Here is a 112,499-nt window from a genome sequence, read left to right as displayed (position 1 = left end):
GTCACGTTCTCCACGATCCGGCTGACCCGTCCGCTCACCCCGGACACCACCAAGGTCGCCAAGTGGATCTCGTCGGTCACCACGGGGGTGACCCGGCCGACCGCGCAGATCGCGGCGCTGCGCGCGGACGGTTCGGAGGTCGCCCGCTGGGGGCTCATCGACGTGCTGCCGGTCAGCTGGCAGGGGCCGTCCCTCAGCCCGGACAGCCCGGGGGTGGCCACGGAGGTCCTGGAGATCACCCACCACGGCTTCACGGACTGAGGACCGGGACGAGAACCAGACCAGGACCAGGACGAGGCAGGGAGTACAAGCCATGGCCAAGGGAAGCAAAGGCGGCGCCGGCAAGAGCCTGGTCCGTGCCACCCTCGCGATCCACGAACCGCCGGTGGGCACGAGCACGACCCCCGGCGGGCTGATCAAATCCTTCGGGTTCGACTTCAACCCGGCGCAGCTCCAGCTCGGCCGCCGGGCCCAGTGGAAGGTCACGCCCACGGCGGCCGTCCGGGACGGCTCCGTACCGGAGTTCATGGGCCCGGAGCCCCGCGAGATGACCGTCGAGATCTTCCTCGACACCTCGGACCAGCCCGGCAGCAACACCGTCCTGAAGAAGGTCGAGTCGCTGCTGGAGTGCTGCGAGGTCACCACCAAGAGCATCGCCGCCAAGCAGCCCTCGCCGCCGTGGGTGGTCTTCCAGTGGGGCTCGTTCTCCACGGCCCGCTTCACCTCCTACGTCAGCAGCATCGACGTCACGTACTCGCTCTTCGGCACGACCGGCGTCCCGATCCGCGCCACCTGCCAGGTGCGCCTGCACGAGATCCCCAGCAAGACGAAGGGCCAGAACCCGACCTCCGGCGCCCTCACCGCGCAGCGCGTGCACCGGGTCGTCGCCGGTGACTCCCTGCAGTCACTGGCCTGGCGCGAGTACGGCGACGCCTCCGCGTGGCGGTCCATCGCCGAGGTCAACGGCATCGACGACCCCTCCCGCCTGCCGACCGGCATCGAGCTCGTGATGCCCTCCGCCGAGGAGGTGCGCCACTAGTGGTCCAGTCCGCGTTCTCCAGCGTCATCCAGGTCACCCTCGGTGGCGGTCCCCTTCCCGTCGACATCGCGCCGCTCCTCGTCGACGGCTGGGTCGACCAGGGCCTCGGGGTGCCGGCCGCGTTCCGGCTCACCTTCCGCGACCCCGGCCGTCTGGTCCTCGGCAAGCTGAAGGTCAAGTTCGGCACCCCCGTCGTCCTCGCCCCGATCGCCGACGGCAAGGGGGCGGGCGACCCGCTCCTCACCGGCGAGGTGTGCGGCCTGGAGGCCGACTACGACGGCACCGGCAGCTTCACCGTCATCCGGGGCTACGACTTCGGCCACCGTCTGATGCGCCAGCGCCGCGTCGCCGCCTACCGCAACCAGAGCGCCTCCGACATCGCCCGCAAACTGGCCGCCCAGGACGGCGTCCCGGTCGGGAAGATCCAGTCCACCAAGACCGTCTACGAGTTCATCAGCCAGGCCAACGTCACCGACTGGGACTTCCTCGCCCGGCTGGCCGACGAGAACGAGATGGTCATGTCGGTGGACGCCAAGGGCAAGTTCCAGTTCGTCAAGCCCGACCCCGCGTCCGGCGCGCCGCCCACCTCCACCCCCGGCGACAAGAGCCCCTTCGTCCTCGAGGCCGGCACCGACATCCTCCGTCTGCGGGCCGCCGTCACGGCCGCCGAGCAGGTCGCGACCGTCGAGGCGCGCGGCTGGGACGTGACGACCAAGAAGAAGCTCACCGCGACCGCGCCCGCCAAGACCAATCCCGGCATCAGCATCGGCACGACCCCCGGCGACGCCGCCGCCAAGTTCAAGCCGGCCAAGCTGGTCGACGCGCAGACGCCGTACGACCGGCAGTCGGAGGTGAAGTTCGCCGCCGAGGCCCTCGCCGACGACGTCACCGGCTCCTTCGCCGAGCTGGAGGTCATCGCGCGCGGCACCCCGAAGCTGCGCCCCGGTCTGCCCGTCACCCTCGCCGACGTCGGCGCCCCCTTCGAGGGCAAGTACACCGCCACCTCCGTACGGCACGTCTTCGGCGACGGCAAGCACTACGAGGCCTGGGTGACGGTCAGCGGACGGCAGTGGCGGTCCCTGTACGGACTCGCCTCCGGCGGCGGCAACGCCTCCAACGGCCTGAACCTCCCCGGCACCGCCAACGCCCTGGTCACCGACGCCGGCGACCCGCTCAAGCAGGGCCGCGTCAAGCTCCAGTTCCCCTGGCTCGACGACGCCTACGTCAGCGACTGGACGCGCGTGGTGCAGTGGGGCGGCAAGCGCGGCGGCTCGATCTTCCCCCTCGACGTCGGCGACGAGGTGCTGGTCGGCTTCGACCGGGGCGCCCTGGACCACCCCTACGTCATCGGCGGCCTGTACAACGGCAAGGACAAGCCGACCCCCGTCAAGGACGTGCCCCTGCACGACGGCGCCCGGCAGCGGGCCTCCCGGCACACCCTGTCCGACCGCGAGGGCAACCGGGTGGACCTGCTCAGCCAGCGGACCGGCGGCAAGCAGGGCGTGCGGCTGACCAGCGGCGACGACAAACTCGTCATCAACCTGGACCGGGCGCAGACCGAGATCACCGTGGACAGCAAGGGCACCGTCAGCATCACGGGCAGCCGCTCGGTGACCGTCAAGGCGGGCACCGACCTCACCCTCACCGCGGGCCGCAACATCGCCATCAGGAGCGGCGGCTCCATCACCCTGCGGGGCAACCTGATCAACATCAGGTCGATGACGGGCATGGTGTCGGTGGACGCGGCGGGCCTGCTCAACCTCAAGTCGGGCGGCGCCGCCACGTTCAGCGCGGGCGCCACCGTCCAGATCAACTCCACCGCCAACGTGGGCATCCGGGCCGCCACGCTCATGCTCCAGGGCATGGTCATGGTCAACGCCAAGCCGTACCCGCTGCCGTGACGCGCGGACGGCACGCCGTGAGAATCAGGAAAAGGCAGGTGGCCCTCTGATGGCCGAGCAATTCGTCGGATCGGGCTGGGCGTTCCCGCTCCGCATCGGCCCCACCGGGGGCATCGCCCTGGTCAGCGGGGAGCGCGAGATCGAGGAGGCCATCCGGCTGATCCTCGCCACCGCGCCGGGCGAACGCCCCATGCGCCCGGAGTACGGCTGCGCGATCCACGACCTGGTCTTCGCCCCGGTCAACGAGGCGACGGCCGGGCGTATCCAGCACGAGGTGTACACCAGCCTCGACCGCTGGGAGCCGCGCATCGAGGTCACCGACGTCGAGGTCACCGCCGGCGCCGAACAGGGCGTGCTCTTCATCGACGTCCAGTACGCGATCCGCGGCACCAACAATCCGCGCAGTCTCGTCTTCCCCTTCTACGTCATTCCGTCCCACGACGAGCCGGGTCTTCCCGGTCCGTCCGGTACGGCTTCCGAAAGCGACCGCTGATGGCCCTGCCCTCCCCGAACCTGGACGACCGCCGCTTCCAGCAGTTCGTCGACGACGCCAAGCGCTACATCCAGCAGCGCGCACCGGAGTGGACCGACCACAACGTCTCCGACCCGGGCGTGACGCTCGTCGAGACGGTCGCCCACATGGCCGACCAGATCGTCTACCGCCTCAACCGCGTCCCCGACAAGAACCACCTCGCCTTCCTGGACCTGGTCGGCATCCGCCTGTTCCCGCCGTCCGCCGCCCGCACGGAGGTCACCTTCTGGCTGTCCGCGCCGCAGGACGAGCCGGTCCTGCTGCCGGTGGGCACCGAGGTGGCGACGGTCCGCACGGAGAGCGAGGAAGCCGTCGTCTTCGCGACGGAGCGCGAACTCACCGTCGTGCCGAGCCAGTTGAACCACCTCGTCGTGCAGCACCGGGGCGAGCCGGTCACCGACCGGACCACCGACCTCGCCGAGGGCAAGGACCTGCTCTGCTTCGCCGAGGCGCCGCAGCCCGGCGACTGCATGCTGTTCGGCCTGAGCGCCGCCGTCCCGCACTGCGCGGTGGTCCTGGAACTCGACAGCCGCGTCGACGGCGTCGGCGTCGACCCCCGCCAGCCCCCGCTGGTCTGGGAGGCGTGGACCGAGGACGGCTGGCAGGAGTGCGAGATCGACCGCGACGGCACCGGCGGCCTCAACCGCCCCGGCGAGGTCGTCCTGCACATCACCGGCGGCCACGTCCTGTCCCGCTCCGGCGGCCAGGAGGCCGGCTGGCTGCGCTGCCGCGTCACCGAGCCCCTCCCCGGCCAGCCCTTCTACACGACCTCCCCGACCGTGCGGTCCGCCGAGGTGTTCACGGTCGGCGGCACCGCCCCCGCCGTGCACGCCGAGACCGTCTACGACGAGGCCCTCGGCGAGTCCACGGGCCTGCCCGGCCAGCACGTCGCCCTCGCGCACGCGCCCGTCGTCGGCGACGACCCGCCGCTGCTGCTCCAGACCGCCCAGCACGAGGGCTGGTCCGACTGGCAGGTCGTCCCGCACTTCGCCGCCTCCGGCCCCGACGACCGCCATGTCACCCTCGACGCGGCCACCGGCGAGATCGCCTTCGGCCCGTCCGTCCGCGAACCCGACGGCAAACTCCGCCAGTACGGCGCCGTCGCCCCCAAGGGCTCGGTCATCCGCGCCCGCCGCTACCGCACGGGCGGCGGCCGCGCGGGCAACGTGGCCCGGGGCGCGGTCCAGGTGCTCCGCACCTCCGTCCCGTACGTCTCGGAGGTCGTCAACCGGGAGGCCGCGCGCGGCGGAGTCGACGGCGAGACGGTGGAGGAGGCGAAACTCCGCGCGCCGATCACCCTGCGCGCCCAGGAGCGGGCCGTGACGCTGCGCGACTACGAGGAACTCGCCCGCCGTGCCGCCCCCGAGACCGCCCGCATCACCTGCCTGGAGGGCCGGCCCGACGAACACGGCTCCTACGCGGTACGGGTGCTGGTGGTCCCGCAGGCCGTACCGGACCCCGGCGGACGCCTCCGCTTCGAGCAACTGGTGCCCGGCGACTCCCTGCTGGACCGCATCACCCGCCACCTCGACGAACGCCGTCTGATCGGCACCAGGCTCGCCGTCGGCCCGCCGTACTACCAGGGCGTGACGGTGGTGGCGACGGTGCACGCCTTCCGGGGCGTCGACACGGACCGCGTCCGCCGCCAGGCCCACGACGCCCTCTACCGCCACCTCGACCCGCTGATCGGCGGCGCGGACGGCAAGGGCTGGCCCTTCGGCCGCCCGGTGCAGTCGGGCGAGGTGTTCGCCGTCCTCCAACGCGTCCCGGGAGTGGAGCTGGTCGACCAGGTCATGCTGCACCCCGCCGACCCGCTGACGGGCAAGCGCGGCGAGGCCACCGACCGCATCGACCTGGCCGCCCCGGCCCTGGTGTTCTCCTACGACCACCGGGTGCGCGTGATCGGGGACGGCGCATGAGCGGCGCGAACTCGCCGAAGGGAACGGGGCGTTGAGGGGCTCGGTGGACGGACTCGGCTCCTCCGTGCCGATCGGCGCGATGCTGCCGGCCGTGTTCGCCGACGACGACCTGGCACAGCGCTTCGTCGGGGGCCTGGACGAGGTGATGGCCCCCATCCTCAACGTCCTCGACTGCCTGCCCGCGTACTTCGACCCGGCCCTCGCCCCGGTCGACTTCACCCGCTGGCTGGCGAGCTGGGTCGGCGCGGAGACCGACGGCACGGAACCGGAACCGAGACTGCGGGCCGCGGTCGCGGCGGCCGCCTACCTGCACCGGGTGCGCGGCACCCGGCGCGGGCTGTCGGAGACGGTCCGGCTGGCCTTCGGCGTGGAGCCGGAGATCTCCGAGAGCGGCGGCGCCGAGTGGAGCGCCCGGCCGCTCGGCCCGGTCCCGGGCCAACCGCGGCCGCACCTGCACGTCACGATCCGGCTGCCCGACCCCGGCCCGGCGGACGAGCACCGCCTGGACACCCTCGTGGCCGCCGCCCGCCCCGCCCACATGCCGTACACGGTCAAGGTGACCGCCGCCGAAAGGACCCCGGAGAGATGACCACCCAGAACTGCGCCGAGTGCGGCACGCGGGCCGAGCCCGGCCAGTCGTTCTGCGACGCCTGCGGCGCCGTACTGAGCTGGACGGACCGCCCCCCGGCCCGCGCCGGCTCGGGCACCGGGTCGGGCTCGGGCACCGGGTCGACCGCCGGGTCGGGGTCGGGGTCCCCGTCGGGGTCCGGGCCGGGCTCGGGGCCGAACGCCGGTGCCGGATCCGGTTCGGATTCCAGGCCCGGCACGGGCTTCGCCGCCGGGACGGTCTCGAACTCGGGCTCGAACTCGGGCACGGGCTCGGGCTCGGGCTCCGGAACAGGTGCCGGTACAGGTTCCGGTGCCGGGTCCGCGACGGGTGACGGGGCAGGAGCGGGGGCACCCTACGGGTCCGGGACGGCTTCCGGGTCCGGGACGGCGTCCGCTCACGGGTCCGGGTCCGGGTCCGGCTCGGCTTACGGGTCCGGGGCAGCGGCCGGGGCCGACCCCGGGGCCGTGAGTGGCGGCTCCGGGACCGGGTACCACTCCGCGGAGGGCACGCGGGAGCCGTCGGGCGCCGCGGGGCCGGAGGCCGGTGCGGTCTCGGGTACGGCTGCCGCCTCCGCCACCACCGCTCCCGCACCCGCAGCCGCCCCGGCCCATGCCTCCGGCGCCGTCTCCGGTACGGCGGGGGCGAACGCGTCGGCACCCACCTCGCCCCACACCACACCTGAGCCTTCGACCCAGGCCGCCGCCCCGGCCGCCGACGACGACTACGACCCGGACGACGAGGACACCACGGAAACTCCCCTGCCGGTCATCCCGCCGGAGGACGGCACCGCCGCTCCGTCAGGCGCACCGGCCTCCGCGCAAGCACACGCCCACGCTCACGCCCCCGACCAGACCGCCCCCACCACACCCGTGCCGGCGGCCGCGCCCGCGCCCGCCCTCGGCGACACGATGGCCGCCCGCGCCCGCTCCCTCCTGGTCCCCGTCACCGACGCGGAGCCGCGCCCCGCCGCGCCCCCGTCCGTGGCCCCGGTCCTGCCGGGCAGGCCGGTCGCGGACCGACCGCAGGTACGCGCGCCCGGACCCGTCCAGGGCGAGCAGTACGGCGTCGCGTGCCCCTGGTGCGCCACCCCCAACAACCCCGACCGGCACTTCTGCGTCCGCTGCGCGATGCCCATGACGCTGGAGGACCGCTCCTCGCTCCGCCTCCCCTGGTGGCGCCGCCTGTTCAGCCGCAACGGCGCGTCCCCCTGGGCCGGCGACCGGCCGCGCCTGCGCCGTACGTTCGACCGCATCCTCAGCTGGGTGGTGGCGGCGGTCGTCCTCACCCTCGTGATCATCGCGGCGATGAACACACCGGAGGCGATCCAGGCCACCCGCGACCACTTCGCCAAGCGCGCGCCGGTCGCCCCGGACTCGTTCGCGGCCTCGCGCTCCTACCCGGGGCACAAGCCGGAGCTGGCCTTCGACAAGATCAACAACAGCTGGTGGGGTCCCGGCGTCTCGCAGTCGGGCGAGGGCGAGTGGATCGAGGCCCGCTTCGACGAGCCGACCCGCCTGCTGGACCTGATCATCACCTCGGGCACGTCGGTCCGTCCCGACCAGCTCAACCAGTCGGCCCTCCCGCACCGCATCAAGGCGACGATCACCCTGAAGGACGGCAAGACGACGACCCGGGAGATCACCCTGGACCAGAGCTCGGGCGGCCAGCGGCGCGCCTTCCGCGTGGGCGAGGTCACCAAGGTCCGCTTCACGATCGAGTCGTCGTACATGGCGTCCGGGAGCAAGCAGGTGTCGATAGCCGAGATCGAGTTCTTCGGCCGTTCGAGCGCCAACTCGACCTGACGGCTTGACGGCTTGACGGCCTGACGGCCTGACGGCCTGACCTGGCGGTTTCAGGGCCCTGGTCGGCCGGGAGGAAGGTCTCCCGGCCGACCAGGGCCCTTCCTCTCGGGATGTACTTGCGTAAGTCAAGCAAGCTATTTATAGTTGCCTGAGTTAAGCAAGCTAGTTCACCCGCTGTGGAAGGAACCGCCGTGAAGTCGCTGACCTCCTTCGCCCGCTTCGTGGTCTTCGGCGGCGGCACCGGAGTCCTCTCCAGCCTGGCCGTCCCGCTGCTGGCGGTGCTGATGCCGTGGACCCTGTCGAACGCGCTGGTCACCATCGCCTCGACGGTCCTGTGCACCGAACTCCACGCCCGGTACACCTTCCGCACCGGCCGCCGCGCGGGCCTGCGCCGGCACTGGCAGTCGGCGGGTTCGGCGGCGGCCGCCTACGCGGCGACCTCCGTGGCCGTTTTCGCCCTCCACGCGATCCAGCCGACCCCCGGCCTGCTCACCGAGCAGCTCGTCTACCTCTCGGCCTCGGGCCTCGCCGGCACAGGCCGCTTCGTGATCCTGCGCCTCTTCGTCTTCGCGACAGGCGCCGACCACGAGACGGCGAAGACGGCGAAGACGACCGGCGCGGTGCACACGGTGAACCCGCCGAGCATGCCGAAGGCGGCGAAGACGGCCGGCACGCACCAGCCGGCCGACGTGACGACGCTCCCCCGCCCCCGGCGGACGCCGGTCAGCACCGGCGGGCTCACGGCGGCGCTCAGCCCGAGCTGACCGGGGCGCGGGCCCGCACGCCCTCACCGCGAGGGCCGGCGCGCCTGCCTGGCTTCGCGGTCCAGGGCCCAGGCGTCCGCCACCGGGCCGAGGTGCCCGAGCTTGTCGGGGTTGATCACCAGCCGGACCGCCCGGATCCGCCCGTGGAGCACGTCGAGCGCCAGGGTGTGGAGCACCCTGCCGTCCCGGTCGCGGAAGATCGCGCCGGGCTGGCCGTTGATCTCGTGCGGCTCGAAGGTCACGTCGATCCGGGCCACCAGGACACAGGCGGTGGCGAGCACCCGGGCCACGTTCTCGGCGCCGATGACGGCCCTGGCCAGCTGCGGGGCCTTGCCGCCGCCGTCGCCGACCATCGCCACGTCGGCGGCGAGCAGCTTCCGCAGGCCGGCGACGTCGCCTTCGCGGAGGGCGTCGAAGAATCCGGACGCCAGTTCCTCCCGCTCCCTGCGGTCCGCCGCGAAGCGTGGCCGGCCCTCGGCCATGTGGCGCCGGGCCCGCACCACGAGCTGGCGGCACGCCGCCTCCGAACGCCCCACGGCCGCCGCGACCTCGGGGAAACCGAACGCGAACACCTCCCGCAGCACGAAGACCGCCCGTTCGAGCGGGCTGAGCCGCTCGAGGAGCAGCAGGGCCGCCACCGACACCGAGTCGGCCAGTTCCGCCGACCGCGCCGGATCCTCGTAGGGGTCGCTGAGCAGTGGCTCGGGAAGCCAGTCCCCGACGTACTCCTCCCGCCGGACGCGGGCCGAGCGCAGCACGTCGATCGAGAGCCGGGTCACCACGGCCGAGAGGAAGGCCTTGGCCGACCTGGGCCGGGTCGGGGAGGCCTCGAAGCGCAGCCAGGCGTCCTGGACGACGTCCTCGGCCTCACCGACGCCGCCGAGGATCCGGTAGGCGATCGAGAACAGCAGCGGCCGCAGCTCCTGGAACTCCTCGGTCCTGCCCATCCCGGCTCCTCCGTGACATCACCCACGCGATCAGAGGCCGAAGCGGCCCCACGCGACGAACGCGGCGCAGGCGAGATAGACCAGGTTGAGCACCACCGGTCCGGACTCGCCCAGGCGTCCGTGGGTCATCATCGCGCCGGCCATCAGCAAGATCCAGCAGACGGCGGTCACCGGCACCAGAACCGGCGCGACACCGAGCGCGCCAGGCAGGATCAGGCCTGCCGCGGCCAGCAGTTCCAGGACACCGAGCGTCTTGACGAAGGCGACGCCGACGTCGGCGGTCCATCCTCCACCGGGGGCGGCGGCCAGCGTCTCCTTGGGCACGAACGTCTTGGTGACCCCACCGGCCAGGGCCACAGCGGCCAGCAGTCCGGCGACGATCCACAGCGCGAGGTCCATCGTCCACTCCTTGATCGGGGCTTGCCCTCCCTGCACCCCGTAGGACGAGACAGCGGCCCCCGCCTGTGACATCCGCCCCCGGCGAGTGCCACGAAGGCCTCACGCGCCGGACGGACCGCCCTCCACCCACCCGTCCACCGGCACATCCGCCGTGATGTCCACCGGCACGCCCACCGGCACATCCATCGGCACGTCCACCGGCATCTCCGCGTGGGCGACGAAGTCGTCGACGAGGCGGTTGAAGAGGGTGGCGAGCCGCCGCAGATCGTCCGGCGTCCAGTCGGCCAGCGCGAGGGTCATGCCCTGGCGGCCGACGTCCCGAACCCGGCCGATCGCGACCCGGCCCGCGTCGGTGAGCTGGATGAGCTGGGCCCGCCGGTCCTCCGGGTCGGGGAAGCGGACCACGAGGCCGGACTTCTCCAACTGCCGTAGCTGCCGCGTGACATGGGAGGCCTCCACGGACAGCCGCACGGCGAGCATCCCGGGGCGCAGCGGGTCGCTCTCGGCGAGATGGCGCAGGATCGCCACGGCGGCCCGGTCCAGCGGAAGTCCGGCGTTCGCCATCAGCCGGTCGTGCCAACGGGCGCGGGTCGCCAGATAGGTGATGCGGGTGAGTGCCTGCTCCACGGCGATCACATCTTCTGGCACGGACGTTGCGGGCGGCGGTATCGGCATCCTTTCACCGTACAGATACTTGCCTGACTCAAGCAAGGTGAGATCGTTGCTTGACTTAAGTAAGTCGCTATGGTTGCCTAACTCAAGCAACTAAGAGCACCGACCAAGGGCACCCACGAGCCACCGGAGCGTCTCCCATGCCGCACGCCACCATCACCCCCGCCCGCAAGCACCGCGTCCGCCGCCCGACACCCGTCCGCGTCCGCGTCCGCGCCGGTGGCGCTGCCGGTTCCCGCGCCGGTGCCGTACGTCCGGCCTCCGCTCCCGTCCGGACGGTCATGCCGCTCTGGCAGGCGCTCCTCCCCGACGGCGCCGCGACCACGGTCGGAGCCCGTCCGTGACCACCCACCTGACGCTCGCCTTCCTCCTCCTCGCCGCCGCGGCCGGCGCCTGCGCCCTGGTCACCGCCTGGCACGGCTGGGGCCACCGCACCGGCTGACCCGCCGCCCGTCCGCAACAGGAACCCCTCCCATGCGCTCCCAGCCCCCGTCGCAGTCCCCCTCGCCGCCTCCCGCCCAGCCCGCCAGAGTCGGATCCCCGGGCTTCCCCTTCGCCGGCGGTCATCCCCGGTCCTCCGACGCGGTCCTCGCCGCCGCCCTGTTCGCCTGTTCGTTCCCGGGCAGCGTGATCACCTTCCCCGGCCAGGACCTGAGCGTCCCCTGGTGGCCCGGTGTGGTGCTGGCCGGCGCCTCCTGCGCGGCACTGATCCGGCGCCGCGACCGCCCCCGCGGCACGGTCGTCGTGACCCTCGCCTGCGCCGTGGCCGCCTCCGCGCTCGGATATCTGCTCACGGTGCTGCTGCTGGCGCCGCTCATGGCCGCGCTGTACTCGCTCGCCGTCTCCACCGACCGCAGGACCGCCAACACCTTCGCCTTCACCGGCATCGCCCTGCTGGTCGGCGTCGGTCTGCCGTCCGGGCCGCCCGGCGAACCGCTGGTGCTCAAGCTGCTCGGCCCGGCCGCCTGGCTGCTGCTGCCCACCGCGCTGGGGACGGTGACCCGGCTGCGCGCCGCCTATCTGGACGCCGTCCAGGCCCGCGCCGAGCACGCCGAGCGCACCCGGGAGGAGGAGACCCGCCGCCGGGTCGCCGAGGAGCGCATGCGCATCGCCCGTGATCTGCACGACGTCGTCGCCCACCATCTGGTCCTGGCCGGGCTCCAGGCCGGCGCGGTGGCCCGGCATCTCCCGGCCCGACCCGAGGAGGCCGCCCGTCTCACCGCCGACCTGACCGGCACCACCGCCTCGGCCCTGCGCGAACTCAAGTCCACCGTCGGCCTGTTGCGCCGAGCGGGCACGGGCGACGCCGACGAGCCGACGCATCCCGGGGAGCACGTGCGGCACGTACCGGAGCCCGGGTCGGGGGGATCCACCCCCGGGCTCGCCCAACTCCCGCGGCTGGCCGCGTCCTTCGAGGGGGCGGGGCTCGAGGTCACGCTCCACACCGAGGGCGAGCCCGCTCCGATCACCGCCGGCGCGGAGCTCACGGCGTACCGGATCGTGCAGGAGGCCCTCACCAACGTCACGAAGCACGCCGGTGCCCGTACGGCGGCGGTACGCCTCGTCTACGCGGACGACCGGCTGACGGTGGCGGTCACGGACGACGGCGCCACGCACCCGAAGGTCCCGGTCTCCGCGGGCGGCGGCTACGGCCTCATCGGCATGCGGGAGCGGGCCCGCTCGGCGGGCGGGCGGGTCCGTACGGGTCACCGACCCGGCGGGGGCTTCGAGGTCGTCGCCGAACTGCCCCTGGGCACGCGGAAAACGAACGAGTCCCACCCCGTCTGACACGGGATGGGACTCGTTTCACATGGAGCGCCGGGCAGGCCTTGCACCTGCATTTCCCCGCAGGAAGCGGGGCGTCTTTCCTTGGACGACCAACGCAAGAGTTCGTTCACCGTTTGTCCTTCGGTGACCGGCTCAAGATCAAGCTTACCCCATCTCGGGGGTGCTCTTGATTATGTACATCGTCAGGCCGGACGCCCCCTCAGGCGACGTCGCCGACCTTCAACTCGGGTCCGACGACCAGGGTGACGACGCCCGGGGCGGCCGAGGCGTCGGCGGTGGCCGTCCGGCCGGGCAGCCGGGAGGCGAGGACGGCGGCCTGGCTGTCGAGGCCGGTCGGATAGGTGACGGTCGTCCTGGCCACCGTCTTGGAAGCGTTGCCCGTGCCGGTGACGGTGTATCCGGCGTCCTTCAGCTTCTGCGCGACGGCGGCGGCGCGGCCGGAGACCCCCGTGCCGTTGAGCACCTGGACCCGCACACTGGAGGCGTACACCACGTTCTTCTTCGCCGCCTCCAACTGCGGCTTGGTGACCTCCTTGTCCTTGGCCAGGGACGTGAACAGGTCGGCGGCCTGCGGGTACTGCCAGACCACGTTGGCCTTGTCGGTGGGCTGGTCGGCCTCCCGCCCGTAGTTGGGCACGGTGAGGAAGCTCAGCCGGTCGCTCGGTATCCCCTTGAGCTCGTCGGCGAGCCCGTACAGCGGCTTGATGCCCGCCATGTCGGGGTCGGTGGTGAGCGACTTGGTGACCGACTGGAGGAAGCCGTACATGGCGTCGGGGCTCGTGAGCTTGGACTTGGCCTTCTTGGCCAGCGCGTCCATGAACTCCTGCTGGCGTCCGATGCGCCCGATGTCGGACCCGTCGCCCACGCTGTAGCGGACCCGGACGTAGCCGAGCGCCTTCTCGCCCTTGACGGTCTGGCAGCCGGCCTCCATGTCCAGATGGGACTTCTCGTCGTGGATGGCCTGCTTCGGGCAGACCTCGATGCCCTCCAGCGCGTCGACCATGCCCTTGAAGCCGGAGAAGTCGACCGACATGAAGTGGTCTATGCGCAGACCGGTGTTGGCCTCGACGGTCTTGATGCTGCACGCGGCGGCCTCGCCGACCTTGCCGTTGCTGCCGCCGAGCGCGAACGCCTCGTTGATCTTGAAGTGGTGCGGGGAGGACGAACTGCCGTCGCCCTTCTCGCAACTGGGTATCTGCACCCACGAGTCGCGGGGGAAGGACACGACCGCGGCCCACTTACGATCGGCCGGGATGTGCAGCACCATCAGCGTGTCGGACTGCATGGTGGTCAGGTCCTTGCCGTACTTGGCGTTGGCGCCGTCGCGGCTGTCGGATCCGACGATCATGATGTTCTTCGAGCCGGGGCTGAGGTTCTCGGGCCGGTTCTCGCCCAGCTTGTCGTCCACGTCGGCGGAGTTGATGTTGTTGTTCAGGTCGTTGTAGACCCAGGCCCCGACCCCGCCCACCGCGAGGACGACGACGGACGTGACGCCCGCGCCCCACGCGAGGATCCGCCCCCGCCTCGTGAGCCGCGTCCTGCCGGGTCCACCCGGCCTGCCACCGGGCCCGCCGGTCCTGCCCCTGCTGCCGCGGCCGGCCGCCTCCACCGGAGTACGCCCACGCCTCCTCGTCCCGCTCACCGGCGCTCGCTCCTCCGCCTCGGCTGTCTTCACCCCGTACACCGTGCTCGGATCGTCGGCGCTGGTCACCGCCGAACGTCGGAACCCTACACGCGTGCAGGAATACGTCTGAAAAGCACAGATGACTCAGGAGACTCACAGAGCCACCCAAGGGTTGCCCCCGCGGTGCATCACCGCGGGGGCGTCGGAGACCGACGGACGGACGGAAGGACGTGCGGCGGTCCGGTCGGTCAGAAGAGGTACGACTACGGCGCGTTGATCAGGTCGACCGGCGGGACCGAGACCGTGCGGGCGCCGTCGGTGCCGCCCAGGACGACCTTGCGCAGGGAGACGTTGTTCTTGGTGTCGGTCTCCTGGAGGCGGTTCGCCGGGTTGGCGACCACCTGGATGTAGTAGGTGCCGTTCGGCAGGCCGGTGATGTCGAAGGACTGGCCGGGACGGTACTGGGTGTACGTGTCACCGGAACCGACGTCGAGGACCTCCCGCACCGAGATGGAGTTCTGCTGACCGCAGGCGGTCGACAGATCGGTGTTGTACGGGTGCCAGTTGGCGTTCTTCACCGTGTAGTCGATGGCGTCGGTGTTGGCGAGGCAGAACGCCTCCTTGCCGCTCTTGACGATCTCCTTCTGGTCGGCGGCGAGCAGCCGGTAGCTGGCGAAGTCGGTGAAGTGCCAGTGCTCGTGGCCGATGCGCGGGTCCCATTCCATGGTTCCGGCGGGTGCGTAGCCGACCTGCTTGCCCTTGGCGTCGTAGAAGTACTGGTACGAGTCCATCAGGTCCGCGCCCGGCTTGCGGAAGCCGTCCACGACGAGCGGCGCGGGGCCGGCGTTCCAGACGTTGGCGCTGAAGGCGAGGTAGTCCTTGCCGGCCACGTCGCCGTCCTCGCCGTCGGTGACCGCGATGTCCCAGGCGGGGAGCGAACGCAGGTCCGGCTTGGGCACGTTGGCCGGTACGCCCGCGCGCCCGGTGGGCCGCTTGGTGGCGGACTTCAGCGCGGGCGCGACCCGGGAGCCGTCGGTGTGACCGGAGCCGTCACCAAGGTGATGGGCGAGACCGCGGGCCTCCAGGGCGTGCGAGAGCGCGGAGGGCGTGGGGGCGTCGGCGCCACGGGGCCCGTAGTGATGACCGCCCCCCATGCCGGCCATGCCTTCCATGCCTTCCATGCCCGCCATGTCGTGCGACGAGCCATGGCCGCCACCGGTGGCGGCGCTGTGGGCGGTGAGGCCGGCCCCGCCGCCCCCTCCTGCTCCGCCTTCCCCGCCGTCGCTGATCTCCCGGACGGTCAGCGCGATGGTCGGCCGGTCGTCGGGGATGCCGAACAGGTCGCGGTACTTCTTGGCCACCCCGACCTTGACGGTGTACTCACCCGCGGCCAGGTCGAGCGGCCTGTCGTAGTCGAAGGCGGAGGTGTTGGCCGCCCAGCCCTTCTCCACGCCCCAGACGGAGCCGAGCGTGAAGGGGTTGGTGGAGCAGCTCTCCGGATAGTGCGAGGTGGCCGGGGCGTCCGGACGCAGCCGGCCGGAGGCGTTGTTCAGGCAGAAGTTGCTCTTGCTCTTCTGCACCTCCACCCCGGCCGCGTTCCTGATGGAGACCTCCAGGAAGTCCGGGAGGCCGCTGAAGTCCTTGACGAGCCCGGCGGGCAGCGTCTTCGTCGTCACCTTCGACCCGTTGCGCAGGATCTGCTGGGCGACGATCGGGTCCTTGTACGACTTACGGGTCACCTTCAGCTCCAGCGGAGCGTTGTCGACGGTGACGTACGTACCGAGGTCGAGGTAGACCCCGGAGTTCCCCTCGTACCGGTCGGCGGTCACGGCCTTCGACGCGGCGACGAGCTTGAGCTTCGGCGTCCCGGCCGGGCTCGCGGGCGCGGCCCCGGCGCCGGGAGCGGACCCGGCGACGGCGGCCACGACGGTGAGCGCGGCCCCGGCGGCGAACGCCGCGCGCCTCAGGCCCTTGCGGTCTTGCGATCTGGTCATCGGTTCCTCGTCTGCGAGTGCCATGGTCAGTGGCATCGGACTGGACAGCTCGGATCTCCGGCCGGGTCCGACACACCCCCACGGACTCCGGCCAGAGCTTTGAGCAACCTGTGAGAGAGGTAAATGGCGTGCCAGGGTTGCCTGTTGGGCGAGAAACCGACCGAAGAGTGTCAGAGGTCGAAGAGCGTCAGAGGTTGTAGCGGGGCTTCAGGTGGTGCCAGAAGTCTCGGAGCATCCACTTGTCGAAGTCCCGGTCCCGTCCCCGGTCCGGGTGGTTCCGTGGCGGGTTCGGGGTGGGGGAGGCGGCCGCGGCTCCATCATGAGCCGGTGTTTCGCTTCCTTCGCTCCCTTCGCTCCCCTCGGGCGCCGCTGACCGCGCTCCTCGTCGCCTGTGCCCTGCTCGCCGGGCCCGCCTGCGTACCCGTCGGCCGGGGGGTCGGTGCGCCGCCCGGGGCCTTCGGGGCGTACGTCGGGTACGACGACGCCGGTGTGCGGCGGATCGCGGGGCTCGACGGGTGGCTCGGGGCGGCCACGCCCCGGGTCGGGCACGCGTATCTGCCGGGCGACCGGTGGAGCAACATCGAGGGGGCGCCCGGGTATCTGGAGTACTGGGCGCGGTGGCGGCAGGAGCGCGCCGACCGGATGTTCGTGCTCAACGTGCCGATGCTCGAGCGCACCGAGGAACATGTGCCCGACCAGGTCGTGCGGGACGAGCTGCGGGCGGGGGCGCGCGGGGCCTACGACGAGCACTTCCGGGTGCTGGCCAGGCGGCTGGTCGCGCTCGGGGTGCCCGATGCCGTGCTGGTGGTGGGGTGGGAGATGAACGGGATCACCTACACGCACCGGTGCGGGCCCGACCCGCGGGCCTGGAAGCGGTACTGGGCGCGGATCGTCGACGCCGTGCGGTCCGTGGACGGAGGGCAGCGGTTCCGGTTCGAGTTCACGCCCAGTCGCGGGCTGGACGCCGTCCCCTGGAACGAGTGCTATCCCGGCGACCGGTACGTCGACGTCATCGGGATGGACGCCTACGACCAGCCGCACGGCATGTCCTTCGAGGAACAGGTCGCCGAGCCGTACGGCCTCGCCGCGCACGTGCGGTTCGCGCGGGCGCACGGCAAGCCGGTCTCGTATCCGGAGTGGGGGCTGTACCGCAACGGCGACAACCCGGAGTACGTGCGGGGCATGCTGACCTGGTTCACCGAGCACCGGCCGCTGTACCAGACCATCAGCGACTACTGCCCGCACGGCGTGTGGCGGTGCTCCGGCAATCCACGGTCGTCGGCCGTGTACCGGGCGCTGGTCGGGGGGCCGTTCGGCTGAACCCGGCCGCCACGCGGGCCGCGTGCCGCTTCCGACCACCCCACCGGTCTGATGATCCCAAGATGGGACGAGAACACCACGCGCGCCTCCCACGAACGCGGGCGCGCTTCCGTGGCGCGACCGGGGCAGCCCTGTCCGCCCTCCTGCTGCTCGCGCTCGCCTCCGCGCCCGCGGGAGCCGGTACCGACGGGGCCCGCGGCGACGAGGTTCGCGGCGACAGGGCCCACGGCAACGACTTCCAAAGCGACGGGTTCCGCGGCGACGGCTTTCACGGCGACGGGTTCCGCAAGGAGGCCGCCCGTGCCGTCCGCGCGCACGAGCGGGCACGCGAGCGGGTCGACCGGTTGCGCGAGTCCGACGCCTCGCCCACGGAGGTCAAGGACGCCGAACGCCGCCGCAAGGCCGTCCGCGCCGGGCTGTGGGACCTGCTGTGGGCCACCGGGAGGAACTCCGGCGATCCGGTGGCCGTCGACCCGGACGGCCAGGACAGCCGCTGTCCGTTCGGTGACCGGAGCCGGCCGCCCGAGCGGCGCGCGCACCCCTGGACGGCCCCGACCCGCCGCTACTGGCTCTCCGCGGGCTACGCCGCCAAGGGTTCCCGCTGGGCCCACCGGCACACCGGCCAGGACTTCGCCGTGGACTCCGGCAGCCCCGTGTACGCCGTCGGCTCCGGCACCGTCCGCGCCACGACCTGCGGCGACGGCTTCGGCAACCAGGTCGTGATCCGTCACCGCGACGGCTACTTCACGCAGTACGCCCACCTCTCGCGCATCGACGTGCGCAAGGGCGGGCGCGTGACGGCCGGTCAGCGCATCGGCCTCTCCGGCGCGACCGGCAACGTCACCGGACCGCATCTGCACTTCGAGGTGCGGATCACCCCGTACGTCGGCTCCGCGGTGCCGCCCCTGCCCTGGCTGCGCCGGAAGGACGTACAGGTGACCGGAGCGCCCGTGCTGCCCTGACCGCGGCCGACGGCCGGGAAGCGTGGCCGGGAGGCGCGACCGGGGAAGCCTGGCCGGGGATGTCCTACGTCTGCCGGGGGCGGTAGGCGGCCAGCGCCCAGATCACGAACACGTCGATGGCGATCTGGATGACCGCCCAGAACGGCGCGTACGGCAGGAACAGGAACTGGAGGATCAGGCTCAGAGAGGCCAGCGCGATGCCGCTGATCCGGGCCCACCCGGCCCACTCGCCCCCGCTGAGCAGCCCGTAGCCGGTCAGCACGGCCACGACGCCCACGATCACCAGGATCCAGCCCCAGGCGGTGAGGTTCATCTCGTAGGCGTACTCGGCGACCCGGGCGTACACGTCGTCCTCGGCGATCGCGGCGATGCCCTGGAACACGGCGAGGAAACCGCTGACGAACATGAGCACTCCGCCGAAGACGACCCCGCCGGCGACCAGTCCACCCCCCGCCGGCGGGGGCGAGCCCAGGCCCGGCGAACCGGTGCCCTGGTGGGACGGGTCCCACACCCGGGGGCCCTGCGACGGCTGGGAGTGCGGCTGATCGCTCATGGCGCCACCCCGTCTCTGTGTCGGTGTTCTGCACGGCACTGCACGCCACTGCACGGCACTGCACTGCACTGCACTGCACTGCACCGACCATCCGTCCGGACGGGGGCCGTCACCACGGGGGTGCGCCGTACGGGTGACCCGGCATGCGGACGGGCGGGACCGCCCCTTCACTGGAGGAAGGCCCGCGGGACCCCCTCAGGAGGAGACAAGATGCCACGCACCAAGGGCGTGCTGCTGACGGCGACGGTGATCTGCTGCGCCACCGTGCTCACCGGCTGCTCGGACGACGACACCCCCTCGTCGGTGTCGTCCGCGGCCAGCAAGGCCGCCTCGGCGGCCGAGTCGCTGGGCCGGGAGGCCACCGCGGCCGCGTCCTCGCTCGCCTCCGGTTTCGCCTCCGAGGCCTCGTCGGCGTTCGCGTCGGCCTCGGCGTCGGCGAGCCGCAAGCTGGACGAGATCAAGGACGGCGTCGACGTGAAGTCCGACGTGAGACTCGGCGCCCCGGACACGGACCAGGACGGCCGGGCCACGGTCGAGTTCACCGTCACCAACACCACCGACGCGTCGAAGTCCTTCGCCGTCCAGGTCGACTTCACCGACTCCGCGGGCAACCGGCTCGACACCGTCGTCGCCACCGTCTCCGACGTGGCCGCGGGCAGGACCGGCAAGGAGACGGCCCGCAGCAACCGCACACTGTCGGGCCAGGTGAAGGCAGCGGTGGCGAGGGCGGTGCGGTACTGACCGCGGTGGGCGGAACCCCGCGGGGCTCACGCCATCCGGAGGCTCACGCCATCCAGAAGAAGACGGCCGTCATCCGCTTCTCCTCCAGCGTCGTACCGGAGTAACCGGTCGCGCTGTGCACGAGGTTGGCGTTGTAGAGGAGCAGCCTGTTGTGCTTGTGGGGGACCCGTACGTCCTCCTCGAAGGCGTCCGGCGCGACGAACCGGGTGCCGAGCGCCTCGACGAGGTTGTTGTGCGGAGCCTGGACGACGTTGCCGCCGAGCCGCCCGCCGGGCAGGGACTGCCGGTAGAAACTGGTGCCGCAGTCCTTGGGGACGGCCGGGTTGAGGTACAGCACGGCCGCGTACCGGCACAGTGCCCGCGAGTCGGAGTGCGGCCGGGGAGCGCTCTCGCCCTCCCCCACCACCTGGATGCAGTTGTGGTTGAGGGTCCCGCCGCCGGGCGCCCGCTGCACCCACAGCTTCCCGGCCCCCGTCGCGTTCCTCACCAGCCGCTCCACACGCCCGAGTTCGCCGGCTTCCAGCCCCGGCATGGTGCGCAGTCCGGGCCAGCTCTCGGAGGTGTACGGATACCCCTTGACCCAGTCGTCCTTGGCGAGACACCGGTCACGGATCGCGGTGATGCCGGTTTCGGGGAAGACGTCGTCGACGACCCAGTAGTCGCGGCCCTTGGTGGGCTTGCGGTACGGAAGCACGGGGAGCGTGGCGGCAGCCCTGACGGGCTGGTGGGGCCGCTGTGGCATGGACATGCGGCGAATCTAGGTCGGGTGATCCTCATGACTCGCCCTTCCGTTCGTCCGCACTCCTCCGCGAAGTGGTCAACGTTTCGTCGAGCCGGTCAACGGTTCGCCAACTACCGGGGTCCGCCTGTCAGCCGTGCCGATCGGCGAACAGGTCACCGGCCGTGTCGGCATGGACGGCGCGCTCGGACCAGACGGTCAGCTGGTCGAAGTCGGTACAGGACTGCACGCGTTCGCGGATGTGGTCCGGAACCTCGATGCCGCGCCAGCGCAGGATGTTCAGCGTCATCTCGGCCCGGTCCCGAACCCGGCCCTGTTCAAGGCCCTGCTCAAGGCCCTGCTCGCGTACCTGCTCGGCGAGCGGGTGCCGCCAGAAGTACTGCATCGTCGTCATCAGGTCCCTCCACATCTGCTGTGCCTTGGGGTCGGTCAGGCATGAGTCGACGAACTGCACGAGCACCGCGGCGCTGTCCTCGTCGATGGTCCGCAGGGCTGCTGCCAGCGATTCCAGTATGCCCGCGGCCATCGGGCCGCGACCGTGTGTCATCGCGGAAAACACCGCAAGAGTGACGTTCCGCGCGGCCTCGCGCACGTCTGCGATCACTGGCACGTTGTCGGGGCCCAGCACGAACGGCCACACCGCCATGGACGGCCGTCCGGGCACCCCGAGATAGATGGGCTCCGCCGCCCACCGGGCGGTCGCACTGTTCTGCGTGACGACGATCAACACCGGCTCACAGCGGAACTTCTCGCGGAGAAAGGCGAGGTAGTACGGCCAACTGCCACGCTTCCTCTCGTCCGGCTGGCCCTGCGACTCGACGACCAGCAGGTAGCTTCCCTCGTCGGTCTCGGCCCGCAGCAGCGTGTCCACACGCCGCTCGATGGGCTCGATCTCGGTGAGGTCGATGTTCATCGCTGCGAACTCACGTGGCTCCGGGAAGGGCACGTGCAATACCTCTTGCAGAGCACGGGTCAGGAGTGCCGGATCCTTCTGGAAGATCCGGTGCAGTGCCTCGTGCGACGAGCCGACCATCGGCTCTCCTTTCTGTCCGACGTGATCAACGAGCTACGCCGCGTTAAGTTCGCACCACACGAGCTTGCCGCGATGCCCCATGCGCGACAGCGGCTGCCAGTGCCAGAGGTCCGAGCAGGCCCGGACGAGGGCCATGCCGCGCCCGCTCTCGGCGTCGGTCAGCTCCTCCAGTCGTCCCGGCGGCTCGGGCGGCTCGGGGTCCGCGTCCCAGGCACCGATCTGGAGGACGCCGTCCCGGAAGCGGAGACGCAGGCAGGCGGGGCCCTTGGTGTGCAGTACGGCGTTGGAGACCAGCTCCGAGGCGAGCAGCTCCGCGGTGTCGACCAGGTGGATCAGGCCGTGCAGCGTGAGGATCAGGCGCAGGGTGCGGCGGCAGACGGTCACGGCGCGGGGGTCGCAGGGGATGTAGAGGGAGTACTCCCAGGGATCGGACATGCGTCAACTCCGAGTGACGTGAGGGGATTTACGCGCGGTGGCATTGCCGCAGCCGTCATGGCAGGACGAAGCGGTGCGCTTCCGCAGCGTGTTCAGTACGTCACTGACGGTAGATCTAAATATAGAGACGCTGCAAGCCGATCGCGTAATCTGACGCCGAACGAGTCGCGCATGCAGGCGCGTTGAACCTAGGAGTGGCCGAGCCTTGAGGCGCGAACCAACGGCACGTCAGACGCGCGTGGCGACCGAACTGCGCAGGCTCCGAGAGGCGGCGGACCTCAACGCCCGCCAAGCGGCGGCGCTGCTCGGCGTGAGTCCCGCCCAGATCACTCACATCGAGTCCGGCCTCGCGGGCGTGAGCGAGAAGCGACTTCGCCGCCTCGCGTCCCATTACTCATGCACGGACGACGAGTTCATCGACGCGCTGGTGGTCATGGCCACGGACCGGACGCGCGGCTGGTGGGAGGAGTACCGGGGCCTGCTGCCCACCCCGTTCCTGGACCTGTCCGAGCTGGACCACCACGCGTCGTTCCGGCGCGAGGTGGCCATCCTTTTCGTGCCCGGCCTACTACAGACAGAGGGTTACGCCCGAGCCGTGTTCTCATCACGGGTGCCTGAACTCACCTCCGATGAGCTTGAGTTGCGTGTCCGGCACCGCTTGAACCGACAAAGGATGACCATCCCCTACGAGGTGGTGATCCACGAAGCGGCACTGCGCATCAGGGTCGGCGACCGCGACAACTCACGTGCTCAACTCGCACGTCTCGTCGACCTTTCCCAAAAGGACCACATCACCCTGCGCGTCATCCCCTTCGACCTGGACGGCTTTTCCAGAGCTTCGAGCACCATGACGTACGTGGGCGGCCCGCTGCCCAAACTCGACACGGTGGTTCGCGACCTGCCCCATGGATCCATTTTCATCGATTCCGATGCTCAGCTCAGCGCCTATCGAACGCGCTTCCATAAGGTTGAAGCTGTCTCGCTGGAACCCGAACGGTCACGCGACTTCATCCACAAGCTGGCGAAGGAGCTTTGAAGCGCCCCATGAACACCCCCGGCAACTGGCAGAAGTCGTCCTACTCCGGCGAGGGCGACGGCAACGACTGCGTAGAGCTCGCCTCCACCCCCGCCGCGCTCCACCTCCGTGAGTCCGACACCCCCGGCACCGTCCTCACCACCGCACCGGCCCCGCTCGCTCGGTTTCTGCACGCCATACGCACAGGAACTCCCGGAATTGTGGCCTCCATCACAGCCCACCAGGGCCGCGCCTGCTGAAGTGACCCGATGATCGGTCTCGTAATCCGCGTCCTCCCGTTCTGGGTGCGCGAGCCTCTGCTTGTCGTCGTCGGTGTGCCCTTCAGCGGCCTCCTCTTCTATGCCGCCATCCGGGACCAGGAGTGGATCGGGGCCGCTCTCGGCCTCGCCGTCGCCGTGTTCACGGCCGTCCGCATCCACACGATCCGGCGCGCCCTCCAGACCCGCCGCCAACTGAAGGCCATGGAGGGCATGAAGCGCATCGAGGGCATCTAGAGCATCCAGGCAGGGCGCGCCCCCGCAGGGCTCTCAGTCGTCGACGTCGACGTGGTCGAACGTCCTCAGCATCTCCGTCAGCACCCGTACGCAGCCCCGCACCTCGGCATCGGTCAGTTCGCCCCCGACCTCGCGGTTCAGCGTGTGTTCGCGGTCCAGGACGGTGGCGATCAGGGCCCGGCCCTCCTCGGTGATCCGGATCAGGGACGAGCGCTGGTGCGCGGGGTTGGGCAGGGTCTCCACCCACCCCTGAGCCGCCGCGTCGTTGACCATGCGCTGCACGAACTGCCGGCTCAGCGCCTGGATCCGGCTCAGCTGCGGGACCGTCAGGTCCCCTTTGCGGCACAGCAGATCGAGCACGGATCGCACCCCGACGGAAGCGCCCTCGACGGCCTCGCCCTGTTCGACCTTGCGCAGGGCGCGACGGTAGAGCGGGCCGACCAGGTCGAAGACCTCGGTGAGCCGGTGGCCGAGTTCGTCGGGCGGGAGCGGGGCGTCGGCGGGGAGAGACGGGTCGGTGTCGTTCACCCCCACATGATGCACCCGGAGAACATGACACCTTGGTTGCCAAAAATCGCGCAGGATGACACCTTGGTTGTCATGACTGCTGCTTCGGACATGAAGTACTTCGCCTCCGCCGACGGGGACCTCGCCTACCGCGAGGCCGGCGCCGGAGAACTCGTGGTCCTCGTCCACTCGGGATTCGTCGATCACCGTGTCTTCGACGCGGTGATCCCGGCGCTGGCCCGCACCCACCGGGTGATCGCGCCGGACGTACGCGGCCACGGCGCCTCCGCCAACGCGACCCGGTCCTTCCGCTGGACCGACGACCTCGCCGCGCTGCTGCGCCACCTCGACGCGGGCCCCGCGGTGCTGGTCGGCGTCTCGATGGGCGGCGTGATCGTCAGTGACACCCTGCTCGAACATCCGGAGCTGGTGCGCGCGGCCGTCGTGGGCGGCGCCTCGACCGGCGAGTTCCAGGACTCCGACCCCTGGCACCGGGCGATCCAGGCCGAGATCGCCCGCGCCCTGGCCGCCGGTGACATCGAGGGCTGGCTGAAGGCGTTCCTGAGCTACGTGCCCGGCCCGCACCGCACCCTCGACGAGGTCGACCCGGACATCCCGCGCCGACTGAGCGAGATGGCCCTGAACACCCTCTCCAAGCACACCCCCGGAGAGCAGGACCACCTCGTCCGGGTCACCGACACCTGGTCGCGGGTGCCGAAGATCGACGTCCCGGTGCTCACGGTGAACGGCGCCCTGGACACCTCCGACGCGATCACCGCGGCACAGCGCCTGGCCGACGGCGTCCGGGACGGCCGGTCCGTGCTGATCGAGGGCACCGCGCACTACTCCAACATGGAGAAGCCCGAGGAGTTCACCGCCGTCGTCGCGGACTTCCTGCGCAGCCTCTGACGGGCCGAGGGACCGACCCCAGGACCGGCTTGGGGACCGGCTTCGGGACCGGCCGCGCGGTCGACCGAGGGACAGGCCGAGGGACAGGCCGCAGGACCGGCCGCCGGGTCGGCCGGCCTACGCCTTCGGCTCCTCCGCCCAGCCCGACTTCGAACCCGCACCCGCACCCGGGCTCTCATCCGGACTCACCACCACCTCGTCGCCCAGCGACACCTTCCCCGCGCGCCGTACCTCGAAGTAGGCGCCGAAGGCGACTCCGCCGCCGTCCGCCCGGCGGTAGTCCGCGAGGGTGCGCAGGGGTTCCGGGCCCGAGCGGCGGCCGGTGCGCTGGTCGACCATCGTGATGGCGCAGCGGATCGTGTCCTCGGCGAAGGCCAGCTCGGTGTCGGCGATGGTGAGGCGGGCGGCGCCGTCCTCCGTGTGCGGGGTGTCCCAGCCGTCCACCACCAGGTTGGGCCGGAAGCGGTTCATCGGGAGGGGGGTGGATCCGCGTTCCGTGATCCGGTGGTTCAGGGCGTCCAGGCTGGACCGGGAGACGAGGTGCAGGCGGCCGTTGTCGCCGGCCGGGGACCGGACCAGGGTGCTCGGGGCGCCCAGTACCGCCGTGAGCCAGTCGTGCACGTCCGCGCTGTCCGCCCGCACCGGGTCCCGGCCGGGTGCGCGCAGCGTCAGCCCGTCCTCCGTCGACTCCGGTGTGATCAGGGCCAGCCCGGGGTCGCCCCACTGCCAGCGCAGGTCGCCCTTCTCGTCGGCGATCGCGTACGTGCGGTCGTGCAGCAGCCCGGTGCTCGTCAGCACCGCCTCCGAAAGCTCCGTTCCCGCACATCCCTTGACCGGGTAGTACGTGATCCCGACCAATCGCGCGACCGTCATCCCCACGTCCCCCACGTCCCCCACGCCCCCACGCCCCCTCGTCAGTCCGTCACTCAGTCAGTGAGTCGGTCCGTCGGTCCGTCGGTCCGTCAGTCCGTCACGAGTGCCAGTACGAATCCGTCGTACCCATTTCCGCCCACCGACTGCAACGCCGTCGCGGTCAACCCGGCTTTTCGCGCCATGAGTTCGGTGAAGCTGCGGACTCTCTGACGGGCTCCGGCGAGCCTTGAGTGAGTTCCTCATGGGAACCTACCGCTGCCCAGGTGACCCGTCCATCAACTTTTCACCCAGGACGGTGAGTACGATCGGCCCCGCGTCCGTACTCCTGTGCGTCCGCCCCCACCGGACACAGCACATCGACACATCGGCGGAATCCCCGACCGGGCAGGAGGCACGGTGCCAATTTCGCGAAACATGATGGGAACCCTGTTCGTAGGCGGTGCGCTGACCCTGACACTCAGCGCGCTGGCATACCCATCGATGCTCGGACTTGACACGGTGTCGACCTCGACGGACCGGATCATCGCCAACACCCAGTGGGGCCCCCTGACCGAGGGCGACCGGGACTTCGTGGTGAAGGTGCGGGCCGCCGGTCTCTGGGAGTACCCGCTGGGCCAGATCGGGCTCCAGAAGGGGCAGAGCAAAGCGGTACTCACCGCCAGCGAGCACCTGATCGACGGTCACGGCGCACTGGACGAGAGCTGCCGCAAGATCGCGCCGATGCTGAACATCCAGCTGCCCAACGTGGCCAGCCCTCAGCAGGAGGGCTTCGTCACCCAGCTGAAGGCAGAGACCGGCAAGCAGTTCGACGTCGACTTCGCCAACATCCTGCGGATGACACACGGTTCGATCTTCAACACGATCGCCAAGATCCGTTCCACGACCAAGAACACGCTGGTCCGAGCCCTCGCCGACCAGGCCAACGACACGGTCCTGGACCACATCACGGTGATGGAGAAGACAGGGCTGGTCGACTTCGACACCACACTGTTCAACCAGACCACGCCGCCGAAGCTGCCCCAGTCGGACATGACCCCTCCGGTCCCGCCCGCCGGCCAGCCCATGGTCGTGCTCACTCCGCCGCCGACCGCCACCTCCACCCCACTGGACCTGAACGCAGCCGTGTCGGGCAACGCCGGATAACCGGCGGACGTACACACGGTGGAGCGGCCGGCCGACAGCTGTCGGCCGGCCGCTCCGGTACCGCACGGGGCCCGGCCCGTGCGGCGGATCAGGTCGCGCGGACCGCAATGTTTCACTTCCGCTTTCGCCCCGGCCGGAGCCACCACGGGTCTCCCTAGGCCAGCCACACCGTCGTGTCCGGGCCCAGCAGCCCGTCGTCGTCGAGGGGAACGCTGCTCAGCAGCACCTCGCCCGGCGGCAGCGGCACCGGCACGTCCGACAGGTTGGTCACGCACCGCCAGCCGTCGTGGCGGGCGAACGCCAGCACACCCGGCGGGGTGCCGTCCCGCAGCCAGTCGAGCTCCTCCCCGTCGAGCAGTTTGCGGCGCAGGCGCAGGGCCGCGCGGTAGAGCTCCAGCGTGGAGCCCTGCACGCCCTCCTGGGCCTCGACGGCGTACCGGGCGAAGTACGGCGGCTGCGGCAGCCAGGCGCCGGACGCGCCGAAGCCGTACGACGCTCCCGTCGTCGTCCACGGCAGCGGCACCCGGCAGCCGTCGCGGCCCTTGCGGACCCGGCCCGTCTGCTCCCAGAGCGGGTCCTGGAGCACCTCCACGGGCAGGTCGGCGACCTCGGGCAGGCCCAGTTCCTCGCCCTGGTAGACGTACGACGATCCCGGCAGCGCCAGCATCAGCAGCGTCGCCGCGCGGGCCCGGCGCAGGCCGGCCGCCTCGTCGACGGGCGGGGCGTGGCCGCCGGAGAGGAGCCAGGCGTTGTCGTCCGTGCCCGGCGGCAGCATGAGGCGGGAGCCGTGGCGCAGGACGTCGTGGTTGGACAGCACCCAGGTGGCCGAGGCTCCGACGGCGCGGGCGGTGGCCAGGGAGTCGGTCACGACCGTGCGGATCTCCTCGGTGTCCCAGCCCGCCTGGAGATACTCGAAGTTGAACGCCTGGTTCAGTTCCTCGGGGCGGGCGTAGAGGGCGCGTCGGGCACCCGGGACCCAGGCCTCGGCGACGGCCGTACGGGGCGGGGTGTAGGAGTCGAGAACGCGGCGCCAGTCGCGGTAGATCTCGTGGACCTCGTCGCGGTCGTAGAAGGGGTGGGTGCCGGGGGGCAGGCGGTCGAGGACGTCCTCGCCCACGAGTTCCGGTGTGCCCAGGTCGCGCAGGGGTTCGGTGAGGTCCTTGGCGAGGGCGTGGGCCACGTCCACCCGGAAGCCGTCGACGCCCCGGTCGGACCAGAAGCGCAGGGTGGTGCGGAAGTCCTCGCGGACCTCCTCGTGGTCCCAGTTCAGGTCGGGCTGCTCACGGGCGAAGAGGTGCAGGTACCACTGGCCGTCGGGGACGCGCTGCCAGGCGCTGCCGCCGAAGACCGACTGCCAGTCGGTGGGCGGGAGTTCGCCGCTCGGGCCGCGTCCGTCACGGAACACGTAGCGCTCGCGGGCCGGGGAGCCGGGGCCGGCGGCCAGCGCCTCCCGGAACCACGGGTGCTGGTGGGAGGTGTGGTTGGGGACGAGGTCGACGATCACCTTCAGACCGAGACGGTGGGCCTCGGCGGCCAGCGCGTCGAAGTCGGCCAGGGATCCCAGGCGCGGGTCCACGTCCCGGTGGTCGGCGACGTCGTAGCCGCCGTCGGCGAGCTCGGACGGGTAGAAGGGGGAGAGCCAGAGGGCGTCTACGCCGAGGCCGGCCAGGTGGGGCAGCCGGTCGGTGACACCGCGCAGGTCCCCGAGTCCGTCGCCGTCGGCGTCGGCGAAGCTGCGTGGATAGACCTGGTAGACGACGGCCTGGCGCCACCAGTCGGGGCGGTGGGAGGAGAAGTCGGTCATGAGCGGAAGTCTGTCCATTGTGCCCGGAAAGTGAACGTGCGAGCCGTTCGGAGCGGATCATTCCGAACGTGAGGGAGATGTGACGGAACCTTGAACTCCCTGAGGTTTGACGCAGGTTGACAGCGGTCTGTGGTCCGCACGACGATGGGCCCACGCTGTGGCCCCTGTGACCGGAGGGCCTGGTGTTTCTTCTTCTGATCTGACCAATCAGCCCCGGCCATTCAGCTCTGGCCGATCAGTCCTGGCACTCGCCAAGAATGGGATACGCATGTCCATAGCGAGACGTGTCACCGTGCGCCGCCTGCTGGGGACGGGCGCCGCTTCGCTCACCCTGTGCGCCGCCTCCGTCGCCGCCGCCTCCGGCGCCTTCGCCAGTACCGGCACTCCCGGTGGCGACGGCTGGAAGTCCGGCGGCCAGTACCAGCCGGGGACGGGCGCGGGCACCGAGACGGGCACCGACCGCTGCCAGTTCTCGCTCGACGGCGCACACTTCTACGACTCGGTCCGGGTCGACGACCAGAACCTCAGGCCGACCGAGGACGGCAAGATCCACGTCAAGGTCCGCGCGGCCGGCGACGCGTCGACGTGCACCGCCTCGCTCGCCTCCTACCTCGCCCACGGCTCCAGCTTCGGCACCTCCGGCGAGCAGGTCTTCGTCGACTTCGACAGCGTGACGGTCAAGCCCGGCCAGACCGACACCCTCGACATCGCCGTGCCCGACGCGGGCTGCTTCGCGCAGATCGACCTCTACCGGGGCGCGGTCAAGTTCGACGGCAAGCTCGACGCGAAGGACGGGTTCGTCCACGGGGACCTGCCCAAGGGGCCGGACCGTCCGGTCATCAAGGACAAGCTGATCGCGGCCTGGAACGGCGGCACGAAGGACTGCACGGTCACCGAGCAGCCGCCGTCGTCCCCGCCGGCCGGGGACGGGTCGCCGCCCTCGCCGTCCGCCTCGACCCCGTCGGAGCCGTCGAAGCCCTCGGAGCCGTCGGAGCCCTCCGAGTCGGCGTCCGAGAGCACGTCTCCGTCGCCGTCCGCGCCGGAGTCGGGCACGCCGACCCCGTCCGCGTCCGAGTCGACGAGCGCACCGGCCCCCACGCCGAACGGTGGCGGCGGTGACCTCGCCGAGACCGGTGCGGACAGCAACACCCCGCTGATCGCGGGCGGCGCGGCCGCACTGCTGGCGGGCGGCGCGGCGATCGTCGCCGCGACCCGACGCCGCAAGGCGCTGCGCGGCTGAGTGACTGAGTCGGCTGAGCGGCTGAGCGGCTGACTCAGCTGGCTCCGCCGACGTGACGCGGGTCTGGGGGACGTACCCCCGGACCCGCGTTCTGCCTTTGAGGGGCTGAAGGGCTTGAGGAGCTTGGGGCCCGAGGAGCCTCGGGGGTTGGAGGGCTAGCCTTCCAACGCCGTCAGCCACAGCTTCACGTAGCGCTCCACGTCCACGTCCAACCCCACGTCCACGAGGGTCTGTTCGCGTGCGCCCTCGTGGATCTCGGACTCGCCGGCGCGCGGGCGGCGGTCGACGACCGTCTGGCCCCGGGCCGGGCCGGGGGCCAGCGAGACCTCCACCGGGAGGAGCTCGGTGGTCAGCCCCGCCGGGTCGGCCACCGCGCAGACCGCGCCCGCGTCGCCGAGGCCACCGGTGGGCGTGGGGTCGCCGGAGGTGGCCGGGTCGCGGTGGGCGAGCAGTTCGCCGGCCAGCCGGAGACGGGGCTCCGGACTCGCCCGCAGCCGCGCCACGTCCGCCGCCGGCACCAGGACCCGCTTGAAGACGTCCAGCCCGTACATGGTGATCGGCACGCCGGCGGTGAGCAGGATCGCCGCCGCCTCCGGGTCGTGCCACACGTTGAACTCCGCGACCGGCGTGGCGTTCCCGGTCGTCACCGCGCCGCCCATGAACACGATCCGCTCGATGTTGCGGGTCACCTCCGGGTGGGTGCGCAGCAGCAGGGCGATGTTCGTCAGCGGGGCGGTGGGAACGAGGGTGACCGGGCGCGGGGAGGCGAGGATCTCCCGGCGCAGCAGCGTGACCGCGTCCACGTCGACCGCCCTGCGGGTCGGGGCGGGCAGGCCGAGGTCGCCCATGCCGTCCTGGCCGTGCACATGGCTTGCCGTGCGGACCGGTTCGAGCAGTGGCCGCTCGGCGCCACGGGCGACCGGGATGTCGCCGGCGCCCGCGTACTCCAGCACGGTCAGCGTGTTGCGGACCACGCCGTCCACGTCCGTGTTCCCGGCCACGCACGTCACCGCCCGCACGTCCAGGCCGGGATGGCGTACCGCGAACAGCAGGGCGAGGGCGTCGTCGACACCCGTGTCGCAGTCGATGATCACGGGGATGGGCTGCTCGGTCACCTCGGGGACTCCTTCCGCACCACGGTCGCCGTCGCCACCGACCCTATGCGGGCGCGTTCACACCCACAGTCCGGTCCCACGGGCCGCCGCCCGCTCGCCGATCCGGCGGACCAGCTCGTCGGCGGGCAGCGCCCCCGGGCGGCGGCCGTCGCGCAGCCGGACGGCGGCCAGGTCGCCCTGCGCCTCCCGCTCCCCGATCACCGCCTGGTACGGCACCAGCCGCGCCGCCCGGACCCGGGCCCCCAGGCTGCCCCGGTCCGGCCCGGCGAGCTCCGCCCGCAGCCCCGCCGCCACCGCCCGCCGCACCAGCTCCGCCGCCTGTTCCTCCTGCGCCTGCGACACCGGCAGCACGGCCAGCTGGACCGGCGCCAGCCACACGGGGAACGCGCCGCCGTGTTCCTCGAGGAGATGCGCCACGGCCCGTTCCACACTGCCGATGACACTGCGGTGCACCATCACCGGGCGGTGTTTGGCCCCGTCGGCGCCGATGTAGTGCAGGTCGAAGCGTTCGGGCTGGTGGAAGTCGATCTGGACGGTGGACAGGGTCGCCTCGCGGCCCGCGCGGTCGGTGATCTGCACGTCGATCTTCGGACCGTAGAAGGCGGCCTCGCCCTCGACGGCCTCGTAGGCGATGCCCGCCTGCCGAAGGACCTCCCGGAGCAGGTCGGTGGCCCGCCGCCAGAGCTCCGGGTCGGCCACGTACTTACCGCCCTCGCCCGGCAGGGAGAGGCGGTACCGGGCCGGGCGGATCCCCAGGTCGGCATAGGCGCGGCCGATGAGTTCCAGGGCGGCCCGAGCCTCTTCGACGGCCTGCTCCAGGGTGCAGAAGATATGGGCGTCGTTGAGCTGGATGGCCCGTACCCGGGTCAGCCCGCCGAGCACACCGGACGGCTCGGAGCGGTACATGCCACCCAACTCGGCGATACGGAGCGGCAGTTCGCGGTAGCTGCGGGAGCGGGAACGGTAGATGAGCGCGTGGTGGGGACAGAGACTGGGGCGCAGCACGACCTGCTCGGCCCCGAGCTCCATCGGCGGGAACATGTCCTCGCTGTAGTGATCCCAGTGACCCGAGATCTCGTACAGCTCGCGCTTGCCGAGGACCGGCGAGTACACGTGCCGGTAGCCGGCGGCGCGCTCGGCCTGCCGTACGTACTCCTCCAGGGCGTGGCGTACGACCGCGCCGTCCGGCAGCCAGTACGGCAGGCCCGCGCCCATCAGGGGGTCGGTGTCGAAGAGGCCGAGCTCGCGGCCCAGGCGCCGGTGGTCATGGCCGTGGCCGTGCTCCGGGTCGTGAGGCTCCGGATCGTGGTGCTCCGGGGCGCGGTGCCGGTCGTTCATGAGGGCTCCCTCGATCGGGGAGGGGCGAGGAACCACCGGAGCACGTCGAAGCCCCGGGGACTCGCCCCGGGGCTTCGGACATCCAGTTCGTGGATCAGCGCGCCGGGACGGGGTCCGGCGTCGTCGTGAGGGACGGCTGGGCGCGCTTCATGCCGACGACCGTAGCAACGCAACCCGCGCGACGCGATCGGTTTTCGCGCGCCGCCCACCCCGCCCGCCGACCGCCCCGCCACCCGCCTTCTCCCCCCGTCGGCCACCCCGTCACCCGCCTTCTCCCCCCGTCGGCCATCTTCTCCGCCGTCCGCCGCCCCGCCACCCACCTTCTCCTCCGTCCGCCGCCCCGCCGTCCGCCCGCTCCGCCGCCCGTCGCCCCGCCGGCCGGCCCGCGCCACCCGCCCGCACCAACGCCGGTAACCCGTACGGCCCGCCGCGCTGGTCGGCTCGTGGCAGCGGTGTTGCCGTGAGAGGAGGCACCCGCGCGCGCACTCCTGGAGGCACCCCGATGGCCCGTCCCCCCCTCCTCGCCTCCACGCTCCTCCTCGTCGCCGTCGCCACCCTCACCAGCGGCTGCGCCACCCTCGGTCTGGAACACCCGCCGACCGCCGCCCCGGCCACCCCGACCGTCGAGCGGTCGTCGGCCAGGCCCACCGCGCCGACCACCTCGCCCGTCCTCAGCGAGGCGCAGGCGCGCGCCGCCCTCATCACCGAAACCGACCTCGGCGCGCCCTGGACCCCGACCCGTGGCGCCGCCACCTGGCGCGACGGCATGCTCAAGGCGACCACCTCGGTCCCCGACTGTCAGAAGTTCCTCGACGCCCTCTACGCCGACGAACTGCTCGGCGGCCCCGCCCGCGCGGTCGTCGGACTCGACGATCCGGACGCCGGCGCCCAGCTGCGCTACCAGCTCAGCGGCAGCCGTCCGGCGGACGTCGACGCCCGGCTGGCCTGGCTGAGGACGATGCCGCAGAAGTGCGCCCGGTTCACGGCCAAGGCGACCGGCGACACCGTGCTGGACGCGCAGGTCTCCGAGCTGCCGCTGCCGGAGGTGGGCGACGTCCGCCAGGGCCTGCGCGTGACCCTGACGATCTGGGCGACGGCCGAGGAGAACCCCGGCGGCGATCCGACCGCCCTCACCCTGGACGTCGCCGCCGTCCGGGCCGGCCAGGACTCCTTCACCCTCACCAACGGCGGCCTGAACGACGCGCCGAACGCGGCGACCCAGGCGGCCGTCCAGCTCGGCGTCCGGCGACTGGCCGACGTCAGGCAGCAGGGGAAGGTGCAGGTCTGAGGCACAGGTCTGAGGCACAGGTCTGAGGCACAGGTCTGAGGCGCCGCAGCAGAGAGGCGGGATCAGAGGCGCCGCATCAGCGAGGCGGCATCAGAGAGGCGGGTCATCGTCGAAGCGCGTCCGCAGGGCGACCAACTCGTGGGACAGGTCCAGCACCGTACGGCTCCTCGCGAAGGCGTGGCCGCGCAGCAGCGACAGCGCCTCGTCCGCGGCGACCCCGAGCTGGGCCATCACCATCCCGACGGCCCGGTACACGTCGTCGTGATCGGTGGCCAGCGGGCTGAGCCAGCGGCCGAGGTCGTCCGGGTCGTCCGACTCTGCCCGCGGCAGCGCCACCAGCGCGTCCGTCACGATCTCGGCCACCACCCGCGCCCTGCCGACCTCCTCGGCGGCGAGCTCGCCGGGCACGTCCCGGTAGAGATCGAGGGTGCCCACGCACACCGCGCGGTCGCCCAGCGGCAGCGCGTACACCGACCGCACCCCGAGCGCCGCCGTCTGCTGGGCGAACACCGGCCAGCGGGAGGCGTCCCGGCTCGACATCAGATCCCGGGCCGAGACCACCGAACCGGTCTCGACCGCCTCGAAGCAGGGCCCGTCCCCCAGGCTGACCTGCATCTCCATCACATACGCGGCCCGCTCGTCGCTCGCGCTCAGCGGCACCGGAATGCCGTCGCCGCGCAGTGACATGCTCGCCCCGCTCACCGGCAGCAGCTTCAGCACGGCGTCGCACAGCCGCTGCGGCACCTCCCGCGGACCGGCGCCGCGCGTCTCCTCGGCGATGACTTCGGCGATCCGGTCCCGATCCCGGTGGTCCATGGTCATCACCTGCCATCACCTGCGTCGACGGGCCGGCTCACCTCCCGTGGTGCGCCGGGTACCCCGCCCGCCCGCCAGGACAACCTGCCGCGGCTACGGCTTCTCGTACGGATCCGCCGGCTGTTCCACCTGTGTGACCGTGACCGCGTCCAGGACCGGCGGCCAGGCCGCGTCGGAGCCGAGCTTGCCCTTCGGCCGCCAGGCGCCGGTGACGGTGACCCAGGTGTCGGCGGGCAGGACGTCGTCGTCCGCGTTCCGGATCTCGACCTTGCCGGTGGTGGCATCGGCGGCGCAGCAGGTCACGACGAGGCGGGTGACGTACCAGGTGCCGTCGTCGCCGTGGGTGACGAAGCCGGTCAGGCGGACGGTACGGCCCTTCAGCGAGCGTCCGCTGTCGTAGATCGCGCGCGAGCTGAACTCGGCGACCGTCAGCTCGACCGGGTCGCCCGCCGGGAGCGCCGGGAAGGCGCCGACGCCCTGCGCGGCCCGCTGGGCGGCCTCGCGGCCGGCGCTGTAGGAGCCGAGGGCCGGGGGCGGGAAGAGGAGGAGGGCGAGGGCGGGGAGCGTGAGCAGCCAGGCGACGCGGGGCCCGGCGGGGCCGTGGGAATGCCCCTCGTGCCCGGCGTGCCCTTCGTCGTCCTCGTACCCGGCGTGCCCTTCGCCGTCCTCGTGCCCGGCGCGCCCTTCGCCGTACTCGTGGTGGACGTCCTCGTGCGGGCCGGGCGTGCGGTGGCGCAGGACCGCCGTCACGAGGCCCAGCAGCACCAGGGCGACCCCGGACACGATCAGGTAGGGCCGCATGCCCGCCTGCACATAGCGCAGGTACAGATCGCCGAAGAGGGTGATCCGCAGGACCGCGCCGCCCGTCAGGAGGAGCAGCGCCGCCGGTCCGTACCGCCTCACAGCAGCCACCACCCCACGAGGACGCTTGCGGCCACGGCCACCACCCAGGTCGCCGACGCGAACCGTACGGCGAAGGACCGGCCGAAGGTGCCCGCCTGGAGGGCGAGCAGCTTCAGGTCCACCATCGGGCCCACCACCATGAACGCCAGCCGTGCGGTGGGCGGGAAGGCGCTCAGGGAGGCGGCGACGAAGGCGTCGGCCTCACTGCACACGCACAGCACGACGGCCAGTACGGCCAGCAGCGGCACCGCGAGCCAGGGCGACCCGGTGAAGAGGTCGAGGACCGAGCGCGGGACGGCGATGTTGAAGGTCGCCGCGGCCGCCGCGCCCAGCACCAGGAAGCCGCCCGCGTGCAGGAAGTCGTGCTGAAGTCCGGTGAGGAAGGCGCGGGCGCCGGTGGCGCGGGCGCCGGTGGCGCGGGCGCCGGTGGCGCGGGCGCCGGTGGCGTGGGCCGACGCGGTGCCGCGCCCCGGGAGCCGCAGCCACTTCTCCTGCCCGAACCGCGCCCACAGCCAGCCCATCAGCACGGCGGTGCCGAGCGAGGCGAGCAGCCGGGCCAGGACCATCTTCGGCTGGCCCGGGAAGGCGATGGAGGTCGCGACGAGCACGACCGGGTTGATCGCGGGCGCGGAGAGCAGGAAGGCGAGGGCGGCCGCCGGGGCGACCCCGCGCCGCATCAGGCTCCCGGCCACCGGCACCGAGGCGCACTCGCAGCCGGGCAGCACGGCCCCGGCGATACCGGCCACCGGCACGGCGAGCGCGGGATTGCGCGGCAGGAGCCGCCGGAACACCCGCTCCGGCACGAACGCGCCGATCGCCGCCGAGACGACCGTACCGAGCAGCAGGAAGGGCACCCCCTGGACGGCGACGGCGGTGAACACCGTCCACCAGGCGGCCACCGGCGGGGTGTAGAGGTCGAGCGCGAGCGTCGGCCCGAGAACGGACACGACGGTCGCGATGGCGACGAGCGCGGCACCGCCGAGCACGGCGTACACGGACGCACGCACGACGACCCGCAGGCCGTCGGCAACCGTCCGTTGATTCTCCACGCGGCGCACGCTAACGCCCTCACCAGTGGAAATGCTGTGACCCCAGCCCCCCTTCCAGCCCGTTTGGGGGTGTCCCCTCCGGGCGAGCTCGAGGACGGGGCCCGTTCAGGGCCGAAGCGGGGGTCCGGGGGCGGCAGACCCCAGGGAGGGGACGGGAAGGGGCCGCTGGGGCGGGAGAAACTAGAGCGGCGGCTGCGCGGGCGCCGGCCCCAGAGTCGTCGTCCCCGGCGCCGTACGGTGCCCCAGCCCCGTGCGATACGCGTCGAGCGCCGCCTCCACCCGCCCCGTACGCCGCAACAGATCCCCCAGCATCCGGCACAGATCGGCGAGATCCCCCGCGGCACCCGCCCGCTCCAGCAGGCTGAGAGCGCGCACATAGTGCTCCTCCGCCGCCTCCGTGTCCCGCGCGTCCTCGGCGATGATCCCGAGCAGCCGGTGCGCCCCCGCGGAGTGCACGGCGCCCCGCTCGGGCGACAGATCCCCGAGGACGGTGTGCAGCAGCGCGGCGGCCTCCTCCGACTTGCCCCGCCGGTGCAGGACGTCGGCCAGCTCGACGGCGACCTGGCTGCTGTAGAGGGCGGCGCGCTGCGCGGAGAGCATGGCCTGGGCCTGCTTCAACTCGTCTTCGGCACGCTCCAGTTCGCCGTTCTGTGCGTAGACGTAGCCGCGCATCCAGTGACAGTTGGCCAGCTCGGTACGGAGCTGGAGCTGACGGTAGAGCTCGGACGCCTTGGCCAGCGAGGCGTCGGCCTCCGCGAGGCGGCCCTCGGCGAGCAGGGTGCGGGCGACGGAGCGGTGCATACGGGCGACCAGGGCGGGGTCGCCGACCTGGGGCGCGAGGGCGAGGGCGAACTCGGCGGCCTGCGCGGCGCGGGCCTGCGCGCCCATGTCCATGTACGGGCCGATGACGGAGGCGTAGAGCAGGAGCAGCGCGTCGGGGTCGTGCAGCCCGCCCCGGTTGAGCTCGTCGAGGGTGGATTCCAGCAGGTAGACGGCGTAACGGAGTTCACCGGCGAGGTAGTGGGCGACGGCGCGGCCACGCAGGGCGGGGACGCGGGCGGGGAGCGGCGCCTGCGCGAGAGCGGCCTCGGCGCGCTCGAAGCAGCGCAGGGCCGTGTCCAGGTCTCCCGTGTCGATCCCGCACTCCCCGAGGCCGAGCAGCGCGGTGGCCTGCTCCTCCGCCAGCCCGTGCTCCTCGGCCTCCGCGAGCAGCCCGGAGTACTGGAGGGCCGCCTCCTCCGCCGCCCCGGTGGCCAGCGCCCGCTGGGCCTCGGTGAGACGGAGCCGCAGATCGGTGACGAGGCGGGCGGGGCGGCCGGTCGCCAGTTCCTCGAAGTCGACGCCCAGCCGCTCGGCGATGTGTTTGAGCGCCTCGTCGGAGGGCCGCACCCGGCCGGCCTCCAGCGTGGAGACATAGGCCGGGGTGTAGGTCGGCTCGGCCAACTGCCGCTGTGTCAGCCCTCGTTCGACCCGCAACCGCTGCACCCGGCGGCCGACGACCTCCGGCTCGTCCCGCTCTCCCACGCCCGGCTCCCCCAACTACCGCTGTGCCTCTTGCCGTTGGACTATCGCAGCCTCTAGGTTAAACGGCGAGTTAAGCATGCTTAACAGCTTGCTGACGTGAGTATCGCAGTCGCCGACGTTGCGAGGTAGCCGTGCCCGGACGCCCATCCGCACGCCCATCCGCACGCCCGTTCGCGTCCTACGTCAGGGCCGTCGCCGCGGCCGTCCTGACCGTGACGGCCCTGATCACCGCGGCCAACGCGGGCCCCGCCAGGGCGACGGACGCGGGTCCGGCCTCCCCGACGGCACGGCACGAGACGGCGGAGCGCCGCTAGGTCGTGCCGCGCCGCCGGGTCGTATCGCCGGGCGCCTCGGGCTCCCCGCCCGCCCGTCGAAGGCAGCCGCCTCGTCACCGGGGCGGCTCAGCCCTGCGTCTGAAGCTGCCGCAACTGCTGCCGGACGTGGTCCAGCGCGCCCTCGCGGCGGCCCGGCACCCGGCCGCGCAGCCGCGCGATCTCGGGGCCCAGCGCGCGGGCCCGCGACACGTCGGGGATCCGCCCCCACTGGTGGTGCGCCCGGTCGACCGCCGCCTCCACCGCGGGCGCGTCGACCGGCTGCCCGGCCTCCAGCCGGGCGACGGCGACCGCCATCCAGGTACGGCAACTGCGCTCGGCGTCCCCCGCGAACATCGCCAGATCCGCCCGCACCTCACCCCAGTGCAACGCCTCCTCGGACCCGGCCCCCCACGAGTCGGCGGCCACCTGCTCCAGCCGGGCGGCAAGAACATCGGCATCACCGTGCCGCCCGTCCCGCACGGCCGTGGAGATGGCGACGTGCGGATCGGCAGGCATGCCGGGCCCGGCGGACACGGCGGGACCGGCGGACACGGCGGGCGTGGCGGGTGCGCCGGAGGTGGCGGGTACGCCGGGGGCGACAGGTGCGCCGGAGGTGGCGGTTACGCCGGGGGCGGCAGGTACGGCAGAAGTGGCGGGTACGGCCGGGGCGAGGGGTGTGCCCGGGCCGGCGGATACGCCGCGAGCTGCGGGTACGGCCGAAGTGAGAGGCTTTTCCGCGCCGGTGGATACGCCTGGAGCGTCGGGCACCTCCGAGGCAAGGAGTGCGCCCGAGGCTACGGGGACGCCTGACACGACAGGTACTCCGGAAGCGGCGGGTGCAAGCGACGCGAGAGGTGCACGCGAAGCGCCAGGTTCACCGAACGCGGCAGGCACACCCGAAGCCACCGGTGCGACCGGCGCCAGAGGTGTCCGCGAGACGACGGGTCCGCCCGACGCGGCAGACACGCCGGAAGCCGTCGGGCCCACCGGCTCAAGACGTGCACGCGAAGCGCCGGGATCGCCGAACGCGGCAGGCACTCCGGACGGCACCGGGGCGGGCGACGCCAGGGGCGCACGTGAGGTGGCGGGCGCGTCGGAGGTGGTGGGGGTGGACCAGGGGGTGAGTACCAGGTCGCCCACCTCGCCGTCTCCTGCGATGCGGGCCAGCGCCGCCTGGTGCAACCGCTCGACCGCCGGACGGCCTCCGCTGCGCAGTATCGTCGCGACCGCCCTCATGTACGACGGCGTGGCGACGGCCCGACGGCCCGGCGGCGGCGCGATCCGCCCGTAGACGGCGACCGCGGGCCCGCAGTCCAGGGTGTTCCCCCGCAGCCAGTCCCAGGTCTCCGGGTCCGCGCGCAGATCGAGCACCAGGGTCGTGGAGCCGGGCGCACGCAGCCGCAACTCCTCACGGAACCAGTGCCACGGGAACGCCGTGTACCGCACGGTCGGGGGCGTCGTACGGGCGAGCGCCAGGTGGGGCAGCCGTTGCTTACGGTCGAGCTGGAGCTGACCCGCGACGAACAGGGTGAGCGGCCCGGGAGCCACCGCGGCGGCCCGCAACCGGGTGAGAACGGCCTGCGGATCCAGTGGATCGGCCAGTTCGACGACGTTCGCGGTGTCGGTACCGGCCAGCACGGGAGGCGGCACGGCCGCGAGCACGGGGAGCACGGAGGCCGCGTCCACCAGACATCCCTTGCCCATGGGCGAGGCCGCGAGCAGCAGCACGGTTCCGGGCATGGTCCCCTCCCGCATGGTCCCCTCCCCTGTCGATCACGTACCTCAGCACCGTAACCGCTGCGGGTGCAAAGGGGACCCTCAGGCCTGCAAACGTCCCCCTACGGGGCCTTCGTCGGCAGTCGGCACAGGCGGCCCCGTCACCTCCGACGCCCCTGGCGACACAGATGCCCCCGGCGACACGTCCATGAGATCAGCGAAACACGGGGGCGCAGCGCCCGCATCCGGGCATCCGGGCATCCCGGCATGCGGGAACCGGCGGACGAACCCGGTGCAGGAAACCGACAAAGGAAACCGACGAAGGAAGCCGACGAAGGAACCCGCCGCACCCGACTTGCCACCGCCCCCGCCCAGGTGTGCCCTGGAAGGCGGGGGACGAGGAGAGAGGAGTCCTCTCATGGCTCATGCGGCACCCGCGTCAGGCGCACGGACACCGTCCACACGGTCCCGTACGTCCGATGTCTTCAGCGAACGGACCCACCGGGCCGCGGAGTGGACGACACCCGTGGCACTGGGGCTCGTCTACGGCTACTGGGTCGCGGCCAACAACCGCTCCGGAGGCCCCATCACCGGCTGGAACCTGCTGCTCGGCTTCGTGAGCGCGATCGTGTTCGCGGCCCTGTGGACGGGCATCCACGCCCTGGCCCCACACATGCGGCGCGAACTGCACGCCCTGCTGTGGACGGCGTTCGCCGGCTGCGCCTTCGGCTTCCTCTACAGCCAGACCGGCGCGGCCGTCCTGCGCTCCGTGGGAATGTCCCTGGCGGTCTCGGCAGGCGTCTTCCTGACGCTGTTCTACCGCTTCTACACGCACGAGGACGCGGCGGGAAAACGTATCCGCTGATCCGCCCACCACAGGCGTCCGCACGAGGAAGGATCAGGACGGATCAGGACGGATCAGGACGCACACGGGCCCCGGCGTTGTAACGCCGGGGCCCGTGCCTTCCCTCATCCCTCCACTCACCGGCCGACCGGGACCCACTCCCAGTCACCCGATGAGGTTCCTGATGTCGCGGTGGTGCTGAAGCTCCAGGAGCCGGAGAAGCTGAACGTCACGGAGGCCGAGACGCCGACCGAGCCGTTGGTGAACGGGTCGTCCCAGTTGGTCCAGTCGCCGTTCTTCCACCGCGGGCACGGGTCGGCGCAGTCGGGCACCCGCGCGCCGCCGGTGTCCACGAAGGCGGCGCTCGCCCAGCCCTGGGTGCCGAAGAGCCAGTACCAGTCCGGGTTGCCGTTGACGCTCTGCCCCTTGACCCTGCACTGCACACGGTCGTGACTGCCGGGCGCGAGCGTCGCGACGACGGGCGATCGGGTGGTGGGTTCCTGTCGCACACTCAGTTCGGAGCGGGAGACGACGGTGCCCCTGATCGAGCCGTTCCCGTCGCCGCCGCTGGTCGCAGGAGCAGCCGCCGCCGTGGTCCCCAGGGTCGCGCCGGCGAGGGTGCCACCGGTGAGCAGGGCCGCGGCCAGAGTCCGCAGGGCCAAAGTGGTGCGCATGATCGACCTCCTTCTCCCCAGAACCAGGAAACACCCGTTCGGGTGAACCCTCCACCGGAGCACGTCGCCAGGCCTGCGCGGGGCGCCACCCGGACGGCCGCCATGGGCTCGCGTTCCCCGCCCGGACCCCGTTGCCTGGAAGGGTGTCCCCAAGCCTGCGGACCGCCCTCTCGGCCGTCCTCGTCGCGCTGTCCTGCCTGCTCGTGCCGTTCGGCGCGCTCGCGGCCTGGGCGGCGTACGGCCTCACCGACACCCGCGGCTATGTCGCCACGATGGCGCCGCTCGCCTCCGACCCCGCCGTGCGGAACGCCGTCGCGGACACGGTGGGTGACGCAGTGGCACGCGAGGCCGGGCTGAACCCGCTCTTCCTGCGGGACGCGGTCCGCTCCTTCACCGCGACCCGCGCCTACCGCACGGCCTGGGACGCGGGCAACCAGGCGGCCCACACGGCCGTGATGAGAGCGCTCAACGACGAGAGCGCCGACCGCGACTCCCACCCGGTGACCGTGGACCTCGCGGCCGTCACCTCACCACTGAAGCGTCAACTGACCGCCGAACACGTGCCGTTCGCCGACCGTGTGCCGGTGGAGCACACCCGTGTCGCACTCCTCCCACCAGCTGGACTGGCCGCTCTCCGGAAGGGCTACCACGTGCTCGACGTAGCCGGTTTCTGGCTGCCCCTGGCAGCCGTCGTCTTCGCGATGGCAGGTATCTCCGTGGCGGTCTCCCGCCGCCGCGCGGTCACGGCGACGGCCCTCGGCACCGCCCTGGGCGGCGCGTTGCTGGGCCTCGCCGTCGCGATCGCCCGCCGCCTGACCCTCTCCGACCTCCCCGACGCGGCCCACCGCCCGGCCGCGGGCGCGGTGTACGACGCCCTCACCGCGACCCTGCGGACGGCCTCCTGGCTGCTGCTCGCGCTGGGCCTGACGGTGGCGGCGGCGACCTGGCTCATCCGCCGGTGCTCCCCGGCGGTCCGCCTGCTGCGACGGCGGCGAGTGTGCGCAGCGCCCGTGCCAACTCCTCCCGCGGAGCCGACGCGAGTCCGAGTCTGACCGCGTCCGGGGTGCGGTGCGGGTCGACGGCGAAGGCGGTCCCCGGGGTCACGGCGATGCCGTGCGCGGCGGCCTCGGCGGTGAAGGTGTCGGCCCGCCAGGGCGCGGGCAGCTCCCACCAGGCGAAGTAGGCGCACGGATCGGTCCGTACCGTGCCCACCGCGCACCGCTCGCCGAGGTGCTCGGTGAGCCTCGCGGTGACGTTCTCGGTGACGTTCTCGGTGACGTTCTCCGTGCGGTGTGCGGTCAGGTGCTCGGTGAGGACGGCCTGGCGCCGGGCGGCGTCCGCCCGCTTCTCCTCGACGAGCCGGCGCACCACCCCGTCCTCCGTCCACCGCACGGCCGCTTCCAGCGCGAACCGTCCCGCGCTCCACCCGCCGGACCGCACCGCCGCCCCCACGGCCTCCGCCCGGCCCTGCGGTACGACGAGAAAGCCGACGGTCAGCCCCGGCGCGACCCGCTTGGACAGCCCGTCCACGACATGGGTGAGCTCCGGGGCGTGCGCGGCGAAGGCGGCGGCGTCCGGGCGGAGAAAGGACCAGATGCGGTCCTCGACGACCGGCAGCCCCAACGCGAGTACGAGGTGGCCCAGTTCACCACGCCGCCGCTCGCTCATGGTCGAGGACGTCGGGTTGTGGAGCGTCGGCTGAAGGTAGAGGGCGGAGAGCGGAGCGGCCCGGTGGACGGCGGCGAGGACGTCCGGCCGTACTCCTTCCGCATCACCCGCGAGCGGGACGAGAACCACCCCCAGCCGTCCGGCGATCTCCTTGACCAGCGGATAGGTCAGCTCCTCCACCCCGACCCGGCCGCCCGGCCGGACCAGGGAGGCGAGGGCGGCGGCGATGGCCTGCCGGGCGTTGCCGGTGAACAGCAACTGCGCGGGGTCCGGCCGCCAGCCCGGCACGGCGAGGAGCCGGGCGGCGCTCTCCCGGGCGGCCGCGGTCCCGTCGGCGGCGCCCGGACGCATGGCCTCCGTCAGCACGTCGGCCCGCAGCAGCGGCGCGAGGGAGGCCGCAACGAGCTCCGACTGCCCTGCGGCCGAAGGGTAGTTGAGCTCGAGGTTGACGGGCGCGGAGGTGGCCGTCTCGATGAGCGCCCGCCCCTGCGCGACGGCCGGCGCGGCCCGCACGAAGGTCCCTCGCCCCACCTCGCCCACCACCAGGCCACGTCGCACGAGTTCGCCGTAGACCCGTCCGGCCGTGGAGGGCGCGATGCGGTGCCGACGGGCGAACCACCTTTGCGGGGGCAGCTGTTGGCCGGGGCGCAGCCGTCCGGCGACGATGTCACCGGCGATGCGGTCCGCGATGAGACGGAAGTCGGCCATGGAGTCTCCTGGAACCTGGGATCACACCGGGGGCGGGATTGCACCGAAGGCAAAGATCTTATTGCACCGAGAAGACGGCCCGCCCTACTGTCGCTCCCATGGCACCCTTCCTCGCATACGAGGACAAAGGGACGGATACGCCCTCGGCGCTCCCCCTCGTCCTCGTCCACGGCCACCCCTTCGACCGCACCATGTGGGCTCCGCAGATCGAGGCGTTCTCCACCACCCGCCGGGTGATCGCCCCCGACCTGCGCGGTTACGGCGCGTCCCCGGTGGTCCCCGGCATCACGCTGCTGTCCGACTTCACCCAGGACATCGCGGCACTCCTGGACGAACTGAAGGTGGAGACGTTCGTGCTGGCCGGGCTGTCGATGGGCGGCCAGATCGCGATGGACGTCTACCGGCGGTTCCCCGACCGTGTCCGGGGCCTGGTCCTCGCCGACACCTTCCCGGCCCCGGAGACCCCCGGCGGCAGACTCGCGCGCAACGAGATGGCCGACCGGCTGCTCGCGGAGGGCATGCGGGGCTACGCCGACGAGGTCCTGGAGAAGATGGTCGCCCCCTACGCGGCCCCCGAGGTGAAGGCCCACGTCCACCGCATGATGACGTCCGCGCCTCCCGAGGGCGCCGCCGCCGCACTGCGAGGCCGGGCCGAACGCCCCGACTACCGGCCCCTGTTGACCCGCGTCACCGCACCCGCCCTGGTCGTGGTCGGCGAGGACGACGAGTACACCCCCGTCTCGGACGCGCAGGCGATGCACGCGGCTCTCCCGCACTCCGAGCTGCGGATCGTCGAGGGCGCGGCCCATCTGCCGAACCTGGAGCGGGCGGACGAGTTCAACAGGGGGCTGGCGGAGTTCCTGGCGAAGACCGGGGCGTGGCCTTCGGCAGGATGAGGTCGACGCGAGGCCGGCTCCTCAATACCGCAGGACTTCTCGGCGGCCGGGGCCCGCTTCCTTCACCTCGCCGGCACGGACCACCGCGCCCCGGTCGTCGACCTCACCCTCCACCAGGGCTGATGGCCGAGAACCGACAGCCGGGGCGGGGTGCCCATAATGAGCGCATGTCCCGCGAGTTCCCCATCGGCCTCACCCCTCCCGACTGGCTGGTCCGGAACCTCCGCTCCCAGCAGTCCGCCGTCAACCGGCCCGCCGTCGCCCGCGCCGCGCTCGCCATGACGCTGCCGCTGCTGATCGGCCTCGCCGCGGGGCACCCCGCGTACGGCGCGCTCGCCTCCATGGGCGCCCTGTCCGGTGTCATCGGCGACACCGCCGACGCCTACCGCATGCGGATCATGAACATCGCGATCCCACAGCTCTTCGGTGCGGTGGGCGTCACCCTGGGATCCCTCGTGTACGGACACGGGTGGCTCGCGGTGGCCGCCGTCACCGGCGTGGCGCTGGTCTCCGGGATGATCTCGACGATCGGCGCGGTGGCGTCCGTGTCCGGACTGCTGCTCCTGCTCAACTCCGTGGTGGGGGCCGGACTGTCGATGCCGGGGGAGTGGTGGCTGGCACCGCTCCTGATGACCGGCGGCGGGCTGCTCGTGCTTCTCCTCGCCCTGCTGGCCTGGCCACTGCGCTCCGGGGTGCCGGAGCGCACGGCGGTCGCCGCCGCCTATCGCGCGGTCGCCGATCTGCTGGCCGCCTGCGGCAGCGAGGTCCCCGGCGCGTACGAGGACGCCCGGCACACCGTCACCCAGTCCCTCAACCAGTCCTACGACCTGGTCCTCGCCCGCCGTACCGGACAGCACGGTCGCAGCCCCGAACTGACCGTGCTGGTAGCCGAATTGAACGCCATCACCCCCGTGGTGGAGGCGGCCCCCGCGGCCCATCTGGACGGCCGCCCGCTCCCTGCGGAGGTCCCCGAGGCCGTACTCCATCTCGCACGGGCCGTGGAGACCGGCTTCACCGGGCCGATAGGGCTCCGGCTGCCCGACCCCGGCTCCGAGACCGCGCGCGCCGTCGACCACGCCCTGCGGCACGCCGCCGAGGTGGTGGCCGCCCCCGACCCCGACCCCCGGGGCGTCGACGACCGGCTCGGCCGTCCGGCCGGCCTGCGGGTCCGCGCCGCCCGCGCCACCCGCGACGTCGCCCTCTCCGCCGCGTCCTGGCGCTACGGCCTGCGCTTGGCCCTGTGCGTCGGCCTCGCCCAGGTGCTGGTCTCGATCGTCCCGGTGTCGCGCTCCTACTGGGTGGCCCTGACGATCACCTTCGTGATGAAGCCCGACTTCGGCTCGGTGTTCTCCCGGGCGCTGCTGCGGGCGCTCGGCACCGTGGCCGGCCTGGTGGTCGCGGCGGCGGTGCTTTCACAGGTGCCGCGCGGCTACTGGGACGTGCCGGCGATGCTGCTGCTCGCCTCGCTGATCCCGGCCCTGACCCCGCGCGGGTACGGCTACCAGACCGCGGCGATCACCCCGGTGATCCTGCTGCTGTCGGACGTCCTGAACCACCAGGGCACCGCGCTGCTGCTCCCGCGCCTGGTGGACTCGCTGATCGGCTGCGGCATCGCGCTCGTGGCGGGCTACCTGCTGTGGCCGGAGAGCTGGCACACCAGGGTCGGCGACCGGCTGGCGGACGCCGTCGCGGACACGGCCCGCTACGTCGACTCGGCCTTCGGCCCGGCCGTCGACCCCGCCGCACGCGCCCGGATGCGCCGCCGTCTCTACCGCGACCTGTCCGTCATCCGTACGGAGTTCCAGCGCGCCCTGACCGAGCCGCCGCCCACCGGACGCCGGGCGGCGGCCTGGTGGCCGCTGGTCGTCGCGGTGGAACGCATCGTGGACGCGACGACGGCGGCCCGGGTCCGGGTGAAGCACGGAGCCGGACCGCCGTCGGCGCGGGAGGTCGGTCATGTCACGCTCCAGCTGCGGGAACTGGCCGACGGCCTGCGCGACACGGATGTGCTGTACCCCGTCCGCACCGACCTGACCGGCCCGCCCGGCAGCGTCCTGGAGCCCCTGCGCCAGGAGGTCGCGGCGGCGAGGGCGATCGCCTCACCGCACCCGGACGACCGGCGCCGATAGCCGACGCGCCCAGGGCGTTTCTTTTGGATCGGTTCGGATCAGGCCGCGGTGTCCGGTGCGGTGCATCGCAAGGCGGAGCATGATCCGCGTAGTGGGTGTACGCGGGTCGTGCGACAACGCCGCGAGGTGCCGTGCCGGGCGCCGTGGCCCCGGGCTGATCCAAAAGAAGCGCCCTAGACCCCGATGTCCTCGCCGTCCTTGCGCCACACGGCCACGACCGCCGGGCGGACGATCTTCCCGGGGCCGTCCGGCCAGGTGCTCGCCGGCTTCTCGACCGTGGCGCCGTCGATCTCACCCGGGTGCTGCACGGCGACGAGCACCCGACGGTCCTGGACGATCGGGCCGCAGGTCTCCGCGCCCTTCGGCACCGTCAGGAACTGCTTCAGCTCACCGCGCCGCGAGCCGCGCGTCGCGACGCCGAACAGCCCGTCGTGCGAGCCGAGCTGGCTGCCGTCGGTGGAGATCCACAGGTTGCCGTGCGGGTCGAAGGCCACGTTGTCCGGGCAGGAGATCGGGCTGACGTCGTCCTTCGGGAAGCCCGCGAAGTAGGTCGCCGGGTCGTCGGGGTCACCGGCGACGAGGAACAGCGACCAGGCGAACGCCGTGCTCTCGGGACGGTTACGCCGCTCGGTCAGCTCCAGGATGTGCCCGTGCTTGTTGGCGTTGCGCGGGTTGGCCTCGTCCGCCTTGGCGTTCGCGCCGACACCGCGGTTGGTGTTGTTGGTGAGGGCCACGTACACCTTGCCGGTGACGGGCGAGGGCTGGATGTCCTCGGGCCGGTCCATCTTCGTCGCGCCGACCTTGTCACCGGCGAGCCGGGTGAAGACGAACACCTCCTCGGCACTCATCCCCTCGACGTGCGAGACGGCGCCCCTGGCGGTGGCGGTGGCGATCGGGATCCACTCTCCGCTCCCGTCGAACTCACCGTCGGCGGGCAGCTTGCCCGTGCCGTCGATCTCGATCGTGGGGGAGTCGCCGGTGAGCCGGGCGACGTAGAGCGTGCCCTCGTCGAGCAGCGACAGGTTGTGCTCACGGACGGCCCGGCTCGATCCCTTCTTCATCCGCTTGCTGCCGACGAACTTGTAGAAGTAGTCGAACCGCTCGTCGTCACCGGAGTAGACGACCGGCCGTCCGTCCTCGGTCAGCCGCACGGTCGCGGCCTCGTGCTTGAAGCGGCCGAGGGCGGTGTGCTTGCGGGGCGTGGAGTTCGGGTCGTACGGGTCGAGCTCGACGACGTACCCGAAGCGGTGCACCTCGTTCGGCTCCTGGGCGACGTCGAACCGCTTGTCGAACCGCTCCCACTTGCGCTCGGTCGCGCCGGTCCCGATCCCGTACCGCTTGTCAGTGGCCCGGCCGCTGTTGGCGAAGTACTGGTTGAAGTTCTCCTCGCCGTGCAGCGTGGTGCCCCACGGCGTGGTGCCGCCGGAGCAGTTGTTGAGCGTGCCGAGCACCTTCGTGCCGGTCGGGTCGGCGGAGGTCTTCAGCAGGTCGGAGCCGGCGGCGGGCCCGGTGAGCCGGAACTCGGTGGTGGCGGTGACCCGCCGGTTGAGGTGGTGCCGGGGCACGGCGGTCAGCTTGCCGGTCCTGCGGTCCTCCTGCACGACGACCACGCCGAGACCGTGCGCCGCCCAGGCGACCTCGACCTGCTGCCGGGTGGGATTGGCGGCGTCGTAGCCACGGAACATGAGCACTTCGTCGGTGTACTCGTGATTGGCGACGAGCAACTGCCGGTCACATTCACCCGGAATGGGAAGAAGCGCCAGGAAGTCGTTGTTGTAGCCGAACTGTCCGGCCTGGGCGGCGGCGGTCTGCTTCTCGGGGTCGAAGGCGGGAGCCCCGCGCAGGATCGGCTCACCCCAGCGGATGACGACATTCTGCCCGTATCCGTCCGGAACGGTGACGGCGTCGGCGGTATTCGGAGCGACGGAGCTGTAACGCAGCCCACGAGCACCGTTGACGGCCGGCTTCCCGGAATTCCCAGAACCCCCGGAACCCCCGGAATTCCCGGAGGATTGCCCGGAATTCCCGGCGGACTTTCCGGACGTATCGGCAGACGCTGCCGCCGCGGGCAGCGCACCGGCCACACCCGCGGTCCCGGCGGCGGCCGCGACGGTGACGACCGCGGCGGCTCGCACCATCGCGCGGCGGCCGATCGCCCCCGCGATGACCTCACCGACGTACTCGTTGTCGCTGGTGTTGGGCACCTCGTGGAAGCAGGCGTCACCACACCGGAAGCGGCAGGTCATGGCGGAGCGTCCGCCGGGATGGGACTGGGACGGCGTTCCGATCAGCGGCAGAAGCTTGCGCACCTTTAATCTCCCCTTGCATGCCCTTGGTGTGCTCGTGACGTTAGGGGCACGTATGTGCGGAGGCGCTGCTGTGGGATGAACGGAAAGTGAATCCCCAGCAGCCACAAGGGTGTTGGACTTGCGCGGAGGGGGTGCCGAGGCGGTATTGACACACCTGGATTCCTTACACTCACCCCTGCCCAAGATCACCCTCCGGGGCCGTTAACCTTACGTGTCCGTCCTGGCCAGGGATTGACGGGCTTCAACTCACGCGAAGGGTTGCGCACATGGGCATTCTCACTCTCCTGCGGAACGCGTTCGGACGGTCACGCAAAGAGCGGGCCGCCGAGGCAGAGGGTGCGGAACAGGTTCCTTCGCAGGAACAGACCGCCTCCGAGGAGCGGGACCAGGAGTCGACCGGGGCTGCCCCCACGTCGGCAGCCGCGCCGACCCCGGCGCCCGAACCGACGGTCCCGTCCCCCTCCCCCGAACCCACCCCGAGGGCCACGGCCCAGGTCCCGGAACCCCGCCCGGCATCCCAGGACGAACACGATCTCGTCTCGGCAGCCTTCGACAACGTCTCGGTCCCCAAGCCGACCCAGTCGACAGAGGACCTGCCCGCTGCGACGGCGAAGCCGTCCGCGCGGACGGTTGAGGCGGACGCGGACGCGGAGCCGAAGGCGGAGGTCAAGGCTGCGGTCGAGGCCGAGCCGACGGTGGAGGCGGAGCCGAAGGTCGAGGCGAAGGCCGAGGCTGAGGTCGAGGCCGAGCAGAAGACGGAGGCCGAGCCGACGGTCGAGCCGAAGGTCGAGGCTGAGGCGAAGGCTGAGGCTGAGCCGAAGAAGGCTGAGCCGGCGGTTGAGGCTGAGCCGGCGGCGGAGGTCGAGGCCGAGCCGACGGTTGAGGCCGAGGCGACGGTCGAGCCGGAGGCGGAAGCCGAGGCTGAGCCGAAGGCCGAGGCTGAGCCCAAGGCCGAGGCTGAGCCGAAGGCCGAAACTGAGCCGACGGCGGAAGCCGAGGCTGAGGTGAAGGCCGAAGCCGACGAGCCGCAGGCCGAAGCGAAGGCCGAGGCCGAGGTGGACGAGCCGACGGCCGAGGCGGTGGTCGAGGAGCCCACGCCGACGATCGAAGCGGCCGCGGAGGCCAATCCGGCGACCGCGGAACCCACGGCGGTCACCGACGCCGACGCGGAGCCTGCGGCCGAGCAGCCGGAGACCGAGCCCGTAGCGGAGGAGTCCGCGCCCGCCGCGGCTCCGACTGCGGCTCCGGCTCCGGCTCCGGCTCCGGCCGCGGAGGAGTCCGACGAGCCCGCGGCCGCCGACGGCGAGGACGCCCCGCAGGGGCCACTCGCGGCCGACGACGAAAGCCGCACGGGTGGTGCGGGTGGGAACGACTCGGCCGAAGGCGAAGCCGAGGACGAGGTCAAGGCCGAGGCGGCCCCGGCCGAGACTGCCGAGACTCACGCCACCCCCGCGCTGCCGGCCGGCCCCGCGCTGCCGGCCGGCCCCGCGCTGCCCGCCGGCCTCGCCACCGCCTACGCCGCGGCGGCCACCGCGCTGGAGGCAACCCACCTCACCGCCACCCGAGCGAAGCTCTACCTCGTACTGGACCGCTCCGCGAGCATGCGCCCGTACTACAAGGACGGCTCCGCCCAGGCCCTCGCCGAGCAGACCCTCGCTCTCGCCGCCCACCTGGACCCCGAGGCCAAGGTCCACGTCGTCTTCTTCTCCACGGAACTGGACGGCACCGGCGAGCTGACCCTGACGGACCACGAGAACAAGATCGACGAGCTGCACGCCGGCCTCGGCCGCATGGGCCGTACCAGCTACCACGCGGCGGTCGAAGCGGTCCTCACCCACCACGAGAAGGAAGCCGCGGGCACCCCCGCCCTGGTCGTCTTCCAGACGGACGGCGCCCCGGACGCGAAGACCCCGGCCACCCAGTCCCTCACGGACGCGGCGAAGAACCACCCCGCCGTCTTCTTCTCCTTCGTCGCCTTCGGCGAGCCCGACAACAAGGCCTTCGACTACCTCCGCAAGCTGAAGACCCCCAACACGTCCTTCTTCCACGCGGGCCCGACCCCGCGTGAGCTGACGGACGCCGAGCTCTACGAAGGCGTACTGGCCACCTGGCGCCCGTAGGCCCCCTTCGGGGGGTGGAGAATCACGTCCACCCCCCGAAACGCATGTGAGTGGATCTTCGCGGGCCCAGTAGGATTTCGGGCATGGCGGCCACTGGAACCGAGAAGCAGGGTGGCAAGGCGTTCTACGTCTCCACCCCCATTTACTACGTCAACGACGCTCCTCACCTGGGCCACGCCTATACGACCGTCGCAGGCGACGTGCTCACCCGCTGGCACCGCCAGCGTGGCGAGAAGGTGTGGTACCTCACCGGCACGGACGAGCACGGTCAGAAGATCATGCGCACCGCGGAGGCGAACGGCGTCAGCCCCCAGCAGTGGGCCGACAAGCTCGTCGACGAGGCCTGGCGCCCCCTGTGGGAGCACCTCGAGATCGCGAACGACGACTTCATCCGCACCACGCAGCAGCGGCACACCGACCGCGTCCAGGAGTTCGTGCAGGACCTGTACGACAAGGGCGAGATCTACAAGGGCGGCTACGAGGGCCCGTACTGCGTCGGCTGCGAGGAGTACAAGCTCCCGGGCGAGCTGCTCGACGGCGAGGGCGAATTCGCAGGTCAGAAGCTGTGCCCCATCCACAAGAAGCCCGTGGAGATCCTCAGCGAGGAGAACTACTTCTTCAAGCTGAGCGAGTACGGCGACAAGCTCCTCGCCCTCTACGAGGCGAACCCGGGCTTCATCCAGCCCGAGTCCGCGCGCAACGAGGTCGTGAACTTCGTCCGGCAGGGCCTTCAGGACCTCTCCATCTCGCGCTCCACCTTCGACTGGGGCATCCCGATCCCGTGGGACCAGAAGCACGTGATCTACGTGTGGGTCGACGCGCTGCTGAACTACGCCACGGCGGTCGGCTACAACGAGAACCAGCAGAAGTTCGAAGAGACCTTCCCGGCCGACGTCCACCTGGTCGGCAAGGACATCCTGCGCTTCCACGCGGTGATCTGGCCCGCGATGCTGATGGCGCAGGGCCTCCCGCTGCCCGGGAAGATCGCCGCGAACGGCTGGCTGATGGTCGGCGGCGAGAAGATGTCGAAGTCGAACCTGACCGGCATCAAGCCGCAGGACCTGACCTCGCACTTCGGCGTGGACGCGTACCGCTGGTACTTCCTGCGCGCCATCGCCTTCGGCCAGGACGGCTCGTTCTCGTGGGAGGACTTCTCCGCCCGCTACACGAGCGAGCTGGCGAACGACTACGGCAACCTGGCCTCCCGCGTGGCCGCGATGGTCGGCAAGTACTTCGACGGCGTCCTGCCCGCGGCCACCGCCGACAGTGAGGCCGAGAAGGCGCTGCACGACGGCCTGGCGACCGCCGTCGCGGTGGCCGACCGGAAGATCGGCGAGGAGCTGGACTTCCAGGGCGGCATCCTGGCCGTGTTCGACTTCGTCAAGCAGGTCAACGGCTACATCACGGAGCAGGAGCCGTGGAAGGTCGCGAAGGACGACTCGGCCGAGGGCCGGGCCCGTCTGGCGACCATCCTCTACACCGCCGCGGAGTCCCTGCGCGCCGTGGCCGTCCTGCTGAACCCCGTCATGCCGGACACCTCCCAGAAGCTCTGGGACTCGCTGGGCGCCGATGCGGTCCTGGGTGCTCTCGCGGACCAGCGGGTCCAGGAGGCCGGCGCCTGGGGCACGCTTCCGGCCGGCACGACGGTCACCAAGGGAGCGGTGCTCTTCCCGCGCCTGGAGGAGAAGCCGACCGCGTAGCGCGTCGCCGACCGACCACACCGACCACGGGTCCGGGACGAACCGCCTCCCGGACCCTGGCCGGAAGGCCGCCGCCGGTCGGAAGACCGCCCCCGGCCGCAAGGCCGCCCCCGGCCGGATGACGGCCCTGGTCGAATGACGGCCCCGGCCGGATGACGGCCCTGGTCGAATGACGGCCCCTGATCGGAAGACCGCCCTGGTCGGAAGAAGCAGAGAAGAGAAAGAGCCGTAGAGGTTCCCCCGGCTCCGGCATGTTCCCGCCAAGCCGTATGGTTTCCGCCATGGCAGTCCCCAACGTCATTCCGATCGCCTACGAGCCGAAGCACCGCACCGAGTCCGTCGGGCGGTACGCGGACGGCCAGTTCCTCGCGTCGGTCACGTACGCCTTCCCCGAAGGGTTCCGTCTCGACGACGGCTGGGAAGAGCACAAACGCCTCTACACCGTGCTGCACACCTTCGACGCCGCGGGCAACTACCGCGACTCGGACATCTGGTGTGCCGGCACCTGGGCCGAGCAGCAGCGCAACCCGCACGGCGACGACGCGGTCCTCACCCGGGCCCGCGTCCGCCTGGCCACCCTCCTGCGCAGCCTGCCCCGCCGCTCCTACACGGACATCGCGGTCCGCCCCTTCCGGCTCACCTTCGAGGGCGTGCTGTTCGGCCTGGTGATCCGCGAGGACAAGGACGAGGACGGCGAGCCGGAGACCTGGGCAGAGCTCTACCCGGACCGCCTGGCCTTCGCCGAACCCTGGGACGGCACGTACGACACCTGACGACGGGGGAACGCGAGGGCCGGGGGCTCGTGGTCACCCGGCCCTCGCGTGTCTGGGGGGTGCTACTTCAGGACGCTCGCGCCCGTGGTCGTCGCGAGGGTCGTGGGCAGGTTCTTCGCCGACGTCTCGAGGCCCGAGGTGAGGGCCGGGGTCCAGTTGACCGTCGTCTTCAGGTCCTTCGACGAGGCGGCGTTGTACGCGGCGACGACGTCGGTGACCGTGCCGTTGACGAGGTTGCCGGAGCCCTTGACCGCGCCGGTGCCGTCGCCGCTGAGGAGCTTGGCGACCTTTCCGCCGGTCGGGACCTTCCAGTAGTTGTTCTCGGCGACGACCTGGGCCTTGGCACGCGAGTTGATGCTGTACTGCGTCGCGTAGCCGTTGAGGGTCGTGACGTCGTAGTAGTTGTTGTAGATGTGCACCTGGCCGACCCGCGCCAGCGGGGCGCGCTGGACGATGCCCTTCCAGATGTTGTGGTGGATGGAGACGCGCAGCTTGCCCGAGGGCTCGCTGTCACTGCTGCCGATCAGCATCGTCTTGTCGTGGTTGGTGAACTGGTTGCGCGAGACCGTCACCAGGTCCGAGCTCTTGGTGATGTCCAGGGCGCCGTCGTGGATCTGGTACTCGCGGCCGTAGTACTTCGGGTTGGCGCTGTCCAGGTGCGGCGCGTCGGTGAACGTGTTGTGGTCGGCCCACACGTGGGTCGCGCCGCGCAGCGTGACCGAGTCGTAGTTGGAGTTCCAGTTGCCGTCGTCGCCGTCGGTCGGGTCCCACTGCGGGAAGCAGTCCTCGGTGGCGGCGAAGGTCAGGTTGCGGACGACGACGTTGTCCACGTTCTGGATCTGGAGCATGCCGCCGGAGATCCCGGCGTTGGTGCCCGGCACGCCGACGACACTGGTGTTGGCCGGCACCTTGAAGACGATGTTCTTCGCCTGCTTGGTCTGGGCCGCGGCGCGGGCCTTCTCCTGGGTGCCGGAGGGCAGCTTGGAGGTGCCGTAGGACGAGGGGTCGTACGCCTTCAGATAGGCGGAGAGCGAGTAGCCCGTGCCCGACGCGTAGTCGGCGCAGGTCAGCTTCTTGCCCGCGTCGTCGGTGTTGGCGTCGATCGTGCCCTTGATCTTGATGATCCGGGGGGTGGTGTCGGAGGCGGAACCCAGCGCCTTCACCAGCTGGGCGCGGGTGGAGACGGTGAAGGTGTGCGCGGCGTCGGCCTTGGTGCCACCGGTGGTGCCCGTGCCGGAGGAGGCCCAGCCGTCCTTCGCGGCGAGCGTCTGGTGGTACAGGTCGACGGTCCCGGCGTTCGCGTTCATCACGACGACACCGGCGCCGACGGCCGCGGCCACGGCGGCGGCGGAGACGACGAGGACGCGGCGCGAGCGGAGGGACCGGCGGTGGGAGGGAGCTGCCACGGGGGATCCTTACGGGGAGGAGCGGGCTTACGTCCTGTCAGTGGTCGCCGCCGCGTGAAGAGTTGCCGCATGAAGAGATCTTTTTTCGGGGCCGTCTCCGCCGGTCGATCAAACGCCCTTCACGATCCCCCCACCTCCCCCTTAAGGTGCGCATCGGGGACGAACACCTCTCTCCGGGGAGGGATCACCACACATGGACCGGCGTCATCGTCAACTGGGGGATCTTCCATGGCACTCTTCGGCAACGCGCATCCGATCGACCCGGCGCAGGCGCAGCAGGACTACGCCCGTCTGCTGGGCCGGGGCGAGCATGTGCAAGCCGCCTTCCTGCTGATCCGCGACACCATCCTCTTCACGGACCGGCGGCTGATCCTCGTCGACAAGCAGGGGATCACGGGCAAGAAGACGGAGTACCACTCCATTCCGTACCGCAGCATCACGCACTTCGCGGTGGAGACCGCCGGCACCTTCGACCTGGACGCCGAGCTGAAGATCTGGGTGTCCGGCTCGTCCGTGCCGATCCAGAAGACGTTCACCAAGGGCGTGGACATCTACGAGGTACAGGCGATCCTCACGCAGTTCGTGGCGAAGTAGCTCCCCCGTCCACGGCCCCCGTCCACGGCCCCGTTCACGGCCCCCGTCCACGGCTCCCGTTCACGAGTCCTCGGCCACGGCTCCCGTTCACGAGCCCTCGTCCACAGCCCTGTTCACGAGTCCTCGGCCTCGTCCGGGGGCGTGCGCTCCCGGCGCGCTCTAGACTCGCGGGCGGGGCGCAGGCGCACGGAGGGTGCGCGCGTGGGGATGGGGGATTCTCGTGAACGAGCTTGCTTTCAGGCGTGGTTGGCGGGTGGCCGTGGTGCTGCTGGCCGGGCTGCTGGGTGCCGCGGCGCTGCCCGCCGCGCCCGCCGTCGCCGTGCACGGTGCGGTGCCCGGTGACTTCAACGGGGACGGCTACCGCGACGCCGTACTGCCCGCGCCGGGCGCGAACGTGGCGGGCAGGGAACGGGCGGGCGCCGTCGTCGTGCTGTACGGGTCGAAGACGGGACTGTCGGCCGCCCGGCGGGCGCTGATCACGCAGAACACCGCGGGCGTGCCGGACACCGCCGAGGCGGGCGACGGGTTCGGCTCCGCCACCGCCACCGCCGACCTGAACCGGGACGGCTACGCGGACCTGGTCGTCGGATCCCCCTTCGAGAGCACCGCGAGGGGCCAGGAAGCGGGGTCCGTGACCGTGCTGTGGGGCAGCCGGAGCGGGCTCACCACGGGCACCGACCTGCCCGCCTCGGCGACGGCGGGCATGGTCCCCTACCACTACGGTGCGGACATCGCCGCGACCCGCGGGGCCTCGGCCGCGCGGTCCGAGATCCTGGTGGCGAGCTGGGGCGGCGCCGTCCGCTTCACCGGCCCCTTCACCCGAACCGGCGGCTACGGCGCCTCCGCGGTCGCGGCGGACAGCTCCTGGGGGGACTCCGTCGCGCTCGGCGACTTCGACGGCGACGGCTCCCCCGAGCACGTGAACGTGACGTACGGACAGAGCGGGGAGACCGGCGGGTTCGTCTTCGTCGACCCGGAGGACCAGGACCACGTCGGCTTTCCGGCCCGTCTCGCCCACGGCAACGGGCATATCGCCGCCACCGGGGACGTCGACGGCGACGGCTACGACGACCTGGTGGTCGGCGACCCGGACGAACCCGAAGTCGCGGGCTTGGACGGCGCGTCGGGCGGTCGCGTGCTCGTCTGGCGCGGGTCGGCGGCCGGCATCGCACCCGACGCCGTGCCCGAGCAGATCACGCAGGACACCGCCGGCGTGCCCGACGCGAGCGAGAAGGGCGACGTCTTCGGTGGCGCCCTGACGGTGACCGACCTCAACCGCGACGGCCTCGCGGACCTGGTGATCGGCGCGCCGCGCGAGTCGGTCGGCACCAAGGCGCTGGCCGGACAGGTGACCGTCGTACCCGGCCGCCGCACCGGCGCCCTCGGCGTCGGCTCGTACGCCTTCACCCAGGACACGGCGGGCGTCCCGGACGCCTCCGAGGCGGGGGACGAGTTCGGTACGACGGTCGCGGCAGGGGACGTGAACCGGGACGGCAGGCCGGATCTGTTCGTCAGCGCCTCGGGCGAGAACGAGTCCACCGGCGCCGTCTGGACCCTCCCCGGCTTCACCACCGGCCCTTCCGCCGCCCGCAGCCGCGTCTTCACGGCCCCCTCGGTCGGCCTCACCCAGCCGGACTGGGCACTGCTGGGCGGGTACGGCCTGGGCTGGGTGATCTGAGCCCGGGTCACCCGGCCACCACCCCCCGGTGGCGGCCGGGTGACCGGTGACCGGATCCGCACGGCCGCGGGCCCGGGGCGCCCGCCCGGCCGCATCGGACGTCGGGAGCACGCGTTCCCCGGTGGCGCCGCCCCGCCCGCCGAACCCCGCACGACGGCCACCGCACCTGGCACGACCCCGGTCACCGCACGACGGTCACCGCACGACGGTCACCGCACCTGATACGACTACCCGGTGGACCTTCTCGAACCCCACCTCAGGCTCCTCGCCGAGGTCTTCGACGCGGCCGCCGCCGGTGCTCCCTGGGCCCTGGCCGGCGGCTACGCGCTCCAGGCGCACGAGCTGCTTCAACGCCCGCACGCGAACGTGGACTTGGCGACCGAGAGCGCGGAGCCGATGCCCCGGCTCGCCGAGGCGCTGGGCGCGGCGCTCACCTCACGGGGCGGCCACGAGGCGACCGTCCGGGACACGGACCCGCTGTCCGCACACCTGGCCGTGCTGGACCGCGCCACGGACACGGTCCTCCGGTTGGCCCTGCACAAGGAGACCTTCTGGAGCCCGCCCGTCCCGACCCCGTACGGTCCGACGCTCGCCCTCCCCGACGCGGTGGGCACGAAGGTCCGGGCGCTCTACGACCGTGGTCTGGCCGTCGACCTGATCGACGCGAGGGCCGCGTCGGCCCGCTTCACCCACCCCGACCTGGAGGAACTGGCCCGCCGCCACGCCCGGGACGACTTCGACCTGCCCACCCTCCAGACCCGGCTGACGGGCACGGACCACTACCCGGACGCCGCGTTCACGGCGTACGGCCTGACCGAGGACCAGCTCACGGACCTGCGTGCGTGGGCCCAGAGCTGGTCGACGGACATCGCGGAGCGGCTGCTGGAGGAGGGGGCGTCACCGGACGAGTGACCGGGACGCCCGGTGAACGGCCCGCACTGTGAACGGGACGCATGGTGAACGGGACGCACGGTGAACGGGACGCACGGTGAACGGAACGGAACGGACGGGCGGACGGGACGCCCCCGCCGCCGGGATCAGCTGGAAGAGGCCGACGCCTCGGCCGACGCCGTCTCGGACGCGCCCGGCTGGACCGCGTCGTCGGTGCCCTCGTGGGTGGCGTCGGGTTCGACACCCATCGTGATCGAGCCCACGACACCCTTGGCGATGTTCTTCTTGTCGTACTTCAGCTTGAGCAGACCGCCCTGGACGCCGCTCTGGTCGTAGATCGTGTCCTCGGTGAGCGTGGTGCGCTCGGTGGTGCTGGTGGAGTACGGCTCCACCTCGGCCGAGGCGAGCACGGACTCCTCGTCGAAGAAGAACTGGCCCGTGTGGCAGGTGTTGCCGCCCTCGTAACCGGCGTCGGTCCACTCGCCGTTGACGTGCACCTTGGTGTGGATGTGGACCGTGCGGCCGCGGTACCAGCCCGGGAAGACCGTCTTGAAGGTGACGCGTCCCTGCCTGTCGGTCTTCCAGGTCCCCCGCAGATAGCGCTCGTCGTCGGTGGGCTCCTCGTGCCCGCCGCCACCGCCACCGCCGGACGGCGGCTCGCCGGTCGGGGTACCGGTCGGCACGTCGGTCGGCGTACCGGTCGGGGTGCCGGAGGGCGCGTCGGTGGGGGCGCCGCCGCCTCCACCGGTGGAGAGGCTCTCGTAACCGGAGTAGATGCCGAGGGCGTCGCAGTGCCAGACGTCGACGGCGGCGTTCGCGAGGGGCTTGCAGGTCTCGGAGTCGATCACCTTGAGGGCGAGGGTGAGCGGGATGCCCTCCTTGTCCTCGGTGATGTCCTGGCGGAGCTTGTCCGCGTCGATGTAGTACGGGCCTTCGGTGGTCTCGGAGGTGAGTTTGTAGCAGACCTCACCGGCACTCGCGGAAGCGGCGGCCTTGGTCTCGGCCCCGCTCTTCTCCCCGGCGAAGGCGCCCGCGGCGAGCGCCCCGCCCGCCCCGACGGCGACGGCCGCGCCCGCACCGGCGACGACCACCTTGCGTCGGGTCAGATCCCGCTTGTGCCTGGGGCCTTGCCGGTCATTCTCCGCACCGCCTGTGTTTTCTGAGTTTCCTGAGTTTCCCGTCATGGCCGCGAAGCTAGGAGGCGGGCCTGTCAGAGGCGTGGGAACGACCTGTGGAATTCCAAGGGCAGGCAAAAAGCGCCGGGCTCGGGGTCTGTTTTGAGCCTACCCATGATAAGGAGATTGGTGAGGCTTACCTTACTTTTACCTCCGACTCCGCGTGCGGCTCCTCCGCGTGCGGCTCCGCCCCGTCCGACACTGCCTGGAAGCACTGCCTGACGTCACCCGGAAGCACCGCCTGACATCACCCGGAGACCATGCCCGACGCCACCTGGAGCGGCGCCGGGCACCGCCTGGGCGTCATGAGGCACCACGAGGTGCCATGAGGCACCGCCTGGGCGCCACGGGGCGCCATGGGGTGCCATGGAGTGCGATGCGAGGCGCCATCAGGTGCCACCGGGTGCCACCGGGTGCCACCGGGTGCCACCAGAAGCTCCCAGGCGCACATGGCACCACTGTCACCCATTCAGGCGCCATCACATTTCCCCAGGTCAGCGCGATTCCGTGAGCCAATCGCCCCGAGATGCCACCGCACGGCTTGCATGTGGCACCACTGTGGTGCCATCATGGCGTCATGGACCTCACCCCGTATGTCGACACCCTCCGCCGCGAACTCGCGGTGGCCGCCGAAGCCGGCGGTGACGAAGCCCGCGAGCTGGCGGAGCGGCTGACCGCTCCACTGGAGTCGGCGACCCGGCTGACCATGCTCCACGTGCTTTCCGCCGCCACGGACGAGATCACCCGCGATCTCGCCCCCGGCTCGGTCGACGTACGGCTGCGCGGGCTCGACCCTCAGTTCGTGGTGACACTCCCGCCCGGCGACGGCGGTGCCCTCGCGGAGCCGGTCGCCCCCACCGAGCCGCTCAAGGCTCCGGCCGAGGGCGACGAGGGCGGCACCGCCCGCGTCAACCTGCGCCTGCCGGCCCACCTCAAGGCCCGCGCCGAGGAGGCCGCGACCCGCGAGGGCCTGTCGGTCAACGCGTGGCTGGTGCGTGCCGTGTCGGCCGCGGTCGAAGGCGGCGCCCGGCCGCCGCGCACGACGGAGAAGACGCAGACCCTCGGACAGAGCTTCACGGGCTGGGTGCGCTAGCCCCGCACCCGCCCGCACTCCACTGCACCAGCACCAGCACCAGCACCACTGCACCCCGCACCACCTCACCCACACCACGTCCCACCAGCGGGGACGCCCTGAAGACCCAAGAGGACGGGACAGCCATGCCTTCTTTCGACACCCCCGAACCGATCTCGGTCACCGCACGCGTGGACGCCGGTTCCCTCCAGTTCACCGCGGCCGACCGCCCCGACACCGTCGTCGAGGTGCGGCCCCGCGACCCGGAGAAGGACCTGGACACCCGGGCGGCCGCCCAGACCGAGGTCACCTACGCGAGCGGTGTACTGACCATCAGGACGCCCAAGCCCACGCTGTTCGGCCTCGGCGGCACCGGCACCGTCGACGTGACGGTCGACCTGCCCACGGGCTCACGCGTCGACACGACCGGCGCCTGGACCCAGGTGATCGGCGAGGGCCGGCTCGGCGAGGTCCGTGTGAAGAACTCGTCCGGCGACGTCCGCCTCGACACCACGGGCCCGCTGGAGCTGACCGCCTCGCACGGCACGATCACCGTGGACCGCGTCGAGGGCTCCGCCGAGATCACCGCCAGCTCCGGCAGCATGCGCGTCGGCTTCGTAGAGGGCTCCGCCCACCTGAAGAACTCGCACGGCAGCACGACGGTCGGCGCCGTGACCGGCGAACTGCGCGTGAGCGGCGCCAACGGCGACATCGACATCACGCGCGCCGAGGACTCGGTCACCGCCACCACCGCCCACGGCACCCTGAGGGTGGGCGAAGTGGTGCGCGGGACCGTCCAGTTGGAGACCTCCTACGGCGCCATCGACGTCGGTATCCGCGAGGGCACGGCCGCCTGGCTCGACGTCAGCTCCGGCTCCGGCCAGGTGCGCAACACACTCACCGCGTCCGAGTCCCCGGAGAAGACCGAGGACACCGTGAGGATCCGCGCCCGCACCCGGTTCGGCAACATCCACCTCCGCCGCGCCAAGGCCTGAGCACCGCGTTCCCGACCCGCCCCGTCCCCCAACCACCCCAGACCTTCGAACGGAGGGCTCCATGCCTTCTCCTGTCATGCCCACGTCTAATCGGGACACCGGTCGCCCGTCGCCGATCGCCGTCTCCGCCATCGGTCTGCGCAAGTCGTACGGCGACAAGACCGTCCTCGACGGCATCGACCTGCGCATCCCGGCGGGTTCCGTGTTCGCGTTGCTCGGGCCTAACGGCGCCGGCAAGACCACCGCCGTGAAGATCCTTTCCACGCTCATCGCCGCCGACGGCGGACAGGCCCAGGTCGCGGGGCACGACCTCGCGGCCGATCCGCAGGCGGTGCGGGCCGCGATCGGTGTCACCGGCCAGTTCTCCGCCGTGGACGGGCTGATCACCGGCGAGGAGAACATGCTCCTCATGGCGGACCTGCACCACCTGTCCAGGGCCGAGGGACGGCGCGTCGCCGCCGCCCTGCTGGAGCGCTTCGACCTGGTCGAGGCCGCGAAGAAGCCCGCCGCCACCTACTCCGGCGGCATGAAGCGCCGACTCGACATCGCCATGACCCTGGTCGGCAGCCCCCGGATCATCTTCCTCGACGAGCCGACCACCGGCCTCGACCCACGCTCCCGGCACAACATGTGGCAGATCATCCGCGAGCTGGTCTCCGACGGCGTCACCGTCTTCCTCACCACCCAGTACCTGGAGGAGGCCGACGAACTCGCCGACCGCATCGCCGTGCTGAACGACGGCAGGATCGCCGCCGAGGGCAGCGCCGAGGAACTCAAGCGGCTCGTCCCCGGCGGGCACGTCCGGCTCCGCTTCTCCGACCCGGCCGCCCACCACAGGGCCACCCGCGCACTGCCCGAGGCCACCCGCGACGACGAGACACTCGCCCTGCGGCTCCCCAGCGACGGCAGCCAGCGCGACCTGCGCACCATCCTCGACCGGCTGGACACGGCCGGCATCGAGGCCGACGAACTGACCGTGCACACCCCCGACCTCGACGACGTCTTCTTCGCCCTGACCGCCTCCACCGTGCCGGGCCGGTCCAGCCGGCCCGACCAGCCAAAGGAGAACGCCCGATGAGCTCCCTCTCCCTCGCCGTACGCGACTCGTCCACGATGCTGCGCCGCAACCTCCTGCACGCAAGGCGCTACCCGTCGATGACGCTGAACCTGCTGCTCACGCCGGTCATGCTGCTGCTCCTCTTCGTCTACATCTTCGGCGACGCGATGAGCGCGGGCATCGGCGACGGCGGCGCCGACCGCTCCGAGTACATCGCCTACCTCGTGCCGGGCCTGCTGCTGATGACCATCGGCTCCACCACGATCGGCACCGCCGTGTCCGTCTCCATGGACATGACGGAGGGCATCATCGCCCGCTTCCGGACCATGGCGATCCACCGCGGGTCGGTGCTCTTCGGACACGTCGTCGGCAGCGTGATCCAGTGCGTCATGAGCGTGGCCCTCGCCGGGGCCGTCGGAGTGGCCATCGGCTTCCGCTCCACGGACGCCACACCCCTGGAGTGGCTGGCGGCCTTCGGGCTGCTCGTCCTCTTCGCCACGGCGCTGACCTGGATCGCGGTCGGCATGGGCCTGTCCAGCCCGAACGCCGAGGCGGCCAGCAACAACGCCATGCCGCTCATCTTCCTGCCGCTCATCTCCAGCGCCTTCGTCCCGGTCGACTCCATGCCGGGCTGGTTCCGGCCCATCGCCGAGTACCAGCCCTTCACCCCGGCCATCGAGACCCTCCGCGGACTGCTGCTAGGCAGCGAGATCGGCCACAACGGCTGGCTGGCCGTGGCCTGGTGCCTGGGACTCGCGGTGCTCGGCTACCTCTGGTCGAAGTCCCTGTTCGACCGCGACCCGAAGTAGCCCGAAGTGAGGGGCGAAGGACCGGTCAGCAGCGTGCGGGCATGGGCCCGTAGCCGCGGGCCCGCCCGGTCCCGCGCTCGCCGTCGAGCACGGCCGAGTCCGGTTCTCCGAGCGCCGCACGTGCCGAGCGAAGATGCTCCAGCCCTTCCTTCGCCACCCGTGTGACCTCCTCGTACTCCCCCGCCGTACGGGCCGCGGACAGCCGGTCGCGCGCCGCGCGATGGCACTCCGCCGCGCTGGTCAGCGCCCGGCCCGCCGCCTCGTCCGCGCCCGCCCAGGCCCGCGCGCCCGGCGGGACGAGTCCGCCGCCCAGCCGGATCAGCCAGTGGTTGGCCTCCGCCTCCGCGTCCAGGTCGGACAGTCCGGAGAGGCCCGATGCACCGGACCGGCCCGGACGTACGGGCCGACCGGACCTGCCGGACCCGCGGGGCCGACCTCGACGTCCGGGCCGACCGTCCGGACGTCGGGTGCGACCCGCGCGGCGCTGGGCCACCACCCCCGCCACCGCGCCGACGATCAGCAGCACCGACAGCGTGAACATGAACCCCGTGGATCCCATGGCTGGCTTCCTCCCTCGGCCCGTCGGCGCGTGCCGGCGTACCGCTATGAGACGACGCGGCGCTGTGCTTCCGCCTCGGGCTTCCTGTGCGCCTCCGGTGAGGTTCCCAGGAGCGGATCGGAGGCCGCGCGGGCCCATGAAGAGAGCCACGCCCCCCGACGCGCAGGTCGGGGGGCGTGGCCCGGAGAAATCCGTCAGCCGCCGGAGACCGAGGCCGAGGCCGAGGCGGAATCGGACGCCGACGCCGACGCACTCGGCTGCGGCGGCGCGCCCTGGCCGTCCTCCGTCGCGTCCGGGTCCACGCCGACCGTGATCGACCCGTGGACGCCCCTCGCGATGTCCCGCTTGTCGTAGCGCAGCTTCAGCAGACCGCCCTGGGTGCCGCTCTGGTCGTAGATCGTGTCCTCGGTGAGGGTCGTGCGCTCCGCGGTGTTGCTCGCGTACGGCTCCACCACCGCCGAGGCGAGCACGGACTCCTCGTCGAAGAAGAACTGGCCGGTGTGGCAGGTGTGCCCGCCCTCGTAACCGGCGTCCGTCCACTCGCCGTCCACGTGCACCTTGACGTGGATGTGGACGCACCGGCCGCGGTACCAGCCCGGGAAGACCGTCCGGAAGGTCACCTGACCGTGCCGGTCCGTTCGCCAGGTGCCGCGCAGATAGCGGCTGTCGTCCGTGGGCTCCTGGTGGCCGCCTCCCGGGGGCGCTCCGGTGGGCGCCCCCGTCGGAGGTTCGCCGGTCGGGGGTTCCCCGGTCGGAGCGGGACCGCCGCCACCGCCGTTGCCCTGGTCCTCGTAACCCGAGTACACCCCCGCCGCATCGCAGTGCCAGATGTCGACGGCCGCGTCCCGGATCGGCTTGCACGTCTCCGAGTCGATCACCTTCAGGCCGAGGAGGAGCGGGATGCCCGCCCGGTCCTCCGTGACGTCCCGGCGGATCTTGTCGGCGTCGATGTAGTAGGGGCCCTCGACCGTCTCCGAGGTCAGGCGGTAGCAGACCTCCCCGTCGGGGTCGGCGCCGGTCCGAGCCGGTCTGCCGGGCCCGTCGCCGGCGCCCGCGGCGAAGGCGGTGCCGCCCAGGCCCGCCGCCGCGATGCCGCCCGCGGCGACGGCCACGACCTTACGACGTGATAAGTCCTGCTCGCTGTGTGGTTTCTGGGATCCCGTCATGAGGCCGGGACGCTAGGGACGAAACCTGTCAGGAGCATAAGGAAGGGCTGTCAGTTGCCGGGGAAAACGAAAGTGGCCCGGAACCGACGTCGGTTCCGGGCCACTCTCCACGTACCGCCCGCTTGCGCGGGCTTGTGTCGGCTCCCGCCGACGGCCGCTACTTCGGCTGCGGCTTGCGCACCGACAGGTGCAGCTCCCTCAGCCGGGCCTCCTCCAGCTCCGTCGGCGCGCCCATCATCAGGTCCTGGGCGTTGCCGTTGAGCGGGAAGGCGATGGTCTCGCGGATGTTCGGCTCGTCGGCCAGCAGCATCACGATGCGGTCGACGCCCGGCGCGATACCGCCGTGCGGCGGGGCGCCGAAGCGGAACGCGCGCAGCATGCCGGCGAACTTCTCCTCGACCGTCTCATGGTCGTAGCCCGCGATCTCGAACGCCTTGAGCATGATCTCCGGCTCGTGGTTCCGGATCGCGCCGGAGGACAGCTCCACGCCGTTGCAGACGATGTCGTACTGCCAGCCCAGGATGTCCAGCGGGTCCTGGGTCTCCAGGGCCTCCAGACCACCCTGCGGCATCGAGAACGGGTTGTGCGAGAAGTCGATCTTGCCGGTCTCCTCGTCCTTCTCGTACATCGGGAAGTCGACGATCCAGCAGAAGCGGAAGACGTTCTCCTCGAAGTGCCCGGCACGCTTGGCGGCCTCGACCCGCACCGCGCCCATGATCTTCGAGACCTCGTCGTACTCGCCCGCGCCGAAGAACACCGCGTGGCCGGCGGCCAGCGACAGGCGCTTGGTCAGCTCGGCGACGTTCTCCTCGGTCAGGAACTTCGCGATCGGGCCGGTCAGCGAGCCGTCCTCGGCCACCCGGACCCAGGCCAGGCCCTTCGCGCCCAGCGTCACCGCGAAGTCGCCGAGCTGGTCGAAGAACTTACGGGGCTGCGCGGAGACGTCCGGCACCGGCAGCGCGCGGACGTGCTTGCCCGCGAAGGCCTTGAACTCCGAGCCCTCGAAGATGTCGGTGATGTCGACGAGTTCCAGCTGAGCCCGCAGGTCCGGCTTGTCGGAGCCGTACTTCAGCATCGACTCGCGGAACGGGATGCGCGGGAAGGGCGAGGTGACGTGGCGGCCGCCGCCGAACTCCTCGAAGAGCTCCGTCATGAGCTTCTCGATCGGCTGGAAGACGTCCTCCTGCTCGACGAAGCTCATCTCGACGTCGAGCTGGTAGAACTCGCCCGGGGAGCGGTCCGCGCGCGCGTCCTCGTCGCGGAAGCAGGGGGCGATCTGGAAGTAGCGGTCGAAGCCCGAGATCATCAGCAGCTGCTTGAACTGCTGCGGGGCCTGCGGCAGGGCGTAGAACCGGCCCGCGTGCAGACGGGACGGGACGACGAAGTCGCGGGCGCCCTCGGGGGAGGTCGCGGACAGGATCGGCGTCGCCATCTCGTTGAAGCCCAGCGCCGTCATCTTGTGCCGCATCGCGGAGATGACCGACGTCCGCAGCATGATGTTGCGGTGCATGCGCTCACGGCGCAGGTCCAGGAAGCGGTACTCCAGGCGCCGCTCCTCGTTGACCCCGTCCTCGGCGTTGATCGTGAAGGGGAGCGGCTGGGCGGCGCCGAGCAGCTCGACCTCGCCGACCTCGACCTCGATCTCGCCGGTCGACAGATCCGCGTTGACGTTCTCCGAGCCGCGCGAGACGACCTTGCCGTCGATACGGACCGTCGACTCCTTGGTCAGCCGGTCGAGGGCCTCGTAGGCGGGCGTGCCCGGACGGGCGACGAGCTGCGTGATGCCGTAGTGATCACGCAGATCGATGAAGAGGATGCCGCCCAGGTCGCGCCGATTGTGCAGCCAGCCGCTCAGCCGGACGTCGGTGCCGACGTCAGAGGCGCGGAGCTCGCCGCAGGTGTGGGACCTGTACCGATGCATCGTCGTTCATCCAGTCTTCGCGGATCGGGGGCGTGTTTCACGTGAAACAACCCCCAGCGTACCGGGCAGTCACTGATCACCTCCCCTCAATACGGGTGCGGCGATCAGTGGCACTTCTCCGTCCCATCTTCCTAAAGTGGGGCAATGCGCACTGGCGAGCCGTTGCCCGCCGTGGGGGAGGTCCTCGCCTCCCTCGCGACCGGCCTGTGGCACTGGGACACCGCCACCGGGCTGGTCACGGTCGACGCCGAGGCGGCCCGGCTGCTCGGGCTGCCCCCGGACGAGACCGTCCTCACCGAAGCCCAGACCCGGGCCCGCCTCCACCCCGTCGACTGGAACGAGATCACCGGGGTGATCCGGCTCGCCGTCGCCGAGGGCACCCTCGCCGAGGTACGCATCCGGATCATGGACGACCGAGGGCGGATCGTCCGGGTCGTGCGCAGCCGCTCCAAGCCGTCCTTCGACCCGGCCAAGAAGGCGTACGAGCTGATCGGCACCCTCCAGGAGGTGACCGAACCGACGCCTGGCACCCCCGCGGGACGGACCGCCGTCACCGGCGACTGGCGGCGCTCACGCGAGGCGTTCCTGCTGGACGCGGGCAGGGCGCTGGCGGAGGCGCGGTCCACCGAGGAGGTGCTGAGAGTCGCGGCGGCCCTGTCCATGCCGGGCTTCACCCCGGACGGACTGGCCGTCTTCGGCGTGGAGGGCGAACGGCTGACGATCATCGGCCACCACGGACACCAGTCCGGCGACGACGACCCTTTCAGCCATATGTCCATCCATACGGACTATCCGGCCGCCGAGGTCGTACGCACCGGACGGGCCGTGTACCTGTCCTCCCCCGAGCGGTACAAGGAGCGCTACCCGCTCACCTGGCCGCTGGCCGCGCACTTCGGCCGTCACTCGTGGGCGTTCCTGCCGCTGACGGTGGCCGGCCGCACGATGGGCGCCTGGATGGCCGGCTTCGCGTACCCGGTGGCGTTCACCCCGGACGAGCGGTCCGTGCTGACGACGGTCGCGCGCATGCTCGCCCAGGCTCTCACCCGCGCCGGTCGGGCGGAGACCCAGCGCGAACTGACCGACGGCCTCCAGCGCTCCATGCTCCCCACCCTCGGTCCCGAGATACCGGGCATGACCCTCGCCGCCCGCTACATACCGACCGGCGGCGGCCTTCAGGTCGGCGGCGACTGGTACGACATGATCCCGCTGCCGAGGGGCCGCTTCGCCCTGGTCATCGGCGACGTCCAGGGCCACGACGTCCGCGCCGCGGGACTCATGGGCCAGCTGCGCATAGCGGTACGGGCGTACGCCGCCGAGGGCCACCGCCCCGACGCCGTCCTCTCCCGCGCCTCCGGTTTCTTCCACGGCCTCACCGCCACGGACGGCGGAGCCGGGGCCGATCCGCGTTTCGCCACCTGCCTGTACATAGAGGTGGACCCGGTGACCGGGCTACTGGAGACCGCCCGGGCCGGACATCTGGACCCCACGATCCGCATGTCCGACGGCACCGTGCTGGTCCGCGCCACCGCCGGGGGCCTGCCCCTCGGCATCGACCCGGACGCCGACTACCCCACCACCCGGCTCGCCCTGGAACCCGGCGAGGCGCTGATGCTCTGCACCGACGGCCTGCTGGAGACCGGCGGCCACGACCTCGACACCGGCTGGCGGCGCGTCCGCAAGATCCTCGAGGCGCACCGGGGCGATCTGGAGGAGCTGGCCGACGCCCTGGTCCAGGCGGTGCACGGCCCTTCCTCCCACCACACCACGGGCCCTTTCGCGGACCGCCGCGAGGACGACATCGCCGTGCTGCTCCTGTGCCGCCAGGGCGAGGGCGGCTGCGGCCCGGGAACCGGTCCCCTGCCGGTCCGCCACCCCGTGCGGCGGTCGATGCTGACGGTCGCGCAGGCCGAGCCCGAACGGATCGCCGTGGCCCGGCAGCAAGTGCGCGAGCTGCTGCACGACTGGACCTGCGAGGAACAGGTCGACTCGGCGGTCCTGCTCGTCTCCGAGACGCTGACCAACGTCCTCGTCCACACCGACGCGGACGCGCTGCTCGTCGCCGAGGTCACCGGCGCCCCCGGCGAACGCAGGCTCCGTATCGAGGTCACCGACGCCGGCGACGACCTCCCCCACATGCGCCGCCCCGGCGAACTGGCGTCCTCGGGCCGCGGTCTGGTCCTCATCGAACTGCTCGCGGACACCTGGGGGGTGGCTCCCCGGGGTGAGGGCAAGAGCATCTGGTTCGAGCTCTACGAGTTCGGCGAGCCCTCGGCGGGAGCAACGTGACGCGTCCGTAGTTCGTGCAGCACCCCGAAGGCGGCGGCCGTCACGGGAACGGCGAGCAGCATGCCCAGGATCCCGGCCACGGACGCCCCGGCCGTGATGGCCACCATCACCACCGCCGGATGCATCTGCACGGTCCGGCTCTGGATCACCGGCTGCAGCACATGCCCCTCCAGCACCTGCACCGCCAGCACCACGCCGAGCGCCCACAGCGCGATGACGAAGCCCCGGTCGGCCAGCGCCACCAGCACGGCGACGGCCCCGGAGAGAAAGGCGCCGAGATAGGGGATGTACGCCCCGACGAAGACGAGGGCGCCCAGCCCGACCGCCCCCGGCACATCGAGGACGAGCAGTCCGACGGTGATGCACACGGCGTCGATGAACGCGATGAAGGTCGTGCCCCGCATGAACCCCTCCACGGCCCGGAAGGCCCGCCTGGCCATGGCCTCCAGGGTGTCGCCGGTACCGCGTGGAGCGACGGAACGCAGCGCGCCGACCGCCCGGTGCGAGTCGCGCAGAAAGAAGAAGACGAGCAGCAGCGCGAGCACGGCCATCGCGATGCTCTCGCCGACGACACTCACCCCGCTGATGACATTGGACGCGGCCGTCCCCCCGAACTTGGTCAGCAACTCCTTCGCGTTGGAGGCGAGGTCGTCGAGCGAGGTCCCGGCGGCCCCGAAGTGCTCGGCGATACCCCGCGCCGCCGACCTGAGCGCGGCGACGATCTGATCCCCGCTGTCGATCAGCGCGGCGACGACGATGTACACCGCCCCGCCGACCACGGCGACGACGGCGACACACGTCAGCCCCGCCGACACCGACCGGGGCACCCCCACCTCCACCAGCCTCCGGTACAGCGGCCTCAGCAGCGCGGTCCCGAGCAGAGCGAGCAACACGGGCGTGACGGCGGTACGCAACTCGGCGCACAAGCGGATCCCCACGTACCCGACACCCGCCGCGAGCAGAATCACGGCGCACCAGGCGGCGAACCGGCGAGCGGGGACGGGGAGCAGGTGCACGCGTCCAGCGGATCACGGAGGCGCCGGATTGTCCTGACCTGACGGGCCGCCCGGGTGACGGCACGTGCCCCGGACCCGGAATCGAACGTCCGCTCCTAAAGGGTGAACATCCTTGCCAGCACGGCCAGTTGCGGTGGCATATGCCTATTTTTCATGGCGGAGGTGATGCTCGATGTACGAGCAGAACAACACACAGCCGCCGGACCGGTCGGCGGCACAGCAGGACGCGATCGAGATCAGTGACTTCGTCTACGCGGCGACCGGCGCACGGGTGCGCAGGCTCACCACGCCGGACGGGACGCACTGGTTCCCGGCTGTCGACTTGTGCAAGAACCTGGGTTACGCGCACGTCGGTTCCACTCTGCGCAACATTGCCGACGCAGCCAACGTGGACAGTCTCGAGAGTGTGCTCCTGAAGCACACTCTCAGCATTCCCGCAGGTCGGGAGTGGCGCCGAGACATGAAACTCGTCAACCTTCAAGGGTTGGTCCTCATGGTCAACTCCTGCACCAAGCCAGAGTCACAGCCCTTCAAAACCTGGGTCGCCGGTGTCATCGCCACTCTCCAGCGCGACGGCTCCTACTCCCTGGAACCCGCCCCCGTGCAACCCGCCCCCGCCGGCGGCACCGCGTACGTCATGCCCGAGCAGGTCGTCGACGCCATCGTGCGCCTCGAAGAACGCAACATGCAGGTGGACGAGAAGCTGGCCGCCGTCGCCGACGAGCAAAACGATCTGCTGCGGCAGATCAACAACAGCCTTCAGGACATCGCCGCGGCTCTCAACCGCCCCGACGACCGCTCCCGGCCCTCACCGGCTCCGGAGCTGACGCCTCAGCAACTGCTCGCCAAGTGGAGGGCGAACAACCTCGCCATCACTGAGGACGTGCACACGGTGGCCGCCTATCTGGTCCCGGCGCTGCTGCACGGCGGGGCCAGGTATCGCGTGGAAGAGATCACCGCCCACACGGGTCTGTCGCACAAGCGCGTACACGACTGCTTGGAGCTGCTGTTCGAGCAGGGGTGTGTGCGGCATGCAGGCCATGCACCGGACGGGAGCCCGATCTGCGTACTGCCGTAGCGAGGTGACATGAGACAGGCCCGAAGTCGCAAACCAACGTTGCGGCTTCGGGCCCTGTCACACCGTAGCGGTTTCCGGCCGGCCGGAGGGCTAGATGCCCTCCGCCGTCATCCCGTGCACCGCCGGGATCGTGCCCAGCCGGCCCTTCTGGAAGTCCTCGAATGCCTGCTGGAGCTCGTCCCTGGTGTTCATCACGAACGGGCCGTAGTGGGCCATCGGCTCACGGATCGGCTGCCCGCCGAGCAGCACGACCTCCAGGTCGGGCGTGTGCGAGTCCTGCTTCTCGTCCGCGCGGACCGTCAGCGAGGAACCCGCGCCGAAGACGGCCGTCTGACCCAGGTGGATCGGCCGACGCTCGGCGCCGACCGAACCGCGGCCGGCCAGGACGTACGCGAGACCGTTGAAGTCCTCACGCCACGGAAGAGTGAGTTCCGCGCCCGGCGCGAGGGTCGCGTGGACCATCGTGATGGGGGTGTGGGTGATGCCGGGACCGGAGTGGCCGTCCAGCTCGCCCGCGATGACACGCAGGAGCGCGCCGCCGTCCGGGCTCGCCAGGAGCTGTACGTGGCCGCCGCGGATGTCCTGGTACCTCGGCGCCATCATCTTGTCCTTGGCCGGCAGGTTCACCCACAGCTGGAGGCCGTGGAAGAGACCGCCGGACATGACCAGCGACTCCGGCGGCGCCTCGATGTGGAGAAGGCCCGAGCCGGCCGTCATCCACTGGGTGTCGCCGTTGGTGATGGTGCCGCCGCCGCCCTGGCTGTCCTGGTGGTCGAAGATCCCGTCGATGATGTAGGTGACGGTCTCGAAGCCACGGTGCGGGTGCCAGGGGGTGCCCTTCGGCTCGCCCGGCGCGTATTCCACCTCGCCCATCTGGTCCATCATGATGAACGGGTCGAGGTGGCGGTAGTTGATCCCGGCGAACGCACGGCGCACCGGGAAGCCCTCACCCTCGAAACCGCTGGGCGCGGTCGTGACGGTGAGCACGGGACGTGCGACCGCGTCGGCCGATGCGGTGACGCGCGGCAGGGTCAGCGGGTTCTCGACGGTCACTGCGGGCATGTCCGTACCTCCTTGGGCGACGTACGTCCCAGTTTAGTTGAGCATTGAACTTTCTGCTACCCGTAACGATGGGAGCCCGCAGGACATTCCCGTGGAGCGGCGACCGCGCAGGGGCAGTGGCGCGGGGGAACCCTATGACATGGCTGTGAAGGGCATGAGGCATCCGCCGCACACCCGAGGGACAGCCCGGAAGGAGGAGAGGGAAGGGGAGAAGGAGGGGAGGAAGGAGGGGGAGACGGCGAGAGGCGAGAGAGGCGAGAAGGGCGGACGGGGGTGAGAGGGAGAGAGGGAAGAGGAGCCCCTCAGCCGTACATCCGCCGCATCGCGAACTCGACCATCTGCTCGACCGCCTTCGCGTCGAACACCATCCGGTGCTCACCCTCCATGTCCAGGACGAAGCCGTACCCGGTGGGCAGCAGGTCGATCATCTCGGAGCCGGTGATCACGAAGTACTTGGACTCCTTGCCCGCGTACCGGCGCAGCTCCTTGAGCGAGGTGAACATCGGGATCACCGGCTGCTGGGTGTTGTGCAGGGCGAGGAAGCCGGGGTTGTCACCGCGCGGGCAGTAGACCTTGGAGGTCGCGAAGACCTGCTGGAAGTCCTCCGCGGCCAGCTGACCGGTGGTGAAGGCCCGCACCGCGTCCGCGAGGGACGGCGGGGACGGCTCCGGGTAGAGCGGCGGCTGCTGACCGTACCCGCCGTGGCCGCCGGGCATCGGCTGCTGCGGCGGGGCGTACTGCTGCTGTGCAGCACCGCCGTCCATGGGCTGGCCGTATCCGTACATGGGCGCAAGCGTACCGAGCGCGCCCGGCGGGCGGGGCGGTACGGGGGCCCCTTCCGAGGCGCACGGGAGGCGTTACGCGTCACAGATGGCCGGTTCGGGGTTGCGACTTATTACCGGCGGGTAGCATCATCGATAGCTACTTGTTGGTACGTGAACTAGCGCGAGGATCCAAGTCCCTCGCCGATCTCTCTTTACGGAGCCGTCGCCATGGGGCACTACAAGTCGAATCTCCGCGACATCGAGTTCAACCTCTTCGAGGTGCTCGGGCGCGACAAGCTGTACGGCACCGGCCCGTTCGGGGAGATGGACACCGAGACCGCGAAAAGCATCCTCGAGGAGCTGACCCGCCTCGCGGAGAACGAGCTGGCGGAGTCCTTCACGGACGCCGACCGCAACCCGCCGGTCTTCGACCCCGAGACCAACACCGCGCCGGTCCCCGCGTCCTTCAAGAAGAGCTACCAGGCCTTCATGGACTCCGAGTACTGGCGGCTCGGCCTGCCCGAGGAGATCGGCGGCACCACCGCCCCGCCGTCCCTGATCTGGGCGTACGCGGAGCTGATCCTCGGCGCCAACCCGGCCGTGTGGATGTACTCATCCGGCCCGGCCTTCGCCGGCATCCTCTTCGACGAGGGCAACGACGTCCAGAAGAAGATCGCGCAGATCGCCGTCGACCGGCAGTGGGGCTCCACGATGGTCCTCACCGAGCCGGACGCCGGCTCGGACGTGGGCGCCGGCCGTACGAAGGCGGTCCAGCAGGAGGACGGCTCCTGGCACATCGAGGGCGTGAAGCGCTTCATCACGTCCGGTGAGCACGACATGTCGGAGAACATCCTCCACTACGTGCTGGCCCGTCCCGAGGGCGCCGGACCCGGCACCAAGGGCCTGTCCCTCTTCATGGTCCCGAAGACGCTCTTCGACTTCGAGACCGGTGAGCTGGGCGAGCGCAACGGCGTCTACGCCACCAACGTCGAGCACAAGATGGGCCTGAAGGCCTCCAACACCTGCGAGATGACGTTCGGCGACCGGCACCCGGCCAAGGGCTGGCTGATCGGCGACAAGCACGACGGCATCCGCCAGATGTTCCGCATCATCGAGTTCGCCCGCATGATGGTCGGCACGAAGGCGATCTCCACGCTCTCCACCGGCTACCTCAACGCCCTGGAGTACGCCAAGGAGCGCGTCCAGGGTCCCGACCTGGCGAACTTCATGGACAAGGCCGCGCCGAAGGTCACCATCACCCACCACCCCGACGTGCGCCGCTCGCTGATCACGCAGAAGGCGTACGCGGAGGGCATGCGCGCCCTCGTCCTCTACACGGCCTCCGTCCAGGACGCGATCGCCGTGAAGGAGGCGAACGGCGAGGACGCGAAGACGGAGCACGCGCTCAACGACCTGCTCCTGCCGATCGTCAAGGGCTACGGCTCCGAGAAGGGCTACGAGCAGCTCGCCCAGTCGCTCCAGACCTTCGGCGGCTCCGGGTTCCTCCAGGAGTACCCGATCGAGCAGTACATCCGCGACGCCAAGATCGACACCCTGTACGAGGGCACCACGGCGATCCAGGGACAGGACTTCTTCTTCCGGAAGATCGTCCGCAACCAGGGGGCCGCGCTGAACTCCCTCGCCGAGGACATCAAGAAGTTCCTGGCGCTGGGCACCGGCGGCGAGGAACTGGCCGGCGCCCGCGAGCACCTGGCCAAGGCCGCCGTCGAGCTGGAGGCCATCGTCGGCCTGATGCTGACCGACCTCGCGGCCACCGAGCAGGACGTCAAGAACATCTACAAGGTGGGCCTGAACACCACCCGCCTGCTGCTCGCCTCCGGTGACGTCATCGTCGGCTACCTGCTCCTCAAGGGCGCCGCGATCGCCGCCGAGAAGCTGGAGTCGGCCGCCACCAAGGCCCTCTCCGCGAAGGACGTGGCGTTCTACACCGGCAAGATCGCGGCGGCGAAGTTCTTCGCGGCCGACGTCCTGCCGGGCGTCACCCTGGCCCGCAAGATCGCCGCGGGCGTCGAACTCGACCTGATGGAGCTGGACGAGGCCGCCTTCTAGCACGCAGAGGCCGCGTTCCAGGACGCATCCGCACAACCGCGCGACACTCCACATTGTCCTCACGAGGGCCCGCTCCCCATCACCGGGAGCGGGCTCTCGTCCGTCGTTAAGGTGAACCCCATGAGCGCACCCTCCCGCTTCGACCGCGGCCACACCGACGACCTCATGACGTTCCTGACGGCGAGCCCGTCGCCGTACCACGCCGTGGCGAACGCGGCCGAGCGCCTGGAGAAGGCCGGGTTCCGGCAGGTCTCGGAGACGGACGCCTGGGACGCGGAGTCCTCCGCGGCCTCCGCGACGGGGAGCGGTGGCAGGTACGTGCTGCGCGGCGGCGCGATCGTGGCCTGGTACGTACCCGAGGGCGCCGCGCCGCACACGCCGTTCCGGATCATCGGTGCGCACACCGACTCCCCGAACCTGCGCGTCAAGCCACTGCCCGACACCGGGGCGCACGGCTGGCGCCAGGTGGCCGTGGAGATCTACGGCGGTCCGCTGCTCAACTCCTGGCTGGACCGCGACCTGGGCCTGGCGGGCCGGCTGACCCTGCGGGACGGCTCGACGCGTCTGGTCGACGTGGGCCGCCCGCTCCTGCGGGTCCCCCAACTCGCCATCCACCTGGACCGGGCGGTCAACACCGACGGCCTCAAGCTCGACAAGCAGCGCCACCTCCAGCCCGTCTGGGGCCTGGCGGGCGACGTGCGCGACGGCGACCTGATCGCCTTCCTGGAGCAGGAGGCCGGGCTCGCCGCGGGTCAGGTCACCGGCTGGGACCTGATGGCGCACTCCGTGGAGCCGCCCGCCTACCTGGGCCGCGACGAGGAGCTGGTGGCCGGTCCCCGGATGGACAACCTGCTCTCCGTGCACGCAGGTACGGCCGCGCTGACGGCCGTGGCGACCGGCGGCGAGGGACTGCCGTACATCCCGGTGCTGGCCGCCTTCGACCACGAGGAGAACGGCTCGCAGTCGGACACCGGCGCGGACGGGCCGCTGCTGGGCAGCGTGCTGGAGCGTTCGGTGTTCGCGCGCGGAGGGTCGTACGAGGACCGGGCGAGAGCCTTCGCGGGCACCGTCTGTCTGTCCTCCGACACCGGTCACGCCGTCCACCCCAACTACGCGGAGCGGCACGACCCCACGCATCACCCGCGGGTCAACGGCGGCCCGATCCTCAAGGTCAACGTCAACAACCGGTACGCGACCGACGGTTCGGGCCGGGCGATCTTCGCCGCCGCCTGCGAGAAGGCGGGCGTGCCGTTCCAGAACTTCGTCTCCAACAACTCCATGCCCTGCGGCACGACCATCGGCCCGATCACCGCGGCCCGGCACGGCATCCGCACGGTCGACATCGGCGTGGCCATCCTGTCGATGCACAGCGTGCGGGAGTTGTGCGGCGACGCCGACCCGTACCTGCTGGCCAACGCGCTGGTGGCGTTCCTGGAGGGGTAGCAAGTCGGCCGCCGCGCATGGGAGTCGGGCCCCGGGGTACCCGGATCCGGTGGTGAACCGGAGTGGCCGGTACACCGGACAGGAGGCAACATCATGGGCCTCGGCGGATGCATCATCCTCATCGCCGTGGGAGCCATCCTCACGTTCGCGACGGACTGGGACATGCAGGGCGTCAATCTCGACCTGGTCGGCGTCATCCTGATGATCGTCGGGCTGATCGGCGTGACGACGTTCAGCAGCATCGCCCGGCGCCGCCGGGTGATGGTGCCTCCGGCCTCGACCACGGTGGTCGAGACAGAGCGGCACCAGCGCGACGGTTACAACGGCGGCTACGGCGTCTGACCGTGACCCGGGTCAGGCGTCCGGTCCGGCCAGGACCAACGGCAACCGGTCCGCCCCGCCCTCGGTGAGGCGGACCGGAACGCCCCGGCCCCGCCGGTGGACATGACCGACGCGTTACTCCCCCGGCCGGCCTTCGAGCGGCCCCCTGGCCTTCGAGCGGCCCTGCGGGCCGGGCCCCGGCGGGCGGCGGGACGGATCCTTGCCCCACGCTCTCGGCCGCGCCCGCGTGTTCGCCCCAGCCCTCGCCCTTGAGCAGCAAGCTCGGGCGGGCCGACGGAGGCCGGCAGCCGGGTCGGACGGTACCGGGCCGATCCGACGGCCCCGATGTCCTCGCCGGTCGGCCGTCACGTCAGTGCGTGTCCCGTCGTCGCATCCACGTGGTCCGGGACCTCCTCGTGGCGATCGCCGACCGTCGAGGTGCCGGTCGGTTCGAGCAGGAGGATCTCGGTGGGCACGGGCGCGTACGGCTTGTGTTCGGTGCCGCGCGGAACGGTGAAGACGGAGCCCTTGGCAAGGGTCACGGTGCGCTCGCCCTCCGGCTCACGCAGGGAGATGCGGAGCTCCCCCTCCAGGACCAGGAAGAACTCGTCCGTGTCGTCGTGGACGTGCCAGAGGTGTTCGCCCTCGACATGGGTGACGCGCACGTCGTAGTCGTTGACGGCGGTGACGATGCGCGGGCTCCAGCGCTCGGTGAAGGAGGCGAGCGCGGCGGGGAGGGAGACGGGTTCGTTGGTCATTCCCTCATCGTGGGGTGGGCCTCGCGGCCGTGCGAGTGCTAGGAATCGCACATGCCGCAAGAATCCTCTCAGCTCCACCGGGTCGTCCTGGTCGTCGACGAGAACTCGAACCCCTTCGAGATGAGCTGCGCCATCGAGATCTTCGGGCTGCGGCGGCCCGAGCTGGGCCGGGAGCTGTACGACCTCCGGCTGTGCGCGGACGGGACCGCCACCCGGATGCGCGACGGCTTCTTCACGCTCACCGACGTCGCCGGGCTGGAGGCGGCCGAGGACGCGGACACGCTGATCGTGCCGAACCGGCCGGACACCGGCACCCCGCGTTCGCCACGCGTGCTGGACGCCGTACGCCGGGCACACGCGCGTGGCGCACGGCTCGTCGGCTTCTGCTCGGGAGCGTTCACGATGGCGGAGGCCGGGCTGCTGGACGGGCGGCGCGCTGCCTGCCACTGGATGTGGGCGGAGTCCTTCCGGGCGCGCTTCCCGCGTGTGCGCCTCGAACCGGACGTGCTCTTCGTCGACGACGGCGACATCCTCACCGCGTCGGGCAGCGCGTCGGCCCTCGATCTCGGGCTGTACCTCGTACGGCGCGACCACGGCGCGGAGATCGCCAACGCCGTATCCCGCCGGCTGGTGTTCGCCGCGCACCGGGACGGCGGCCAGCGGCAGTTCGTGGAGCGCCCGGTGCCGGACGTGCCCGACGAGTCGCTGGCGCCGCTGCTCGCGTGGGCGCAGGAGCGGCTGGGGGAGCCGCTGACGGTGGCGGAGCTCGCGGCACGGGCGGCGGTGAGCCCGGCGACCTTGCATCGGCGGTTCCGGGCGCAGCTCGGCACCACCCCGCTCGCCTGGCTGACGGCGGAACGGGTGGCGCTCGCCTGCCGGCTGATCGAGCGGGGTGAGCAGCGGCTCGACGTGGTGGCGGCCAGGAGCGGACTGGGGACCGCCGCCAACCTGCGCGCACGCGTGCGGCGCGAGACCGGGCTCAGCCCATCGGCCTACCGGCGGCGTTTCGGACCGGCCGTCGGGGAAGCCGTAACCGCATGAGATTCCTCGTACGCGACCGGCTCCTCGGCTTCGGTGACGACTACTGGATCGAGGACGACCGCGGCAACAAGGTGTACCTCGTCGACGGCAAGGCGATGCGGCTGCGGGAGACCTTCGAGCTGAAGGACACCCAGGGGCGGGTCCTGATCGACATCCACCAGAAGATGTTCGCCCTGCGGGACACGATGGTGATCGAACGGGACGGCGCACCGCTGGCCACGATCCGGCGCAAGCGGCTGTCCCTGCTGCGCAACCACTACCGGGTGGCCCTGGCGGACGGCCGCACCGAACTCGACGTCAGCGGCAAGATCCTCGACCGGGAGTTCGCGGTCGAGTACGACGGCGAACTGCTGGCCGTCGTCTCCCGGCGGTGGCTGCACGTACGGGAGACGTACGGCGTCGACGTCGTACGGGAGGACGCGGATCCCGCGCTGCTCATCGCGGTGGCGGTGTGCGTGATCCACCTCGCGGACAAGGAACGCGAGGACTAGAAGCGTCCAGGGTCCGGGTACCCGAGCGCCGGGAGCCCGGCAACCCGGAGCGGGGGGGGGACCCGGAGCGGGATGACCCGGAGCGGGGGGACCCGGAGCGGGGGGACCTGAGCCCGGAGCCCGGAGCCCAGGAGCCCGGAGCCCAGGAGCCCGGGACGGGATGGGCACCGGCGGACGGCCCGAGCGGGATGCCCCGGAACGGGGTGGCCCCCGGTGATCAGCCCCGGCGTTCGGGAGTGCGCAGGCCGAGCACCCGGTCCTTGAGGGCCGGGAACTGCTCCCGGGTCGTGGCGACCCTGGACGGGTCGAACTCGACCGTCAGGATCTCCTCGCCGGAACCCGCCTCCGCCAGTACCTCGCCCCACGGATCCACCACGATCGAGTGACCCGCCTGCGGAACTCCGGCATGCGTCCCGGCCGTTCCACACGCAAGCACGAACGCCTGGTTCTCGACCGCCCGCGCCCGGGCCAGCAGCGTCCAGTGCGCCCGGCGGCGCTCCGGCCAGCCCGCGGGGATCACGAGGGTCTCGGCGCCGGCGTCGACGAGACCGCGGAAGAGTTCGGGGAAACGGAGGTCGTAGCAGGTGGCGACACCGACGGTCGTTTCGGGGAGGCGGACCGTCACCAGTTCCTCGCCCGCGCCCATCAGCACGGCCTCGCCCTTGTCGAAACCGAAGCGGTGGATCTTGCGGTAGGAGGCGGCCAGGTCACCGGAGGGGGAGAAGACGAGAGACGTGTTGTAGAGCGCGCCCTCGCCCGCGGCGGCACCGCCCTCAGTGGCGTCGTCCACGGAGGCACCGCCCGCTGACGGAGCGCGCTCCGGGATCGAGCCCGCGTGCAGCCACACGCCCGCGTCGCTCGCGGCCTTGGCCATCGCCTCGAACGTCGGCCCGCGCAGGGGCTCGGCCTCACTGCCGAACTCCTCGTAGGCGAACGCCCCGGTCGTCCACAGCTCCGGCAGCACCACGAGGTCGGCGGCACCGGCCTGTTCCCGTACCAGTGCGGCAACCCGCACCCGTCGCGATTCGACCGATTCGCCCTCTTCTACAGCGATCTGGATCAGAGAGGCGCGCACACTACCACCGTCCTGGCATTCGAGTCGTCCACACGGGCCTACGATCGTCACACGAAAGCACTGCCGGGGTGCCTCACAGCAGCGTAACTTAGCGTTCCGAGACACCCGCCGACACCCGGCGACACCCGCTGATAACCGCCGATAACCACCCACACCGCCACCTCCCGCTGGCAACGCCGCCACAACCACCCGAGTACCGACCGCCGAGGGGTCCCGTTTCCGTGAGTCTGCATCCCACCCTCCAGCCCTACGCCGACGCCTGGACCCACTCCATCGAAGCGATATCCGAGCTGGTGCTGCCACTGGTGGAGGCGGACTGGAACCGCCGGACACCGTGCCCCGGCTGGTCGGTGCGCGACATCGTGTCGCATGTCATCGGGCTGGACTGCGAGATGTACGGCGACCCGCGCCCCATCCACACCCTGCCGCGCGACCTGTACCACGTCACCAACGACATCCAGCGCTACATGGAGATGCAGGTCGACGTCCGCCGCCACCACACGGCGCCGGAGATGACGTCCGAGCTGGAGTACACGGTCATCCGCCGCAACCGCCAGCTGCGCAACGAGTCGCGCCAGCCGACCACCATGGTGCGCGGCCCGCTCGGCACCGAGCTCACGCTCGAGGAGTCGATGCGCAAGCACGCGTTCAACGTGTGGGCGCACGAGCAGGACCTGCGCGCCGCCCTCGGCCGGCCCGGCAACCTCGACTCGCCCGGCGCGCACATCGCCCGTGACGCGCTGCTCGCCGAACTCCCGGCGGTCGTCGCCGAGAAGGCCGACGCCCCGCGCAGCTCCGCGGTCGTCTTCGACGTGCACGGGCCGATCGAGTTCCTGCGCACCATCCGCGTCGACATCCAGGGCCGCGGCACCCTGGAGACGGCACCGGCGCTCGGCCCGGCCGCCGCGTTCACCCTCGACTGGGAGACGTACGTGCGGCTGGCCTGCGGCCGGGTGACGGCGCAGGCGGTCGCCGACCGGGTGAAGGCGGAGGGCGACCCGGAGCTGACGGCGGCGATCCTGCGGAACTTCGCGGTCACCCGGTAGCCGGCGGCGCTCCCCTCGGCCACCGCGGCCACCGCGGTCGCCGGTACGAGCGCACCCAGCACCCCTCGACAGAACGGGCCCGTCGTGACGATCACGACGGGCCCGTTCCGATGGCGCTACCGGTTGAGCGGGTGTCAGCCCAGCTTGGCGAAGCCGAAGTTCAGCAGCTTCGTCGCGTCGGCGGCACGTACCGTCGCGCTGGTGGAGGCCAGCACCGTACCCACGACCGTCTTGCCGTTGCGGGTGGCGGCGAAGACGAGGCAGTACTTCGCCTCCGGACCGGAGCCCGTCTTCACGCCGATGGTGCCGCTGTAGCTGCTCAGCAGCGTGTTGGTGTTGGTCCAGGCCGCCATGGTGCGGGTGGAGCCGGTCTTGGTGATCGTCTTGGCGGTGTACGACTTCGTCTTGACGACCGCACGGAAGTTCGCGCTCTTCAGCGAGTTGCTGGCGAGCTTCGTCAGGTCCTTGGCGGTCGAGTAGTTCGAGCCGTTGCCGATCCCGTCGAACGAGTCGAAGTGCGTCCTCGTCATTCCGAGCGCCTTCGCCTTGCTGTTCATCTTGGCGATGAAGCTCTTGACTCGCGCGGCCCGCGTGGTGCCGGTGCCGAACTTGTCGGCCAGGGCGTACGCGGCGTCACAACCGGACGGCAGCATCAGCCCGTAGAGCAGCTGACGGACCGTGACCTTGTCGCCGACGATCAGGCGCGCGGACGAGGCGCCCTTGGCCACGATGTAGTCGCTGTACGCCTTCTGGACGGTGACCTTGGTGTCGAGATTCAGGTTCGACTGCGACAGCACGACATTGGCCGTCATGATCTTCGTGGTGGAGCCGGTGGACAGCTTGGTGTCCATGCCCTTGTTGTACAGCGCGGCGCCGTTCGCGTTGTTCATCACGTAGCCGGTCTTGGCGGCGATCGTGGGCGTCGTGACGGCTTGTGCGGGCGCCGCGGTGAGGGCTCCGGTCGCGAGCACTGCGCCGACGGTGACGGCGACGGATGCGGCCCTGCGGACTCGGATGCCCTTGGTGGCGGTTATCAACTGAAATACCCCGATTACGTCGAATGCCCCTGCGATGCGGCCAAGTTGGAGGGGAAAGAAGAAGAGGCCGCATGTGTGTGACACGTAAGTAGCACAGAAAGTTGTGCGCTTGCTGGGCCGAATTTCCGATTACTTGACCCTGCTCTTACCCGGCCCTCGCCCACCCCGCTTCCCACCTCGCTTCCCACCCCGCTTTCCACCCCGCTTTCCACCCCGCTCCCCGCTCCCTCTCCGCGCCCCCTCCGCGCCCCGCAACAGGTCCGCATTCTGGACCGGTCACCCCGTTGCGTACGTGTTGTATCTATCCTGTGGACATGCCGTCCTCCGCCCCGCCCGCCCCCGCCCCCGTGAAGCAACCGCCCGCCGCCGACCGCGTGTACGCCCACGTCAAGCAGGGTGTCCTGGACCGCCGCTACGAGGGCGGCACCCTCCTCACCGAGGGCGAACTCGCCGAGGCCGTGGGCGTCTCGCGCACTCCGGTACGGGAGGCGCTGCTGCGCCTGGAGGTGGAGGGGCTGATCAAGCTCTACCCGAAGAAGGGCGCCCTGGTCCTGCCGGTCTCCGCACAGGAGATCGCGGACGTGGTGGAGACCCGGCTGCTGGTGGAGGAGCACGCGGCGCGCAAGGCGGTCCCCGCCTCGGCCGCGCTGATCCAGCGGCTGGAGGAGCTGCTCGCGAAGCAGAAGGAGCAGGCCGCGGCGGGCGACCTGGCCGCGGCCGCCGTGACGGACCGCTGCTTCCACGCGGAGATCGTCCGCAGCGGCGGCAACGACATCCTGTCGAGGCTGTACGACCAGCTCCGTGACCGCCAACTGCGGATGGGCGTCGCCGTGATGCACTCCCACCCCGACCGGATAGCCAAGACGCTGGGCGAGCACGAGGAGATCCTTCAGGCGCTGCGCTCCGGTGACGCCGAGGCCGCCGTCGAGATCGTGCACCGGCACGTCGGCTGGTTCTCGCACCTGGCCCGCGGGGAGGTCCGATGAGCCCCCGCCCCCGCAGCCTGAACTCCACCCTTCCGGGTGATCCGCCGGGCGGGCGGCGCGCGATGGCCGTCTGGGGGATCGGCGTCTCGGTCTACTTCGTCGCGGTCATCTTCCGCACCTCCCTCGGAGTGGCCGGCCTCGACGCCGCCGAGCGCTTCCAGGTCAACGCCTCGGCCCTGTCCACCTTCTCGATCCTCCAGCTCCTGGTCTACGCGGGCATGCAGATACCGGTCGGTCTGCTGGTCGACCGGCTCGGCACGAAGAAGGTGCTGACCATCGGCGTCGTGCTGTTCACGGCCGGCCAGCTCGGTTTCGCCTTCTCCCCGTCCTACGGCACGGCACTCGCCTCACGCGCGCTGCTCGGCTGCGGGGACGCGATGACGTTCATCAGCGTCCTGCGGCTGGGCACCAGGTGGTTCCCGGCGCGCCGCGGACCGATGGTCGCTCAGCTGGCGGGACTGGCGGGGATGGCGGGCAACCTGGTCTCGACCCTCGTCCTGGCCCGCCTCCTGCACGGCATCGGCTGGACGGCGGCCTTCGCGGGCAGCTCGCTCGCGGGAGTGGTCGTCCTGGTCCTCCTGCTGCTGTTCCTGAAGGACCACCCCGAGGGTCACGAGCCCGAGCCGTTCCCGCACCGGGGCGCGGCGTACGTCCGCCGCCAGATCGTCGCGTCCTGGCGCGAGCCGGGCACCCGCCTCGGCCTGTGGGTGCACTTCACCACGCAGTTCCCGGCGATGGTGTTCCTGCTCCTGTGGGGCCTGCCGTTCCTGGTGGAGGCGCAGGGCCTGTCACGGGCGACGGCCGGCGAACTCCTGACCCTGGTGGTGCTGAGCAACATGGTCGTGGGCCTGGTCTACGGCCAGGTCGTCGCCCGCCACCACGGAGCTCGGCTGCCGCTGGCCCTGAGCACGGTCGGCGCGACCGCCCTGATGTGGGCGGCCACGCTCGCCTACCCCGGCGACCGGGCGCCGATGTGGCTGCTCGTGGCGCTCTGCGCGGTCCTGGGCGCGTGCGGCCCCGCCTCCATGCTCGGCTTCGACTTCGCCCGCCCGGCCAACCCGCCCGAGCGACAGGGAACGGCCTCCGGCATCACCAACATGGGTGGCTTCGTGGCCTCGATGACGACGCTCTTCGCGGTCGGCGTGCTGCTGGACGCGACCGGCGACGACTACACGATCGCCTTCTCCTGCGTCTTCGTCCTCCAGGCCCTCGGCGTCAGCCAGATCCTGCGGCTGCGCAGCCGCGCGGCTCGGCGCGAGCGGGAGCGGCTGGTGGCCAGCCGCGTGGAGACGGTGCACGTACCGGCGTAGACGGCCCTGAGGCCTCAGGGCCCAAAACGCGGACGGCTGGACGACCCGGAGGACCAACAGGGCACGGACGGCTGGACGGCTGGACGGCCCAGTGGGCACGGACGACTGGACGGCCCAGAGGGCACGGACGACTGGACGGCCCAGAGGGCGCCGACTGCGCAGACGCCACAGACGGCGTGGCCGGCGTGCAGGCGTGGCCGGCATGCCGGCGTGGTTTCGTGCGGGCGCGGATGCCGTGCGGGCTGTTCACGGCTCCTCGCCGCCGAAACACGGTTGAACGCACGCACGTTCGACGTCTACCGTCGGGCCTCATCGACGTGTAGCTCAGCAGCCAGAGCACCGGGCTTTTCACCCGGAGGGCGCAGGGGCGGAACCTGCCACGTCGGCTCATCGACGTGTAGCTCAGCAGCAGAGCACCGGGCTCGGGACCCGGAGGGCGCGGGGGCGGCACCCGCCACGTCGGCTTATGAACGACGACGCTGACCAGCAGCACCTCGCAGAGGCCAACCCGGGCTACGCCTTCGGCCAACTGGCCGGGGCGCTCAGCACCGCGCTCACCCACGAAGACCCCGACACCCGCCGGCGCGCCGGGGAACGGCAGCGCGCGTGGCGCTCCGTACTGGCGGGCATGGCGAACGGGCTGCTCACCATCGGCTCCCGCACACCGGTCCGGGATCTGCCCGCGTGGGTGACGCCCGAGGTGCTCCGGGGCGGCTTCGCCAGCGGCGCGCCGAGCGCCGGCGGGCCCCTGACGGAGTACGAGACCGAGGCCGCGCGCCGGGCCGGCTTGCCGCTGGACCGGCAGGCGCTGTTCGCGTACTGGCTGTCCGAGGACGGGCTGGCGCGGCTCTGCGAACTCCTCGACGGCGGACGCTACGAGGTGACCGTCCCCGAGGAGGCTGCCCTGCTCACCGTGGCCTGGCTGGCGCGGGCCGGGGAGACGGACGCGGCGCTCGGCCTCGTCGAGGAGCTCGCGCCGTTCGCGGGACGGCTGCGGTTCACGCCCCGCCCGTCCACCCGACCGGCGGCCGATGCCGCCGCGGTGCACCGCCGGACCGTCGCCGAGGCCGGCGAGAGCCTGGCGCGGCGGCGGACCAGCGAGGCGGTGGAGACGCAGCGGGAGGCGCTGGCCGTGTGGCAGCCGTTCGGCGACGAACTGCTCGCCCACTGGCTGGAGACCGCCGACGCCGGGCAGCCGGCCCGGGTGCTCACGCGCGCCCCCGACGCCGCATGGCACGGGCACGGCGCGGAACTGCTGCGCCGCTACCGCGATCTGGCCGACCGTCACACCCACTGCACCAAGCACCTCAAGCCGAAGGAGAACCTGGGGATCCTGCGCGGAGCGCTGGAGGAGACCGTCGCCGGACGCGAACTGGACGCGCGCCGGCTCGGGCTGCTGCGGCACGCCGTCACCTCCATGGTGCGGCGGCGCGGGCTGCCCGGCTCCGCGGAGCTCACCGCGCTGCGCCGGGAACAGGCCGCGCAGGCGGCGCTGCCCTCGCACCACGCACTGGCACAGCTCGTGCTGCGCCGGCTGTCCGGGCTGGACCAGCAGACGGGCGTGGCCGAGGTCGCGCCGCTCGTCGCCGCGGTCGGCGAGGAGGAGGCTCGGGAGACGGGGCTGCCCGCGGGCGCGGTGATTCCGGCAGGCCTACGGCGGCCCGTCGAGGGCGCGCTGAGCGCGCCCCTGAGCACGCTCGTGGAACGCGGGGTGGTGCCCTCGGCCGAGGTGCTGGCCGAGCTCGTACCGCAGCTCGTCGCCGCCACCACCGCACAGGCCTACCCCGACCCCGCCCTGCGCACGCTGGCGGCCGCCCACCACCGGGCGTTCGCGGGCCGCCGTTCGCTGCTGCTGCTCAACCTCCAGCGGCAGGTGCGGGCGGAGGAACTGCCGTGGGTACGGGCCGTGGCCGGGCAGCGCGCGGACGGCGAGGCGGGCGCGGTGTCGGCCGTCGCGCTGCGGCAGCTCGGCGAGCTGGCCGTGCAGGCCTTCCCCGGCACGCTCCTGCCCAACTCCCTGGTCCGCGAGCTGTCCGTGCTGGCCCGCCAGGCCGACCTGGGCGCTCCCCTGGTCGAGGAGCTGGCCGCGGACATCTTCATGGGCACCTTCACCCCGAAGTTCCTCGCCGCGGCCCGGATCGCGGCGGAACTGCTGGGCGGCGGCTCGCTCTACGAGCGCTACTACGCCATCGACTACCGGGCCGTCCGCAATCTGGCGATCGTCGAGACCGGCGAGGCGCTGACGAGGTCGTACGGGGCCAGGACCTCGCCCGGGTTCGCGAAGCTGTGCGTCGAGCGGGCCGAGGCCGGATCGTCCCGGTCGCGGCACGGAGGCGGATCGGTGGCCGCGAACGGCAAGGTGATCGAGCAGGCGCAGATCCTCACCACGCACAACCTGGCCACCCTGGTCCACCGGGTCGGCATCGAGCCGGCCGCGGGCTGGGCGGACCTGGCCCGCCGCTGCTTCGTCACCGTGTGCCGGCTGACCGGCCGCGTGCACGGCAACCCGCGCCCGCTGAGCACGATCAAGGACGTGGCCTACGCCTGGCGGCAGTTGATGTTCTACCTGTCCCTGTGCACCCCCGGCGAGCGGGCCCGCGCACTGGCCCGGCTGCCGGAGGAGCTGACCCGGCACCCCGGCCATGTGGCGGGCCGGCTGGCCCCCGCCCTGACCGGCCTGCACCAGGTCGCCGAGGGCGGCCGGGCCGACGAGGGCACCGGGCGGCTGCTTCTCGGCTGGACGACGGACGGACACTGGCTGCGTCCGGACCCGGCCTCGGCCTCGTCGGGCTGAGGCCGCCGGGGCCGGGGCCGGGGCCATGGATCAGAGGCCCCGGCTCAGAAGCCGCTGTCGGGAGCCACCGGATCCGGGACCACCGACTCAGAAGCCACCATCGGGGACCACCGGATCCGGGACCACCGGATCGGGACCGCGACCCCTTGGGGTGCGCGGCCCGGCCGGCCTGGCCGCCGTCAGCCCCAGGTGATCAGCTTCTTGGGCTGCTCCAGGATCGCCGCCACATCCGCCAGCACCTTGGAGCCCAGCTCCCCGTCCACCAGCCGGTGGTCGAAGCTCAGCGCCAGCGTGGTCACCTGACGTGGCTTCACCTTGCCCTTGTGGACCCACGGCTGGAGCTTGATCGAACCGATCGCGAGGATCGCGGACTCGCCGGGGTTGAGGATCGGGGTGCCGGTGTCGACGCCGAAGACGCCGACGTTGGTGATGGTCACCGTGCCGCCCTGCATGGCGGCCGGGGACGTCCGGCCCTCCCTCGCCGTCGAGACCAGCTCGCCCAGGGACTCCGCCAGCTGCGGCAGCGTCTTGGCGTGCGCGTCCTTGATGTTCGGGACCAGCAGGCCCCGGGGGGTCGCGGCCGCGATGCCCAGGTTGACGTAGTGCTTGACCACGATCTCCTGCGCCGCCTCGTCCCAGGACGCGTTGATCTCCGGGTTGCGCTTGACGGCGACCAGCAGGGCCCTGGCGATCAGCAGGAGCGGGTTGACCCGCAGGCCCTGCATGTCCTTGTCCTGCTTGAGCTCCTCGACCAGCTTCAGCGTGCGCGTGACGTCGATCGTCACGAACTCCGTGACGTGCGGCGCGGTGAAGGCCGAACCGACCATCGCCGCGGCCGTCGCCTTGCGGACGCCCTTGACCGGGACGCGGGTCTCACGGGCCGTGTCGTACGACGGCACGGGCCCGGCCGCGGGGGTCGTGACCGGAGCCTGTGCCACCTGCGGCGCCGGCTCGGCCACCGGGGCGGCCTGGGTCGTCGGGGCGGCCGGGGTCGTCGGGGCGGCCGGGGCCACCGCGGCGTGGACGTCCTCGCGGGTGATGACGCCGTCCGGGCCGGACGGGACCACCGTGGCGAGATCGACGCCGAGGTCCTTGGCCAGCTTGCGCACCGGCGGCTTGGCCAGCGGGCGCTCACGCACGACGGACGCGCCGCCGTGGCCGTTGAGCTCCGCCTGGATCGTGTCCGGGACCCGGGAGACCGCGATCTCCGGGCCCTTGCGCGGACGGCGCTTGGTGGAGGACGCGGCCACGCCGTACCCGACGAGGACCGGCTGGCGGCCGGACCCCACCGGCTTGGCGGCCTCGGCCCGCGGTGCCTCGGCCCGCGGTGCTCCGGGCTGCGCCGCCTCCGGCTGCTTCTCCGGGGTAGCCGGGGCGGCCGGGGACTGCGCGGGCGTCTGCACGGCCGTCTGGGCCGGTACCTCGGCGACCGGGGCGGCCACCGGGGCGCCGCCCGCTCCTCCCGACACGTCCACGGCAATGATCGACATGCCCACGTCGACCGTGGTGCCCTCGGGGAAGTGCAGCGCGCGGACCACCCCGTCGTAGGGGATGGGCAGCTCGACGGCGGCCTTGGCCGTCTCGACCTCGCACACCACCTGGCCGTCCGTCACCGTGTCGCCGGGCTGGACGTACCACTTGAGGATCTCGGCCTCGGTGAGCCCCTCGCCCACGTCGGGCATCTTGAACTCGCGTACGGACGCTTCCGTCATCGTCGTCACGACCCTCTCCTCAGTACGCCAGGGCACGGTCGACGGCGTCGAGCACCCGGTCCAGGCCCGGCAGGTACTCCTCCTCCAGGCGCGCCGGCGGGTACGGGGCGTGATAGCCGCCGACCCTGAGCACCGGAGCCTCCAGGTGGTAGAAGCAGCGCTCGGTGATCCGGGCGGCGATCTCCGCGCCGGAACCGAAGAACACCGGCGCCTCGTGGACGACGACCAGCCTGCGGGTCTTCTCGACCGAGGCCTGGATCGCGTCGAAGTCCATGGGGGACACCGAACGCAGGTCCAGGACCTCCAGGTTCTTGCCCTCCTCGGCGGCCGCGGCGGCGACCTCCTGGCAGAGCTTCACCATCGGACCGTAGGCGACGAGGGTCAGGTCCGTGCCCTCGCGGACGACCTGGGCCTTGTGGAGCGGGCCGGGGATCGCCTCGAAGTTGACCTCGCCCTTGTCCCAGTAGCGCCGCTTCGGCTCGAAGAAGATCACCGGGTCGTCGCTCTGGATGGCCTGCTGCATCATCCAGTACGCGTCGGACGCGTTGGACGGGGAGACGATCTTCAGGCCCGACACGTGCGCGAAGAGGGCCTCCGGCGACTCCGAGTGGTGCTCGACCGCGCCGATGCCGCCGCCGTAGGGGATACGCACGACGACCGGCAGCTTGACCTTGCCGAGCGAGCGCGCGTGCATCTTGGCGAGCTGCGTGACGATCTGGTCGTAGGCCGGGAACACGAAGCCGTCGAACTGGATCTCCACCACCGGGCGGTAGCCGCGCAGGGCCAGCCCGATCGCGGTGCCGACGATGCCGGACTCGGCGAGCGGGGTGTCGATGACGCGGCTCTCGCCGAAGTCCTTCTGCAGGCCGTCGGTCACCCGGAAGACGCCGCCGAGCTTGCCGACGTCCTCACCCATGATCAGGACCTTGGGGTCCGCATCCAGGGCGCGGCGCAGCGACTCGTTGATCGCCTTGGCCAGGGCCAGGTTCTTGGACGTCACGGTTTCCGCCATCTCAGTTTCCCCCCGAACCCGCGGCGAATCCGCTCTCGGATTCCGTCGCGAACGATGCCTGGTAGGCCGCGAACTGGGCCCGCTCCTCGTCGACGAGCGCGTGTCCGTCCGCGTACACGTTCTCGAAGATCGCGAAGCGGTCCGGGTCCGGCATGGCGCGGACCGCTTCGCGCACTCGCCTGCCCAACGCCTCGCTCTCCGCCTCGAGTTCCGCGAAGAATCCCTCGTCCGTGTGGTTTGACGCCTCCAGGTGGCGGCGCAGACGCAGGATCGGGTCCTTCGCCTCCCAGGCCTCGCGCTCCTCGTCGGCCCGGTACTTCGTCGGGTCGTCGGAGGTGGTGTGGGCGCCCATGCGGTACGTGTACGCCTCGACGAGGGTGGGGCCCTCGCCGGCGCGGGCCCGGTCCAGCGCCCACCTGGTGACCGCGAGACAGGCCAGGACGTCGTTGCCGTCGACCCGGACGCCGGGGAAGCCGTAGCCCTGTGCGCGCTGGTAGAGCGGCACCCGGGTCTGCTTCTCGGTGGGCTCGGAGATCGCCCACTGGTTGTTCTGGCAGAAGAACACGACCGGCGCGTTGTAGACGGCGGAGAAGGTGAAGGACTCCGCCACGTCGCCCTGGCTGCTCGCGCCGTCGCCGAAGTAGGCGATCACCGCGCTGTCCGCGCCGTCCTTGGCGACGCCCATGGCGTAGCCCGTGGCGTGCAGCGTCTGGGATCCGATGACGATCGTGTAGAGGTGGAAGTTGTTGCCGTTGGGGTCCCAGCCGCCGTTGTTCACCCCCCGGAACATGCCGAGCAGGTTGGTCGGGTCGACCCCGCGGCACCAGGCGACGCCGTGCTCGCGGTAGGTCGGGAAGACGTAGTCGTCGTCGCGCAGGGCCCGGCCGGAGCCGATCTGGGCGGCCTCCTGGCCGAGCAGGGAGGCCCACAGGCCCAGCTCGCCCTGGCGCTGGAGGGCGGTGGCCTCAGCGTCGAAGCGGCGGGTGAGCACCATGTCGCGGTAGAGGCCGCGGAGCTCTTCGGGGGTCACACCGGCGACGTACTTGGCGTACTCGGCGTTCTTCGCGTTCTTGACCCGCTTGCCCTCCGGCGTCAGCAGTTGCACGAGCTCGGGCTCGGCGGACTTCCTGGCGGTGGTGCGGGTGGTGCGCTCGGCGCCGGTGGTGCCGGCCTTGCTTCCGGCGCTGCGTCGCGGCTTGCGCGCGGCAGTGCTCTCCACGGTCACGTGTGCTCCTCCGTCGGTCCGGCCCCCGGGGTTGCCGGGTACCAGTGCGGCTCACCTGCGTCCGACGCTCGTGCACGGGGTGGGTGCCACTCGGTCGGAACAGGTGTGACAGGTGCCCCGGCGAGCGCCCTGCGGTCATCACGTTACCCAGTGCTTCACATTTCTGTGAAACCCCTCTTGACCTGCGTTTTTGCTTGGATTTCCAAGTAAATCGGCAAAGTCGGGAGAGAGCCAGGTCACAGCCTTGCAGGAGGCCGGAGCAACGGCACGTTATCCCGCGCACCCAGTCCACGGGAAGACTCCGTATGTGAGACCGAGCGCGTGCGCCGAGAAGGAAAAATCACCCTCGACCTGATCGGCGAGGGCCTCACCAACCGCCAGATCGGCGCGGGGCTGCACCTCGCCGAGACGACCAGCACCGGCGCGCGCCCCCGCAGTTCGTGACCGTGCACCGCCAGGGAACGGCCTGAAGCGACCCGCGAGGGGGCGTGGAGCGACACGAGGCGACCTGGAGCGACCGCCCGTGACAGTTGTTGATCTTTAGTGACTTTCTGTGACAATGCCCAGCTCACGGCCTCGGATCGTGCCCTAGCATCGGGCGCGTGCCGCGCTCCTGTGTACCCCCTTTAGTACTCCACGCGCCCCCTCTGGGCGCCCTGCTCCGCCGGTACGCCGCCGGCACCGCGCTCACCTGTGAGCCCGTCGACGAGGGGCTGCTGAACCGCGGCTACCGGCTGCGCACCACCCGCGGCCGCTACTTCCTCAAGCACCACTTCGACCCCGACACCGCCGACCCCGCCTCCATCGCCCGCCAGCACCGGGCCACCGAGCGACTGGCCGACCTCGGCGTCCCGGTCGCTCCCCCGCTGCCCGGCCACGACGGACGCACGGTCGCCGTCGTCGGCGGCCACGCCTACGCCCTCCACCCCTGGATCGACGGCCGCCACCGCCACGGCGCCCAGCTCACCCCTGGTCAGTGCGGCCGCCTGGGAGCGCTGCTGGGGGTGGTGCACGCCAGCCTGGAGCAGGTGATGCGGGCGGCACACGGCGAGCTCCTGCCCCCGGCCCGTGGCGGACACGTGCCCCGGGGTCTCGGGGTCAACGCGCCTGCGGGGAGCGAGGCGCCTCCGACGCGCGACCCGCGAAGCGACCCCGGCCGTGCCCCGGGGCAGGCCCCTGAGGGCCGTGTGGCCCCGTCCGGGCGCCCTGCCCGCGCCGCGGCCGCCGCTCCCGCCGGGCCGACCACCGCTGCCACGCGCAGCACGCCCGTCGAGGCCGCCGTCCCCGCCGTGAGCCCCGACCCCGCCGACACCTTCGTCCTCATCGAGGACCTCCTCGCGCGGGTGCGCCGCCACCGCCCCGCCGACTCCTTCGACGAACTCGCCCGCCACCGCCTCCTGGAACGGCGCACGCTGCTGGAACAGCACGCGGACCGGCGTCCTCCGCACAGCGGCCCGGTCGGCTGGGTGCACGGGGACTTCCACCCCTTCAACCTGCTCTACCGCGGGGACGCCCCGGCCGCCATCGTCGACTGGGACCGGCTCGGCGTGCAGCCCCGCGCCGAGGAGGCCGTGCGCGCCGCCGCGATCTTCTTCGTCCGGCCCGACGGCACCCTCGACCTGCCGAAGGCGAGGCAGTACGCACGCGCGTACCGACGCGCGGCCGGGGCCACGCCCTCCGAACTCGCGGCGGCCGTGCACCGGGTGTGGTGGGAGCGCCTCAACGACTTCTGGATGCTGCGCTGGCACTACGAGCGCGGCGACACCCGCGCGGACTCCCAGTTCCCGGCGGCCTCGGCCCTCGCCGTGTGGTGGACCCGCGAGTACGACGCGGTGTGCGGCGCGTTCGCGGACTGACCCGGGCCCCACGAACGCGACACGCGCGCGTGGAGCCCTGTGACGGGTCCACGCGCGCGTGAGGCGTACCGCGGTCAGTTTCCGATGCTGCCGAGGGTGCCGCCCTCGGTGGCCGGGTCGCTCGGCTCCACATCCGTCGGATCGTCCGAAGGCTGCGTGTCCGTCGGATCGTCCGACGGCTGGGTCTGCGTCTCATCGTCCGTCGGCTCGCTGCTGGCCGACTCGGAGGGGGAGTAGGACGGCGAGTACGAGGGCGAGTACGACGGCGTCCAGTCCGAATCGGAGTTCGAACCGGAGTTGTCGTCCGAGGTGTCGTCCGAGGACGTGTCGCTCGCCTCGTCGCTCGGGGTCGCGCTGGAGGCGTCGTCCGTCACGGACTGCGAGGTGGACGGCGACGGCGAGGTGTCGGTGCCGCCGCTGCCCTTCCCCTGGCCGTTCAGCGCGAGCGCGACACCCGCGGCGATGGCGATCACCGCGAAGACGGCGAGGATCCACAGCTTGCCGCGGCCGCTGCCCTTGTTGCCGTGCCCCTCGAAGCCGCCGTCGTCACCGCCGCCGTAGCCGGTGGGCAGGATCGGCTGCGGGATCTGCGAGGTGCTGGAGCCGTCGGCGCCGTGCGCCAGCGCGGTCGTGCTCGCGAAGCCGCCGGAGGGCGTGCCGCGGCCGTCGTGCGCGCCGACCGGACCGGTGTTCCAGGTGCCGGTGTGGCCGCCCTGGTCGTACAGCATCTGGAGCCCGTACTGGACCAGACCGCGCATCTCCTCCGCCGTCTGGAACCGGTCGTCGGGGTCCTTGGCCAGGGACCGCATGACGAGACCGTCGAGTTCCGGCGGGCACTGCCCGTCCGAGGTCTGCGACGGCGGCACCGGGATGTCCTGCACGTGCTGGTAGACCACCGACAGCGGCGTCTCGCCGGTGAACGGCGGCCGCAGTGCGAGGAGTTCGTACAGCAGGCAGCCCGTCGCGTACAGGTCGGAGCGGTAGTCGACGGCCTTGCCGAGCGCCTGCTCCGGGGAGAGGTACTGCGGGGTGCCCATGACCATGCCGGTCTGCGTCATCGTCGTGGACGCGCCGTGCAGGGCGCGCGCGATGCCGAAGTCCATCACCTTGACCGCGCCGTTGTGCGTGATGATCACGTTCGCCGGCTTGATGTCGCGGTGCACGATGCCGTGCTGGTGCGAGTAGGCGAGCGCCTCCAGCACCCCCGAGGTGATGATCAGGGCCTGTTCGGGGCCGGGCGCCTCGGCGTTGAGGAGGAGGTCGCGGATGGTGCGTCCCTCGACGATCTCCATCACGATGTACGGCACGCTCTGGCCGCCCACGAAGTCCTCACCGGAGTCGTACACGGCGACGATCGCATGATGGTTGAGGCCGGCCACCGACTGGGCCTCGCGCGTGAAGCGGGCCTTGGACACGGGGTCCTCGGCGAGATCGGCGCGCAGCAGCTTCACCGCGACGGTGCGTCCGAGGCGTACGTCCTCGGCCGCGAACACCTCGGCCATGCCACCTCGGCCGAGTCTGCGGGTCAACCGGTATCGGCCGTCCCCGACCAGTCCGCCGTTGCCCCAGTTCTCCGGCGCATCTGACATACCGCCGCCAGTCGCCTCGGGGTCGGACGGGCCCTGAGCGCGCTGCTGTGCCATCAGTCCTCGCCGTCGTTTCTGCCCGCGGAACGCGCGGTGTTGTTACGGTCTCCGTCGGCCACGCTACAGCCTCCGCGCAAGCCTCCGGCCCGGGACGATCCCCGGAACACCGCCCGGGGCGAGCCCGGACGCCGGTCCGCGACGGACCGGCCATCAAACCTGCACTCCGTACCGACGTGCAAATTCTGTGTACCGGCCGTACGGCACCTGTAACGCTTCCGCGACGCTTCTTTCTCGTAGGGTCACGGAACGGGCACCGAGCTTGACGTGTCAGTGCCCTACGGCAGACTTGGCCGGGAATAGCACTATCGATCAACGACAGTCAACGGCGCCTGAGGGCCTACGGGGGACGCAGAAGATGAGCCAGGACGGCGCGCAGGGCCGGTATGCGGGGCGGGCGCTCGCCGCCGGCCGGTATCAGCTGCGCGACTTGCTCGGCGAGGGCGGCATGGCCTCGGTGCACCTCGCCTACGACGCCGTGCTCGACCGTCAGGTCGCGGTGAAGACCCTGCACACCGAACTCGGCCGTGAGCAGGCCTTCCGCGAGCGCTTCCGCCGCGAGGCCCAGGCCGTGGCCAAGCTCACGCACACCAACATCGTCTCCGTCTTCGACACCGGCGAGGACGACGTCGAGGGGTTGACGACTCCGTACATCGTCATGGAGTACATCGAGGGCCGCCCGCTCGGCTCGGTGCTCGACGAGGACGTGCGGCAGCAGGGCGCGATGCCCGCCGACAAGGCGCTGAAGATCACCGCGGACGTGCTGGCGGCGCTGGAGATCAGCCACGAGATGGGGCTCGTCCACCGCGACATCAAGCCCGGCAACGTGATGATGACCAAGCGCGGCGTGGTCAAGGTGATGGACTTCGGCATCGCGCGCGCGATGCAGTCCGGGGTCACCTCGATGACGCAGACCGGCATGGTCGTCGGCACCCCGCAGTACCTCTCGCCCGAACAGGCCCTGGGGCGTGCGGTGGACGCCCGGTCCGACCTGTACTCGGTCGGCATCATGCTGTTCCAACTGGTCACCGGGCGGCTGCCGTTCGAGGCCGATTCGCCGCTTGCGATCGCGTACGCGCACGTGCAGGAGGAGCCGGTGGCTCCTTCCTCGATCAACCGGGCGCTGCCGCCGGCCGTCGACGCGCTGATCGCCCGCGCGCTGAAGAAGAACCCGAACGAGCGCTTTCCGACCGCCGTCGCCATGCGCGACGAGTGCCTGCGGGTCGCCGCCTCCTTCCAGCCTGCCCCGCCGAGCATCGTCCCGGGCGCGCAGACGTCGAGCGGCGCGGGCGTCGGTTCCGCGGTGTTCCCGCCCATCGGCCAGAGCACCCCGGCGCCGCAGGCCGGCGTCCAGACGCCGTACCAGCCCGCGCCGACCCCGAACCCGTACGGCACCCCGACGCCGCCCGCCTCCTACGGCTATCCGCAGCAGGGCTACCAGACGCCCGCTCCGGCCTACGGCCACCAGCAGGCCCCGCACACCCCGCCCGCGTACAACGTCAGCCCGCAGCCGTCCACCACGGTGTCCTCGGGCGGCGGCCGCCGGAACGGCAAGCCGGTGCTCATCGGCGCGGCCGTCGTCGCCGTGGTCGTGGTCGGCGGACTCCTCGCCAGCCTCGCGACGAGCGGAGGCGACGACGACGCCAAGGGCGGTACCTCCAGCTCCTCGCCGTCGGCGACGAAGGCCGCGGACTACCGGGCGCCGGACACGTCCAAGACGATCGAGTCGACGGAGTGCTCCGAGCCGCAGGAGTCGTACAACGACCCCGACAAGATCCGGGTGCCGAACTTCAAGTTCAAGTACATCGGCTCGGTCAAGGAGTGCTTCCAGGCAGCCGGCTGGCAGTACAAGATCACGAAGGTGGACGAGAACACCTACGGCGACGGGGCGGTCATGGACCAGTTCCCCTCCGCCGGGACGGACGTCGACCCGAAGGACATGCCCGAGATCGAGATCAAGGTCTCCACGGGCAACCCGGCGTCGTGACCGTCTGACGTCATGGGAGAAGGGCCCGGCGCCGAAACGCCGGGCCCTTCTCGTGTGTACGGCTGCTGATGACTGTCCGGCGCTCTAGAGGTACGGCCCGCCCGTACGGCCGCCCGCCGCGCGCGGATCGTCGACGCCCTCGTGACTCGCGCCCGGCGGCAGCGCCCGGCGCATCTGCTCCAACTGGGCACGCGCGGCCATCTGCTGGGCGAAGAGGGTGGTCTGGATGCCGTGGAAGAGGCCCTCCAGCCAGCCGACCAACTGGGCCTGCGCGATGCGCAGTTCCGCGTCGCTCGGCGTCGATTCCTCGTTGAACGGCAGGGAGAGCCGCTCCAGCTCCTCGACCAGCTCCGGCGCCAGGCCGTCCTCCAGCTCCTTCACCGAGCTGGAGTGGATCTCCTTCAGCCGGACCCGGCTCGCCTCGTCCAGAGGAGCCGCGCGCACCTCCTCGAGCAGCTGCTTGATCATGCTGCCGATCCGCATGACCTTCGCCGGCTGTTCGACCTGCTCGGTCACCGGGATCTCACGGGAGTCGTCGTCAGCCTCGATGTCACCGAGCGCCATGCCGTCCTGACCTACGACCAGGATCTTCTGGGCGTTCTCCGGCGACCTTTCGTTCCTCGGCATCTCCATGCCGTCATTCTCTCGCACGTCCCCACCTCATCACCGTGGCACCCCCCGGGAAAGGTGATCCACTGTTTCCGTTCGGCGGAGTCCGGAATGCGATGACAGTTCCCCGATGTGAGGCTTGTTGCGTCTTTTCTTGGCGACCGGCACCGGGAGGGGGTCACGGACGTGGCTCCATGGCAGCAGGCGTGGTGCGCGACGCGGGCCGGCGTGGGCGTCGGAGCGGTCGTGCTGGGCGTGCTCGTACTGCCCTGCGGGGGCGTCTCCTCATACGCGGCCGTCGCGTCGTACCCCGCCGTGTCGGCGTCCGCCACGCCCGCCCCCTCCTCCTCCGCACCGGACCGGGCCGGCAGCCGGGCGGGCGAGGGACGCCAGCGGCCCGGCCGGGCGGGCGACCACGCGCAGGAGGAGGCCGACGAGGACGCCGACGAGGAGGCCGAGGACGCGGGCGAGGGGAGCGACGACGGCGACCTCTCCGACGACACCGCCGCGTCCGAGTCTCCTGAGGCCGCCGCCCCCGTGCCCTCGGGCGAGCCACGGGACCCCGTGCGGCGCCCCGTGGCTCAGCCGGAGGGGTCAGACGGCCCCGTCCTGCAGATCCTGCCGCTCGGCAGCGGTCTCGTCCTCATCGGCCTCGGCATCGCCCTCGCCCTGGCCGCCCTGCGGCTGCGCCGCGCCTGAGGCCGCCGCCGCGTCAGGGCCCGGCCTAGGCCGTGACCAGCAGCACCTTGCCGACATGGCTGCTCGCCTCGACGATCCTGTGGGCCTCGGCCGCGTCGCTCATCGGGACCTCGCGGTCGACGACGGGGCGGACCTGGCCGGCGGCGAGCAGTGGCCAGACGTGTTCGCGTACGGCCGCCACGATGGCCGTCTTCTCCTCCAGGGGACGGGCCCGCAGCGAGGTCGCGCTGATCGCGGCGCGCTTGCGGAGAAGCGCGCCGATGTTCAGCTCGGCCTTGATGCCGCCCTGCATACCGATGATCGCGAGGCGGCCGTTGACGGCGAGCGCCTGGACGTTGCGGTCCAGGTACTTCGCGCCCATGTTGTCGAGGATGACATCGGCGCCCGCGCCGTCCGTGGCCTGCCTCAGCTCGGCCACGAAGTCCTGCTCGCGGTAGTTGATCAGGATGTCCGCGCCCAGCTCGGCGCACCGGTCCAGCTTCTCCTTGGTGCCCGCGGTGACGGCGACCCTGGCGCCGACGGCCTTGGCCAGCTGGATCGCCATGGTCCCGATGCCACTGGAGCCGCCGTGCACGAGCAGCGTCTCGCCGGGACGGAGGTGGGCGATCATGAAGACGTTCGACCAGACGGTGCTGGTCACCTCGGGGAGCGCGGCGGCCCGCCGCAGATCGACGCCGTCCGGTACAGGCAGCAGCTGCCCGGCCGGCACGGCGACCTTCTCCGCGTACCCGCCGCCCGCGAGCAGCGCGCACACCTCGTCACCGACGGCCCAGCCGGAGACGCCGGGGCCGACCTCGACGATCCGGCCGGAGCACTCCAGGCCGGGGTAGCGGGACGCGCCGGGCGGCGGATCGTAGAAGCCCTGCCGCTGAAGGATGTCGGCCCGGTTGACGGCGCCGGCCACCACCTCGACCAGGACCTCGCCCGCGCCGGGTACGGGATCGGGGACCTCGTCCCACACCAGCGCCTCGGGACCACCAGGTTCGGGAATCGTGATCGCATGCATGAAGGGGACGCTACTCCTCCCGCCTCCTCGCTCCCGATCATGGTCGCGGCGGAAACGGAGGGAGCGGGAAAAAGGGACGAGCTGCGATCACCGATGCGTTCGGGCGGGCACAGGTCTCCCCGTGCGCAGCCCGAGTACGCGGCAGGAACCCCTACGGTTCTCCCGCACCACCCTCCGGCGGCCCGGTGATCGAGACCGCGGACCTGGTCAAGACGTTCGGCGAGACCAGGACCGTGGACGGCGTCGATCTCGCCGTCCCCACCGGCACGGTCTACGGCGTCATCGGTCCGAACGGCGCCGACAGGACGACCACCGTGAAGATGCTCGCCACGCTGCTGCGGCTGCAACCGCGAGCAGCACCTTCGGGCGGCGCCCGAGAGCATGTGCCTCAGGCCGGCGGGAGCGGCGGGACCCCGGGCATGCCGGGGGTCCCCAGGGGGGCCCGGGAACGGTCCGGGCCCATCCGCACGATCGTGACCACCCGGTCCGTCGGTTCCAGCATGCCGATCGCCGGATCGTCGTAGTCGAGGACGCGGTGCCCCCGGACGACACTCACCACCAGGTCGTCCGTCTCACGCGGTCCGCGGCCCGTCTCGGCCTTGGTGACGGGCCGTTCGACTAGGTCGAGCCCGTCACCCTGCTGGATGAGGTCCTCCATGACCCGGCCCGCCGCCGGACTGAGCACGGACAGGCCGAGGAGCCGGCCGGCCGCACCGGCGCTGGTGATGACCTCGTCGGCGCCCGACTGCTTCAGCAGCGGGGCGTTCTCCTCCTCGCGGACCGCCGCCACGATCTTCGCCCTGGGGTTGAGCTGGCGGGCCGTCAGCGCCACCAGGACGGCCGTGTCGTCCCGCTGGGTCGCGATGACGATCCGTCCCGCCCGCTGCACCTCGGCCCGCCGTAGCACGTCACTGCGGGTGGCGTCCCCGACCACGCCCTCGTAGCCCTCGGCCGTCGCCGCGTCGATCACCTTCGCACTGGGATCGATCACCACGACCTGCTCCTTGCGCAGGCCCGCCGTACAGGCCGTCCGGATCGCGGACCGTCCCTTCGTGCCGAAGCCGACGACGACAGTGTGGTCGCGCAAGGGGGACCTCCGGGATCATGGATATCTGTGGACTCATGGACACGTGTTGCTTCATGACGGGCAGGCGCCCGCCGGGAACCATGGTGCCCACCGATCGGATCACCGTCACAGGGGGCACACGATGAAGGACCACGAACGACAGCCGGCCGGCCCGGCCAGACTCTCCCTCTTCAGGTCCCTCTGGTACCGCTCACGCACCGAAGCCCGCGACGACGCCGAGGCGGGCCGTTCCATCACGATGCCCATGCGCATCGCCGTCCCTCCGCTCCTGCAGGTACTCCGGCGCCTCGCCATGGGCCTGCTGGTACTGGCCGTCACCACGCTGATCGTCTACGTCGACCGCGACGGCTACAACGACAACTCGGACGGCTCCGTCAGCCTCCTCGACGCCGCCTACTACGCCACCGTCACACTCTCCACCACCGGCTACGGCGACATCACCCCGGTCAGTGAAACAGCCCGGCTCGTCAACATCCTCGTCATCACGCCACTGCGCGTGCTGTTCCTGATCATCCTGGTCGGCACCACCCTGGAAGTCCTCACCGAGCGCACCCGTCAGCAGGTCCGCGTCCACCGCTGGCGGGTGCGCACCAGCAATCACGTCGTGGTCGTCGGATACGGCACGAAGGGCCGCCACGCGGTGGAGACCCTCGTCGGGCAGGGCATCGCCAAGGACCGGATCGTCATCGTGGACGCCCAGCGCAAGTCCGCGCTCGCCGCCGGCGACGACGGACTGGTGTCGGTGACCGGGGACGCCACCCGCTCGGAGACGCTCCTCAAGGCCGAGGTCCAGACCGCCTCCCGGGTGATCGTCGCCCCGCAACGCGACGACACGGCCGCCCTGGTCACCCTCACCGCCCGGCAGCTGAACCGGCGCGCGACGATCGTGGTGGCCGCCCGTGAGGACGAGAACGTGCCGCTGCTCAAGCAGAGCGGCGCGGACACCGTGATCACCAGCTCCAGCTCCGCCGGCCGGCTGCTCGGCGTCTCGATGGTCAGCCCGACCGTGGCCAGGACCCTGGAGAACCTGATGACCCTCGGCAGTGGCCTGGACCTCATCGAGCGGCCGGTCAGCAAGGCGGAGGTCGGCGCGGCGCCCCGCAGCTGCGCCGACCTGGTCGTGGCCGTCGTCCGGGGCAAGGAACTGCTGGACTACGCCGATTCCCGGCTCTCTCGGCTCCAACTGGGAGACCGCGTGATCACGGTCAGCCGCGCCGTACCGGCGCCTGAGCAGGCATGACGATGTTTCACGTGAAACCCGGAGCGAGCGGAGGCGAGTCGGAGCAAGCCGAGACCGTTTCACGTGAAACACGGGTGGACCAGGCCTGTTTCACGTGAAACAGGCGTCGATCCCGGCCGTCGCCCACGGCAGGTCGAGAAGCTCCGTCTCCTGACCCGCGCGTGCACCGCCCGGCGGCACGACAGCGAGGGCGTCGGCCGCCGCGATACCCCGCAGCATCGCCGGGCCGTTGTAGTGCAACGGCACGGCGTGGTCACGTCGCAGGACGACCGGGATGAGCCGGGTGTCGTGCGGGTGCCCGTGCACGGATTGCCGCACCGGCAGCGCGTACGGCTCGGGAGCCGGCCGGGCGGCGAGGGCGCGCAGCAGCGGCTCGGCGAGCGTGAGCAGGCCGGAGACGGCCGCGAGAGGGTTGCCGGGCAGGCCGACGAGGTGCTGGTCCTCCTTGAGGCGGGCCAGCAGCATCGGGTGACCGGGGCGCACCTTGACGCCGTCGACGAGGAGTTCGGCGTCGAGCCGGCGCAGGGTGGGGTGCACGTGGTCGACGGGCCCCGAGGCGGTGCCCCCGGTGGTGACGATGAGATCGGCGCCGGATGCGGTGATGGCCTTGTGCAGGGCCCTCGCGTCGTCGCCGAGCCGGCGTACGGAGGTGACCTCGGCGCCCAGCGACCGCAGCCACGGGGGCAGCATCGGACCGAGCGCGTCCCGAATGAGGCCGTCGTGCGGGCGGCCCTCGGTGAGCAGTTCGTCGCCCAGGACGAGCACCTCGACCCGGGGTCTGGGGACGGCGGCCAGGGTGTCGTACCCGGCGGCCGCGGCGAGGCCGAGGACGGCCGGGGTCACCACCGCCCCGGCCCGCAGCAGCTGATCCCCGCTGCGGCATTCCTGGCCCCGGGGGCGGATGTCCTGGCCGTGCTGCATCTCGCGGGTCGGGTGCAGCCGGCCGTTGTCGTCGGTCCGGCCGTGCTCGCTGCGCAGTACCGCGGTGGTGTCCGGGGGGATCCGGGCGCCGGTGGCGATCCGTACGGCCTCGCCGTCGGCCAGGGGCGCGGGAGCCGAGCTGCCGGCCAGCACGCCCTCCTCCCGTACGTGCCAGGGGCCGGGACCCGCGACAGCCCAGCCGTCCATCGCCGAGGTGTCGAAGGAGGGCAGGTCGGTGAGGGCCGTCAGCGGAGCCGCGAGAACGAGGCCGAGGGCATCGTCGAGGGTCACGGAGACGGGGGCGAGGCGGGCGGCACCGGAGCGGGCGGCACGGGCGGCACGGGCGGCGATCGTCCGGGCCTCGGGCCAGGACGTCGCCCGGTGGCGGTGCTCGCCGGCGTCGGCCCGGTGACCGGTCTCCGGGCTCCGGGCCGGGGAGGAGGGGGAAGAGGAGGGCGGCGTACCGTCGCCGCTGCCCCCGCGCTGTGCGGGCCTGTGGCCGCCGGGCGGGCGGGCGGTGCCGTTGCCGTCCTTCACCAGGGCGAGTGCCTCCTCGACGTCGAGGTCCTCGGCGTCGAGGCCCTGCCGGGTACCGCGGGCGGTCATCCGGCGTCCGGTCCGGAGCCGCCGGGCTTGTCGGCCTTCCCTTGCTCTGCTTTCTCCTGCTCGGCCTTCTCCTGCTCGGCCTCCTCCGCCCAGCGCAGCGCGAGCGCGGCGGCCTTGCGGGCCGCCTCGGCTACGGCTTCGGGGCCTCCCTGGGCCTGAGCTGCCGCATAGCCGACCAGGAAAGTGGTCAGCGGGGCCGCGGGCCTGGCCACACCGTGGGCGGCGTCGCGGGCCAGATCGAGGAGGGCGCCGGTGTCGACGTCGAGGTCGATGCCCAGCTCGTCCTTGACTGCGGAAATCCATTCATCCAACACGTGGTCATGCTCCCTGATACGTGCTCTGGCGGCGGCGATGTCGTCCCAGGTGTCGCAGTCGAACGACGCGACCGGGTCGGGGACGCGGGTGAGGTCGAGTCCGGCGGTCAACCGGCGCAGCGGCAGTCCGGTGAGGCCGCCTTCGCCGGCGGTGAGCACCGCCAGTTCGCGGCGCAGGGCGGCCGTGCGGTACGCGGCGACGAGAGGCTGGTCACGGCCGTCGACGTCGGTGAGCAGCACACCCTCGGCCGCGCCGGCGCGCAGGGCGGTCAGCAGTCGCCGTACGGTGTCCGCCGCGAGGAAGGGCAGGTCGGCGGAGAGGACGAGGACGTCGTCCGCCGCGGTGTGGCGCAGCCCGGCGTCGAGCGCGGCGACGGGCCCCGCGCCGGGCGGGTCCTCGCGCGCCCAGCGCACGGGTCGCGCGGTGGGGCGGGGATCGGCGACGACGACGGTGGTGCGCGCGTCGGCGCAGGCGCCGAGCACCCGGTCGAGCAGCGCGCGCCCGCCCACCCGCACGCCGGGCTTGTCGGCGCCGCCGAGCCGGCGGGCGCCGCCACCGGCGAGCACGACGGCGTCGTGGGCGGCGGGCTCGTTCGAGGTCACCCCCCGAGTATGCGGGCCACCCCGGGGATGCGGGCCCGCCGGATCACGGGAAACACGCGAATCGCCGGGGCGCGCCCGCAATCACAGGGTGCGCAACAGCACCGCCGGCTGCTCCACGCAGTCCGCCACGTAGCGCAGGAAGCCTCCCGCCGTTCCGCCGTCGCACACCCGGTGGTCGAAGGTGAGCGAGAGCTGGACGACCTGGCGCACCGCCAGCTCGCCCTCGTGCACCCACGGCTTGGGGATGATCCGGCCGACGCCGAGCATCGCCGCCTCGGGGTGGTTGATGATCGGCGTGGAGCCGTCGACTCCGAACACCCCGTAGTTGTTCAGGGTGAAGGTGCCGCCGGTCAGGTCGGCGGGGGTGAGGCGGCCGTCCCGGGACAGCTCGGTGAGCCGGGCGAACTCCGCGGTGAGTCCCTCGGCGTCCCGGGCCTGCGCGTCGCGGACGACGGGCACGACGAGTCCCCGCTCGGTCTGCGCGGCGAAGCCGAGGTGGACATGGTCGAACTGGACGACCTCCCGGGCCGCCAGGTCCACGGTGGAGTTCAGCTCCGGGAAGCGGGCCAGCGCCGCGGTGCAGATACGGGCGAGCAGCGCGAGGAGGGAGATCTTCGGCCCGCCGGACGCGTTCATGGCTGCCCGGGCCCGCATCAGCTCCGTCGCGTCGGCGTCCACCCAGCAGGTGGCGTCGGGGATCTCGCGGCGGCTGCGCGAGAGCTTGTCTGCGACGGCACCCCGCACGCCCTTGAGCGGGACGCGGCGGCTTCCGGCGGGCGCGGAGGACGCGGGCGACAGCTGTGCCGTCTGGTCCCGCGGGGCGGCCCCCCGCAGCGCGTTCTCCACGTCCGCCCGCAGGATCAGCCCCTCGGGCCCGGAGCCCGTGAGCTCCCGCAGGTCCAGGTTGTTCTCCCGGGCGAGTCTGCGCACCAGGGGGGAGATCACGGGGACGGGGCCGTCGGGCTTTCCGTCCGCGACAGCCGGGGCAGCCGGGGCAACCGGGACAGCCGCGGTGGGGGCGGCGACGGTCACGGAAGCGGCTGGTTGCGGTCGGGCCGACCGGATCCGGCGCCTGCGCGCGGGTGCCTCCGAGGTGCCGTAGCCGACGAGCACGTTGCCCGACCCCTCGGCATCCTTGGCGAGGACCTCCGGGCCGCCGGAGGCCGGCGCACCGACCGCGACCGTGATCAGCGGGGCGCCGACGGGCAGTTCGGTGCCCTCCTCGCCGAAACGCGCGGTGACCACACCGCCGTAGGGGCAGGGCACCTCGACCATCGCCTTGGCCGTCTCGACCTCGACGACCGGCTGGTCGACGGCGACGACGTCGCCCACCTGGACCAGCCAGCGGACGATCTCCGCCTCGGTGAGTCCCTCCCCGAGGTCGGGGAGCTTGAACTCCAGCACCTGTGCCATCAGTTGTCCGCCTCCCACTGCAACCGCGCCACGGTGTCCAGGATCCGGTCGACGCCGGGCAGGTGGTGGCGCTCCAGCATCGGCGGCGGGTACGGAAGGTCGAACCCGGCGACGCGCAGCACCGGTGCCTCCAGGTGGTGGAAGCAGCGCTCCGTGACGCGGGCCGCGATCTCGCCGCCCGGGCCGCCGAAGGAGCCCGACTCGTGCACGACGACCGCGCGGCCGGTCCGCCGCACCGAGGCGCAGACCGTCTCGTCGTCGAAGGGCACCAGCGAGCGCAGGTCGACGACCTCGAGGTCCCAGCCCTCGGCGCGCGCCGCTTCGGCGGCTTCGAGGCAGACCGGCACCGAAGGACCGTAGGTGATCAGCGTGGCGCTCCGGCCCGGACGCCGCACCACCGCGCGGCCGATCGGCTCGACACTCTGCGGTTCCTCCGGGTTCCAGGAGTCCTTGGACCAGTACAGACGCTTGGGTTCGAGGACGACGACCGGGTCGTCGGAGGCGATGGCGGCGCGCAGCAGACCGTAGGCGTCGGCGACCGTGGCCGGCGTGACGACATGGAGGCCCGGGGTCGCCATGTAGTACGCCTCGGAGGAGTCACTGTGGTGCTCGACGCCCCCGATGCCACCGCCGTAGGGCACCCGGACGGTGATCGGCAGGGGCATACGGCCGCGGGTGCGGTTGCGCATCCGGGCGACATGGCTGATGAGCTGCTCGAACGCCGGGTAGGCGAAGGCGTCGAACTGCATCTCCACGACCGGCCGCAGTCCGTACATCGCCATGCCGACGGCCGTGCCGAGGATGCCGGCCTCGGCGAGCGGGGTGTCCGTGCAGCGGTCCTCGCCGAACTCCGCGGCGAGCCCGTCGGTGACCCGGAAGACGCCGCCGAGGGTGCCCACGTCCTCGCCCAGGACGTGCACGGTCGGGTCGGCGGCCATCGCGTCCCGGAGCGCGCGGGTGAGGGCCTGCGCCATGGTGGCGGGCTTGAGGGCGACGGTGGTCATCGGTGCGTACCCTCCTGGTCGGCGTGCTCCGCCTCGAGCTCCGCCCGCAGCAGGTCCCGCTGCTCGCGCAGTTGGGGGGTGGGTTCGGCGTACACGTGGGCGAACAGGTCCATGGGGTCGAGGACCGCGTCCTGGTTCATACGGGCGCGCAGGTCGGCGGCCATCGCCTCGGCGGCCTCCCGCGCGGACTGCTTCGCGTCCTCGTCGAGCAGCCCGCGCGCGGTGAGTTCGCGCTCCAGCAGCTGGATCGGGTCGTGTTCGCGCCAGGTCTCGACCTCGGCGTCGCCGCGGTAGCGGGTGGCGTCGTCGGCGTTGGTGTGCGCCTCGATGCGGTAGGTCACCGCCTCCACGAGGGTGGGACCGCCGCCCTCACGCGCGCGCCGCACGGCGTCGGTCAGCACCTCGTGCACGGCGGCCGCGTCGTTGCCGTCGACCAGGCGCCCCGGCATGCCGTATCCGACGGCCTTGTGGGCCAGCGAGGGAGCGGCGGTCTGCTTGGCGAGCGGTACGGAGATCGCGAAGCCGTTGTTCTGCACGAGGAAGACGACCGGGGCCTGCCAGACGGCGGCGAAGTTCAGCGCCTCGTGGAAGTCGCCCTCGCTGGTGCCGCCGTCGCCGACCATGGCGAGCGCGACCACGTCGTCGCCCTTGAGGCGGGCGGCGTGCGCGAGACCCACGGCGTGTGGGAGCTGGGTGGCGAGCGGCGTGGACAGCGGCGCCACCCGGTGCTCGTAGGGGTCGTAGCCGGTGTGCCAGTCGCCGCGCAGCAGGGTGAGGGCCTCGACGGGGTCCACGCCGCGTGCGACGACGGCGAGGGTGTCGCGGTAGCTGGGGAAGAGCCAGTCCCGCTCCTGGAGAGCGAGCGCGGCGGCGACCTCGCAGGCCTCCTGGCCCGTGCTGGAGGGGTAGACGGCGAGTCTGCCCTGCTTGGTGAGGGCGGTGGCCTGGACGTTGTAACGGCGGCCGCGCACCAGCTGGGCGTACAGCCGGCGCAGCAGCTCCGGGTCGGCCTGCGCGGCCGCGTCGGTGCCGAGGACGCGGTACGGCTCCGCGTCGGGCAGCAGCGGCGCGGGGTCGGTACGGGGCTGCCAGGCCGGCGGCGGAGTCGGCCGGTAGGCGCCCCGCTGCTCCATGACCGTCATGACGGCACCTCCTCGTAGGAGTGGCTACGGGAGACGCGTCGGTTGTGATGCGCCTCACCTACCGATTGTTCGGTCGTCGGCACATTTTGGCTACAGGGCCCCTCAGGCTGTGGACAAACGGTTCTCCACAACCTGAGATGGGTGCACTACGTCCATGACAGGGAGGCAGGGGGACATGGCACCTGAACAAATGGCCGAAGGGCCGGAGAACGGCACCGTGCCGCCTCCGGGCAACCCTCCGCCGCCGACCGGTGTCCTGTCGCCGAGCAGCGCCCCGTCACCGGGCGGCGCCCCGCTGCCGCCGCCGCGCCCCCTGGACGCCATCGATCAGGACATCCTGCAGATACTCCAGGCGGACGGCCGCGCCTCGATACGGTCGGTCGCCGAGCGGGTCCACGTCTCGCGCGCCAACGCCTACGCGCGGATCAACCGGCTCATCGAGGACGGCGTCATCCGCGGCTTCGGCGCCCGTGTCGACCACGAGCGCGCCGGGCAGGGCACGAGCGCCTACATCACGCTGAAGATCGTGCAGAACTCCTGGCGGACGGTGCGCGAGCAGCTGCGGCTGCTGCCCGGCGCCTCCCACATCGCCCTCGTGGGAGGCGATTTCGACGTCCTGCTCCTGGTGCACACCCCGGACAACAGGGCGCTGCGCGAGGTGGTGCTCACCCGGCTCCAGCTGATCCCCGAGGTGCTCAGCACGCGCACGCTGCTGGTGTTCGAGGAGGAGGACCTGGAGCCGCAGGGGTGAGCCCTACGGGGCCGTGCGCAGCCCCTCGAAGACCAGCCGCACCACCGCGTCGGCGACCTCGCTCTCGACCATCCCCCGACCGCCCGGCCGGTACCACTCGACGATCGAGTTGATCATCCCGAAGACCAGCCGGGTGGCGAGCCGTACCTCCATGTCACCGCGTATGTCCCCGTCGGCGGCGGCCGCCCTCAGCAGGTCGGCGACCCGGTGGTCGAAGTCGCGGCGCCGCTCCAGGGCCCACCGCTCGGTGTCGGTGTTGCCGCGCACGCGCAGCAGCAGTGTCACGTACGGCAGTTCGCCGATGAGCACCTCGACCATGCGCCGCACGACGTACTCCAGGCGCTCCGAGGGGTCCCCCACGCGCGCGTGCTCCTCCTCGAGGATCCCGAAGAGGCCGTCCAGGGCCCGGCTGACGGCCCGCCGCAGCAGTTCCTCCTTGCCGGCGACATGGTGGTAGATCGACGACTTGGAGATGCCGGCCGCCTTGGAGAGGTGCTCCATCGAGGTGCCGTCGTAACCGCGCTCGATGAAGACCTGGACGGCGACGGAGAGCAGGGTCTCCGGGGTGTACGTGTCGCGCTTGGCGGTGGTCACGAGGCGCCCTCCCGCTTCTCGGTGGCATAGGAGTGGCGGTACAGCGCGAGGGACGGCGCGTAGCGGCCGGAGGGGTCGCGCTCGTGCAGGTCGTCCAGGAGGGAGCAGGCCCAGGTGCGGCCCAGCCTGCGGCTCCACTCGAAGGGGCCGAGGGGGTAGTTGACGCCCAGCCGCATCGCGGTGTCGATGTCCTCCTCGGTGGCCACGCCCTTGGCCACGGCGTCGTGCGCGAGGTCGACGATCCGCGCGACCGTACGGGCGACGATCATGCCCGGGACGTCGCCGATGACGCTGACGTCCTTGCCGAGCGCCTGGAACAGGCCGATCGCCTCGGACATCGTCTGCGTGGAGGTGTCCTGGGAGGCGGACAGGGCGATACGGGTGGCCTTGCGGTAGTCCAGGGCGAGGTCGAAGTAGACGACGTCCCGGAACTCCACGGACGTCTGGCCGTCGGCGAGGGCGAGTTGGCCGTCGCCGGGCAGCACCAGGCGGGTGCCGTGGTCCTCCTCCTCCTCGCGGACCTGGATGCCCGCCTCGCGGATCAGCGCGAGCAGTTCGGAGGCGGGGCCCAGATTGCCCTCGGCGACGACGTACGCGGGCGGCTGGGCCTTCTCCGCGGTGTGCGGTTCGGCCGCCTCAGGGGCCCCGGTACCGGCGGAGTAGTCGTACCAGCCCTGGCCGGTCTTGCGGCCGAGGCGGCCCGACTCGACCAGACGCCGCTGGGCGAGCGAGGGCGTGAAGCGCACGTCCTGGAAGAAGGACCGCCACACGGAGTGCGTGACCGACTCGTTGACGTCCTGTCCGATCAGGTCGGTCAGCTCGAAGGCGCCCATCTTGAACCCGCCCGACTCACGCAGGATCGCGTCGATGGTGGCCGGGTCGGCGCCCTGCGCCTCGTAGACGGCGAACGCCTCGGCGTAGAAGGGCCGCGCGATGCGGTTGACGATGAAGCCGGGGGTGTCGGCGCAGGCGACCGGCGTCTTGCCCCAGGAACGGGCGGTCTCGTACGCGCGGGTGGCCGACGTGACGTCGGTGGCGTACCCGGAGACGACCTCGACCAGCGGCAGCAGCGGGGCGGGGTTGAAGAAGTGCAGGCCCACCAGGCGGCCCGGGTTGCGCAGGGCGCCCCCGACGGCGGTCACCGACAGGGACGAGGTGTTCGTCGCGAGCAGACAGTCCTCGCCGACGACGTCCTCCAGCTGCCGGAACAGCTCCTGCTTGGCCTCCAGGAGCTCCACGACGGCCTCGACGACCAGGGAGCAGTCGGCGAGGTCGGTGAGGCTCTCCGCGGGCCGCAGGCGGGCCCGTGCCTCGTCCCGGTCGCCGGCGGCGAGGCGGTCCTTCTCGACGAGCCGGTCCAGACGGGTGCCGATCGCGGCGGCCGCCTCGCGGGCACGGCCGGGCACGGCGTCGTACAGCCACACGGGGTGACCGGCGACGAGCGCGACCTGGGCGATGCCCTGGCCCATGGTGCCGGTGCCGACGACGGCCACGGGGCTGCTGAGGTCGAGAGCTGTCATGTGCGCGATCCTCCCGCACGGGGTTTTCCACAGATGCGGCAGGCCCCCTTGTCCCGACCGATCGTTCGGTTACTCTAACCCTGACTGGCTGTTCCTGCCCAGGTTTCCGCCAGGTCATGAGCTCGACGGAGAGTTCTCAAGACGAGGAGTTGGTCCCGCATGGCCGCCGCCGAACCGACCGCGCACGCTCTGATCGCCCAGCACCGGCCCACCCTCGACCAGGCCCTGGAAGCGATCCGCACCCGCGCGTACTGGTCCCCGCACCCGGAACACCCCAAGGCCTACGGGGAGAACGGCAGCCTGGACGCCGCGGCAGGCAAGGCCGCGTTCGACGCCGTTCTGCACACCCGCCTCGACCTCGGCCAGCCCGGCACCGACGACTGGGTGGGCGGCGAGGTGTCGCCGTACGGCGTCGAACTGGGCGTGACCTACCCGCACGCGGACGTGGACACGCTGCTGCCCGCCATGCGGGCCGGACAGGGCGCCTGGCGGGACGCGGGCGCGGAACTGCGCGCGGTGGTCTGCCTGGAGATCCTCAAGCGGATCAGCGACCGGACGCACGAGTTCGCCCACGCGGTCATGCACACCTCCGGCCAGGCCTTCATGATGGCCTTCCAGGCGGGCGGCCCGCACGCACAGGACCGCGGCCTGGAAGCGGTGGCGTACGCGTACGCGGAGCAGGTCCGCACGCCCGGCACGGCGGAGTGGAGCAAGCCCCAGGGCAAGCGCGACCCACTCGCGATGACCAAGCACTTCACCCCGGTCCCGCGCGGGATCGCCCTGCTCATCGGCTGCAACACCTTCCCGACGTGGAACGGCTACCCGGGCCTCTTCGCCTCCCTGGCCACGGGCAACGCGGTCCTGGTCAAGCCCCACCCGCGCGCGGTGCTTCCGCTCGCGCTGACCGTGGGCGTCGCCCGCGAGGTGCTCGCCGAGGCCGGCTTCGACCCGAACCTGGTCGCGCTGGCCGCCGAGCGCCCCGGCGAGGGCATCGCCAAGACCCTGGCCACCCGCCCCGAGATCCGGATCGTCGACTACACCGGCTCGACCGCCTTCGGCGACTGGCTGGAGGCCAACGCCCGCCAGGCGCAGGTCTACACCGAGAAGGCCGGCGTCAACACGGTGATCGTGGAGTCCACCGCCAACTACAAGGGCATGCTCGCCAACCTGGCGTTCTCGCTCTCCCTGTACAGCGGCCAGATGTGCACGACCCCGCAGAATCTGCTGATCCCCCGCGACGGCATCCGCACCGACGAGGGCGCGAAGACCTTCGACGAGGTCGTCGCCGACCTCGCCCGCTCGGTCGACGGCCTCCTCGGCGACGACGCCCGCGCGAACGCGCTGCTCGGCGCGATCGTCAACCCGGACGTCAAAGCCCGCCTGGAGGCCGCCGCGGGCCTCGGCGAGGTCGCCCTCGCCTCCCGCGAGGTGAGCAACCCGGAGTTCCCGGACGCGATCGTGCGCACCCCGGTGCTCGTCAAGCTCGACGGGGCCCGGAAGTACTGGGACGGCGCGGACGACGAGGCCGCCTACATGGGCGAGTGCTTCGGCCCGGTCTCCTTCGCCGTCGCCGTCGACTCCGCGGCCGACGCGGTCGCCCTGCTGCGGCGCACGGTGCGCGAGAAGGGCGCGATGACGGTCGGCGCGTACACCACCGACGCGGAGGTCGAGCGGGCGATCGAGGAGGTCTGCCTGGAGGAGGCCGCCCAGCTGTCCCTCAACCTCACCGGCGGGGTCTACGTCAACCAGACGGCCGCGTTCTCCGACTTCCACGGCTCGGGCGGCAACCCGGCGGCCAACGCGGCCCTCACCGACGGCGCGTTCGTCGCCAACCGCTTCCGGGTGGTGGAGGTCCGCCGGGACGCCTAGGGAGTGTCCGACGGATCATGATCGGAGCCATAAGCGGATCGCTGCTGCGGTGACGGTGCCATGGAAGACGTAGGCCCTCTTGTCGTAACGGGTTGCGACGGCACGGGAGTTCTTGAGCCGG

The 112,499-nt window shown here is 71.7% G+C and carries 100 protein-coding genes, 2 tRNA genes and 3 pseudogenes (1 of these 105 running past the window's edge); 56 read left to right on the top strand and 49 right to left on the bottom strand.

Annotated elements, in window-relative coordinates; all coding sequences use genetic code 11:
• The 6 genes in view from QQM72_RS17140 to QQM72_RS17115 are tightly spaced (at most 52 nt apart) and all read left to right on the top strand, a layout consistent with a single transcriptional unit that may run on beyond the window.
• Positions 1-261: the 3' portion of a phage tail protein gene (locus QQM72_RS17140; protein ID WP_020132884.1), read on the top strand. The gene continues 165 nt to the left of window position 1, outside the view; 261 of the gene's 426 nt are visible here — the last part of the coding sequence; its start codon lies beyond the left edge, outside the window; it ends in the stop codon at positions 259-261.
• 52 nt (positions 262-313) lie between these two features.
• A complete protein-coding gene (locus QQM72_RS17135) occupies positions 314-1,039 on the top strand; it encodes a CIS tube protein (RefSeq protein ID WP_314221746.1) in 726 nt (241 codons plus the stop codon).
• Positions 1,039-2,940, top strand: coding sequence for a VgrG-related protein (locus tag QQM72_RS17130; protein ID WP_314221745.1), 1,902 nt, complete (start codon positions 1,039-1,041; stop codon positions 2,938-2,940). Before QQM72_RS17135 ends, QQM72_RS17130 begins: the two co-directional genes overlap by 1 nt.
• Positions 2,941-2,989: 49 nt before the next feature.
• Positions 2,990-3,433, top strand: coding sequence for a GPW/gp25 family protein (locus QQM72_RS17125; protein WP_020132881.1), 444 nt, complete (start codon positions 2,990-2,992; stop codon positions 3,431-3,433).
• Positions 3,433-5,391 (top strand): putative baseplate assembly protein, encoded by a 1,959-nt coding sequence (locus QQM72_RS17120; protein ID WP_314221744.1) that lies wholly within the window; start codon positions 3,433-3,435, stop codon positions 5,389-5,391. Before QQM72_RS17125 ends, QQM72_RS17120 begins: the two co-directional genes overlap by 1 nt.
• Positions 5,392-5,422: 31 nt before the next feature.
• Positions 5,423-5,980 (top strand): phage tail protein, encoded by a 558-nt coding sequence (locus tag QQM72_RS17115; RefSeq protein ID WP_142265274.1) that lies wholly within the window; start codon positions 5,423-5,425, stop codon positions 5,978-5,980.
• On the opposite strand, the gene QQM72_RS17110 is transcribed toward QQM72_RS17115, so the two are convergent.
• Positions 5,943-6,266 carry a hypothetical protein gene (locus tag QQM72_RS17110; protein WP_314221742.1) on the bottom strand — a complete coding sequence of 108 codons (324 nt, stop codon included), beginning with the start codon at positions 6,264-6,266 and terminating at the stop codon, positions 5,943-5,945. The two genes, QQM72_RS17115 and QQM72_RS17110, sit on opposite strands and share 38 nt — an antisense overlap.
• A 199-nt stretch (positions 6,267-6,465) precedes the next feature.
• Here QQM72_RS17110 and QQM72_RS17105 point away from each other — a divergent pair, with 199 nt between their 5' ends.
• Entirely contained in the window at positions 6,466-7,803 is a 1,338-nt protein-coding gene (locus tag QQM72_RS17105) for an NADase-type glycan-binding domain-containing protein (protein WP_314221741.1), read from the top strand.
• A 191-nt stretch (positions 7,804-7,994) separates the two neighbouring features.
• On the top strand, positions 7,995-8,567 hold the full coding sequence (locus QQM72_RS17100) for a GtrA family protein (protein ID WP_399077528.1): 573 nt from the start codon (positions 7,995-7,997) through the stop codon (positions 8,565-8,567).
• Between the two features lie 23 nt (positions 8,568-8,590).
• Here QQM72_RS17100 and QQM72_RS17095 read toward each other — a convergent pair whose 3' ends face one another.
• From QQM72_RS17095 to QQM72_RS17085, 3 genes are all read right to left on the bottom strand, one after another.
• On the bottom strand, positions 8,591-9,514 hold the full coding sequence (locus QQM72_RS17095) for an RNA polymerase sigma-70 factor (protein WP_314221739.1): 924 nt from the start codon (positions 9,512-9,514) through the stop codon (positions 8,591-8,593).
• A 30-nt stretch (positions 9,515-9,544) separates the two neighbouring features.
• Positions 9,545-9,913 (bottom strand): DoxX family protein, encoded by a 369-nt coding sequence (locus tag QQM72_RS17090; RefSeq protein WP_314221738.1) that lies wholly within the window; start codon positions 9,911-9,913, stop codon positions 9,545-9,547.
• Positions 9,914-10,012: 99 nt separating this feature from the next.
• Complete coding sequence (locus QQM72_RS17085; protein WP_314221737.1) at positions 10,013-10,588, bottom strand: MarR family winged helix-turn-helix transcriptional regulator; 576 nt, start codon at positions 10,586-10,588, stop codon at positions 10,013-10,015.
• Positions 10,589-10,725: 137 nt separating this feature from the next.
• Here QQM72_RS17085 and QQM72_RS17080 point away from each other — a divergent pair, with 137 nt between their 5' ends.
• Together QQM72_RS17080 and QQM72_RS17075 are read left to right on the top strand one after the other, a co-directional pair.
• Positions 10,726-10,929, top strand: coding sequence for a hypothetical protein (locus QQM72_RS17080; protein ID WP_314221736.1), 204 nt, complete (start codon positions 10,726-10,728; stop codon positions 10,927-10,929).
• 130 nt (positions 10,930-11,059) lie between these two features.
• Positions 11,060-12,373 (top strand): sensor histidine kinase, encoded by a 1,314-nt coding sequence (locus tag QQM72_RS17075; protein WP_314221735.1) that lies wholly within the window; start codon positions 11,060-11,062, stop codon positions 12,371-12,373.
• 199 nt (positions 12,374-12,572) lie between these two features.
• Here the strand turns inward: QQM72_RS17075 and QQM72_RS17070 are convergent, their stop codons facing one another.
• Complete coding sequence (locus tag QQM72_RS17070) at positions 12,573-13,982, bottom strand: LCP family protein (protein WP_449657432.1); 1,410 nt, start codon at positions 13,980-13,982, stop codon at positions 12,573-12,575.
• A gap of 278 nt (positions 13,983-14,260) precedes the next feature.
• Positions 14,261-15,991, bottom strand: coding sequence for a lysyl oxidase family protein (locus tag QQM72_RS17065; protein ID WP_314221734.1), 1,731 nt, complete (start codon positions 15,989-15,991; stop codon positions 14,261-14,263).
• A gap of 327 nt (positions 15,992-16,318) precedes the next feature.
• On the opposite strand from QQM72_RS17065, the gene QQM72_RS17060 reads away from it, so the two are divergent.
• Positions 16,319-17,311, top strand: coding sequence for a glycoside hydrolase family 26 protein (locus tag QQM72_RS17060; RefSeq protein WP_314221733.1), 993 nt, complete (start codon positions 16,319-16,321; stop codon positions 17,309-17,311).
• Positions 17,312-17,373: 62 nt separating this feature from the next.
• On the top strand, positions 17,374-18,273 hold the full coding sequence (locus QQM72_RS17055) for a M23 family metallopeptidase (RefSeq protein WP_314221732.1): 900 nt from the start codon (positions 17,374-17,376) through the stop codon (positions 18,271-18,273).
• A 64-nt stretch (positions 18,274-18,337) separates the two neighbouring features.
• On the opposite strand, the gene QQM72_RS17050 is transcribed toward QQM72_RS17055, so the two are convergent.
• On the bottom strand, positions 18,338-18,826 hold the full coding sequence (locus QQM72_RS17050; protein WP_314221731.1) for a DUF7144 family membrane protein: 489 nt from the start codon (positions 18,824-18,826) through the stop codon (positions 18,338-18,340).
• 210 nt (positions 18,827-19,036) lie between these two features.
• Between QQM72_RS17050 and QQM72_RS17045 the strand changes: the two genes are divergently transcribed.
• The gene (locus tag QQM72_RS17045; protein ID WP_314221730.1) at positions 19,037-19,567 is read left to right on the top strand and encodes an FxLYD domain-containing protein; all 531 of its coding nucleotides are present in this window, start codon (positions 19,037-19,039) and stop codon (positions 19,565-19,567) included.
• 43 nt (positions 19,568-19,610) lie between these two features.
• On the opposite strand, the gene QQM72_RS17040 is transcribed toward QQM72_RS17045, so the two are convergent.
• From QQM72_RS17040 to QQM72_RS17030, 3 genes are all read right to left on the bottom strand, one after another.
• Positions 19,611-20,315, bottom strand: coding sequence for a DUF6445 family protein (locus QQM72_RS17040; RefSeq protein WP_314221729.1), 705 nt, complete (start codon positions 20,313-20,315; stop codon positions 19,611-19,613).
• Positions 20,316-20,436: 121 nt separating this feature from the next.
• On the bottom strand, positions 20,437-21,339 hold the full coding sequence (locus tag QQM72_RS17035) for an RpnC/YadD family protein (RefSeq protein ID WP_314221728.1): 903 nt from the start codon (positions 21,337-21,339) through the stop codon (positions 20,437-20,439).
• Positions 21,340-21,372: 33 nt separating this feature from the next.
• Positions 21,373-21,774: an ATP-binding protein gene (locus tag QQM72_RS17030; protein ID WP_314221727.1), complete on the bottom strand. Its 402-nt coding sequence runs from the start codon at positions 21,772-21,774 to the stop codon at positions 21,373-21,375.
• A gap of 238 nt (positions 21,775-22,012) precedes the next feature.
• On the opposite strand from QQM72_RS17030, the gene QQM72_RS17025 reads away from it, so the two are divergent.
• The 3 genes from QQM72_RS17025 to QQM72_RS17015 are packed head-to-tail and all read left to right on the top strand — an operon-like array spanning position 22,013 to position 23,304.
• Positions 22,013-22,810: a helix-turn-helix domain-containing protein gene (locus tag QQM72_RS17025; RefSeq protein ID WP_314221726.1), complete on the top strand. Its 798-nt coding sequence runs from the start codon at positions 22,013-22,015 to the stop codon at positions 22,808-22,810.
• Between the two features lie 8 nt (positions 22,811-22,818).
• Positions 22,819-23,049, top strand: coding sequence for a DUF397 domain-containing protein (locus tag QQM72_RS17020; RefSeq protein WP_020132853.1), 231 nt, complete (start codon positions 22,819-22,821; stop codon positions 23,047-23,049).
• A gap of 9 nt (positions 23,050-23,058) precedes the next feature.
• Entirely contained in the window at positions 23,059-23,304 is a 246-nt protein-coding gene (locus QQM72_RS17015) for a hypothetical protein (protein WP_020132852.1), read from the top strand.
• Between the two features lie 33 nt (positions 23,305-23,337).
• Here the strand turns inward: QQM72_RS17015 and QQM72_RS17010 are convergent, their stop codons facing one another.
• Positions 23,338-23,832: a MarR family winged helix-turn-helix transcriptional regulator gene (locus QQM72_RS17010; RefSeq protein ID WP_314221725.1), complete on the bottom strand. Its 495-nt coding sequence runs from the start codon at positions 23,830-23,832 to the stop codon at positions 23,338-23,340.
• A 72-nt stretch (positions 23,833-23,904) separates the two neighbouring features.
• On the opposite strand from QQM72_RS17010, the gene QQM72_RS17005 reads away from it, so the two are divergent.
• Positions 23,905-24,720 carry an alpha/beta fold hydrolase gene (locus tag QQM72_RS17005; protein ID WP_314221724.1) on the top strand — a complete coding sequence of 272 codons (816 nt, stop codon included), beginning with the start codon at positions 23,905-23,907 and terminating at the stop codon, positions 24,718-24,720.
• Positions 24,721-24,837: 117 nt separating this feature from the next.
• Here the strand turns inward: QQM72_RS17005 and QQM72_RS17000 are convergent, their stop codons facing one another.
• On the bottom strand, positions 24,838-25,593 hold the full coding sequence (locus QQM72_RS17000) for an MOSC domain-containing protein (protein WP_314221723.1): 756 nt from the start codon (positions 25,591-25,593) through the stop codon (positions 24,838-24,840).
• A gap of 417 nt (positions 25,594-26,010) precedes the next feature.
• Here QQM72_RS17000 and QQM72_RS16995 point away from each other — a divergent pair, with 417 nt between their 5' ends.
• The gene (locus tag QQM72_RS16995) at positions 26,011-26,736 is read left to right on the top strand and encodes a DUF4142 domain-containing protein (protein ID WP_142267955.1); all 726 of its coding nucleotides are present in this window, start codon (positions 26,011-26,013) and stop codon (positions 26,734-26,736) included.
• A 154-nt stretch (positions 26,737-26,890) separates the two neighbouring features.
• Here the strand turns inward: QQM72_RS16995 and QQM72_RS16990 are convergent, their stop codons facing one another.
• On the bottom strand, positions 26,891-28,540 hold the full coding sequence (locus QQM72_RS16990; protein WP_314221722.1) for a glycoside hydrolase family 13 protein: 1,650 nt from the start codon (positions 28,538-28,540) through the stop codon (positions 26,891-26,893).
• Between the two features lie 268 nt (positions 28,541-28,808).
• Between QQM72_RS16990 and QQM72_RS16985 the strand changes: the two genes are divergently transcribed.
• Positions 28,809-29,780 carry an LAETG motif-containing sortase-dependent surface protein gene (locus QQM72_RS16985; RefSeq protein WP_314221721.1) on the top strand — a complete coding sequence of 324 codons (972 nt, stop codon included), beginning with the start codon at positions 28,809-28,811 and terminating at the stop codon, positions 29,778-29,780.
• 155 nt (positions 29,781-29,935) lie between these two features.
• Here QQM72_RS16985 and QQM72_RS16980 read toward each other — a convergent pair whose 3' ends face one another.
• Both QQM72_RS16980 and thrS read right to left on the bottom strand, forming a co-directional pair.
• Positions 29,936-30,895 (bottom strand): nucleoside hydrolase, encoded by a 960-nt coding sequence (locus QQM72_RS16980; protein ID WP_314221720.1) that lies wholly within the window; start codon positions 30,893-30,895, stop codon positions 29,936-29,938.
• A 57-nt stretch (positions 30,896-30,952) separates the two neighbouring features.
• Entirely contained in the window at positions 30,953-32,233 is a 1,281-nt protein-coding gene (gene thrS, locus QQM72_RS16975) for a threonine--tRNA ligase (RefSeq protein ID WP_314221719.1), read from the bottom strand.
• A gap of 502 nt (positions 32,234-32,735) precedes the next feature.
• Here thrS and QQM72_RS16970 point away from each other — a divergent pair.
• Entirely contained in the window at positions 32,736-33,521 is a 786-nt protein-coding gene (locus QQM72_RS16970) for a hypothetical protein (protein ID WP_314221718.1), read from the top strand.
• A gap of 90 nt (positions 33,522-33,611) precedes the next feature.
• Here the strand turns inward: QQM72_RS16970 and QQM72_RS16965 are convergent, their stop codons facing one another.
• From QQM72_RS16965 to QQM72_RS16950, 4 genes are all read right to left on the bottom strand, one after another.
• A complete protein-coding gene (locus QQM72_RS16965; protein ID WP_314221717.1) occupies positions 33,612-34,337 on the bottom strand; it encodes a GAF and ANTAR domain-containing protein in 726 nt (241 codons plus the stop codon).
• Between the two features lie 93 nt (positions 34,338-34,430).
• Positions 34,431-35,240: a TIGR03943 family putative permease subunit gene (locus tag QQM72_RS16960; RefSeq protein WP_314221905.1), complete on the bottom strand. Its 810-nt coding sequence runs from the start codon at positions 35,238-35,240 to the stop codon at positions 34,431-34,433.
• A complete protein-coding gene (locus tag QQM72_RS16955) occupies positions 35,237-36,289 on the bottom strand; it encodes a permease (protein ID WP_314221716.1) in 1,053 nt (350 codons plus the stop codon). Before QQM72_RS16955 ends, QQM72_RS16960 begins: the two co-directional genes overlap by 4 nt.
• Positions 36,290-36,469: 180 nt before the next feature.
• Positions 36,470-37,813, bottom strand: a complete 1,344-nt coding sequence (locus QQM72_RS16950) for a helix-turn-helix domain-containing protein (RefSeq protein ID WP_314221715.1) — start codon at positions 37,811-37,813, stop codon at positions 36,470-36,472.
• A gap of 131 nt (positions 37,814-37,944) precedes the next feature.
• Here QQM72_RS16950 and QQM72_RS16945 point away from each other — a divergent pair, with 131 nt between their 5' ends.
• Entirely contained in the window at positions 37,945-38,127 is a 183-nt protein-coding gene (locus tag QQM72_RS16945) for a hypothetical protein (protein WP_314221714.1), read from the top strand.
• Positions 38,128-38,214: 87 nt separating this feature from the next.
• Here the strand turns inward: QQM72_RS16945 and QQM72_RS40895 are convergent, their stop codons facing one another.
• The gene (locus tag QQM72_RS40895) at positions 38,215-39,867 is read right to left on the bottom strand and encodes a hypothetical protein (RefSeq protein ID WP_399077512.1); all 1,653 of its coding nucleotides are present in this window, start codon (positions 39,865-39,867) and stop codon (positions 38,215-38,217) included.
• A gap of 394 nt (positions 39,868-40,261) precedes the next feature.
• On the opposite strand from QQM72_RS40895, the gene QQM72_RS16935 reads away from it, so the two are divergent.
• Positions 40,262-40,708, top strand: a complete 447-nt coding sequence (locus QQM72_RS16935; protein WP_314221713.1) for a hypothetical protein — start codon at positions 40,262-40,264, stop codon at positions 40,706-40,708.
• A 116-nt stretch (positions 40,709-40,824) separates the two neighbouring features.
• Here QQM72_RS16935 and QQM72_RS16930 read toward each other — a convergent pair whose 3' ends face one another.
• Positions 40,825-41,361: an SH3 domain-containing protein gene (locus QQM72_RS16930; protein ID WP_314221712.1), complete on the bottom strand. Its 537-nt coding sequence runs from the start codon at positions 41,359-41,361 to the stop codon at positions 40,825-40,827.
• A 143-nt stretch (positions 41,362-41,504) separates the two neighbouring features.
• Between QQM72_RS16930 and QQM72_RS16925 the strand changes: the two genes are divergently transcribed.
• Positions 41,505-42,413, top strand: a complete 909-nt coding sequence (locus tag QQM72_RS16925) for a hypothetical protein (protein ID WP_314221711.1) — start codon at positions 41,505-41,507, stop codon at positions 42,411-42,413.
• Here the strand turns inward: QQM72_RS16925 and QQM72_RS16920 are convergent.
• Complete coding sequence (locus QQM72_RS16920; protein ID WP_314221710.1) at positions 42,310-43,737, bottom strand: aminotransferase-like domain-containing protein; 1,428 nt, start codon at positions 43,735-43,737, stop codon at positions 42,310-42,312. The genes QQM72_RS16925 and QQM72_RS16920 overlap by 104 nt on opposite strands.
• Positions 43,738-43,835: 98 nt before the next feature.
• Here QQM72_RS16920 and QQM72_RS16915 point away from each other — a divergent pair, with 98 nt between their 5' ends.
• A complete protein-coding gene (locus tag QQM72_RS16915; protein WP_314221709.1) occupies positions 43,836-44,633 on the top strand; it encodes an alpha/beta fold hydrolase in 798 nt (265 codons plus the stop codon).
• Between the two features lie 167 nt (positions 44,634-44,800).
• Entirely contained in the window at positions 44,801-46,762 is a 1,962-nt protein-coding gene (locus QQM72_RS16910) for an FUSC family protein (RefSeq protein ID WP_314221708.1), read from the top strand.
• A 173-nt stretch (positions 46,763-46,935) separates the two neighbouring features.
• Here the strand turns inward: QQM72_RS16910 and QQM72_RS16905 are convergent, their stop codons facing one another.
• Entirely contained in the window at positions 46,936-49,071 is a 2,136-nt protein-coding gene (locus QQM72_RS16905) for a PhoX family protein (RefSeq protein ID WP_314221707.1), read from the bottom strand.
• Between the two features lie 266 nt (positions 49,072-49,337).
• Here QQM72_RS16905 and QQM72_RS16900 point away from each other — a divergent pair, with 266 nt between their 5' ends.
• The 3 genes from QQM72_RS16900 to QQM72_RS16890 all read left to right on the top strand — a co-directional run bounded on the left by QQM72_RS16900 (position 49,338) and on the right by QQM72_RS16890 (position 53,664).
• A complete protein-coding gene (locus tag QQM72_RS16900; protein ID WP_314221706.1) occupies positions 49,338-51,191 on the top strand; it encodes a VWA domain-containing protein in 1,854 nt (617 codons plus the stop codon).
• An 83-nt stretch (positions 51,192-51,274) separates the two neighbouring features.
• Positions 51,275-52,891, top strand: coding sequence for a methionine--tRNA ligase (metG, locus tag QQM72_RS16895; RefSeq protein ID WP_314221705.1), 1,617 nt, complete (start codon positions 51,275-51,277; stop codon positions 52,889-52,891).
• A gap of 281 nt (positions 52,892-53,172) precedes the next feature.
• Entirely contained in the window at positions 53,173-53,664 is a 492-nt protein-coding gene (locus QQM72_RS16890) for a hypothetical protein (protein WP_314221704.1), read from the top strand.
• Positions 53,665-53,726: 62 nt separating this feature from the next.
• Here QQM72_RS16890 and QQM72_RS16885 read toward each other — a convergent pair whose 3' ends face one another.
• Positions 53,727-55,070 carry a pectate lyase family protein gene (locus tag QQM72_RS16885; protein ID WP_314221703.1) on the bottom strand — a complete coding sequence of 448 codons (1,344 nt, stop codon included), beginning with the start codon at positions 55,068-55,070 and terminating at the stop codon, positions 53,727-53,729.
• A gap of 228 nt (positions 55,071-55,298) precedes the next feature.
• On the opposite strand from QQM72_RS16885, the gene QQM72_RS16880 reads away from it, so the two are divergent.
• From QQM72_RS16880 to QQM72_RS16870, 3 genes are all read left to right on the top strand, one after another.
• Positions 55,299-55,664, top strand: coding sequence for a PH domain-containing protein (locus QQM72_RS16880; protein WP_314221702.1), 366 nt, complete (start codon positions 55,299-55,301; stop codon positions 55,662-55,664).
• Between the two features lie 220 nt (positions 55,665-55,884).
• Positions 55,885-57,342, top strand: a complete 1,458-nt coding sequence (locus QQM72_RS16875; RefSeq protein ID WP_314221701.1) for an FG-GAP-like repeat-containing protein — start codon at positions 55,885-55,887, stop codon at positions 57,340-57,342.
• 234 nt (positions 57,343-57,576) lie between these two features.
• Positions 57,577-58,254 carry a hypothetical protein gene (locus tag QQM72_RS16870; RefSeq protein ID WP_314221700.1) on the top strand — a complete coding sequence of 226 codons (678 nt, stop codon included), beginning with the start codon at positions 57,577-57,579 and terminating at the stop codon, positions 58,252-58,254.
• 125 nt (positions 58,255-58,379) lie between these two features.
• Here the strand turns inward: QQM72_RS16870 and QQM72_RS16865 are convergent, their stop codons facing one another.
• A complete protein-coding gene (locus QQM72_RS16865; protein ID WP_314221699.1) occupies positions 58,380-59,417 on the bottom strand; it encodes a dioxygenase family protein in 1,038 nt (345 codons plus the stop codon).
• A 568-nt stretch (positions 59,418-59,985) separates the two neighbouring features.
• Between QQM72_RS16865 and QQM72_RS16860 the strand changes: the two genes are divergently transcribed.
• The 4 genes from QQM72_RS16860 (at position 59,986) to QQM72_RS16845 (ending at position 63,341) form a co-directional block, all read left to right on the top strand.
• Complete coding sequence (locus tag QQM72_RS16860; RefSeq protein ID WP_314221698.1) at positions 59,986-60,501, top strand: toxin-antitoxin system HicB family antitoxin; 516 nt, start codon at positions 59,986-59,988, stop codon at positions 60,499-60,501.
• A 125-nt stretch (positions 60,502-60,626) separates the two neighbouring features.
• Entirely contained in the window at positions 60,627-61,475 is an 849-nt protein-coding gene (locus QQM72_RS16855; RefSeq protein ID WP_314221697.1) for a DUF4097 family beta strand repeat-containing protein, read from the top strand.
• 76 nt (positions 61,476-61,551) lie between these two features.
• Positions 61,552-62,553 (top strand): ATP-binding cassette domain-containing protein, encoded by a 1,002-nt coding sequence (locus tag QQM72_RS16850; protein WP_314221696.1) that lies wholly within the window; start codon positions 61,552-61,554, stop codon positions 62,551-62,553.
• Positions 62,550-63,341: an ABC transporter permease gene (locus tag QQM72_RS16845; protein WP_314221695.1), complete on the top strand. Its 792-nt coding sequence runs from the start codon at positions 62,550-62,552 to the stop codon at positions 63,339-63,341. Before QQM72_RS16850 ends, QQM72_RS16845 begins: the two co-directional genes overlap by 4 nt.
• Before the next feature lie 25 nt (positions 63,342-63,366).
• Here QQM72_RS16845 and QQM72_RS16840 read toward each other — a convergent pair whose 3' ends face one another.
• The 3 genes from QQM72_RS16840 to aspS all read right to left on the bottom strand — a co-directional run bounded on the left by QQM72_RS16840 (position 63,367) and on the right by aspS (position 66,987).
• The gene (locus QQM72_RS16840; RefSeq protein WP_314221694.1) at positions 63,367-63,900 is read right to left on the bottom strand and encodes a hypothetical protein; all 534 of its coding nucleotides are present in this window, start codon (positions 63,898-63,900) and stop codon (positions 63,367-63,369) included.
• A gap of 194 nt (positions 63,901-64,094) precedes the next feature.
• The gene (locus QQM72_RS16835) at positions 64,095-65,066 is read right to left on the bottom strand and encodes an intradiol ring-cleavage dioxygenase (RefSeq protein WP_314221693.1); all 972 of its coding nucleotides are present in this window, start codon (positions 65,064-65,066) and stop codon (positions 64,095-64,097) included.
• Positions 65,067-65,223: 157 nt separating this feature from the next.
• Positions 65,224-66,987 carry an aspartate--tRNA ligase gene (aspS, locus tag QQM72_RS16830; protein ID WP_314221692.1) on the bottom strand — a complete coding sequence of 588 codons (1,764 nt, stop codon included), beginning with the start codon at positions 66,985-66,987 and terminating at the stop codon, positions 65,224-65,226.
• A gap of 144 nt (positions 66,988-67,131) precedes the next feature.
• Between aspS and QQM72_RS16825 the strand changes: the two genes are divergently transcribed.
• On the top strand, positions 67,132-69,273 hold the full coding sequence (locus QQM72_RS16825; RefSeq protein WP_314221691.1) for a SpoIIE family protein phosphatase: 2,142 nt from the start codon (positions 67,132-67,134) through the stop codon (positions 69,271-69,273).
• Here QQM72_RS16825 and QQM72_RS16820 read toward each other — a convergent pair.
• Positions 69,237-70,289, bottom strand: coding sequence for an AI-2E family transporter (locus QQM72_RS16820; RefSeq protein ID WP_314221690.1), 1,053 nt, complete (start codon positions 70,287-70,289; stop codon positions 69,237-69,239). The genes QQM72_RS16825 and QQM72_RS16820 overlap by 37 nt on opposite strands.
• Before the next feature lie 172 nt (positions 70,290-70,461).
• Between QQM72_RS16820 and QQM72_RS16815 the strand changes: the two genes are divergently transcribed.
• Entirely contained in the window at positions 70,462-71,367 is a 906-nt protein-coding gene (locus tag QQM72_RS16815; protein WP_314221689.1) for a BRO-N domain-containing protein, read from the top strand.
• A 90-nt stretch (positions 71,368-71,457) separates the two neighbouring features.
• Here the strand turns inward: QQM72_RS16815 and QQM72_RS16810 are convergent, their stop codons facing one another.
• Entirely contained in the window at positions 71,458-72,429 is a 972-nt protein-coding gene (locus QQM72_RS16810; RefSeq protein ID WP_314221688.1) for a pirin family protein, read from the bottom strand.
• Positions 72,430-72,731: 302 nt separating this feature from the next.
• The gene (locus QQM72_RS16805) at positions 72,732-73,214 is read right to left on the bottom strand and encodes an SseB family protein (protein ID WP_314221687.1); all 483 of its coding nucleotides are present in this window, start codon (positions 73,212-73,214) and stop codon (positions 72,732-72,734) included.
• A gap of 207 nt (positions 73,215-73,421) precedes the next feature.
• Here QQM72_RS16805 and QQM72_RS16800 point away from each other — a divergent pair, with 207 nt between their 5' ends.
• From QQM72_RS16800 to QQM72_RS16790, 3 genes are all read left to right on the top strand, one after another.
• A complete protein-coding gene (locus tag QQM72_RS16800) occupies positions 73,422-75,263 on the top strand; it encodes an acyl-CoA dehydrogenase (RefSeq protein ID WP_057606236.1) in 1,842 nt (613 codons plus the stop codon).
• Between the two features lie 120 nt (positions 75,264-75,383).
• Positions 75,384-76,706 (top strand): M18 family aminopeptidase, encoded by a 1,323-nt coding sequence (locus tag QQM72_RS16795; protein WP_314221686.1) that lies wholly within the window; start codon positions 75,384-75,386, stop codon positions 76,704-76,706.
• Between the two features lie 93 nt (positions 76,707-76,799).
• A complete protein-coding gene (locus QQM72_RS16790; RefSeq protein ID WP_314221685.1) occupies positions 76,800-77,048 on the top strand; it encodes a DUF6458 family protein in 249 nt (82 codons plus the stop codon).
• 344 nt (positions 77,049-77,392) lie between these two features.
• Here QQM72_RS16790 and QQM72_RS16785 read toward each other — a convergent pair whose 3' ends face one another.
• Positions 77,393-77,785: a cupin domain-containing protein gene (locus tag QQM72_RS16785; RefSeq protein WP_314221684.1), complete on the bottom strand. Its 393-nt coding sequence runs from the start codon at positions 77,783-77,785 to the stop codon at positions 77,393-77,395.
• 51 nt (positions 77,786-77,836) lie between these two features.
• Between QQM72_RS16785 and QQM72_RS16780 the strand changes: the two genes are divergently transcribed.
• Positions 77,837-78,826, top strand: a complete 990-nt coding sequence (locus QQM72_RS16780) for a GlxA family transcriptional regulator (RefSeq protein WP_314221683.1) — start codon at positions 77,837-77,839, stop codon at positions 78,824-78,826.
• Positions 78,823-79,317, top strand: coding sequence for an LURP-one-related/scramblase family protein (locus tag QQM72_RS16775; RefSeq protein ID WP_314221682.1), 495 nt, complete (start codon positions 78,823-78,825; stop codon positions 79,315-79,317). Before QQM72_RS16780 ends, QQM72_RS16775 begins: the two co-directional genes overlap by 4 nt.
• Positions 79,318-79,534: 217 nt before the next feature.
• On the opposite strand, the gene QQM72_RS16770 is transcribed toward QQM72_RS16775, so the two are convergent.
• Positions 79,535-80,392, bottom strand: a complete 858-nt coding sequence (locus tag QQM72_RS16770; protein ID WP_314221681.1) for a carbon-nitrogen family hydrolase — start codon at positions 80,390-80,392, stop codon at positions 79,535-79,537.
• 221 nt (positions 80,393-80,613) lie between these two features.
• Here QQM72_RS16770 and QQM72_RS16765 point away from each other — a divergent pair, with 221 nt between their 5' ends.
• The gene (locus tag QQM72_RS16765) at positions 80,614-81,438 is read left to right on the top strand and encodes a maleylpyruvate isomerase family mycothiol-dependent enzyme (protein ID WP_314221680.1); all 825 of its coding nucleotides are present in this window, start codon (positions 80,614-80,616) and stop codon (positions 81,436-81,438) included.
• A 134-nt stretch (positions 81,439-81,572) separates the two neighbouring features.
• On the opposite strand, the gene QQM72_RS16760 is transcribed toward QQM72_RS16765, so the two are convergent.
• Entirely contained in the window at positions 81,573-82,475 is a 903-nt protein-coding gene (locus tag QQM72_RS16760; protein WP_314221679.1) for a D-alanyl-D-alanine carboxypeptidase family protein, read from the bottom strand.
• 314 nt (positions 82,476-82,789) lie between these two features.
• Here QQM72_RS16760 and QQM72_RS16755 point away from each other — a divergent pair, with 314 nt between their 5' ends.
• From QQM72_RS16755 to QQM72_RS16735, 5 genes are all read left to right on the top strand, one after another.
• Complete coding sequence (locus QQM72_RS16755) at positions 82,790-83,461, top strand: GntR family transcriptional regulator (protein ID WP_314221678.1); 672 nt, start codon at positions 82,790-82,792, stop codon at positions 83,459-83,461.
• A gap of 62 nt (positions 83,462-83,523) precedes the next feature.
• Positions 83,524-84,771 (top strand): MFS transporter, encoded by a 1,248-nt coding sequence (locus QQM72_RS16750; RefSeq protein ID WP_314221904.1) that lies wholly within the window; start codon positions 83,524-83,526, stop codon positions 84,769-84,771.
• 313 nt (positions 84,772-85,084) lie between these two features.
• Positions 85,085-85,157: transfer RNA gene (locus QQM72_RS16745), tRNA-Lys, on the top strand.
• A 5-nt stretch (positions 85,158-85,162) separates the two neighbouring features.
• Positions 85,163-85,234, top strand: a tRNA-Pro gene (locus QQM72_RS16740).
• Positions 85,235-85,237: 3 nt separating this feature from the next.
• Positions 85,238-87,565, top strand: a complete 2,328-nt coding sequence (locus QQM72_RS16735; RefSeq protein WP_314221677.1) for a coiled-coil domain-containing protein — start codon at positions 85,238-85,240, stop codon at positions 87,563-87,565.
• A gap of 179 nt (positions 87,566-87,744) precedes the next feature.
• Here QQM72_RS16735 and QQM72_RS16730 read toward each other — a convergent pair whose 3' ends face one another.
• From QQM72_RS16730 to pdhA (QQM72_RS16720), 3 genes are read right to left on the bottom strand one after another with little or no spacing between them, the layout of a single operon-like run.
• Positions 87,745-89,286, bottom strand: coding sequence for a dihydrolipoamide acetyltransferase family protein (locus QQM72_RS16730; protein ID WP_314221676.1), 1,542 nt, complete (start codon positions 89,284-89,286; stop codon positions 87,745-87,747).
• A gap of 10 nt (positions 89,287-89,296) precedes the next feature.
• Positions 89,297-90,289 (bottom strand): alpha-ketoacid dehydrogenase subunit beta, encoded by a 993-nt coding sequence (locus QQM72_RS16725; protein ID WP_314221675.1) that lies wholly within the window; start codon positions 90,287-90,289, stop codon positions 89,297-89,299.
• A gap of 1 nt (position 90,290) precedes the next feature.
• On the bottom strand, positions 90,291-91,514 hold the full coding sequence (gene pdhA, locus QQM72_RS16720) for a pyruvate dehydrogenase (acetyl-transferring) E1 component subunit alpha (protein WP_314221674.1): 1,224 nt from the start codon (positions 91,512-91,514) through the stop codon (positions 90,291-90,293).
• A gap of 321 nt (positions 91,515-91,835) precedes the next feature.
• On the opposite strand from pdhA (QQM72_RS16720), the gene QQM72_RS16715 reads away from it, so the two are divergent.
• A complete protein-coding gene (locus QQM72_RS16715; protein WP_314221673.1) occupies positions 91,836-91,958 on the top strand; it encodes a helix-turn-helix domain-containing protein in 123 nt (40 codons plus the stop codon).
• A gap of 158 nt (positions 91,959-92,116) precedes the next feature.
• A complete protein-coding gene (locus QQM72_RS16710; protein WP_314221672.1) occupies positions 92,117-93,370 on the top strand; it encodes a phosphotransferase in 1,254 nt (417 codons plus the stop codon).
• 74 nt (positions 93,371-93,444) lie between these two features.
• On the opposite strand, the gene QQM72_RS16705 is transcribed toward QQM72_RS16710, so the two are convergent.
• Positions 93,445-95,013, bottom strand: coding sequence for a protein kinase domain-containing protein (locus QQM72_RS16705; protein WP_314221671.1), 1,569 nt, complete (start codon positions 95,011-95,013; stop codon positions 93,445-93,447).
• Positions 95,014-95,371: 358 nt separating this feature from the next.
• Between QQM72_RS16705 and QQM72_RS16700 the strand changes: the two genes are divergently transcribed.
• On the top strand, positions 95,372-97,000 hold the full coding sequence (locus tag QQM72_RS16700) for a Stk1 family PASTA domain-containing Ser/Thr kinase (protein WP_314221670.1): 1,629 nt from the start codon (positions 95,372-95,374) through the stop codon (positions 96,998-97,000).
• An 84-nt stretch (positions 97,001-97,084) separates the two neighbouring features.
• On the opposite strand, the gene QQM72_RS16695 is transcribed toward QQM72_RS16700, so the two are convergent.
• The gene (locus QQM72_RS16695; protein ID WP_314221903.1) at positions 97,085-97,633 is read right to left on the bottom strand and encodes a bacterial proteasome activator family protein; all 549 of its coding nucleotides are present in this window, start codon (positions 97,631-97,633) and stop codon (positions 97,085-97,087) included.
• 162 nt (positions 97,634-97,795) lie between these two features.
• Between QQM72_RS16695 and QQM72_RS16690 the strand changes: the two genes are divergently transcribed.
• Positions 97,796-98,308 (top strand): hypothetical protein, encoded by a 513-nt coding sequence (locus QQM72_RS16690; protein WP_314221669.1) that lies wholly within the window; start codon positions 97,796-97,798, stop codon positions 98,306-98,308.
• A gap of 25 nt (positions 98,309-98,333) precedes the next feature.
• On the opposite strand, the gene QQM72_RS16685 is transcribed toward QQM72_RS16690, so the two are convergent.
• Entirely contained in the window at positions 98,334-99,314 is a 981-nt protein-coding gene (locus tag QQM72_RS16685) for an NAD(P)H-quinone oxidoreductase (protein WP_314221668.1), read from the bottom strand.
• Positions 99,315-99,499: 185 nt separating this feature from the next.
• Here QQM72_RS16685 and QQM72_RS16680 point away from each other — a divergent pair.
• Positions 99,500-99,655, top strand: a pseudogene (locus QQM72_RS16680) (daunorubicin/doxorubicin resistance ABC transporter ATP-binding protein DrrA); the annotation flags it as partial.
• A gap of 47 nt (positions 99,656-99,702) precedes the next feature.
• Here the strand turns inward: QQM72_RS16680 and QQM72_RS16675 are convergent.
• Positions 99,703-100,410, bottom strand: a pseudogene (locus tag QQM72_RS16675) (potassium channel family protein); the annotation flags it as partial.
• A gap of 112 nt (positions 100,411-100,522) precedes the next feature.
• Here QQM72_RS16675 and QQM72_RS16670 point away from each other — a divergent pair.
• Complete coding sequence (locus tag QQM72_RS16670) at positions 100,523-101,641, top strand: potassium channel family protein (RefSeq protein ID WP_314221667.1); 1,119 nt, start codon at positions 100,523-100,525, stop codon at positions 101,639-101,641.
• Between the two features lie 90 nt (positions 101,642-101,731).
• Here the strand turns inward: QQM72_RS16670 and QQM72_RS16665 are convergent, their stop codons facing one another.
• The 5 genes from QQM72_RS16665 to pdhA (QQM72_RS16645) form a co-directional block, all read right to left on the bottom strand.
• Positions 101,732-103,168, bottom strand: a complete 1,437-nt coding sequence (locus QQM72_RS16665; protein WP_314221666.1) for a molybdopterin molybdotransferase MoeA — start codon at positions 103,166-103,168, stop codon at positions 101,732-101,734.
• Entirely contained in the window at positions 103,165-104,085 is a 921-nt protein-coding gene (locus QQM72_RS16660) for an NTP transferase domain-containing protein (RefSeq protein WP_314221665.1), read from the bottom strand. Before QQM72_RS16660 ends, QQM72_RS16665 begins: the two co-directional genes overlap by 4 nt.
• An 81-nt stretch (positions 104,086-104,166) precedes the next feature.
• The gene (locus tag QQM72_RS16655) at positions 104,167-105,498 is read right to left on the bottom strand and encodes a dihydrolipoamide acetyltransferase family protein (protein WP_314221664.1); all 1,332 of its coding nucleotides are present in this window, start codon (positions 105,496-105,498) and stop codon (positions 104,167-104,169) included.
• Positions 105,498-106,502 (bottom strand): alpha-ketoacid dehydrogenase subunit beta, encoded by a 1,005-nt coding sequence (locus QQM72_RS16650; protein ID WP_314221663.1) that lies wholly within the window; start codon positions 106,500-106,502, stop codon positions 105,498-105,500. Before QQM72_RS16650 ends, QQM72_RS16655 begins: the two co-directional genes overlap by 1 nt.
• Entirely contained in the window at positions 106,499-107,644 is a 1,146-nt protein-coding gene (pdhA, locus tag QQM72_RS16645) for a pyruvate dehydrogenase (acetyl-transferring) E1 component subunit alpha (protein ID WP_314221662.1), read from the bottom strand. The genes QQM72_RS16650 and pdhA (QQM72_RS16645) overlap by 4 nt, the downstream gene beginning before the upstream one ends.
• 175 nt (positions 107,645-107,819) lie before the next feature.
• On the opposite strand from pdhA (QQM72_RS16645), the gene QQM72_RS16640 reads away from it, so the two are divergent.
• On the top strand, positions 107,820-108,395 hold the full coding sequence (locus tag QQM72_RS16640; RefSeq protein WP_314221661.1) for an Lrp/AsnC family transcriptional regulator: 576 nt from the start codon (positions 107,820-107,822) through the stop codon (positions 108,393-108,395).
• Between the two features lie 3 nt (positions 108,396-108,398).
• On the opposite strand, the gene QQM72_RS16635 is transcribed toward QQM72_RS16640, so the two are convergent.
• Both QQM72_RS16635 and QQM72_RS16630 read right to left on the bottom strand, forming a co-directional pair.
• Complete coding sequence (locus QQM72_RS16635) at positions 108,399-108,989, bottom strand: TetR/AcrR family transcriptional regulator (RefSeq protein ID WP_314221660.1); 591 nt, start codon at positions 108,987-108,989, stop codon at positions 108,399-108,401.
• A complete protein-coding gene (locus tag QQM72_RS16630; RefSeq protein WP_314221659.1) occupies positions 108,986-110,509 on the bottom strand; it encodes a 3-hydroxyacyl-CoA dehydrogenase in 1,524 nt (507 codons plus the stop codon). Before QQM72_RS16630 ends, QQM72_RS16635 begins: the two co-directional genes overlap by 4 nt.
• 159 nt (positions 110,510-110,668) lie before the next feature.
• Here QQM72_RS16630 and paaN point away from each other — a divergent pair, with 159 nt between their 5' ends.
• Positions 110,669-112,378, top strand: a complete 1,710-nt coding sequence (gene paaN / locus QQM72_RS16625) for a phenylacetic acid degradation protein PaaN (RefSeq protein WP_314221658.1) — start codon at positions 110,669-110,671, stop codon at positions 112,376-112,378.
• Between the two features lie 15 nt (positions 112,379-112,393).
• On the opposite strand, the pseudogene QQM72_RS16620 reads toward paaN, so the two are convergent.
• Positions 112,394-112,499, bottom strand: a pseudogene (locus QQM72_RS16620) (IS5/IS1182 family transposase); the annotation flags it as partial.

The sequence above is a fragment of the Streptomyces zaehneri genome (genome assembly GCF_032248645.1).
GTDB classification, from domain to species: Bacteria; Actinomycetota; Actinomycetes; order Streptomycetales; family Streptomycetaceae; genus Streptomyces; species Streptomyces coriariae.
This window is presented reverse-complemented; position numbering and strand designations above follow the sequence as displayed.

Excerpts from the sequence above, each read along its gene's own strand:
- metG (WP_314221705.1), top strand. The coding sequence starts at position 51,275 with ATGGCGGCCACTGGAACCGAGAAGCAGGGTGGCAAGGCGTTCTACGTC.
- QQM72_RS17000 (WP_314221723.1), bottom strand. The coding sequence starts at position 25,593 with ATGACGGTCGCGCGATTGGTCGGGATCACGTACTACCCGGTCAAGGGA.
- QQM72_RS16780 (WP_314221683.1), top strand. The coding sequence starts at position 77,837 with ATGCCGCAAGAATCCTCTCAGCTCCACCGGGTCGTCCTGGTCGTCGAC.
- QQM72_RS16775 (WP_314221682.1), top strand. The coding sequence starts at position 78,823 with ATGAGATTCCTCGTACGCGACCGGCTCCTCGGCTTCGGTGACGACTAC.
- QQM72_RS17040 (WP_314221729.1), bottom strand. The coding sequence starts at position 20,315 with ATGTCCATGCCACAGCGGCCCCACCAGCCCGTCAGGGCTGCCGCCACG.
- QQM72_RS16815 (WP_314221689.1), top strand. The coding sequence starts at position 70,462 with ATGTACGAGCAGAACAACACACAGCCGCCGGACCGGTCGGCGGCACAG.
- QQM72_RS16835 (WP_314221693.1), bottom strand. The coding sequence starts at position 65,066 with ATGACGGGATCCCAGAAACCACACAGCGAGCAGGACTTATCACGTCGT.
- QQM72_RS16970 (WP_314221718.1), top strand. The coding sequence starts at position 32,736 with ATGGCCCGTCCCCCCCTCCTCGCCTCCACGCTCCTCCTCGTCGCCGTC.
- QQM72_RS16985 (WP_314221721.1), top strand. The coding sequence starts at position 28,809 with ATGTCCATAGCGAGACGTGTCACCGTGCGCCGCCTGCTGGGGACGGGC.
- QQM72_RS16670 (WP_314221667.1), top strand. The coding sequence starts at position 100,523 with ATGAAGGACCACGAACGACAGCCGGCCGGCCCGGCCAGACTCTCCCTC.
- QQM72_RS16700 (WP_314221670.1), top strand. The coding sequence starts at position 95,372 with ATGAGCCAGGACGGCGCGCAGGGCCGGTATGCGGGGCGGGCGCTCGCC.
- QQM72_RS17035 (WP_314221728.1), bottom strand. The coding sequence starts at position 21,339 with ATGGTCGGCTCGTCGCACGAGGCACTGCACCGGATCTTCCAGAAGGAT.
- QQM72_RS16840 (WP_314221694.1), bottom strand. The coding sequence starts at position 63,900 with ATGGGATCCACGGGGTTCATGTTCACGCTGTCGGTGCTGCTGATCGTC.
- QQM72_RS16850 (WP_314221696.1), top strand. The coding sequence starts at position 61,552 with ATGCCCACGTCTAATCGGGACACCGGTCGCCCGTCGCCGATCGCCGTC.
- QQM72_RS17090 (WP_314221738.1), bottom strand. The coding sequence starts at position 9,913 with ATGGACCTCGCGCTGTGGATCGTCGCCGGACTGCTGGCCGCTGTGGCC.
- QQM72_RS16965 (WP_314221717.1), bottom strand. The coding sequence starts at position 34,337 with ATGGACCACCGGGATCGGGACCGGATCGCCGAAGTCATCGCCGAGGAG.
- QQM72_RS16705 (WP_314221671.1), bottom strand. The coding sequence starts at position 95,013 with ATGGCACAGCAGCGCGCTCAGGGCCCGTCCGACCCCGAGGCGACTGGC.
- QQM72_RS17015 (WP_020132852.1), top strand. The coding sequence starts at position 23,059 with ATGATCGGTCTCGTAATCCGCGTCCTCCCGTTCTGGGTGCGCGAGCCT.
- QQM72_RS16845 (WP_314221695.1), top strand. The coding sequence starts at position 62,550 with ATGAGCTCCCTCTCCCTCGCCGTACGCGACTCGTCCACGATGCTGCGC.
- QQM72_RS16900 (WP_314221706.1), top strand. The coding sequence starts at position 49,338 with ATGGGCATTCTCACTCTCCTGCGGAACGCGTTCGGACGGTCACGCAAA.
- QQM72_RS16920 (WP_314221710.1), bottom strand. The coding sequence starts at position 43,737 with ATGGCCGACTTCCGTCTCATCGCGGACCGCATCGCCGGTGACATCGTC.
- QQM72_RS16930 (WP_314221712.1), bottom strand. The coding sequence starts at position 41,361 with ATGCGCACCACTTTGGCCCTGCGGACTCTGGCCGCGGCCCTGCTCACC.
- QQM72_RS16800 (WP_057606236.1), top strand. The coding sequence starts at position 73,422 with ATGGGGCACTACAAGTCGAATCTCCGCGACATCGAGTTCAACCTCTTC.
- QQM72_RS16805 (WP_314221687.1), bottom strand. The coding sequence starts at position 73,214 with ATGTACGGATACGGCCAGCCCATGGACGGCGGTGCTGCACAGCAGCAG.
- QQM72_RS17055 (WP_314221732.1), top strand. The coding sequence starts at position 17,374 with ATGGGACGAGAACACCACGCGCGCCTCCCACGAACGCGGGCGCGCTTC.
- QQM72_RS16755 (WP_314221678.1), top strand. The coding sequence starts at position 82,790 with ATGCCGTCCTCCGCCCCGCCCGCCCCCGCCCCCGTGAAGCAACCGCCC.
- QQM72_RS16750 (WP_314221904.1), top strand. The coding sequence starts at position 83,524 with ATGGCCGTCTGGGGGATCGGCGTCTCGGTCTACTTCGTCGCGGTCATC.
- QQM72_RS16865 (WP_314221699.1), bottom strand. The coding sequence starts at position 59,417 with ATGACGGGAAACTCAGGAAACTCAGAAAACACAGGCGGTGCGGAGAAT.
- QQM72_RS17020 (WP_020132853.1), top strand. The coding sequence starts at position 22,819 with ATGAACACCCCCGGCAACTGGCAGAAGTCGTCCTACTCCGGCGAGGGC.
- QQM72_RS16860 (WP_314221698.1), top strand. The coding sequence starts at position 59,986 with ATGGACCTCACCCCGTATGTCGACACCCTCCGCCGCGAACTCGCGGTG.
- QQM72_RS16890 (WP_314221704.1), top strand. The coding sequence starts at position 53,173 with ATGGCAGTCCCCAACGTCATTCCGATCGCCTACGAGCCGAAGCACCGC.
- QQM72_RS16825 (WP_314221691.1), top strand. The coding sequence starts at position 67,132 with ATGCGCACTGGCGAGCCGTTGCCCGCCGTGGGGGAGGTCCTCGCCTCC.
- QQM72_RS17005 (WP_314221724.1), top strand. The coding sequence starts at position 23,905 with ATGACTGCTGCTTCGGACATGAAGTACTTCGCCTCCGCCGACGGGGAC.
- QQM72_RS16650 (WP_314221663.1), bottom strand. The coding sequence starts at position 106,502 with ATGACCACCGTCGCCCTCAAGCCCGCCACCATGGCGCAGGCCCTCACC.
- pdhA (WP_314221662.1), bottom strand. The coding sequence starts at position 107,644 with ATGACGGTCATGGAGCAGCGGGGCGCCTACCGGCCGACTCCGCCGCCG.
- QQM72_RS17125 (WP_020132881.1), top strand. The coding sequence starts at position 2,990 with ATGGCCGAGCAATTCGTCGGATCGGGCTGGGCGTTCCCGCTCCGCATC.
- QQM72_RS16785 (WP_314221684.1), bottom strand. The coding sequence starts at position 77,785 with ATGACCAACGAACCCGTCTCCCTCCCCGCCGCGCTCGCCTCCTTCACC.
- QQM72_RS16810 (WP_314221688.1), bottom strand. The coding sequence starts at position 72,429 with ATGCCCGCAGTGACCGTCGAGAACCCGCTGACCCTGCCGCGCGTCACC.
- QQM72_RS17065 (WP_314221734.1), bottom strand. The coding sequence starts at position 15,991 with ATGACCAGATCGCAAGACCGCAAGGGCCTGAGGCGCGCGGCGTTCGCC.
- QQM72_RS16910 (WP_314221708.1), top strand. The coding sequence starts at position 44,801 with ATGTCCCGCGAGTTCCCCATCGGCCTCACCCCTCCCGACTGGCTGGTC.
- QQM72_RS16995 (WP_142267955.1), top strand. The coding sequence starts at position 26,011 with ATGGGAACCCTGTTCGTAGGCGGTGCGCTGACCCTGACACTCAGCGCG.
- QQM72_RS17045 (WP_314221730.1), top strand. The coding sequence starts at position 19,037 with ATGCCACGCACCAAGGGCGTGCTGCTGACGGCGACGGTGATCTGCTGC.
- QQM72_RS16640 (WP_314221661.1), top strand. The coding sequence starts at position 107,820 with ATGGCACCTGAACAAATGGCCGAAGGGCCGGAGAACGGCACCGTGCCG.
- QQM72_RS16665 (WP_314221666.1), bottom strand. The coding sequence starts at position 103,168 with ATGACCGCCCGCGGTACCCGGCAGGGCCTCGACGCCGAGGACCTCGAC.
- QQM72_RS17095 (WP_314221739.1), bottom strand. The coding sequence starts at position 9,514 with ATGGGCAGGACCGAGGAGTTCCAGGAGCTGCGGCCGCTGCTGTTCTCG.
- QQM72_RS16735 (WP_314221677.1), top strand. The coding sequence starts at position 85,238 with ATGAACGACGACGCTGACCAGCAGCACCTCGCAGAGGCCAACCCGGGC.
- QQM72_RS17080 (WP_314221736.1), top strand. The coding sequence starts at position 10,726 with ATGCCGCACGCCACCATCACCCCCGCCCGCAAGCACCGCGTCCGCCGC.
- QQM72_RS16935 (WP_314221713.1), top strand. The coding sequence starts at position 40,262 with ATGGCTCATGCGGCACCCGCGTCAGGCGCACGGACACCGTCCACACGG.
- QQM72_RS16725 (WP_314221675.1), bottom strand. The coding sequence starts at position 90,289 with ATGGCGGAAACCGTGACGTCCAAGAACCTGGCCCTGGCCAAGGCGATC.
- QQM72_RS17135 (WP_314221746.1), top strand. The coding sequence starts at position 314 with ATGGCCAAGGGAAGCAAAGGCGGCGCCGGCAAGAGCCTGGTCCGTGCC.
- QQM72_RS16695 (WP_314221903.1), bottom strand. The coding sequence starts at position 97,633 with ATGGAGATGCCGAGGAACGAAAGGTCGCCGGAGAACGCCCAGAAGATC.
- paaN (WP_314221658.1), top strand. The coding sequence starts at position 110,669 with ATGGCCGCCGCCGAACCGACCGCGCACGCTCTGATCGCCCAGCACCGG.
- QQM72_RS16795 (WP_314221686.1), top strand. The coding sequence starts at position 75,384 with ATGAGCGCACCCTCCCGCTTCGACCGCGGCCACACCGACGACCTCATG.
- QQM72_RS16915 (WP_314221709.1), top strand. The coding sequence starts at position 43,836 with ATGGCACCCTTCCTCGCATACGAGGACAAAGGGACGGATACGCCCTCG.
- QQM72_RS16655 (WP_314221664.1), bottom strand. The coding sequence starts at position 105,498 with ATGGCACAGGTGCTGGAGTTCAAGCTCCCCGACCTCGGGGAGGGACTC.
- QQM72_RS17120 (WP_314221744.1), top strand. The coding sequence starts at position 3,433 with ATGGCCCTGCCCTCCCCGAACCTGGACGACCGCCGCTTCCAGCAGTTC.
- QQM72_RS16630 (WP_314221659.1), bottom strand. The coding sequence starts at position 110,509 with ATGACAGCTCTCGACCTCAGCAGCCCCGTGGCCGTCGTCGGCACCGGC.
- QQM72_RS16880 (WP_314221702.1), top strand. The coding sequence starts at position 55,299 with ATGGCACTCTTCGGCAACGCGCATCCGATCGACCCGGCGCAGGCGCAG.
- QQM72_RS40895 (WP_399077512.1), bottom strand. The coding sequence starts at position 39,867 with ATGCCCGGAACCGTGCTGCTGCTCGCGGCCTCGCCCATGGGCAAGGGA.
- QQM72_RS17075 (WP_314221735.1), top strand. The coding sequence starts at position 11,060 with ATGCGCTCCCAGCCCCCGTCGCAGTCCCCCTCGCCGCCTCCCGCCCAG.
- QQM72_RS16685 (WP_314221668.1), bottom strand. The coding sequence starts at position 99,314 with ATGCATGCGATCACGATTCCCGAACCTGGTGGTCCCGAGGCGCTGGTG.
- QQM72_RS17050 (WP_314221731.1), bottom strand. The coding sequence starts at position 18,826 with ATGAGCGATCAGCCGCACTCCCAGCCGTCGCAGGGCCCCCGGGTGTGG.
- QQM72_RS16855 (WP_314221697.1), top strand. The coding sequence starts at position 60,627 with ATGCCTTCTTTCGACACCCCCGAACCGATCTCGGTCACCGCACGCGTG.
- aspS (WP_314221692.1), bottom strand. The coding sequence starts at position 66,987 with ATGCATCGGTACAGGTCCCACACCTGCGGCGAGCTCCGCGCCTCTGAC.
- QQM72_RS17085 (WP_314221737.1), bottom strand. The coding sequence starts at position 10,588 with ATGCCGATACCGCCGCCCGCAACGTCCGTGCCAGAAGATGTGATCGCC.
- QQM72_RS16790 (WP_314221685.1), top strand. The coding sequence starts at position 76,800 with ATGGGCCTCGGCGGATGCATCATCCTCATCGCCGTGGGAGCCATCCTC.
- thrS (WP_314221719.1), bottom strand. The coding sequence starts at position 32,233 with ATGAACGACCGGCACCGCGCCCCGGAGCACCACGATCCGGAGCCTCAC.
- QQM72_RS16990 (WP_314221722.1), bottom strand. The coding sequence starts at position 28,540 with ATGACCGACTTCTCCTCCCACCGCCCCGACTGGTGGCGCCAGGCCGTC.
- QQM72_RS17030 (WP_314221727.1), bottom strand. The coding sequence starts at position 21,774 with ATGTCCGATCCCTGGGAGTACTCCCTCTACATCCCCTGCGACCCCCGC.